This is a genomic window from Hymenobacter properus, from assembly GCF_015694735.1.
Taxonomy (GTDB): domain Bacteria; phylum Bacteroidota; class Bacteroidia; order Cytophagales; family Hymenobacteraceae; genus Hymenobacter; species Hymenobacter properus.
This window is the reverse complement of record NZ_JADQDP010000005.1, coordinates 1-114,219: the sequence shown is the minus strand read 5'-3', so window position 1 is coordinate 114,219 and position 114,219 is coordinate 1. Positions and strand designations below refer to the sequence as shown.

Annotated in this window: 103 protein-coding genes and 1 other RNA gene (1 of these 104 only partly in view); 67 read left to right on the top strand and 37 right to left on the bottom strand. The window is 61.4% G+C overall.

The genetic code is table 11. The annotated features are described in order from the left end of the window. The 3 genes from I2I01_RS20185 to hisS all read left to right on the top strand — a co-directional run. On the top strand, positions 1-540 hold the 3' portion of the coding sequence (locus I2I01_RS20185; protein WP_196288331.1) for a M28 family peptidase. Its footprint begins 1,401 nt before the window's first position; the window shows 540 of its 1,941 coding nt (coding positions 1,402-1,941); its start codon lies beyond the left edge, outside the window; the stop codon is at positions 538-540. Between the two features lie 122 nt (positions 541-662). After that, complete coding sequence (locus I2I01_RS20180) at positions 663-2,003, top strand: serine hydrolase (RefSeq protein WP_196288330.1); 1,341 nt, start codon at positions 663-665, stop codon at positions 2,001-2,003. A gap of 109 nt (positions 2,004-2,112) precedes the next feature. After that, the gene (gene hisS, locus I2I01_RS20175) at positions 2,113-3,546 is read left to right on the top strand and encodes a histidine--tRNA ligase (RefSeq protein WP_196288329.1); all 1,434 of its coding nucleotides are present in this window, start codon (positions 2,113-2,115) and stop codon (positions 3,544-3,546) included. A 127-nt stretch (positions 3,547-3,673) separates the two neighbouring features. Here the strand turns inward: hisS and I2I01_RS20170 are convergent, their stop codons facing one another. After that, entirely contained in the window at positions 3,674-4,048 is a 375-nt protein-coding gene (locus tag I2I01_RS20170) for a hypothetical protein (protein WP_196288328.1), read from the bottom strand. 280 nt (positions 4,049-4,328) lie between these two features. Here I2I01_RS20170 and I2I01_RS20165 point away from each other — a divergent pair, with 280 nt between their 5' ends. From I2I01_RS20165 to I2I01_RS20155, 3 genes are read left to right on the top strand one after another with little or no spacing between them, the layout of a single operon-like run. Beyond that, a complete protein-coding gene (locus tag I2I01_RS20165) occupies positions 4,329-5,492 on the top strand; it encodes a sensor histidine kinase (RefSeq protein ID WP_196288327.1) in 1,164 nt (387 codons plus the stop codon). Continuing rightward, positions 5,489-6,604: a sensor histidine kinase gene (locus tag I2I01_RS20160; protein ID WP_196288326.1), complete on the top strand. Its 1,116-nt coding sequence runs from the start codon at positions 5,489-5,491 to the stop codon at positions 6,602-6,604. The genes I2I01_RS20165 and I2I01_RS20160 overlap by 4 nt, the downstream gene beginning before the upstream one ends. Next, entirely contained in the window at positions 6,601-7,302 is a 702-nt protein-coding gene (locus I2I01_RS20155) for a LytR/AlgR family response regulator transcription factor (protein WP_196288325.1), read from the top strand. The genes I2I01_RS20160 and I2I01_RS20155 overlap by 4 nt, the downstream gene beginning before the upstream one ends. A 131-nt stretch (positions 7,303-7,433) precedes the next feature. Here I2I01_RS20155 and I2I01_RS20150 read toward each other — a convergent pair whose 3' ends face one another. After that, positions 7,434-8,789, bottom strand: a complete 1,356-nt coding sequence (locus I2I01_RS20150) for a vanadium-dependent haloperoxidase (RefSeq protein ID WP_196288324.1) — start codon at positions 8,787-8,789, stop codon at positions 7,434-7,436. A 324-nt stretch (positions 8,790-9,113) separates the two neighbouring features. On the opposite strand from I2I01_RS20150, the gene hutH reads away from it, so the two are divergent. The 5 genes from hutH (at position 9,114) to I2I01_RS20125 (ending at position 14,729) form a co-directional block, all read left to right on the top strand. Continuing rightward, positions 9,114-10,607 carry a histidine ammonia-lyase gene (gene hutH, locus I2I01_RS20145; protein ID WP_196288323.1) on the top strand — a complete coding sequence of 498 codons (1,494 nt, stop codon included), beginning with the start codon at positions 9,114-9,116 and terminating at the stop codon, positions 10,605-10,607. Between the two features lie 275 nt (positions 10,608-10,882). Beyond that, positions 10,883-12,751, top strand: a complete 1,869-nt coding sequence (locus I2I01_RS23600; RefSeq protein ID WP_196288322.1) for a T9SS type B sorting domain-containing protein — start codon at positions 10,883-10,885, stop codon at positions 12,749-12,751. A gap of 132 nt (positions 12,752-12,883) precedes the next feature. Beyond that, positions 12,884-13,222, top strand: a complete 339-nt coding sequence (locus tag I2I01_RS20135) for a YbaB/EbfC family nucleoid-associated protein (RefSeq protein ID WP_196288321.1) — start codon at positions 12,884-12,886, stop codon at positions 13,220-13,222. Then, positions 13,212-14,261: a glycosyltransferase family 2 protein gene (locus tag I2I01_RS20130; RefSeq protein ID WP_211538064.1), complete on the top strand. Its 1,050-nt coding sequence runs from the start codon at positions 13,212-13,214 to the stop codon at positions 14,259-14,261. The genes I2I01_RS20135 and I2I01_RS20130 overlap by 11 nt, the downstream gene beginning before the upstream one ends. Positions 14,262-14,405: 144 nt before the next feature. Further along, a complete protein-coding gene (locus I2I01_RS20125; RefSeq protein WP_196288320.1) occupies positions 14,406-14,729 on the top strand; it encodes a hypothetical protein in 324 nt (107 codons plus the stop codon). A gap of 99 nt (positions 14,730-14,828) precedes the next feature. On the opposite strand, the gene I2I01_RS20120 is transcribed toward I2I01_RS20125, so the two are convergent. Next, positions 14,829-15,047 (bottom strand): PspC domain-containing protein, encoded by a 219-nt coding sequence (locus I2I01_RS20120; protein ID WP_046242767.1) that lies wholly within the window; start codon positions 15,045-15,047, stop codon positions 14,829-14,831. A 162-nt stretch (positions 15,048-15,209) separates the two neighbouring features. Here I2I01_RS20120 and I2I01_RS20115 point away from each other — a divergent pair, with 162 nt between their 5' ends. From I2I01_RS20115 to I2I01_RS20105, 3 genes are all read left to right on the top strand, one after another. Further along, entirely contained in the window at positions 15,210-17,021 is a 1,812-nt protein-coding gene (locus I2I01_RS20115; protein ID WP_196288319.1) for a hypothetical protein, read from the top strand. An 83-nt stretch (positions 17,022-17,104) separates the two neighbouring features. Next, positions 17,105-18,088 carry a pyruvate dehydrogenase complex E1 component subunit beta gene (locus I2I01_RS20110; RefSeq protein ID WP_196288318.1) on the top strand — a complete coding sequence of 328 codons (984 nt, stop codon included), beginning with the start codon at positions 17,105-17,107 and terminating at the stop codon, positions 18,086-18,088. Positions 18,089-18,274: 186 nt separating this feature from the next. Further along, entirely contained in the window at positions 18,275-18,847 is a 573-nt protein-coding gene (locus I2I01_RS20105) for a DinB family protein (RefSeq protein WP_196288317.1), read from the top strand. Between the two features lie 97 nt (positions 18,848-18,944). On the opposite strand, the gene I2I01_RS20100 is transcribed toward I2I01_RS20105, so the two are convergent. Next, the gene (locus I2I01_RS20100) at positions 18,945-19,373 is read right to left on the bottom strand and encodes an acyl-CoA thioesterase (protein ID WP_196288316.1); all 429 of its coding nucleotides are present in this window, start codon (positions 19,371-19,373) and stop codon (positions 18,945-18,947) included. Continuing rightward, complete coding sequence (locus I2I01_RS20095; protein ID WP_196288315.1) at positions 19,374-20,108, bottom strand: class I SAM-dependent methyltransferase; 735 nt, start codon at positions 20,106-20,108, stop codon at positions 19,374-19,376. A 132-nt stretch (positions 20,109-20,240) separates the two neighbouring features. On the opposite strand from I2I01_RS20095, the gene I2I01_RS20090 reads away from it, so the two are divergent. Together I2I01_RS20090 and I2I01_RS20085 are read left to right on the top strand one after the other, a co-directional pair. Then, positions 20,241-20,414 (top strand): DUF2256 domain-containing protein, encoded by a 174-nt coding sequence (locus tag I2I01_RS20090; protein ID WP_196288314.1) that lies wholly within the window; start codon positions 20,241-20,243, stop codon positions 20,412-20,414. 79 nt (positions 20,415-20,493) lie between these two features. Beyond that, positions 20,494-20,802: a hypothetical protein gene (locus I2I01_RS20085; RefSeq protein ID WP_196288313.1), complete on the top strand. Its 309-nt coding sequence runs from the start codon at positions 20,494-20,496 to the stop codon at positions 20,800-20,802. Between the two features lie 128 nt (positions 20,803-20,930). Here I2I01_RS20085 and I2I01_RS20080 read toward each other — a convergent pair whose 3' ends face one another. From I2I01_RS20080 to ffh, 3 genes are all read right to left on the bottom strand, one after another. After that, a complete protein-coding gene (locus I2I01_RS20080) occupies positions 20,931-21,755 on the bottom strand; it encodes a molybdopterin-dependent oxidoreductase (RefSeq protein WP_196288312.1) in 825 nt (274 codons plus the stop codon). Between the two features lie 11 nt (positions 21,756-21,766). Further along, positions 21,767-22,495, bottom strand: a complete 729-nt coding sequence (locus I2I01_RS20075) for a cytochrome b/b6 domain-containing protein (protein ID WP_196288311.1) — start codon at positions 22,493-22,495, stop codon at positions 21,767-21,769. A gap of 359 nt (positions 22,496-22,854) precedes the next feature. After that, complete coding sequence (ffh, locus tag I2I01_RS20070) at positions 22,855-24,222, bottom strand: signal recognition particle protein (protein WP_196288310.1); 1,368 nt, start codon at positions 24,220-24,222, stop codon at positions 22,855-22,857. Between the two features lie 153 nt (positions 24,223-24,375). Here ffh and I2I01_RS20065 point away from each other — a divergent pair, with 153 nt between their 5' ends. After that, positions 24,376-25,686, top strand: coding sequence for a glycosyltransferase family 4 protein (locus I2I01_RS20065; RefSeq protein ID WP_211538063.1), 1,311 nt, complete (start codon positions 24,376-24,378; stop codon positions 25,684-25,686). Positions 25,687-25,720: 34 nt separating this feature from the next. Further along, positions 25,721-27,430: a DUF6044 family protein gene (locus I2I01_RS20060; protein ID WP_196288309.1), complete on the top strand. Its 1,710-nt coding sequence runs from the start codon at positions 25,721-25,723 to the stop codon at positions 27,428-27,430. Between the two features lie 6 nt (positions 27,431-27,436). Here I2I01_RS20060 and I2I01_RS20055 read toward each other — a convergent pair whose 3' ends face one another. Continuing rightward, positions 27,437-28,372 carry a hypothetical protein gene (locus tag I2I01_RS20055; protein WP_196288308.1) on the bottom strand — a complete coding sequence of 312 codons (936 nt, stop codon included), beginning with the start codon at positions 28,370-28,372 and terminating at the stop codon, positions 27,437-27,439. Continuing rightward, the gene (locus I2I01_RS20050; RefSeq protein ID WP_196288307.1) at positions 28,369-29,871 is read right to left on the bottom strand and encodes an MBOAT family O-acyltransferase; all 1,503 of its coding nucleotides are present in this window, start codon (positions 29,869-29,871) and stop codon (positions 28,369-28,371) included. Before I2I01_RS20050 ends, I2I01_RS20055 begins: the two co-directional genes overlap by 4 nt. 185 nt (positions 29,872-30,056) lie before the next feature. Between I2I01_RS20050 and pseB the strand changes: the two genes are divergently transcribed. From pseB to I2I01_RS20005, 9 genes are all read left to right on the top strand, one after another. Beyond that, positions 30,057-31,076, top strand: a complete 1,020-nt coding sequence (gene pseB / locus I2I01_RS20045) for a UDP-N-acetylglucosamine 4,6-dehydratase (inverting) (protein WP_196288306.1) — start codon at positions 30,057-30,059, stop codon at positions 31,074-31,076. 70 nt (positions 31,077-31,146) lie between these two features. Then, positions 31,147-32,346: a UDP-4-amino-4,6-dideoxy-N-acetyl-beta-L-altrosamine transaminase gene (pseC, locus tag I2I01_RS20040; protein WP_196288305.1), complete on the top strand. Its 1,200-nt coding sequence runs from the start codon at positions 31,147-31,149 to the stop codon at positions 32,344-32,346. Then, positions 32,336-33,253, top strand: a complete 918-nt coding sequence (locus tag I2I01_RS20035) for an aldo/keto reductase (protein ID WP_196288304.1) — start codon at positions 32,336-32,338, stop codon at positions 33,251-33,253. Before pseC ends, I2I01_RS20035 begins: the two co-directional genes overlap by 11 nt. After that, positions 33,235-34,041 (top strand): SDR family NAD(P)-dependent oxidoreductase, encoded by an 807-nt coding sequence (locus tag I2I01_RS20030; protein WP_211538062.1) that lies wholly within the window; start codon positions 33,235-33,237, stop codon positions 34,039-34,041. Before I2I01_RS20035 ends, I2I01_RS20030 begins: the two co-directional genes overlap by 19 nt. A 7-nt stretch (positions 34,042-34,048) precedes the next feature. Beyond that, positions 34,049-34,798, top strand: a complete 750-nt coding sequence (locus I2I01_RS20025; protein ID WP_196288303.1) for a cytidylyltransferase domain-containing protein — start codon at positions 34,049-34,051, stop codon at positions 34,796-34,798. 100 nt (positions 34,799-34,898) lie between these two features. Further along, complete coding sequence (locus I2I01_RS20020) at positions 34,899-35,645, top strand: class I SAM-dependent methyltransferase (protein ID WP_196288302.1); 747 nt, start codon at positions 34,899-34,901, stop codon at positions 35,643-35,645. Between the two features lie 68 nt (positions 35,646-35,713). Beyond that, on the top strand, positions 35,714-36,307 hold the full coding sequence (locus tag I2I01_RS20015) for a GNAT family N-acetyltransferase (protein WP_196288301.1): 594 nt from the start codon (positions 35,714-35,716) through the stop codon (positions 36,305-36,307). Continuing rightward, positions 36,279-38,228 (top strand): NAD-dependent epimerase/dehydratase family protein, encoded by a 1,950-nt coding sequence (locus I2I01_RS20010; protein ID WP_196288300.1) that lies wholly within the window; start codon positions 36,279-36,281, stop codon positions 38,226-38,228. The genes I2I01_RS20015 and I2I01_RS20010 overlap by 29 nt, the downstream gene beginning before the upstream one ends. A gap of 7 nt (positions 38,229-38,235) precedes the next feature. Further along, entirely contained in the window at positions 38,236-38,910 is a 675-nt protein-coding gene (locus I2I01_RS20005; protein WP_196288299.1) for an HAD family hydrolase, read from the top strand. 223 nt (positions 38,911-39,133) lie between these two features. On the opposite strand, the gene I2I01_RS20000 is transcribed toward I2I01_RS20005, so the two are convergent. Then, a complete protein-coding gene (locus tag I2I01_RS20000) occupies positions 39,134-39,880 on the bottom strand; it encodes a hypothetical protein (protein ID WP_196288298.1) in 747 nt (248 codons plus the stop codon). Positions 39,881-39,966: 86 nt separating this feature from the next. Here I2I01_RS20000 and pseI point away from each other — a divergent pair, with 86 nt between their 5' ends. From pseI to I2I01_RS19975, 5 genes are all read left to right on the top strand, one after another. Then, positions 39,967-41,010 (top strand): pseudaminic acid synthase, encoded by a 1,044-nt coding sequence (gene pseI / locus I2I01_RS19995; protein WP_196288297.1) that lies wholly within the window; start codon positions 39,967-39,969, stop codon positions 41,008-41,010. Positions 41,011-41,053: 43 nt separating this feature from the next. Further along, positions 41,054-42,379 (top strand): glycosyltransferase family protein, encoded by a 1,326-nt coding sequence (locus I2I01_RS19990; protein ID WP_211538061.1) that lies wholly within the window; start codon positions 41,054-41,056, stop codon positions 42,377-42,379. A gap of 36 nt (positions 42,380-42,415) precedes the next feature. Continuing rightward, positions 42,416-45,751 carry a LamG-like jellyroll fold domain-containing protein gene (locus I2I01_RS19985; RefSeq protein ID WP_317196902.1) on the top strand — a complete coding sequence of 1,112 codons (3,336 nt, stop codon included), beginning with the start codon at positions 42,416-42,418 and terminating at the stop codon, positions 45,749-45,751. A 55-nt stretch (positions 45,752-45,806) separates the two neighbouring features. Beyond that, positions 45,807-47,162: a DUF7033 domain-containing protein gene (locus I2I01_RS19980; protein WP_196288295.1), complete on the top strand. Its 1,356-nt coding sequence runs from the start codon at positions 45,807-45,809 to the stop codon at positions 47,160-47,162. Between the two features lie 75 nt (positions 47,163-47,237). Continuing rightward, entirely contained in the window at positions 47,238-48,716 is a 1,479-nt protein-coding gene (locus I2I01_RS19975; protein ID WP_196288294.1) for an oligosaccharide flippase family protein, read from the top strand. Here the strand turns inward: I2I01_RS19975 and I2I01_RS19970 are convergent. From I2I01_RS19970 to I2I01_RS19945, 6 genes are all read right to left on the bottom strand, one after another. Beyond that, on the bottom strand, positions 48,713-51,862 hold the full coding sequence (locus I2I01_RS19970; RefSeq protein ID WP_196288293.1) for an efflux RND transporter permease subunit: 3,150 nt from the start codon (positions 51,860-51,862) through the stop codon (positions 48,713-48,715). The two genes, I2I01_RS19975 and I2I01_RS19970, sit on opposite strands and share 4 nt — an antisense overlap. A 195-nt stretch (positions 51,863-52,057) precedes the next feature. Beyond that, the gene (locus I2I01_RS19965) at positions 52,058-55,222 is read right to left on the bottom strand and encodes an efflux RND transporter permease subunit (RefSeq protein WP_196288292.1); all 3,165 of its coding nucleotides are present in this window, start codon (positions 55,220-55,222) and stop codon (positions 52,058-52,060) included. Between the two features lie 114 nt (positions 55,223-55,336). After that, positions 55,337-56,416, bottom strand: coding sequence for an efflux RND transporter periplasmic adaptor subunit (locus I2I01_RS19960; RefSeq protein ID WP_196288291.1), 1,080 nt, complete (start codon positions 56,414-56,416; stop codon positions 55,337-55,339). Between the two features lie 89 nt (positions 56,417-56,505). Then, the gene (locus I2I01_RS19955; protein WP_196288290.1) at positions 56,506-57,813 is read right to left on the bottom strand and encodes a TolC family protein; all 1,308 of its coding nucleotides are present in this window, start codon (positions 57,811-57,813) and stop codon (positions 56,506-56,508) included. A 125-nt stretch (positions 57,814-57,938) separates the two neighbouring features. Beyond that, positions 57,939-58,781, bottom strand: a complete 843-nt coding sequence (locus I2I01_RS19950; RefSeq protein WP_230679228.1) for a DUF937 domain-containing protein — start codon at positions 58,779-58,781, stop codon at positions 57,939-57,941. Between the two features lie 241 nt (positions 58,782-59,022). Beyond that, on the bottom strand, positions 59,023-59,361 hold the full coding sequence (locus tag I2I01_RS19945) for a tetratricopeptide repeat protein (RefSeq protein WP_196288288.1): 339 nt from the start codon (positions 59,359-59,361) through the stop codon (positions 59,023-59,025). Between the two features lie 153 nt (positions 59,362-59,514). Between I2I01_RS19945 and I2I01_RS19940 the strand changes: the two genes are divergently transcribed. The 4 genes from I2I01_RS19940 (at position 59,515) to I2I01_RS19925 (ending at position 62,796) form a co-directional block, all read left to right on the top strand. After that, on the top strand, positions 59,515-60,255 hold the full coding sequence (locus I2I01_RS19940) for an electron transfer flavoprotein subunit beta/FixA family protein (RefSeq protein ID WP_196288287.1): 741 nt from the start codon (positions 59,515-59,517) through the stop codon (positions 60,253-60,255). Between the two features lie 105 nt (positions 60,256-60,360). Further along, complete coding sequence (locus I2I01_RS19935; RefSeq protein WP_196288286.1) at positions 60,361-61,338, top strand: electron transfer flavoprotein subunit alpha/FixB family protein; 978 nt, start codon at positions 60,361-60,363, stop codon at positions 61,336-61,338. Positions 61,339-61,556: 218 nt separating this feature from the next. Further along, positions 61,557-62,189: a bifunctional nuclease family protein gene (locus I2I01_RS19930; protein ID WP_196288285.1), complete on the top strand. Its 633-nt coding sequence runs from the start codon at positions 61,557-61,559 to the stop codon at positions 62,187-62,189. 76 nt (positions 62,190-62,265) lie between these two features. After that, a complete protein-coding gene (locus I2I01_RS19925) occupies positions 62,266-62,796 on the top strand; it encodes a YfiT family bacillithiol transferase (protein ID WP_196288284.1) in 531 nt (176 codons plus the stop codon). Positions 62,797-62,943: 147 nt separating this feature from the next. Here the strand turns inward: I2I01_RS19925 and I2I01_RS19920 are convergent, their stop codons facing one another. Both I2I01_RS19920 and I2I01_RS19915 read right to left on the bottom strand, forming a co-directional pair. Beyond that, entirely contained in the window at positions 62,944-63,759 is an 816-nt protein-coding gene (locus tag I2I01_RS19920) for an ABC transporter ATP-binding protein (protein ID WP_196288283.1), read from the bottom strand. A gap of 90 nt (positions 63,760-63,849) precedes the next feature. Further along, positions 63,850-64,581 (bottom strand): MlaE family ABC transporter permease, encoded by a 732-nt coding sequence (locus tag I2I01_RS19915; protein WP_196288282.1) that lies wholly within the window; start codon positions 64,579-64,581, stop codon positions 63,850-63,852. A gap of 100 nt (positions 64,582-64,681) precedes the next feature. Here I2I01_RS19915 and I2I01_RS19910 point away from each other — a divergent pair, with 100 nt between their 5' ends. After that, complete coding sequence (locus I2I01_RS19910) at positions 64,682-65,404, top strand: SDR family oxidoreductase (protein ID WP_196288281.1); 723 nt, start codon at positions 64,682-64,684, stop codon at positions 65,402-65,404. Between the two features lie 18 nt (positions 65,405-65,422). On the opposite strand, the gene I2I01_RS19905 is transcribed toward I2I01_RS19910, so the two are convergent. After that, on the bottom strand, positions 65,423-66,154 hold the full coding sequence (locus I2I01_RS19905) for a GIN domain-containing protein (protein WP_196288280.1): 732 nt from the start codon (positions 66,152-66,154) through the stop codon (positions 65,423-65,425). A 93-nt stretch (positions 66,155-66,247) separates the two neighbouring features. Between I2I01_RS19905 and I2I01_RS19900 the strand changes: the two genes are divergently transcribed. The 5 genes from I2I01_RS19900 (at position 66,248) to I2I01_RS19880 (ending at position 70,855) form a co-directional block, all read left to right on the top strand. Beyond that, positions 66,248-66,940, top strand: a complete 693-nt coding sequence (locus I2I01_RS19900) for an SDR family oxidoreductase (RefSeq protein ID WP_196288279.1) — start codon at positions 66,248-66,250, stop codon at positions 66,938-66,940. A 118-nt stretch (positions 66,941-67,058) separates the two neighbouring features. Continuing rightward, entirely contained in the window at positions 67,059-67,967 is a 909-nt protein-coding gene (gldA, locus tag I2I01_RS19895) for a gliding motility-associated ABC transporter ATP-binding subunit GldA (protein WP_196288278.1), read from the top strand. A 150-nt stretch (positions 67,968-68,117) separates the two neighbouring features. Further along, positions 68,118-68,843, top strand: a complete 726-nt coding sequence (gene gldF / locus I2I01_RS19890) for a gliding motility-associated ABC transporter permease subunit GldF (protein WP_196288277.1) — start codon at positions 68,118-68,120, stop codon at positions 68,841-68,843. Next, the gene (gene gldG / locus I2I01_RS19885) at positions 68,843-70,573 is read left to right on the top strand and encodes a gliding motility-associated ABC transporter substrate-binding protein GldG (RefSeq protein WP_196288276.1); all 1,731 of its coding nucleotides are present in this window, start codon (positions 68,843-68,845) and stop codon (positions 70,571-70,573) included. The genes gldF and gldG overlap by 1 nt, the downstream gene beginning before the upstream one ends. Before the next feature lie 87 nt (positions 70,574-70,660). Further along, positions 70,661-70,855: a hypothetical protein gene (locus tag I2I01_RS19880; RefSeq protein WP_196288275.1), complete on the top strand. Its 195-nt coding sequence runs from the start codon at positions 70,661-70,663 to the stop codon at positions 70,853-70,855. Positions 70,856-70,896: 41 nt separating this feature from the next. Here the strand turns inward: I2I01_RS19880 and I2I01_RS19875 are convergent, their stop codons facing one another. Further along, the gene (locus I2I01_RS19875) at positions 70,897-71,334 is read right to left on the bottom strand and encodes a BLUF domain-containing protein (RefSeq protein ID WP_196288274.1); all 438 of its coding nucleotides are present in this window, start codon (positions 71,332-71,334) and stop codon (positions 70,897-70,899) included. 237 nt (positions 71,335-71,571) lie between these two features. On the opposite strand from I2I01_RS19875, the gene dnaN reads away from it, so the two are divergent. Next, complete coding sequence (dnaN, locus tag I2I01_RS19870; protein ID WP_196288273.1) at positions 71,572-72,696, top strand: DNA polymerase III subunit beta; 1,125 nt, start codon at positions 71,572-71,574, stop codon at positions 72,694-72,696. Between the two features lie 113 nt (positions 72,697-72,809). After that, positions 72,810-73,145 carry a gliding motility protein GldC gene (gene gldC, locus I2I01_RS19865; protein ID WP_196288272.1) on the top strand — a complete coding sequence of 112 codons (336 nt, stop codon included), beginning with the start codon at positions 72,810-72,812 and terminating at the stop codon, positions 73,143-73,145. Between the two features lie 102 nt (positions 73,146-73,247). On the opposite strand, the gene I2I01_RS19860 is transcribed toward gldC, so the two are convergent. From I2I01_RS19860 to I2I01_RS19840, 5 genes are all read right to left on the bottom strand, one after another. Next, a complete protein-coding gene (locus I2I01_RS19860) occupies positions 73,248-73,796 on the bottom strand; it encodes a hypothetical protein (protein WP_196288271.1) in 549 nt (182 codons plus the stop codon). A 131-nt stretch (positions 73,797-73,927) separates the two neighbouring features. Then, positions 73,928-74,467 (bottom strand): dCTP deaminase, encoded by a 540-nt coding sequence (gene dcd / locus I2I01_RS19855; protein ID WP_196288270.1) that lies wholly within the window; start codon positions 74,465-74,467, stop codon positions 73,928-73,930. A gap of 174 nt (positions 74,468-74,641) precedes the next feature. Next, the gene (locus I2I01_RS19850; protein WP_196288269.1) at positions 74,642-75,541 is read right to left on the bottom strand and encodes a hypothetical protein; all 900 of its coding nucleotides are present in this window, start codon (positions 75,539-75,541) and stop codon (positions 74,642-74,644) included. A 161-nt stretch (positions 75,542-75,702) separates the two neighbouring features. Beyond that, a complete protein-coding gene (gene hemL / locus I2I01_RS19845) occupies positions 75,703-77,004 on the bottom strand; it encodes a glutamate-1-semialdehyde 2,1-aminomutase (protein ID WP_196288268.1) in 1,302 nt (433 codons plus the stop codon). 134 nt (positions 77,005-77,138) lie between these two features. Further along, positions 77,139-78,875, bottom strand: coding sequence for an ABC transporter substrate-binding protein (locus I2I01_RS19840; RefSeq protein ID WP_196288267.1), 1,737 nt, complete (start codon positions 78,873-78,875; stop codon positions 77,139-77,141). A 145-nt stretch (positions 78,876-79,020) separates the two neighbouring features. On the opposite strand from I2I01_RS19840, the gene I2I01_RS19835 reads away from it, so the two are divergent. After that, complete coding sequence (locus I2I01_RS19835; protein WP_196288266.1) at positions 79,021-79,698, top strand: DUF1361 domain-containing protein; 678 nt, start codon at positions 79,021-79,023, stop codon at positions 79,696-79,698. Positions 79,699-79,725: 27 nt separating this feature from the next. Here the strand turns inward: I2I01_RS19835 and I2I01_RS19830 are convergent, their stop codons facing one another. Together I2I01_RS19830 and I2I01_RS19825 are read right to left on the bottom strand one after the other, a co-directional pair. Beyond that, on the bottom strand, positions 79,726-80,241 hold the full coding sequence (locus I2I01_RS19830; protein ID WP_196288265.1) for a DUF1648 domain-containing protein: 516 nt from the start codon (positions 80,239-80,241) through the stop codon (positions 79,726-79,728). An 89-nt stretch (positions 80,242-80,330) separates the two neighbouring features. Further along, a complete protein-coding gene (locus I2I01_RS19825) occupies positions 80,331-80,756 on the bottom strand; it encodes a DUF1810 domain-containing protein (RefSeq protein ID WP_196288264.1) in 426 nt (141 codons plus the stop codon). Between the two features lie 202 nt (positions 80,757-80,958). Between I2I01_RS19825 and I2I01_RS19820 the strand changes: the two genes are divergently transcribed. Further along, complete coding sequence (locus tag I2I01_RS19820) at positions 80,959-83,979, top strand: M1 family metallopeptidase (RefSeq protein ID WP_196288263.1); 3,021 nt, start codon at positions 80,959-80,961, stop codon at positions 83,977-83,979. A 57-nt stretch (positions 83,980-84,036) separates the two neighbouring features. Here the strand turns inward: I2I01_RS19820 and I2I01_RS19815 are convergent, their stop codons facing one another. Next, entirely contained in the window at positions 84,037-84,408 is a 372-nt protein-coding gene (locus I2I01_RS19815) for a nuclear transport factor 2-like protein (RefSeq protein ID WP_196288262.1), read from the bottom strand. Positions 84,409-84,556: 148 nt separating this feature from the next. Here I2I01_RS19815 and dgt point away from each other — a divergent pair, with 148 nt between their 5' ends. Further along, positions 84,557-85,942, top strand: coding sequence for a dGTP triphosphohydrolase (gene dgt, locus I2I01_RS19810; protein WP_211538058.1), 1,386 nt, complete (start codon positions 84,557-84,559; stop codon positions 85,940-85,942). 28 nt (positions 85,943-85,970) lie between these two features. On the opposite strand, the gene I2I01_RS19805 is transcribed toward dgt, so the two are convergent. The 4 genes from I2I01_RS19805 to guaA all read right to left on the bottom strand — a co-directional run bounded on the left by I2I01_RS19805 (position 85,971) and on the right by guaA (position 89,846). After that, positions 85,971-86,477, bottom strand: a complete 507-nt coding sequence (locus I2I01_RS19805) for an SgcJ/EcaC family oxidoreductase (RefSeq protein ID WP_196288261.1) — start codon at positions 86,475-86,477, stop codon at positions 85,971-85,973. Positions 86,478-86,547: 70 nt separating this feature from the next. Then, entirely contained in the window at positions 86,548-87,393 is an 846-nt protein-coding gene (locus I2I01_RS19800; RefSeq protein ID WP_196288260.1) for an AraC family transcriptional regulator, read from the bottom strand. Positions 87,394-87,444: 51 nt separating this feature from the next. After that, positions 87,445-88,137 (bottom strand): type 1 glutamine amidotransferase, encoded by a 693-nt coding sequence (locus tag I2I01_RS19795; RefSeq protein ID WP_196288259.1) that lies wholly within the window; start codon positions 88,135-88,137, stop codon positions 87,445-87,447. Positions 88,138-88,310: 173 nt separating this feature from the next. After that, positions 88,311-89,846: a glutamine-hydrolyzing GMP synthase gene (gene guaA / locus I2I01_RS19790; protein ID WP_196288258.1), complete on the bottom strand. Its 1,536-nt coding sequence runs from the start codon at positions 89,844-89,846 to the stop codon at positions 88,311-88,313. Between the two features lie 206 nt (positions 89,847-90,052). On the opposite strand from guaA, the gene ffs reads away from it, so the two are divergent. The 9 genes from ffs to I2I01_RS19745 all read left to right on the top strand — a co-directional run bounded on the left by ffs (position 90,053) and on the right by I2I01_RS19745 (position 96,464). Next, an RNA gene (ffs, locus tag I2I01_RS19785) (signal recognition particle sRNA small type) lies at positions 90,053-90,150 on the top strand. Between the two features lie 161 nt (positions 90,151-90,311). Beyond that, positions 90,312-90,968 (top strand): fructose-6-phosphate aldolase, encoded by a 657-nt coding sequence (gene fsa / locus I2I01_RS19780; protein ID WP_196288257.1) that lies wholly within the window; start codon positions 90,312-90,314, stop codon positions 90,966-90,968. A gap of 84 nt (positions 90,969-91,052) precedes the next feature. Then, on the top strand, positions 91,053-91,256 hold the full coding sequence (locus I2I01_RS19775) for a fructose-6-phosphate aldolase (protein WP_196288256.1): 204 nt from the start codon (positions 91,053-91,055) through the stop codon (positions 91,254-91,256). Between the two features lie 4 nt (positions 91,257-91,260). Beyond that, positions 91,261-91,938 (top strand): cell division ATP-binding protein FtsE, encoded by a 678-nt coding sequence (locus tag I2I01_RS19770; RefSeq protein ID WP_196288255.1) that lies wholly within the window; start codon positions 91,261-91,263, stop codon positions 91,936-91,938. A gap of 9 nt (positions 91,939-91,947) precedes the next feature. Beyond that, positions 91,948-92,934: a rhomboid family intramembrane serine protease gene (locus tag I2I01_RS19765; RefSeq protein WP_196288254.1), complete on the top strand. Its 987-nt coding sequence runs from the start codon at positions 91,948-91,950 to the stop codon at positions 92,932-92,934. Between the two features lie 7 nt (positions 92,935-92,941). Beyond that, complete coding sequence (locus tag I2I01_RS19760) at positions 92,942-93,850, top strand: glycosyltransferase family 2 protein (RefSeq protein WP_196288253.1); 909 nt, start codon at positions 92,942-92,944, stop codon at positions 93,848-93,850. Between the two features lie 41 nt (positions 93,851-93,891). Beyond that, positions 93,892-95,034, top strand: a complete 1,143-nt coding sequence (locus tag I2I01_RS19755) for a DegT/DnrJ/EryC1/StrS family aminotransferase (RefSeq protein WP_211538057.1) — start codon at positions 93,892-93,894, stop codon at positions 95,032-95,034. A 51-nt stretch (positions 95,035-95,085) separates the two neighbouring features. Further along, positions 95,086-95,436, top strand: a complete 351-nt coding sequence (locus I2I01_RS19750; RefSeq protein WP_196288252.1) for a hypothetical protein — start codon at positions 95,086-95,088, stop codon at positions 95,434-95,436. Further along, positions 95,433-96,464: a Gfo/Idh/MocA family protein gene (locus I2I01_RS19745; RefSeq protein ID WP_196288251.1), complete on the top strand. Its 1,032-nt coding sequence runs from the start codon at positions 95,433-95,435 to the stop codon at positions 96,462-96,464. The genes I2I01_RS19750 and I2I01_RS19745 overlap by 4 nt, the downstream gene beginning before the upstream one ends. Before the next feature lie 25 nt (positions 96,465-96,489). On the opposite strand, the gene I2I01_RS19740 is transcribed toward I2I01_RS19745, so the two are convergent. Further along, complete coding sequence (locus I2I01_RS19740) at positions 96,490-98,079, bottom strand: rhomboid family intramembrane serine protease (RefSeq protein ID WP_196288250.1); 1,590 nt, start codon at positions 98,077-98,079, stop codon at positions 96,490-96,492. A 74-nt stretch (positions 98,080-98,153) separates the two neighbouring features. Then, positions 98,154-99,098, bottom strand: coding sequence for a DUF3078 domain-containing protein (locus tag I2I01_RS19735; RefSeq protein WP_196288249.1), 945 nt, complete (start codon positions 99,096-99,098; stop codon positions 98,154-98,156). A gap of 160 nt (positions 99,099-99,258) precedes the next feature. Between I2I01_RS19735 and I2I01_RS19730 the strand changes: the two genes are divergently transcribed. The 6 genes from I2I01_RS19730 to I2I01_RS19705 all read left to right on the top strand — a co-directional run bounded on the left by I2I01_RS19730 (position 99,259) and on the right by I2I01_RS19705 (position 107,268). Next, positions 99,259-99,711, top strand: coding sequence for a BLUF domain-containing protein (locus I2I01_RS19730; protein ID WP_196288248.1), 453 nt, complete (start codon positions 99,259-99,261; stop codon positions 99,709-99,711). 51 nt (positions 99,712-99,762) lie between these two features. Then, positions 99,763-102,765 (top strand): PD-(D/E)XK nuclease family protein, encoded by a 3,003-nt coding sequence (locus I2I01_RS19725; RefSeq protein WP_196288247.1) that lies wholly within the window; start codon positions 99,763-99,765, stop codon positions 102,763-102,765. A gap of 20 nt (positions 102,766-102,785) precedes the next feature. Next, positions 102,786-103,802 (top strand): hypothetical protein, encoded by a 1,017-nt coding sequence (locus tag I2I01_RS19720; RefSeq protein ID WP_196288246.1) that lies wholly within the window; start codon positions 102,786-102,788, stop codon positions 103,800-103,802. Positions 103,803-103,833: 31 nt separating this feature from the next. After that, a complete protein-coding gene (locus tag I2I01_RS19715) occupies positions 103,834-104,295 on the top strand; it encodes a nucleoside deaminase (RefSeq protein WP_196288245.1) in 462 nt (153 codons plus the stop codon). 468 nt (positions 104,296-104,763) lie between these two features. Next, positions 104,764-105,303 (top strand): TetR/AcrR family transcriptional regulator, encoded by a 540-nt coding sequence (locus I2I01_RS19710; protein WP_196288244.1) that lies wholly within the window; start codon positions 104,764-104,766, stop codon positions 105,301-105,303. A gap of 177 nt (positions 105,304-105,480) precedes the next feature. Continuing rightward, positions 105,481-107,268 carry a chloride channel protein gene (locus I2I01_RS19705; protein WP_196288243.1) on the top strand — a complete coding sequence of 596 codons (1,788 nt, stop codon included), beginning with the start codon at positions 105,481-105,483 and terminating at the stop codon, positions 107,266-107,268. Positions 107,269-107,392: 124 nt separating this feature from the next. On the opposite strand, the gene I2I01_RS19700 is transcribed toward I2I01_RS19705, so the two are convergent. Continuing rightward, entirely contained in the window at positions 107,393-108,583 is a 1,191-nt protein-coding gene (locus I2I01_RS19700) for a cation:proton antiporter domain-containing protein (protein WP_196288242.1), read from the bottom strand. 114 nt (positions 108,584-108,697) lie between these two features. On the opposite strand from I2I01_RS19700, the gene I2I01_RS19695 reads away from it, so the two are divergent. Next, positions 108,698-109,921 carry a BaiN/RdsA family NAD(P)/FAD-dependent oxidoreductase gene (locus I2I01_RS19695; RefSeq protein ID WP_196288241.1) on the top strand — a complete coding sequence of 408 codons (1,224 nt, stop codon included), beginning with the start codon at positions 108,698-108,700 and terminating at the stop codon, positions 109,919-109,921. Positions 109,922-110,112: 191 nt separating this feature from the next. Here the strand turns inward: I2I01_RS19695 and I2I01_RS19690 are convergent, their stop codons facing one another. Beyond that, entirely contained in the window at positions 110,113-110,385 is a 273-nt protein-coding gene (locus tag I2I01_RS19690) for a hypothetical protein (RefSeq protein WP_196288240.1), read from the bottom strand. Between the two features lie 188 nt (positions 110,386-110,573). Between I2I01_RS19690 and I2I01_RS19685 the strand changes: the two genes are divergently transcribed. From I2I01_RS19685 to I2I01_RS19670, 4 genes are read left to right on the top strand one after another with little or no spacing between them, the layout of a single operon-like run. Continuing rightward, positions 110,574-112,022: a diadenylate cyclase gene (locus tag I2I01_RS19685; protein WP_196288239.1), complete on the top strand. Its 1,449-nt coding sequence runs from the start codon at positions 110,574-110,576 to the stop codon at positions 112,020-112,022. Continuing rightward, a complete protein-coding gene (locus tag I2I01_RS19680; RefSeq protein ID WP_196288238.1) occupies positions 112,022-112,924 on the top strand; it encodes a class I SAM-dependent methyltransferase in 903 nt (300 codons plus the stop codon). Before I2I01_RS19685 ends, I2I01_RS19680 begins: the two co-directional genes overlap by 1 nt. A 49-nt stretch (positions 112,925-112,973) precedes the next feature. After that, positions 112,974-113,432, top strand: coding sequence for a hypothetical protein (locus I2I01_RS19675; RefSeq protein WP_196288237.1), 459 nt, complete (start codon positions 112,974-112,976; stop codon positions 113,430-113,432). A 12-nt stretch (positions 113,433-113,444) separates the two neighbouring features. Beyond that, entirely contained in the window at positions 113,445-114,143 is a 699-nt protein-coding gene (locus tag I2I01_RS19670; RefSeq protein WP_196288236.1) for an SCO family protein, read from the top strand. The last annotated feature ends 76 nt before the right edge of the window (positions 114,144-114,219 follow it).

Sequence of the window (114,219 nt, the reverse complement as noted above, 5' to 3'; positions counted from 1 at the left end):
CAGCAGTACAACCCCGTGGCCCTCGATTACAAATACAACGACCCGGCCGACCCCGAGCAGATTTACTATCGCTCCGACCACTACAACTTCGCCAAGCACAACGTCCCGATTATCTTCTACACCAGCGGCCTGCACCCGCAGTACCACAAGGCCACCGACGACATCGACCTCATCGATTTCCCGGCCATGGCCCGGCGCGACCAGCTCGTCTTCCACACGGCCTGGGCCCTGGCCCAGCGCGACACCCGCGTGGCCCTGAAGCCTGAGTTCATCTCCACCGGCTTCACCCCCGCCGCGGCCGACCTCGACCGCTACGCCGGCACCTATGCCAGCGCCCAAATTCCGCTCAAAATCACCTTCACCCACGAGGGCAACGCCCTCAAGGCCCAGGCCACCGGCCAGCCCGCCTTCACCCTCGAAGCCGTGAGCCCGGGCGTGTTCAAGTTCGACCCGGCCCAGCTCCGCGTGGAGTTTTCGCCCGACCAGCCCACCTTCAAGATGAAGCAGGGTGGCGCAGAGCTGGAGTTTAAGAAAGAGTAGCCTTGCGCCTTTCTTTCCGCCAGAAAGCCCCGTCGTCGGTTAAGTCCGGCGGCGGGGTTTTGTGCTTTTATCCATATTATTTACATATATTTCAAAAAATTTCAACATTCATCTTTTTTTATATGCCCAAACACTTTACTCTCTATTCCGCGGCACTGTTTTGCTTGGGCAGCTTCTCAACCTGGGCCCAGGAGTTCAAGCCTGCGCAAGTCGATAGCCTGCTTAATTCGCTGGTTGCTAATAAAAAGATGATGGGGAGCCTGGCCGTTTCCCACGATGGCAAGGAACTGTACAGCCGAGCCTTTGGCTACACGCAAACCGATGGAGCCACCACCATCCCGGCCGCCGCTACCACGCGCTACCGGGTGGGTTCCATCAGCAAGGTGTTCACGGCTACGATGATTTTCCAGCTGATTGAGGAGAAAAAGCTTACGCTGGAAACCCCACTGGCGACCTTTTTTCCGCAGTTGCCCAACGCCCAAACCATCACCATCGACCACTTGCTCAGCCATCACAGCGGCTTGCACAATTTCACCAACGACGCTGCGTACAAAGGCTACATGACCCAGCCGCAAACTCGGGCCCAGATGCTGGCCCGAATGGCAGACATGAAGCCTGACTTTGAGCCCGGCACCAAAGCCGCTTACAGCAACACCAATTTTGTTTTGCTCGGCTATATCGTGGAGGACCTTACCAAAATGCCTTACGCGAAAGCCCTGGAAAAGCGCGTGGTAAATAAGATTGGGCTGAAAAACACCTACTACGGCGGCAAAATCACCCCCCGCAAGCAGGAAGCCCTGCCGTATGAAGCCAGCGACGGCGTCTGGAAGTTGGCGCCCGAAACCGACATGAGCATTCCCGGCGGCGCGGGCAGCGTGGTTTCCACGCCCACCGACCTAAATCATTTCCTCGAAGCACTCTTTGGCGGCCAACTGGTGTCGGCCGCCAGCCTGGAAGCCATGAAAACCGTGCGCGACGGTTACGGGCGCGGCTTGCTTAAAAGGACGCTGGGCGACCGGGTGAGCTACGGACACGGCGGCGCCATCGATGAATTTCGCTCCGACATGTTCTATTTCCCCGCCGAGAAGCTCACGCTGGCCATCACTGCCAATGCCCAGAGCTACCCCGTGAGCGAGGTAGCGCGGGCCGCGCGGTGGAGCTACTTCGGGCAGCCCTATGCCCTGCCCCATTTTGAGGCTTCCACCTACGTGCCGGCCGCCGCTGACCTTGACCGCTACGTTGGCACCTACGCCAACCCAAAGGTGCCATTGAAAATCACCATGACACGCGACGGCAATACGCTCAAATCACAGGGCACCGGCCAGTCAGTGCTTACCATGGAGGCCTTGCGCAAAGACGTATACAAATTTGACCGGGCTGGCATCGTGGTCGTATTCGATGCAAACAAGCCCAGCTTTATGCTGAAACAGGGCGGCGTCGAAACCGAGTTTGTGAAGGAATAGCCGGCGCTCTCGGCGGAAATAGCCGCAGTTGCATTTGAAGCAAGCGCCGCTTTCCTCCACCGAGGGAAGCGGCGTTTTCGTTCTCAGCCCTGCCTACCTTTGCCCCGTTATGCAAAAACCGAGTATTCCCAAGGGCACCCGCGATTTTGGCCCCGCGCAGGTGGCGCGCCGCCAGCACATTTTCAACGTCATCCGCCGCACGTTTGAGTCGTTTGGCTACGCGCCGCTCGAAACCCCGACGCTGGAAAACCTGTCGGTGCTCACCGGCAAGTACGGCGACGAGGGCGACCAGCTTTTGTTCAAAGTGCTGAACTCCGGCGATTTTGCCAAGGACGTGACGGCTGACGACCTGGCCACCGGCTCGAAAGCCCTGCTGCCCAAAGTGGCCGAAAAAGGCCTGCGCTACGACCTCACCGTGCCCTTTGCCCGCTACGTGGCCATGAACCGCGGCACCCTCACTTTCCCCTTCAAGCGCTACCAGATGCAGCCCGTGTGGCGCGCCGACCGCCCGCAGCGCGGCCGCTACCGCGAGTTTTATCAGTGCGACGCCGACGTGGTGGGCACCGACTCGCTGCTCTGCGAAGCCGAAATTGTGCTGATGATGGCCCAGGTGCTCGGCGGCCTCGGCCTGCACGACTTCACCATCAAAATCAACCACCGCGGGGTGCTGCGCAACATCTACCAGGCGCTGGGCGGCGAGGGCCGCGAAACGGACCTGTTCGTGGCCATTGATAAGCTCGATAAAATCGGCCGCGACGGTGTGAGTAAGGAGCTGCTGGAACGCGGCTTCTCGGCGCCGACTATCGAGACGCTGTTTGAGCTGCTGACAGTGGAAGGTACCTACGAGGAGAAGCTGCAGCGCCTGCTGGCCGGCTTCGTGACGGCTGGCGTGGAGCCCGACGGCGTGCGCCCCACCGCCCCCGATGTGGAGGCCGACTCGCCCGAGCCGCTGGCCAACTACCGCGGCCTCACCGAGCTGGCCGAGGTACGCGACCTGCTAGTGGCCTCCGGTTTTCGGCAGTTCGACCGGCTGGAGTTTGACCCCACGCTGGCGCGGGGCCTCTCCTACTACACGGGCTGCATTTTCGAAGTCAAAATCAACAACGTGCAGATGGGCAGCGTGAGCGGCGGCGGCCGCTACGACAACCTCACGGGCTCGTTCGGGCTACCCGGTGTATCGGGCGTAGGCTTCTCGTTTGGCGTCGACCGGCTGTACGACTGCTTAGAGGCCCTGGACCTCTTCACGGTGACGGGCGAGACGCCTACCCGCTGCCTCATCACCCACTTCGACGTGGCCAGCGGCCGGGCCGCCCTGCCGTTGCTGGCCGAGCTGCGCGCCGCCGGCATCCCCAGCGAGCTGTACCCCGACGCCAGCAAGCTGCAAAAGCAGTTTAAGTACGCCGATGCCAAGGGCATTCCGCTGGTCATCATCATGGGCCCCGAGGAAGCAGCGGCCGGCGTGGTGAAAGTCAAAATCATGCAAACCGGCGTGGAGCGCGTGCTGCCCGTAGGCAAAGTGGTGGCGGCCCTGACGGTGGAATAGTAAAGTGTGTGAGTAGGTGTAAGAAACACGAAAGCTCCTGCCGTGCGGCAGGAGCTTTCGTGTTTTAAAGAAGGCAGAGGCGGATAACTGTGCCGCCTCACCGGATAGGGGCCTTGCTTGCACTACTTCAACGGGAGGCGTACACGCGCTGCACGCGGCGGTCGGCGCTGAACTGCTGGGCCAAGAGGGTCGGGTTTTGAGCCGCGGCAGCGGGGTTGCTGAGCACCTGCGCCAGGGATTGGTTGAGCTGGGCCATGGTGCGGCGGCAAACGGGGCGGTTGCTGGTTAGGTTCAGGCATAGGTTGTCGATGCGCTCTTCGTACACCAGCTGGTCCTGCGAGTTGTAGAAGCGCACAGTGGTGTAGTCGTGGGTAAGGCGGTTGGTTTCGACGTTCCAGTAGCCGGCGGGGGCGGTGGAGGGGGTGGGCGTTTGGGCCTGGACCAGCGTCGATGCAAAGACAAGCAGCAGCGGGCTGAGGCGGAAAAGAAGGGGGGCTTTCATGGCTTATGGGAACAAAGGGCGGATGATGAGAATGGCTGAACCAAGCCGCGACCAGTGCAACCGGCCGTCGACTAAGCCAAAGGTGCAGTAGCTGGAAACCCATTGCTGGCCTATTCGCCCGGCGGCAGCGGGCCGCGGAAACACAGCGCTGGGCCGTCGACCAACTACGGGTTGGTCGTTGGTCGATGAAGCCAAGTAGTTGGTCTACAAAGCCAATTTGCTACTTGACAGCCACTCAAGAATGGTTACATTTATATTCTTATTAACTCTTTCTCGCATCATGACTCAGGCAATCCCTCCCCGGCTGGCGCGTGCCCTGCAGCTCATCGACGAACGGTGGTGGCTGCGGCATGGCCTGTTCTGGCTGGCCAGCGGCTCCTTCATGCTGTGGCTGTACCTCTACGGCCTGCACATCACCCCAGAATGGCGCGTGGGACTGGTGAACACCGTGCTGCACCAGGCTTACTTCGCGCTGCTCACTTACGCCTTGCTGTATGGCGTGCTGCCTGCGCTGTGGCAAGACCAGGGCCGGAACCGATTTGTGGCCAGACTGGCGGCCTGGGCCGTGGCAAGCTGCGTGGTGCACTATGCCTTCCGCTACTTTGTGGTGGTGCCCTGGAATCGCGGCGTTAGCTCCGAATATCAAGAGCTGCACAACGCTTTCACAGTGTGTTGCATTCTACCCCCGCTGTTCACGGCGGCCATCGCGGCCAGCTTGCGAGTGTACCGGCAGTGGCAGCAGCAGCGCTTGGCCAACTCGCAGCTCATGCGCGAGAACTTCCAGGCCGAGCTGCAGCTGCTAAAGGCCCAGATTCACCCGCACTTTCTGTTCAATACCCTCAACAACCTGTACGCCCTCACGCTGCGCCAGTCCGACGAAGCGCCCGACGTGGTGCGGCGCCTCGCGGGCCTGCTCCGCTTCGTGGTGGAGCAGAGCCACACCCCGCTGGTGAGTTTGCGCGCCGAGCTGAACCTGCTGCGTAACTACCTGGCCCTGGAGCAGCTGCGCTACGGACCCCGCTTGCAACTGGGGCTGGAAGTGGGCGAGCTGCCGGCCTCGGGTCGTATTGCGCCGCTGCTGCTGCTGCCGCTGGTTGAAAACGCGTTTAAGCACGGCTCGGCCGAGCAGGTGGGCCACTGCCGCATTCACATTCGGCTGGCCGCCGCCGCCGGCTGGTTTACGTGCCGCATCACCAACACTAAAAACGCCGAGCCGGCGGACTCCCGGGCCGGCATTGGGCTGCACAACGTGCGGCAGCGGCTGGCGCTGCTCTACCCGCAGCGGCACCGGCTGACCGTGGAAGCCGGCGAGCATACGTTCTGCGTAGAGGTGGCCCTGCCCTTGCAACCCGCCGCCCGCCGCCTTTCGCCCTTGGCCCGCCGCACCGCGCGGCACGTGCGGGCGCGCCGTTCCGTTTCACTGGCCCAGCCGTTGCACGTATGAACCGCGCGTTGGCCTGGCGGGTGGCGCGGCACGGCCTGTTCTGGTTTGGCCTGTGGGGCTTCATGCTGCTGATTCAGCTGCCGGAGCACTTTGCCAACGGCCGCAATATCTACTGGCGGGAGTACCTGTTCATTCAGGTGCCCATTTCGCTGGTTTGCATCTATCCGCTGCTTTATTTCATGATGCCCCGGCTCCTGCGCGGGCAGGTGGCTCTGTTTCTGGGGCTGCTGGCGGTGTGGCTGGTGGCGGCCGCGGGCCTGGCCGGCCTGCAGTATGCTTTCTACCACCATGTGATACAGCCCCAATTGTTGGGCATGCCACCAGCCCCTCCTTTTCGCTGGCAGGAAGTGACAGGAGGCCTTACGTTTGGCTTCTTCGCCCTGGTGGCCACCGGTGGCATCGTGGCCTTCATCAAAGGCGTCAACCATTGGTACGAGCAGCGGCAGCTGAGCACCCAGCTGCAGCAGCAGCGCCTCCAAACCGAGCTGCAGCTGCTCAAGGCCCAATTGCAACCGCAGTTTTTATACCGCACCCTGCACACCCTGTACGAGCTGACCCTAAATAAGGCCGCCTCGTCGCCCGCGGCGGTGCTGCAGCTCTCGGCCCTGTTGCGCTACATGCTCTACGACAGCCAGCTCGACGCCGTGCCTCTGGCCGACGAAGTGGCCATGCTGCGGCACTACGTGGCCCTGGAGCAGCTGCGCCTCGGTACCGGTGTCGACGTGTCGCTGAGTTTCAGCGGCGACGAGACAGCGCATGACATTGCGCCGCTGGTGCTGCTGCCGCTCGTCGAAAACGCGTTTCGGCACGGCACCGGCCCGGCGCTGGAATGCCCCTGGATAAGCTTCGACCTGGTGGCCAAGCCGCATCAAATCACCATCAAGGTTATTAACAGCCAGGCCCACGGGGCCGAGTGGGGCGGCGAAGGCCTTGGCCTGCGCACCCTCCGCGCCCGGCTGGCGCGCCTCTACCCCACCCGCCACGAGCTGAAAATAGTATCGGAGCCCGACACCTTTCTGGTGATGCTGAATTTACGAGCTGCGCCCCTGGCTGCTGCCAGGCCAATGGACCAGCCGGTGCCCTCAACGCCTACTTACGCCACGGCAATATGAAAACTCGCTGTTTATTGGTCGACGACGAACCGCCCGCCCTGGAAGTGCTGGAAACCTACGTGCGCGAAGTGGCGCACCTGGAGCTGGTGGGCACCTGCGGCAACGCCCTTGAGGCCTTTGGCTTGCTGCAGCAGCACCCCGTCGACCTGCTGTTTCTCGACATCAAGATGCCCAAAATGTTGGGCACCGACTTTCTGCGCAGCCTGCGCCACCCGCCCCAGGTTATTTTCACTACCGCCTACCGCGAGTATGCCTACGAGGGCTTCGAGCTCGACGCCGTGGATTACCTGCTCAAGCCCGTGTCGTTGGAGCGGTTTCTTAAAGCCGTGGCCAAAGCCAGCCCGGGCGACGCCCCCGCCCTGCCGGCGCCCCCCGCCCCCGCCATTTCGGAAGCCTTCCTCTATTTCCGCATCGACCGCAAGATGGTGAAGGTGGTGCTGCGCGACATTCTCTACATCGAAGGCCTAAAGGATTACATCAAGATTCATCTGGTGGCGGGGCCGGCGCTGGTGGTGAAGCAGACCATCAGCGGCATGGAGGAAAAGCTCTCCGAAAGCAACTTTATGCGCATTCACCGCTCCTTTATAGTGGCCCTGGATAAAATTCGGACTTACAGCTCCCGCCACATCGAAGTGGCCAACCAGGAACTCCCGATTGGCCGCCTGTTTCACCAGCGGGTGGAAGAAGTGCTGGGCTGACGATTAAAAAGCAAAACGTCATGCTGAGCGAAGCCGAAGCATCTCTCCCGCGTCGCTAATTAGATTTAGGGGCGCGGTAAAGATGCTTCGGCTTCGCTCAGCATGACCGTTCAACTGAAATTGAAACCGACCTATTTAAACCCCAGCTTGGCGTTAATATTCTGCGCCACTCGCTTGCCCTGCACCAGTCCTTTTTCGATAGAAGGCCGGTAGTGAATGCCGCCATAAAGCCGGGAAAGGCCAGCTTCGGCGGCAGCATCTTCAAACGAAGCATAGGAGCGGGTGCCCAGGCCAAACTGCGCTTGGTTTTGGTCGGTGAAGGCGTAAGGAGAGCCGAAAACCTCAGTCAGCGCCTCCGCGGCAGCGCTGGACACTGTGGCGTGGCCCGCGCTGTACTCGGGGTGGCCGGGCGTCGTAATGAGCGGGCTCCAGCTGGCCTGGCCCGGCAGCTGCCGAATGTAGGACACCGGCCGCATCAGGTTGTAGGTGTACTTGGTTTTGAAGCAGCTAATGGTGGCGTCGTTCATGGCGATGCCCAGCTTGGCAAAGGCCAGCGCCGCTTTGTCGAGGGTAGAATTTTCGCGGGTCAGCACCTGCGCCAGGATGGAAATCCAGTGGCCATGGGGTGTGAAGCTGCGGCCATTCGGCGCGTCGTTCCAAAACAGCGCAATGGCGGTTTGGTCGGTGGTGCGGGAAGTGGCTTGGTTCATCACCTCTTTTGCCATGAGGTCGAAGGGCGAGCCGTCGGCTTGCGAGAAGGCCACGGGCGGACCGGGGTCGGCGTTGGCGCCGCTGCCGGCCACCAGCGGGCGGTTGCTGCCCCAGAACGGAAAGGCAGGGGCGCCAAACGCCGGCGGCGTGGGCACCCACGCGCCCGTGCCGGTGGGCGCCGTGTAGGTGGCCGGGTTGTCGTAGCCATCCGATTTCGACCAATCAAATACGGCCCCGGCCACTTTCTTCCCAAAGTCGATGGAGCGCGCTACGGCGTCGGCGTCGAGTCCGGCTTGCAGGGCCGTTCGGTTGGCGTTTTCCAGCGAGTCTACCGTTGCCAAGTTGGCCGCCGAGGTCGTGGCAAACATGGCCCGGCTGATGGCAGCCAGGGCCGCGTTGGCACTCAGCGGCCAGCTGTACTGCTTGGTTTTATCGGGCGAGGGCAGGGCACTGAGCCCGTTCAGCTGCCCGGCCAGAGAGCGGTAGCCGGCCATGCCGGGCATCACCGCTTCGTAGCCCGCCACACCGGCGTAGGCAAACGGCCGTCCTAAGGCATTGGTCGTGTTCACGGGGGTGGTGCGAGCCAGTTTCATCTCCAGGTTCAGCCACGAAACTGCAACCCCGGCGCGGTACGTGGCCGTAGCGGGCGAAGGGTCGGCCGGCTCAGTCGTATCGGAGCTGGAGCAGGCAGCCAGGGCGGGCAGGAGGGCCAGGGGCAGCCGCCGCAACACGTGGCCAATGGGGTACGAGCGAAGCGTTTGTAATGCGTCTTTCATGGCGATTTGGGCTGTGATGAGAATGGCTAACGCCTCGTTTGGAGGCAGTAATAATTCGTTCGGTACAATCCAAAATTGTCAGATTTGATGAGGCAGTGCTTGAATTGTAGCCCGGCTACCCGCGAGTGTCGACATACAACCGCAAACGACGGCCAAACGACAGGGTGGCTCAGCTGCTAGCCGAGCTGGAGCGTGGCAAGCTTGGCACAGCCGGGGAGTGCGCGCATCCTCAGCTCTGCAAACTCCGGAGTTGACCGGGCAGCCGGGGTACCGAAATGCCCCTATTTTTGCAGCCACCCCCAACCGCCCCTCACTCCTCTTTTAATGCCCACCCATACCATTTCGCCCGCGCAGCCCCTCACCCTGGCCGCGCTGGGCGCCGTGCTGGCCGACGGCCGCACCGTGCAGCTCGGCGACGACGCCAAAGCCCAGATTGCGGCCTGCCACGAGTACCTGCACCAGCGCCTGGCCCACGACGATAAGCCGATTTACGGCATCAACACCGGCTTTGGCTCCTTGTACAACGTGGGCATCGCGCCCGAGGAGCGTGCCCAGCTGCAGGTAAATCTGATGATGTCGCACGCTTGCGGAACCGGGGCCGAAGTGCCGCCGCACCTGGTGCGCCTCATGCTTTTCTTAAAAGCCCAGAGCCTGAGCTACGGCCACAGCGGCGTGCAGGTAGCCTCTGTGGAGCGCCTGGTGGCCATGTACAACCGCGAGCTGCTCCCCGTGGTGTACGAGCAGGGCAGCCTGGGCGCTTCCGGCGACCTGGCCCCGCTTGCACACTTGTGCCTTCCGCTGCTGGGCCTGGGTGAGGTGAACTACCAAGGGTACCGACTGGCGGCGGCCGATGCCATGAGCTTGTTTAGCTGGCAGCCCATTGCCCTGCAAGCCAAAGAAGGCCTGGCCCTGCTCAACGGCACCCAGTTCATGCTGGCCTACGCCGTGGACGGCGTGCTGCGCGCCCAGCGCCTGGCCAACGCGGCTGACGTAATTGGGGCCCTCTCAACAGAAGCCTTCGGGGGGTGCGACGACCCGTTCAACGAGAACCTGCACCGCATTCGGCCGCACGCCGGGCAGGTGACGGTGGCCCGGCGCCTGCGCGAGCTGCTGGCAGGCTCAGAGCTGCAAACCCAGCCGCGCCACGCCGTGCAGGACCCCTACTCTTTCCGCTGCCAGCCGCAGGTGCACGGTGCCTCGCGCGATGCCCTGGCCTACGTGGCCCAGGTAGTCGAAACCGAGTGCAACTCCGTGACCGACAACCCCAATATCTTCCCCGACGAAGACCTGATTCTGAGCGGTGGCAACTTCCACGGCCAGCCCCTGGCCCTGGCCCTCGACCACCTGGCCGTGGCTGTGGCCGAACTGGGCAGCATCTCGGAGCGCCGCACCTACCAGCTCATTTCGGGCCAGCGCGGCCTGCCCACCTACCTGGTGGCCGAGCCTGGCCTGAACTCGGGCCTGATGATTCCGCAGTACACCGCCGCTGGCATCGTGAGCCAGAATAAGCAGTTATGCACCCCCGCGTCGGTCGACAGCATTGTGAGCAGCAACGGCCAGGAAGACCACGTGAGCATGGGCGCCAACGCCGCCACCAAAAGCCGCCGCGTGCTCGACAATGTGGAGCAGGTGCTCGGCATTGAGCTGCTCACGGCGGTGCAGGCGCTGGCTTTCCGCCGGCCCGGCCGTACTTCGGCGGCGTTAGAGCGCGTGGTGCAGGCCTTTGGTGAAGAAGTTAAGTTTGTGGTGCGCGACCGAGTGCTTTACCCCGACCTGCACAAAGCTGCCGCATTTGTACGCACGTTTGATTGGCAATAAATAGGTAGGTGGGTTCGTCAAGGAGGGCAATTGTATTGCTCCAACCTGTGCGGCCTGAATTTTGTGCGTTACGGGCCTGTTGTGCTTTTCCTGCGATTTGAATGTAGCTTATGAATTGGGTTTACCGCTTTTGCTTGTTTCTGGCTTTGGGATTGAACCTGACAACAACGCACGCCCAATCCCCCCCGCCATCCCGTTGCGTCAGCACACCGCAGCCCGACAGTACTTTCTACGCGGTTGACATCCTGTCCAGCAGGCGGGTCACTTCTTTATGCGTGGGTCGGGCCGTCAGATTCGACCAGACTGTTGGCCGCAACATTCCCAACAATTTCCTCTACTACGGCGTGAAGCCCGGCGTCGGAGCGGCCGCCGACTTTCCGGCCTGCACCCCGGCCTCCGCGCCGAATGCACCTTTTGTGTACACGCCCACACGGGCTGATATCGGCATAATCACTGTTTCGGAGCTAGCCGCGGCCGATAACACATTGACGCCACCGCGCGGCTCAACTTACTACACCCGCACCTTCCGCGTCTACGACAACGCACCGCCCACTTTCACTGTGGCGCCATGCCCCGGCAGCAATGCACTGGTTACCATCACCGACGCTACTTACGACAGCTACACCGTCCAGGCCGGCACCGGCGCGGTCCTGACCATTGCAGCCGGCCAGCCGAAGGCAAATAGCATTCCCTTGAACGGAGCCACGTCCATAACGGTTCGGGGATTTTACACCGCCCCCAACTTGTGCGAAAGCCAGCCCTCGACGCAGACCGTACCGGCGCTGGCGGCTCCGCAAACTCCGCTTCTCTCTTCGTTCACGCTGCAAGCGCCCCTGCCCAGCGGCGCGGCCACGCTGGCTGTGGGCCAGCTGCCAGCTGGCTATACTTATACTCTACAACGTACCGATGCCAGCGCGCCCGGCGGCTACGCCACGGTGGCCAGCGTGCCGGCCGGCAGCACCAGCTTCGCGCTGGCTACTGTTACGAACAGCGGCTACCGCCTGCTGCGCACCGACCCATGCAACGGGCCAACGGACGCCTCTGAGCAGCTTTACCCCATCAGCCTAAGCGGCAATTCAACTCAGAACCGCAACCAACTGCTTTTCAGCGACGGCGGCGCGCCCGGCACGACCTATACCGTGACGCGCGATGACATTCCCTTCACTGCCTTCACCGTCATTCCCGGCGGCCTGGAAGATGCTACCGGAACCTGTAAGACCCGTTACCGCTACCGGGTGACGGCCACCTACCCGCGCGGCGGCAAGTCGGTTTCCAACGAAATCAACATCCTCACGCAGTCCAACCTACCGCCGCCCCAGCCCAAACTGCTGGCCAGCTTCAACGTGCGCAACGTAGTGGAGCTGACGCCATTGCTCACTCCCTCCACGCTGCCCGCCGGCAGCACGCTGTACTACCGCAAGGCCAGCGGCGGGGGCACACCGACCGACCTGGCCACCACCACCACTGCGCGCCCCGCACGCGACTCTACCGCTCTGGCCGACCTACGCGCCGCGCCACCTTGCTACTCGCTGCGCCAGACCGATGTATGCGAAAACCCATCGCCTGAAAGCGCCACCACCTGCCCGGCCCTGCTCAGCGCCAGTCCGGCCGATGCCGATGGCAGCACCGCCGTGCTGTCCTGGACGCCCTTCACCGGCCCCGACCCCAGCCAACCGGCCACCTACGTGCTCCTGCGCCTGGACTCCGACAACAATGTGCTGCCCGGCAGCGTGACCGTCACGGGCAATACTTACACCGACCTGACGCCGCCCACCGACCGGCAAGCGTTGCGCTACCGCCTCCAAATCAGTGGCGCGGGGCTGCCGGCGGGCATGTATAGCTATTCTAACATTGCCACCGTTACGCGGCAGCTGTTTCTCACCATTCCCACGGCTTTCACGCCCAACGGCGACGGGCTGAACGACGTGCTGGAAGTGAAAGGCAAGTACCTGAACAACTATAACTTTGTGGTGGTGGACCGCAACGGGCAGGAGGTTTTCCGGGGCACCAAGCGGGCCGATGTGTGGGACGGCACCATTCGGGGCCACGCCCCCGCCATGGGCTCCTACGTGTGGCGCTTCAGCCAGAACAACGAGGACGGCAGCCCCTTCACGGCCACGGGCACGGTCAACATTCTGAAATAAAGCGCGGGCCGGCTTCGGCGCGGCAACAAACCTTAACGCCCGTTTGGGCGTCTTGGGTAGGCAATGCGCCGGGTGGCACTGTTTCTGGCTGCCCCGCTGTTCATTGCTCATTGATAACTGATAACTGAAACCATGGCATTCGACATTACCGGCATGATGGGCAAAGTGAAAGAGCTGCAAGACAAAATGCAGCAGGCCCAGCAGGAAATTCAACACATTACCGCCACCGGCGAGGCCGGTGGCGGCCTGGTGCGCGCCACGGCCAACGGCCACCGCAAAATCCTCAAGCTAGAAATCGACGACACCCTGCTCACGCCGCAAGACCGCGACATGCTGGCCGACCTCGTGGTGGCCGCTGTGAACAAGGCCCTCGACGAAGCCACCGAGCTGGCCGCCCAGGAAATGAAGCGCAAAACCAGCGGCCTGATGCCCAACGTGCCCGGCCTCGACCTGAGTGGCTTTGGCGCCTAGTGCGGCCAATGTCGGCGTGTGCGCCGACGTGGCCATCGTCATCCTGAACTGGAACGGCGCTGCTTTTCTGAGCCGCTTCCTGCCCGGCGTCATCACTCACGCCGACGGCGCCCGCATCATCGTGGCCGACAACGCCTCGACCGACGACTCGGCCGAGGTGCTCTCGCGCGACTTTCCGCAAGTGGAAATGATGCTGCTGGAGCGCAACTTCGGCTTCTGCGAGGGCTACAACCAGGCGCTGGCGCAAGTCGACAGCGACTTTTTTGTGCTGCTCAATTCCGACGTGGAGGTAACGCTGGGCTGGCTGCGCCCGTTGCGCGCCCTGCTCGAAGCCCAGCCGCGGGTGGCCGCCGTGCAACCCAAAATCCTGGCCGCCGCCGACCCCACGTATTTTGAGTACGCCGGCGCCGGCGGGGGCTACCTCGACCGTCTGGCCTACCCTTTCTGCCGCGGCCGCCTGTTCGACACGCTCGAAAAAGACCACGGCCAGTACGACGACCCGCGCCCGGTGGCCTGGGCCACCGGCGCCTGCCTCATGGTGCGCCGCAACGCCTGGCAGGACTTGGGCGGTTTGGAGCCCGCCTTTTTTGCCCACATGGAGGAAATCGACTTCTGCTGGCGCCTGCAGAATGCCGGGCACGAGGTGTGGTACCACGGCGGCAGCGCCGTACACCACGTGGGCGGCGGCACGCTCCCCAAAACCAACCCACGCAAAACCTTCCTCAACTTCCGCAACGGCCTGGCCCTGCTCTACAAAAACGCCGCCCCCAGCGAATTGCTCTGGGCCATGTGGCAGCGCCTGGTGCTCGATGGCGTAGCTGGGGTGAAGTTTTTAGCCAGCGGCGAGTTTGGCAATTTCTGGGCGGTATTGCGGGCACACTTCAGCTTCTACGGCAGCTTTGGCTACTGGCGCAAGCGGCGGCGCGCGGCCCGGCCGCACCTGCGCGTAGCCCAGCGGGCGGGCGTGTATAATGGCAGTCTGGTGTGGGCTTACTTTGCCCGGGGCAAACGCAAGTTTTCCGAGTTGGGCATTCGCTAGGAACTCCTTGAAGCTAACCAAAACGGGCACCCCGCAGCGGTGCTTCGGCTCGCGCCTGCGTCGTTAAACAAGCCAAAGCACCGCTGCGGGGTACACGTTCTGGGTTTAACTTGCCACAGAACCAAACTATTTTCCTGCTTTGCGATGAAAAAATCGCTGCTTTTGCTTTTGTCCAGCTTGCTGCTGGTTCTGACCTCGCCGGCCCCCGCGGCCGCGCAGATGTTTCATCGCCTGGGCCACGCCAACCGCTCCCGCACCAAAAAAGCGGAGCACTCCAACAAGCACGTCAAGCACCGCGACAAGAAGAAGGTGAAAAAGAAAAAGCCCGAAAATGACAAGGCACGACGCCGCAAGGAAGCCAAGCTGCAGAAGGAGCGCCGCGAAGGAGGCGGCAGAACTCCCTCGGAGGCAACCGAGCCGGACAAGTCGGAACCAGACAAATCGGAATCAGACAAAAAAGACGAATAAAGCTCAGCAGAGCCGGCCACGTGTGTAAACGAAAAAGGGAGCCCCGGCGGGGCTCCCTTTCTTATGAAGCAACCTGAATCAGGTGAAGGCTACGGTTCTTTACAAATCCCACACGGTGCTGCGCTGTTGGCGCATGGCCCGGCGCACATTCATCCAGAAAGCCCCGGCGAAATAGAGCACAATGGGCGAGCCGAACGTGAAAAATGAAGCGTACACGAACGAGAGCCGCACGCTGCGCGTGCTGAAGCCCCACTTCTGGGCCAGGGCCGAGCACAAACCAAAAGACTGCGTTTCGAGGTAGTCGGTGAAGCGTTTCATGGGCGGTAGCGGCTAGCGAAATACAGATTGTCTGGGCTAAGATAAGGCGTTGGCGAGCCGAGGGCAAGCCAGTCCGCGTAATTTCGCCGGGCCGGGCCCGACTAATTGGACGCCTTTTACGTTGAAAGGGCAGGCTTTCGTTTTCCGCCGTTGCGTATTTTGATGAATTATTTTTTGCAGCCGGTGACCCGTGGATTGCTGGCAGCCACCTTGTTACTATCGGCCTGCGCCCTGCCGCGGGTGCTGAAACAGGCCGAAGCCGGGCGTACCGTGGCGGCCCGGCCCACCCCCCTGCTGGCCTCAGGCGATGCCGTGCCGTTTGAGGTAACGGCCCGGGTACCAGCCAACCACCTGCACAAGGGTGTCGCTTACGAGCTGCTGCTGCGCTACCGCTACGAGCATGGCCTGCGCGAGGACACGCTGGGCCGGCTCACCTTCACGTCGGGCAACTATGTGTACGACGACGAGCACAAAGGCCAGCTCGTCGCCACCCAAAAATTCAGCATCCCGAACACGCCCGGCCGCAACCCCGGCGAGCTGCTGGCCCACGGCCAGGTGCGCGAGCTGAAAAAGAACGGCAAAGTGCTGCGCTCCACCGACGATATACTGGTGGCCCGCGGCATCGCCGACCCGGCCCGCCTCGTGACGCGCGAAGACACCACGCTGACGCTGCTGCCCGAACACGCCAACAACACCATGAGCGGCACCCGCGTGCTGCCCTTCTACTTCGACGAGGACAAGTGGTTTATCCGCGGCTACCTGGGCACCAACGTACAGGCCCTCGAAGACCTCATCGACGCCAACCAGCACACCAAGCAGGTGCTCATCATCGCCGGCCACTCGCCCGACTCGACCGACGCCCACAACCGCGCCCTGGCCAGCAAGCGCGTGCGCATGCTACTCTATTACTACAAGCAGCGGGTAAAAACTTTCTCGTATCTCAATAAGAACGAGAACATTCACTACGACACGTTGGCCTACGTGCGCAAGTGGGACACCTTTCTGAGCAAGGTCACTTCTTCGGCCCTCAAGCCCGACCAGATTGATTCCGTGGTGTCCATCATCAACGACACCCGCGGCACCTTCGAGCAAAAGGAAAAGGCCCTGCACAAGCTCTCGTATTTCGATTACATCGAGGATTACATTTACCCCGTGCTGCGCTTCGGCACCGTGGCCGTGACCTACACCGCCCCCAAGCGCTACGACTCGGAGGTGTATTTGCTCTCGAAGAAAATTGTAGAAAAGCAGGTGGAGGCCGACGCCCTCACGCCCGAGGAACTGCGCTACTCCGCCACGCTCACGCCGCTGCTCGCCGAAAAGCAGCGCATCTACGAGGTGGCCGCCGCTAATAACCCCAATAGCTGGGAAGCCTTCCACAACCTAGGCGTGGTGCTGCTGCAGCGCGGCGAGAAAGAGCCTACCGCCAAAACCCAGAAAGCCTACTACCACCGCGCTGCCGTCAATTTCACCCTTGCCGCCCACCGCAACCCCACGGCTGAATTCTTCTACCACGCTGCCACGGCCTACCACCGCGCTGGCGACCGCCTCGAAGCCCTGCAGAACTACGACTACGCCATCAAGCTGGGCGGTCCGCGCCCGCTGCTGCGCAAGATTTTCTCCGACCGCGCCGCCCTGGAAATTGAAGTAGGCCAGCCCGATGAGGCCCTGCGCAACCTGCAATACGCCGGCCCCTCCTACCAGAATGCCCTCAACAAGGGCCTGATTCTGGTGGGCCGCGAGGGTTACGACCTGGCCTTGGAGCAGTACCGCCTGGCTCAGGCCTTGCGCCCCACGGCCGCCGCGCCCGTCTACGGCATGGCCGTGGTGGCCGCGCGCCAGAAAAACGAAGCCGAAATGGGCCAACTGCTCAAGCAAGCCGTTAATCTCGACCGCAGCTACGCCCAGCGCGCCGTCGAAGACTTGGAGTTTCAGGACTACGCACAGGGCAAAGTGTTTCGGGAGGCGTTGAAGTAAGCGGCAATTAGCTTTGGCCTAACGCCGCCGCCTGTCGTAGCTTTGCCGAACGGCTGAAAACCGGCTTTACCCTAAAGAAAACCATGCGTCAAATTCAATTTCGTGAGGCCTTGCGCGAGGCCCTGTCCGAGGAAATGCGCCGCGACCCGCGGGTGTTCCTCATGGGCGAAGAAGTGGCCCAGTACAACGGTGCCTACAAAGTGAGCCAAGGGATGCTCGACGAGTTCGGCCCCGAGCGCGTGATTGACACCCCGATTGCCGAGCTGGGTTTTGCTGGCATCGGTGTGGGCGCCGCCGCCAACGGCCTGATTCCGGTCATCGAATTCATGACCTTTAACTTCTCGCTGGTGGCTATTGACCAGGTAATTAACTCGGCCGCCAAGCTGTACTCGATGTCGGGCGGGCAGTACTCGTGTCCCATCGTGTTCCGCGGCCCCACGGGCAACGCCGGCATGCTCAGCAGCCAGCACTCGCAGAACTTTGAAAACTGGTACGCCAACACGCCCGGCCTGAAAGTAGTGGTTCCCTCGAACCCCTACGACGCCAAGGGCCTGCTGAAATCGGCCATCCGCGACCCCGACCCCGTCATTTTCATGGAGTCGGAGCTGATGTACGGCGACAAGGGCGAAGTGCCCGAGGAAGAGTACCTGCTTGAAATTGGCAAAGCCAACGTGGTGCGCCAGGGCAAGCACGTGACGCTGGTGAGCTTTGGCAAAATGATGAAGGTAGCCTACGCCGCTGCCGACGAGCTGGCCAAAGAAGGCATCGAAGCCGAAGTAATCGACCTGCGCTCGGTGCGTCCGATTGACTACGACACGCTCATCGCCTCGGTGAAGAAAACCAACCGCATGGTGGTGATTGAGGAAGCCTGGCCGCTGGCCAGCATTTCGAGCGAGCTGAGCTACATCGTGCAGCGCCGCGCCTTCGATTTCCTCGATGCGCCCGTCATCCGCATCACCTGCGCCGACGTGCCCCTGCCCTACGCGCCCACGCTCATCGAAGCCTCGCTGCCCAACGTGGCCCGCGTGGTGAAAGCCGTGAAGGAAGTGACCTACGCCAAGGCCTAATCTTGTCCTCGGCTACTTATAAAAAGCCCCGTTGGCATGGCCAACGGGGCTTTTGTTTTGATTGCAATTGGCACCAAAGTGGGTTCGGCGAAGCGAACTGTTGCGTTTAATTCTTTAGCGCGAGCTACCTATTCCGAAAGTTCACGTACCTTTTCCGCAATCCCACCAACCTCAATTCCCACCGCCATGAACCACCGTTTGCACCTCAAACTTGAACAGCTGGAACGCGCCACCGAGCACCTGCTGGCCTCGGCTGAGGCGCTGGGGGCGGATAGCGAAAAGGCACCGGCACCGGGCAGTTGGTCGGCCAAACAGGTGGTGCACCACTTGCTGTTTATTGAGGGCAATATCATCCAGTACATCCAAAAAAAGCTGCAAGCCGAAGAGGCCCTGCCAAACGTAGGACTGCTGACCCGGCTGCGGGCGCAGGCGGTGCGCTTCCTGCTGCGGCTGCCGGGCTTCAAAGTGAAGGCGCCGCGCGGCGTGGCCACCCTCACCGACGCTGGCAACCTGCCCGCCTTGCCGGAGCTGCGCGACACCTGGGATGCCTCCCGCCGGCAGCTGGAGCGCCTGCTCAACGAATTCCCGAGTCGGCAGCTTAACCGGGCCATTTTTCCGCACCCTCGCTCGGGACGGATAAATATTTACCAGGTGATGGAATTCCTGCTCGACCACCTGCTGCACCACCAGCAGCAGATGGACCGCATCACGAAGGCGCTCCGGCCAGGCGCTGCGGTGAGAGCCACGGCTGAAGCGTAAAGGCCAAGCACTCAAAAGCTCCTGCATAAGCCCGCCCGAACAACTGCTGTTCAAGCGGGCCGATGCAGAAGCTTCTTAGTACTCGGGCCAAGCGAGGCTACTTGCTCGGGGCCTCGTACACCGGCATCGACTTGAAGGCTTCGGCGAGTTCAGCCGGCGGCACGGTGAGCTTGCGACGGTCGAGGTCGAGCCAGGCGCCGTCGACGGTGACGGTGGCAGCCACGCGGCCGTCGGCTTTGAAAATGGTGTGCACGATGGTCCAGCGCGAGCCGTCCTCGCTGGCCGAAGCCAGGTGGCCATCCACGCGAATTTCTTCGCCAATGTTCACCTCTTTCAGGTACTTGGTTTCCTCGCGGAACAGGATGGGGCCGAGGCGCAATTGGGCAAAGCGTTTCACGTCGAAGCCCCACTGGGCCAGTAGCACCACGCGCTGGTCGGCGGCAAAATCGGCGTAGGCAGAGTGGCGCATGTGGCCGTTAGGGTCCATATCGGCCCAGCGGGTGCGGTAGGTGATGTCGTTGGTCATTTAGTTTAAGGGAGTCAGGCGTACCAGATATTGTTCGTTTTCGTCTTCGCCAATGAAATCGGCGGTGTAGCCGGCGGCTTCGGCGGCGTCGTTGAGCAGGGCCGCGTCCACAAATAGCCACGGAAAGGGTTCGCCGGTTTTGCCCTTGTAGCTTAGGGTGTACTGTACTTCGCCGTAGTAAGGTCCGTTGAGGTTGATGAGCAGGGCGCCGTCCTCGTCTTCATAGAGGTAGCGCACGTCGGAGGATGTGGCCAGAATCTGGCCGCCGGGCGCCAGCAGCGTGCGGGCGTGGCCCAGGAATTTGTCGAGGCCTTCGAGGGTACCGGTCAGGCCGAGGCCGTTCATGAGCAGCAGGATGGTGTCGTAGGGCAGCTCGGTGGCGGGCTTCGGGGCGAATAGGTCGTGGCGGGCCACGTTGCGCACGCCGCGTTCGGTCATTACCTGCACCGCGCCGGCCGATACGTCCACGGCTTTCACCTCGAAACCACGGCTCTGCAGCTCCAGGCTGTGGCAGCCGGCGCCGGCGCCGAGGTCGAGCACGCGCCCCCGGCTTTCGTCGAGGGCCTGGCGTTCCAACTCGGGCATTTGCAGCACGGTGCGGAAGAAGTAAGCGGCGGGCAGCGGCTCGTCGTCGGCCGCGCTGCAATGCACGGTAACGATGGCGTCTTTGACTTTGCCGTGGTGGTAATCGAGCAGGGCTTGGCCCAGGATATCAGGAGCGGAAGTGGTGGTCATAAATCAGAAGGGCCGCGAATGAGCCGCAGCCAAACAGCTGCCGGGGCACTTACGGCTTTAGAACCGAAAAGTACCCAAAACTTCGTGGGGCGGCGTCCGTTTTCATACGTGCCTCCCCTATCCTAACCGCTCATGCTGCCCGCCAAACTTCGTAAAGGCCAGTTGCCCACCAAAATCTGCGTCACCTGCGGCCGCCCGTTTGAGTACCGCAAAAAATGGCGCGCCAACTGGGACGAGGTGAAATATTGCGGCGAGAAGTGCCAGCGCAACCGTCCGGCCAGCAACCCGGAGGCCGCCGCAGCTTGAGTTGCGCACCGTCAGGCTGCATCTTTTTGCCGGTGTGCCCCGTTTTGCTGAAAAACCATTCGCTTAGCTTACCCCACTCATGGCCTCCAACCTCGATTACCTGGACCCCGCCCTCAAACCCCTGGAAGAAAAAGTAGACGCTTATCTGGAAGCTGAAAAAGCGTTGAACCGCGCCAAGGTGGCGCACGAAAACGGCGAAAGCACCCAGGATGTTGCCGGCCTGCAAGCCGACTTAGCCCGCCTGGAGCAGGAAATCATCGGCATGCTGCCCACCCGCGACGAGTGGCTGAAAGTGAATCTCGGCTACGGCCCCAGCCGCGTGGGCGCCTGGCTCGTACCCGCCCTTCACGGCGCCCCCGAGCGCTACGAGCTGCGGGTGATTCACTAAATAAAAATCACCCTACAACGTCATGCAGAGCGCAGCGAAGCATCTCTACCGCAATACTAAACGATTAGTGCTGCGGTAGAGATGCTTCGCTGCGCTCTGCATGAAGTTCTTTTATTTCACCGCTTTATCTAGTGTCCTGAGTCCCAATCATAGCCCATCTCGGCCCATAAGTCTTTCGGCCTTGTATCAGTAAAGGCAATGGTACCAATGCGCTTGAGGTGCTTGATGCCGTATTTGAGCGGCGTGACCAAGCGTAGCGGGGCACCGTGCTCGGGCGTGAGGGGCTTGCCATTCATTTCGTAGCACAACAGCGTCTGAGGGTGCAGTACGGTGTCCATGTCGAGACCCACGTAGTACTTGCCGTCGGGCGTGACGATACCAGCGTAAGGCGCCAGGTCAGCGGGTGGGTTGCGCGGGTCGAGGGGTTGGCCGCTGCGGGTGGCCAAGGGGTATTTTGCCAGGAAGTCGGAGAAGCGGGCACCAGCCCAGTGCACCACTACGCTCCAGCCCTCAATGCATTTCAATTCGGTCACCATTTCCACCTTAGGCATGGCTTGCACATCGGCCAGGGTGAACTCCTGCACATTACTGGTGCCGTAGCCCTGCACGCGCATGCGCCAGGTGGCGGGGTCCAGCTCACTTTTGAGCCCGTAGGTACCGTTCTTGCGAGGCGTGCGGGCGCGGCTGCGGGCAAACTCCGGGGCCAGCCGTGTTTGCTTGTAATAGGCGTGGCTAAGCCGGCCGTTGGCGTCGAGCACCTTGCGCAGGGGGCGCGGGATGCCGTCGTCTTCAGGCTGCGAAATAAGCCATTTCCAGCCGCCCAGGCCCGCCAGCCCGGCCAGCCCCAAGCCGATGAACGAGCGACGGGAACGGCGGCGGGCCTCGGCCAGCACCTCGGCTTCGGGGCGCAGCGGCGCTTGGTTTGCAGTCGTATCGGGAGTTTCGTCAGGCATTTCGGGAGCGGCTACTTGGTTGACGAAAGGGAAGCATCGGCGGCGGGACCCGAAGTGGGGCCAGACTTGATTTCGTGGGTTGTGGGGTCAACTTCTACTATCTCAAAACCCGCCACCATGGCCCGGAAGTTATTCCAGCCGGCGCGCACCACTTGCGCAATGTGCACCACGAAAAACAACACGTATCCGATGGTGAGGGCAAAGTGGATGATGCGCGCAAACTCGTAGCCGCCCAGCAGCTGCGTGAGCCAGGCAAACTGCACCGGCTTGTAGATGGCCAGCCCGCTGAGCACTGAGCCCACGCCCATGAGAATCACGCTGGTGTAGGCTATCTGCTGGGCGCCGTTGAACTTGCGCACCGGCAGTGGCTTCTTCGACATGCCCAGGTCGTGCAGCACTACCTGGATGGCTTCTTTAAATGAATGCCGCGTGGGCAACAGGTAGCGCCACTCGCCCGAGAAGAGGGTGTAGAGCACGTAGAGCAGCCCGTTCAGAAAGAAAACCCACATTAGCACGAAGTGCCAGCTCATGCCTTTAGCAAGCTGAAAGGGAATGTTGAACGCCTCGTAGAACGACTGCGGGAAGAACTTAAGCAGCGTGGTATTGCCCCAGCCGAGGCGGTACACGTCGTTGGCCCAGTAAATCCACAGCCCGCTCCAAATCATCAGACTGAGGACGGGAAAATTGACCCAGTGAAACCAGCGGATGGCCAGCGGGTGCTTTTCAACGAGTTGCTTCATACACAGCGGAGAGCGGGAATGCGACGCAAGGTACGCCGGGCAACCGGCCAGCCTCGCCTCCATAGACGCCCTCAACCGCGCTGCCTTACAGGCGGTTTTGGCAAATAAAAAAAGGACGACGCAGAGCGCCGTCCCTTTCCATACCAAAACACCTTAAAAAACTATTCTTTCACGATGAGGCTAACAACAATTGCACCAAAAGATTCCACCGAAGCTAAAATTTCTCTCAACTATTTTGTATTGTGCAGTTTATCCTAGTTGAACTTGCTAAAGCCCAAAACAACTACCGGCCCCAGCAAAAAGGCCCCGACCAACGCCGGGGCCTTTTTGCTGGGGCCGGTAAGTGAAATGGGCCGGACCTAGCGGCCCATCATGCCGCCACCGCCGCCGCGCATGCCGCCCATCATTTTCTGCATCTGGGCTAGGCCGCCTTTGGTTTGGCTGAGCTTGTTCATTTTGCGCATCATCTGGCGCATCTGGTCGAATTGCTTCATCAGGTCGTTCACCTGCTGCAACTCCGTGCCCGAGCCCTTGGCCAGGCGGCGCTTGCGCGAGGCGTTGATGAGGTCGGGGTTGGCGCGCTCCTGCTTGGTCATGCTCCGGATGATGGCCTCAACCGGCTTGAAGGCGTCGTCGTCGATTTCCACATCCTTCATGGCCTTGCTCATGCCCGGAATCATGCCCATCAAATCCTTGATGTTGCCCATCTTCTTGATTTGCTCGAGCTGGCCGAGGAAGTCGTTGAAGTCGAACTGGTTTTTGCGGATTTTCTTCTCGATGCGCTTGGCCTCGTCCTCGTCGAACTGCTGCTGCGCGCGTTCTACGAGCGAAATCACGTCGCCCATGCCCAGGATGCGCTGGGCCATGCGGTCAGGATAGAACAGGTCGAGCGCATCCATCTTCTCGCCGGTCGAGATGAACTTGATGGGCTTCTCCACCACCGCGCGAATGGAGAGGGCCGCACCGCCGCGGGAGTCGCCGTCGAGCTTGGTGAGTACCACGCCGTCGAAGTTCAGGCGGTCGTTGAAGGTTTTGGCGGTGTTCACGGCGTCCTGGCCGGTCATCGAGTCCACCACGAACAGCGTTTCGCTGGGGTTGATGGCCGACTTCACCTGCTCAATCTCGCGCATCATCTGCTCGTCCACGGCCAGGCGGCCGGCGGTGTCGATGATGACCACCTTCTTGCCGTTCTTTTTGGCGTAGTCGATGGCGTTGCGCGAAATCTCGACAGGGTTCTTGTTCTCGACTTCCGAGTACACTTCCACGCCAATTTGCTCGCCAAGCACCTTCAGCTGGTCTATAGCAGCGGGGCGGTACACGTCGCAGGCCACAAGCAGGGTGTTGCGGCCGCTCTTCTTGATGTGGCTGGCCAGCTTGCCGGCGAAAGTGGTTTTGCCCGAGCCTTGCAGGCCCGAGAGCAGCACCACGGCCGGCTCGCCCTTGATGACGATGTCCTTCTTCTCGCCGCCCATGAGCTCGGTCAGCTCATCGTAGACGATTTTGACCATGAGCTGGCCCGGCGACACGGCCGTGAGCACGTCGCGGCCCATGGCGGCGTCCTTGATTTTGTCGGTTACTTCTTTGGCAACCTTGTAGTTAACGTCGGCATCGACCAGGGCGCGGCGAATTTCCTTGATGGTGGACGCCACGTTGATTTCCGAGATGCTGCCCTGACCTTTCAGGGTTTTGATGGCCCGGTCGAGCTTATTGGAGAGATTGTCGAACATTGATTCGCTGAGTTGGCAGGAGAGCTGGGGCGCTGACTGCCGGCGAGGAGCCGCGCAAAATCAGGCAGTTATTGAACCCCAAAAGTAACCACAAAAGCCCGAAAACCGGCAAACCGCGTACCTTCGCGGCCCGCTTGCCCTCCCCTGTTTCCCGTGTCCGCCACTCGCCCGCTGCGCCTGCTCGTCATCACCTATTACTGGCCGCCTTCGGGCGGGGCCGGCGTGCAGCGCTGCCTCAAGTGGGTGAAGCATTTGGGTTATTTCGGCGTGGAGCCCACCGTGATAACCGTGGACCCCGCCCAGGCCACCTACCCCGTGCGCGACGAAAGCCTGCTGGCCGAGGTGCCGCCGGGCGTGCGCGTCATCCATACCGGCACCACCGAGCCGTTTGAGAGCTACAAGAAGCTGACCGGGAGGGCCGTGCCCTACGGCGGTTTCGCCAACGAGGGCAAGCCGGGTTTGATGCAAAAGGCCCTGCGCTTCGTGCGCGGCAATTTGTTCATTCCGGACCCGCGCCGCGGCTGGAACCGCCACGCCCTGGCCGCCGTGGAAAAGCTACTGGCTGCTGGGGAGCAGTTTGACGCGGTGCTCACGTCGTCTCCACCGCATTCTACCCAGCTCATTGGGCTGGAACTGAAGAAGCGCCACGGCCTGCGCTGGCTGGCCGACCTGCGCGACCCCTGGACCGACATTTACTACTACAAAGACCTGCACCACACGCCATTTGCCGCCTGGCTGGATGCGCGCTACGAGCGGCAGGTGCTGACGCAGGCCGATACCGTGCTGGTGACCTCGCCCGAAACCAAGCGCCTGTTTCTGGCCAAGCTGCCGGAGCTGCCTTCCACTAAGTTTCATGTCCTGCCCAACGGCTACGACGAAACGGATTTCCGGCAGCCCTCGCAGCCGCCGACGGACTGCCTGCGCATCACCCACACCGGCACCATCACCGAGCTGTACCACATCGACTGCCTGCTGGAAGCCGTGGCTAGCTGCGCCACCCGCCATCCCGACGTGCCGCTGCGGCTGCGCTTTGTCGGGCAGGTGTCGGCCCAACTGCGCGGGCAGATTGAGCAGGCCGGGCTGCTGGCGGCTACAGAGTTTATTCCCTTCGTGCCGCACGATAAATCGGTTGAATACCTGCTGCAATCCTCAGTGCTCCTGATGGCCATTCCCGACGTGCCGCGCAACTTCGGCATCCTGCCGGGCAAGATATTCGAATATCTGGCGGCTAATAAGCCCATCCTCTGCGTGGGCCCGGCCGGCTCCGATGCCGACAACATCCTGCAGGAGTGCGAAGCAGGCCAAGCCCTGCCCTACCGCAACTCAGCCCTGATGCTGAGTACCCTGGAAACTCTGGTCGCCCAGTGGCGCCAAAATCCAAATCTGGATTTGCCAGCCGTGAGCCACAGCCGCTACTCGCGCCGCGCACTTACGGGGCAGCTGGCTAGAATTGCCGCCAACTAAAATGGAAGGAAGCGCGACAAGAAGTGGTAGCCCTTTGCTACGGCCGCTGTCCCTGGCGTTGGGGGGCCTGCTGTTGTTTCTGCTGCCCTTTCTGCTGCTGGGCAGCCACAGCTACCTCACCATTCACGACAACCTCGACACCGAAATTGGCAGCCCCTACCTGCTGAACAAGTTCCGGGTGGTATTCGACTACCGCCCCACGACAGTCATCCCCAGCATCATGAACGGGCTGCCGCGCAATGCCCTGCGGTCAGGACTGAACCCAACGGTGTGGCTGTTTGGGATATTTCCACCTTGGGCCGCGTATGTGGTGAATCAAGCCTTGGTGCGGTTGCTGGGCCTGCTGGGCATGTGGGCCCTGCTGCGGGCGCGCTGGCTGCCCGAGTCCCGGCAACGCGGGCTGGCGGCCGGGCTGGCATTGGCCTGGGCCACGCTGCGTATTTACTCTATTTACGGCCTCACGGTGCTGGGCCAGCCGGCGCTGCTGCTGGCGGTACTGCGCCTGCGCGAGGGCCGCGGACGCTGGTGGGACTGGCTGCTGGTGGCGGTATTTCCGGTGTGGACGTTTTTCGTGTTCGTGGGGCCGTTCATTGGGGCGGCTCTGGGCGGGCTGGCGCTGTACGACTTCTGGCACGGGCGGCGGGCAGCGGCTTTGCGCGTGGCCCTAGCTACTGGCTTGCTCATGGCCATGTACGTGGTGGTGGAATGGCCGCTGTTCAATTCGTTGCTGGTGGCGCAGCAGTTTGTATCGCACCGCACTGAACACGACTTGCTGCGGCAAATGTCGCTGGGGCTGGGCGCCGGGCTGCGGCAAGCACTCAGCTTTCTGGCAATAGGCCAATATCATTCCAGCCAGTTTTTTCGGGGTGCCGTGGCCTTGGCGGTGCTAGCGGCGTTGGCTTGGGCGCCGGGCGGCTGGCGAGTGGCGGCGCGCAAGCTGGCGCCGTGGCTACTGGGTATTTTGGGCGTGAGCGTTTTCTGCGGCTTTGTGCTGCAGGGCGTGGCGCTGGTGCAGCACCAACTGCCCTTGCTGCACGCCTTCAACCTCACACGGCTGGGGTTTCTGCTGCCACTGGCCTGCTTTGGCGTGCTGGCGCTGAGCTTGCGCCTGCTGCCCCCGGGCCGGCAGACGGTGGCCGCTGGGCTGGTGGGCTTGCAGCTGCTCATCGGATTGGCGATGAATACGGAGTGGACCAACAACCTGCGCGAGCTGGCTGGGCATGCTAAAAAAGGCCAGCCCAACTACGCGCAGTACGTAGCTAAGCCGCTATTTACTAGCGTCAAACAATATCTCGCCCAGCGCACTGGCCTGCCACCCAGCGGCTACCGTGTAGGCTGCCTGGGCTTCGCGCCGGCCGTGGCGCAACTCAACGACTTCTACACTCTCGACAGCAACCAGAACAATTACCCCCTCACCTACAAGCGCCAGTTCCGCCCGCTCATCGCCGGCGAGCTAGCCAAGGACGCCGACCTGCGCGCTTACTTCGATGCCTGGGGCAACCGCTGCTTTTTCTACTCGCATGAGTTGGGGCGCAACTTCCTGGTGCCGGCCACGCCTATCCGCACGGTGCAGGACTGGGCGCTTGATGCCGCTGCTTTCCAGCGGCTGGGCGGTCGGTTCATCCTCAGCGCCGCCCGACTGGCAAACCCTGCCCGCAGTGGCTTGCGTCCGGTGGGCGACTTCGTCAATTCCGACGCGTATTGGCACATCTATGTGTACGAAGTAGCAGAATCTGCTAAGTAGCCACGGCTACTGTGCCGGCACTATTAAGGCCAAGTCACTAGCCAGCTGCTGACTAAAAGATGCGCTGGCGTCGCGCTGCAGGTGGTTGCCGTCGGTAGTAGCATAGGGCGCGGTGCTGTAGTCGAGGTAAGGCACCGTTTGTGCCTTCGCTAGCTGCCGCATCAATTGCTCGAAACCAGGCTGATAGGTTTGCTCCAGGGCCAGCAGCGACGGGCCTACTGGTAAGCGCACCAGCACCACATGGCCATGCGGCTTTAAAAACCGAATGGTTTCGCGCAGGGCCTGCAGGCGACCGGCTGAGAGGTGCTGCGTGGCGGCCAGCTGGCGGTAGTCGTGCAGTTTGCGGGCGGTGCGAGCGCGCACCTGGGCGCTGTCGGTGCCGATGTTGACTTCGAGCCAGCCGTCGGGGTGCAGGCGTTCGGTGGCGGTGGCGTAGTCGAGCAGCAGCCGGTAGAGCGGCTTGGTTTGGTAGCGGGTGAGGTAGGGCAGGTTGGGATTTTGGCTGACCTGGTTGAGTTGGCCGACGAACGACTGGTCTTCGGGATAAACGCCTTCGGCTCCTGTGAGCGATAACGACCACGGGTCGACGGCCACTACAAACAGGCCATTTTTCACTTCCGGCCGCAGCTTGCGCCCGATGCTGCGCAAATACGCCGGACCGTAGGGTGAGTGCGTGAGCGTGAAGGCATAATTCAGCAACGGCCCCTCAAAGCGGCCGCCCAGCCGCGCCGCCAGCATAGCCGGCCGGATGCCCTGCGCCGCCCGCGAGGTGCCCAAAATCAGCGAACCCGCCGGCGCACTCGTAAATCGGCCATAAAACGCATCGACCTGCCCGCGCCGCAATACTGGCCCTAACGCCAGCGCCCCCAACGCCAGCGCCCCCACCAGCAACGCCAGCCGGCCCAGTAGCTTCAGAACCGTAGTTTTTTCGGGGCGTTTCAAAATTGGAAGTAGATAAAGGACGTGCTGTTGAACACACCCAGGTATAGAATCAGCAAGGTTAGCCCCGCGTAGCCAGCCCAGCGCACCGAGGCCCTTTGGGCGGAAACCCAAGCTTGCAGGCTACGCGCCTGGCCGAAATACTCAAGCCCCAACATGATGAAGACGCTGAAAGCCGCCACGGCTAGCTCGGGCCGGTAGTGCTGCGAGAATTCGAGCAGCAGCGTGGCCGTGCTGCGTCCGCCCAAGTTTCCCCACCCGCTGAGCAGGTGCCGGCTGATGAAGACAGCATCACCGAAGGTGTTGGCCCGGAAAAAAATCCAGGCATATGCCACCAGAATGAATGTAACCAGCACCCCTATGGTGCGGCGCAGACGCGGGTGCGCGGCCAGCCCGGTGAGGCACGCCAGCCGCTCGCGCGTGGGCCGGGCCCAGGTACTCAGTACCAGATAAAGGCCGTGCAGGCCGCCCCACACCAGAAATGTCCAGTTGGCACCGTGCCAGAGGCCGCTGATGAGAAACACAGCCAGCAGGTTTAGGTAGGCGCGGGCGGGGGCTACGCGGCTGCCTCCCAGCGGAATGTACACGTAGTCGCGAAACCAGCTGGAGAGCGAAATGTGCCATCGCCGCCAGAACTCGGGCACCGAAGCCGAGAGGTAAGGCTGCCGGAAATTGAGGTTAAACTCGAAGCCCAATACCCGCGCTGCGCCGCGAGCCATGTCGGTGTAGCCTGAGAAGTCGCCGTAAATCTGGAAGGTGAAGGCCAGGGTGGCCAGCACCAGAAGCGGGCCCTCGGGATGCTGCTGCGGGTTGTTGAACACAGGGTTCACGAGTAGGGCCAGGCGGTCGGCAACTACCACTTTTTTGAACAGGCCCCAGGCCATGAGGCGCAAGCCGCTAACTATTCGCTGATAATCAAACGCATGCTCCCGCCGAAACTGCGGCAGCATGTGCCCGCCTCGCTCGATGGGCCCAGCCACCAGCTGCGGAAAAAATGCCACGAACAAGGCAAAACGCCCAAAATTTCGCTCTGCTTCCAGTCGGCCTTGGTACACATCGATGATATAGCCCACCGACTGAAACGTGTAGAAAGAAACGCCCACCGGCAGCAGCAAGCCCAGCGCCGGCCCGCTGCCGTGCGGCAGGTGGAAGGCCTCGGCCAGCTGTAGCACCGAGTCCCGAAAGAAGTTGAAGTACTTGAAAACGAACAGTGTGCCCAAGTTGCTGGCCAGGCTGAGGTAAAGCCAGGGCCGCCGCGCCCGCTTGGTGGGCGCCTGGCTCATGCGGTAGCCGCTGTAGTAGTCGAGCACCGTGGTGGCCAGCAGCAGCAGGGCGTAGATGGCCCGCCAGCTCATGTAGAAGTAGTAGCTGGCGATGAGCAGCAGCGGGTTGCGCCAGCGCGGCGGCAGGCTGAAGTAGAGCCCGACGACCAGCGGGAAAAAGACGAGGAAATGAAGCGAGTTGAAAAGCATGCGCGCGGCGGCCGGGGCGTGGCGGGCCAAAGGTCGGCAGCAAAAGGCGTTTCACGAGCGGGCCTGTCATCCTGAGCGCAGCGAAGAACCTTCTCACGTTTGAGTTGCTTACTCTGACGTGAGAAGGTCCTTCGCTGCGCTCAGGATGACAGATGACAGCAGCGCCAACCCTAATTCAACTACTTTTGCAGTCTTGTTTCGGCATCTCCTATTTCATGGCTCTCGACCTCAACCACAAATCCATCCTTGTCACGGGCGGCACCGGCTCTTTCGGCAAGCAATTCGTGCGCACCGTTTTCGAACAATTTCCGCAGGTGAAGCGCCTCGTGGTGTTCTCGCGCGACGAGCTGAAGCAGTACGAAATGAGCCAGGAGTTCAGCCCGGCCAAGTACCCGGCCATCCGCTATTTCATTGGCGATGTGCGCGACCCGCAGCGCCTGCACCGTGCCTGCGAAGGTATCGACATCGTGATTCACGCCGCGGCCCTCAAGCAGGTGCCCGCCGCTGAGTACAACCCGATGGAGTGCATCAAAACCAATATTTTCGGCGCCGAAAACGTTATCAACGCCGCCCTCGACTGCGGCGTGAAAGACGTGGTGGCCCTGAGCACCGACAAGGCCGCCGCCCCCATCAACCTCTACGGCGCCACCAAGCTGTGCTCCGATAAGCTCTTCGTGGCCGCCAACAACATGAAGGGCGCCCGCGACCTGCGTTTCTCGGTGGTGCGCTACGGCAACGTGATTGGCTCGCGCGGCTCGGTGGTGCCGTTCTTCTTGCAGGAGCGCCACAAGGGCGTGCTGCCCATCACCCACCCCGACATGACGCGCTTCAACATCTCGCTCGAAGAGGGCGTGGACTTGGTGCTATACGCGTTGGAACACGCTTGGGGCGGCGAGATTTTTGTGCCGAAAATTCCGAGCTATAAAATCACGGAAGTGGCCCGCGCCATTGGGCCGGAGTGCGAGCAGCGCATCGTGGGCATCCGTCCCGGCGAGAAGCTGCACGAGGCCATGATAACGGAAACCGACGCCCTCAGCACTGTGGAGTTGGACCGCTACTACGTCATCCTGCCCTCGATGCCGACCTGGGACGTGGAGAAATTCATCAAAGAGTTCAACGGGCAGCGCGTGCCGCTGGGCTTCTACTACGACTCGGCCAACAACGAGGAATGGCTCGATGCGGAGCAGATTCGCGAGGAAATCCGCCTGCACGTGGACGCCGATTTTACGGTGTAATCTTGTAGACTAGTGACTGACCACAGCTCCTAGTCAATTTTCCTAGGAACAAGCTAACAGCTAACAGCCAATGGCTAACAGCTCATCCATTTCAACGCCCTCTCGCCCCCTGCCCTACGGCCGGCAGCACATCACCGACGCCGACGTGGCCGCCGTGGTGGCTGCCCTGCACGCCGACTACCTCACCCAGGGGCCCACGGTGGGCAAGTTTGAAAAACACTTCGCCGAGTACATCGGGGCTAAGTATGCCGTGGCCGTGAGCAACGGCACGGCTGCCCTGCACCTGTGCGCCCTGGCTCTGAACGTGCAGCCCGGGCAGAGCGTCATCACCACGCCCCTCACCTTTTCGGCCTCGGCCAACTGCGTGCGCTACTGCGGCGGCGAGGTGCACTTTGCCGACATCGACCCGGCCACCGGGCTGATTGATTTGCAGAAAGTGCGGGCCCTGCTCGAAGCGCACCCGAAGGGCTATTTCACGGGGTTGATTCCGGTGGATTTTGCCGGGCTGGCCGTGAACCTGGAAGAAGCGCGTCGGCTGGCCGACGATTTTGGCCTCTGGATAATTGAGGATGCCTGCCACGCGCCGGGCGGCTTTTTTATCGATTCCCAGGGCCGGGAGCAGCGCTGCGGCAACGGCTACTTTGCCGACCTGGCCATCTTCAGCTTTCACCCCGTGAAGCACATTGCCACCGGCGAGGGCGGCATGATTACCACCAACTCTGAGCAGCTGTTCCACCACCTGCTGCGCCTGCGCACCCACGGCATCACCCGCGACCCGGCCGACCTGGTGCGCGAGCCCGATGGTGGCTGGTACATGGAGATGCAGGAGCTGGGCTACAACTACCGCTTGCCCGATTTCAACTGCGCCCTCGGCCTGAGCCAGCTCGCCCGCGCCGATGAAGGCCTGGCCCGCCGTCGCCAGCTGGCCGCCCGCTACGATGCCGCCTTTGCCCCGATGCCCGGTGTGACCGTGCTGGCCCCAGCCACGCCCGGCCACGCCTACCACCTCTACGTCATTCAAGTAGAACGGCGGCGCGAGCTGTATGACTTTCTGAAAACCAAGCAGATATTTGCGCAGGTGCATTATATCCCCGTGCACCGCATGCCTTACTACGAGGCGCTGGGCTGGCGCGCGGGCGACTTCCCCCTCGTAGAAAACTATTATGCCCACTGCCTGAGCATCCCCATGTTTCCGACGCTGACCGATGCGGAGCAGGACTACGTGGTGGCGTGCATCCGGGAGTTTGTTGAAGCGCCCCATGCCCGCTGATATAGTTGCCACCGATGCCCGGGATTTATCCGGCCGCCTCGCGCTGGGCACCGTGCAGTTCGGCCTTGACTACGGCATCAACAACACCGCCGGCCGGCCTGACGACGCTACGGTGGCCGAAATCCTGCACACCGCCCAGGCCGCCGGCATCACCTTACTGGACACGGCCTCTGCGTACGGCGACAGCGAAACCCGCTTGGGTCACTGGCTAAGCCAAGCCCAGCCGGAGCAGAAGCCGTTTGAGTTGGTGACCAAGCTGGCCGCGGGGCCAGCCGGGCACGTGTGGCATGCGTTGCAGACCTCGCTAAAACGCTTGCGGCAGCCGTCGGTTTATGGGGTGCTGTTCCACCAGTTCGCGGGCTTTCGCGACAAGCCGGCGGCCTGGGAGGTATTGTGCGATGCGCAGACGGAGGGGCTGGTGCAGCGCATTGGCGTGTCGCTCTACCATCCGGAGGAAGCCGAATGGCTGCTGGCCAACCCCATGGGCGTGAGCCTGGTGCAACTACCTTTCAATGTGCTCGACCAACGGTTTGGGCCATTGCTACCGGCTTTGCAGCAGGCGGGGATTGAAGTGCATGTGCGGTCGGCTTTCCTGCAAGGGCTGCTGCTGCGCGACCCAGTCACGCTGCCGGCATTCTTTGCGCCGCTTGCGCCGAAAATCCGGCAGTTGCGGGCGCTGGCCCAGCGCGCAGGCATCCCGCTGGCGAGCTTGCTGCTGCTGTTTGCGGCTTATGCGCCGGGCGTGGCCCGCGCAGTTATTGGGGTTGATACCGCGGCCAACCTCCGTGAAAACCTGGCGGCGGGCGCTTACACGGCCCCGGCCGAGCAGCTTCGGCCGGAACTGCAGCAGTTGGCCGAAGAAACCACCAAATTTATTTTGCCCTACACATGGCCGCCTCGCTCCTAGCCTCATACGCCAATATTTTCGACCTGACCGGCCGGTTGGTTCTTATTACCGGCGGCTATGGGCACCTGGGCCGTGGCGTGGTGCGTGGCCTGCTGGCGCATGGGGCCACGGTAGTGGTGTTGGGGCGCGACGAAGGCCAGTTCAAAGAGACGTTTGCTGCGGAAATTCAAGCCGGAGCGCTGCATTTTGAAAGCTGCGACGTGGCATCCACGCCATCGGTGCAGGCGGCGCTGGCGGCCTGCCGGGCGCGGCACGGACTACCGCACGTCCTCATCAACAACGCCGTGTACGGCGCCGGCCAGCAGCCCGACGCGCTGACCGATGAGCAGTTTGCCCGCAACCTCGACGGGTCGGCGGGCAGCGCCTACCGCTGCCTGCGCGAGGCGCTGCCCTACCTGCGCGAAAACGGCGGCGGCAAAATCATCAACGTGGCCTCGATGTACGGCATGGTGGCGCCCGATTTTGCCGCCTACAACGAGTACCCGCAGTTCCTAAACCCGCCGCACTATGGCGCCGCCAAAGCGGCTGTTATTCAGCTCACCAAGTATTTTGCCTCCTACCTAGGCCCCGAAAACATTCAGGTGAACTGCGTGTCGCCGGGCCCGTTTCCGACTGAAGGCGTGCAGGCCGAGGCCGGCTTCGTGGCGGAACTGCAAAAACGCAACCCCCTGGGCCGCATCGGCCGGCCCGAAGACCTGGCCGGGGCTTTTGTGTACCTGAGCGCGGCAGCTTCCGATTACGTTACCGGCCACAACCTAGTGGTGGACGGCGGCTGGACCATTCGTTAATCTTGCTATGACTTCTTCCTGGCCCGTGCGTGTCGTCGTTGTCATTCAGGCACGCATGAACTCCTCCCGTCTGCCCGGCAAGGTGTTGCTGCCTTTGCCACTTTCTTCCGAAACCACGGTGCTGGGGCACGTGGTGGCGCGTGCCAAGCGAGTGGTGCCGAGCCCGCAAGTAGTGGTGGCCACCTCCACCCTGGCGGCCGACGACGCCGTGGCGGCGGCCGCACTGGCCTTGAATGTAGGTGTGTTTCGGGGGGATGAGCAGGATGTGCTGGCGCGTTTTGTGGGCGCCGCGGCGGCCCATCAGGCCGAGGTAGTGGTGCGCATCACGTCTGACAACCCGGCCCTCGACCCGGCCTTCATGCGCGCAGCCGTAACCCACCACCTCGCCACCCAAGCCGATTACACCCTCACCACTGGCTTGCCCCTGGGCACCAACGTGGAAGTGATTACAACGACTGCCCTGCGCCAGGCCGCGGCCGAGGCTACGCGCCCCGAAGAACGGGAACACGTGACGCCCTACCTGCGCCGCCACCCCGAGCTTTTTCGGCTCCAAACGCTGCCGCTGACCGTGCCGCCCGCCGTGGCCGACCTGCGCCTCACCGTCGATTACCCCAGCGACTATGCGCTGCTTCACCTACTGTTTTCAGAATTGCCGGCCGATTTTTCGCTGACCGACCCGGCCGGCCTGCCCGCGCTGCTGGCCCGGCATCCGTGGCTGGCCGCCATTAACAACGCCAACGCCCAGGTGCAGCCCTAAGCCGCTCAGCGGGGTTGCGTGAAGGTTAAAAGCGACGGAACGCGGCAGGCTCAGAATATCGTGGCATTTTTGCACCCCGATTCATTCCGATTTCGCCCTCATGTCCTCCCCTTTTTCCGTCCTGAGCGGGGCCCCGGCCGCCGAGCAGACGCGCCGCGAAAACTTCGCCCAAACTCTGCGCGAGTCGCCGGTGCCCAACACCGAGTTGCTCAACAACCTGGGCCTGTACCTGAACCGGCAGACGCTCTCGCGCCTGCTGTTCTTTACGGAGCTGTACCAGCAAATCATTCCGGTGCACGGCGTGGCCATGGAGTTTGGCGTGCGCTGGGGCCAGAACCTGGCGCTGCTGCACGCGTTGCGAGGCATTTACGAGCCGTTCAACTACAACCGCAAAATCATTGGCTTCGACACGTTTGGCGGCTTTCCGTCCGTTGATGCCAAGGACGGGGACCGGGTGAAGGCCGGCGACTACGGCGTGACCGAGAACTACCAGGAATACCTGACCCAAATACTGGCCCAGCACGAGCAGGACAGCCCCATCCCACACAAGCGCAAGTTTGAACTGGTGGCCGGCGACGCCTCCGAAACCGTGCCCCGCTATCTACGCGACCACCCCGAAACCGTCATTGCCTTCGCTTATTTCGATTTCGACATTTACGCTCCCACTAAGGCCTGCCTCGAAGCCATCCGGCCGCGCCTGACCAAGGGCGCCATTGTGGCGTTTGATGAGCTGAACTGCCCGGAGTTTCCGGGCGAGACACTGGCTTTTGACGAAGTGTTTGGCGTGGCCAACTACGCTCTACGCCGCAGCCCTCTCAACCCGCTGATTTCATATCTGGTGGTGTAAGCGCTTCATGATGATTTAAATACGTCATGCTGAGCGGACCGCAGCATGACCGTTTCATAACTACTGTCATGACCACCTACCGCCCCCTTTCCCAAGCTGAGTACCGCTGGCAGGACTACCAGCTCGTGCCCATTCGGTACGAAGACCGGGAGCCCATTCGCGCCTGGCGAAACGCCCAGCTGCAAGTGCTGCGCCAGGCCGCCCCACTCAGCGCCGAGCAGCAGGACGCTTATTTCAAGCGTGTGGTGCTGCCTCTATTTGAGCAGGAGCAACCAGGTCAGCTACTGTTTTCGCTGCTGCACCGCGGCGAGTTGGTGGCTTATGGCGGCCTCGTGCACATTTCCTGGGCCGACCTGCGCGCTGAAGTCTCCTTCCTGGTAGAACCCGGACGGGCGGCCGATGCCGCGACTTATCGGGAGGACTTTCGGGCGCACTTGCGGCTGCTGGGGCAGGTGGCATTTGAAGGCCTGAAATTCAACCGCTTGTTTACTGAAACCTACGACATCCGGCCGGCGCACGTGGCCATTCTCGAAGAATGCGGCTTCCGGCTGGAAGGGCGGCTGCGGCAGCACGTACAGCTCGCGCCGGGTACTTTTGCCGACTCACTGATGCACGGCCAACTGGCCACCGACTATGCCAAAGCCTTTAGCTCTGCCTTTTAAACGAATTTTTATCAGCGGCGGAGCCGGCGTTATCGGCCAGGAAATGGTGCGCCGGCTGGCCACGTTGCCCAACGACATCGAGGTGCTGGTGGGCGACCTCAAGCCCCGGCCCGCCGATTTTCCGGCCCGCTTTAGGTACCGGCAGGGCGACCTGAACTTCCTCACCGAGCAGGAAATTGGCGCGTTTGCGCCCGAGGTATTCATTCACCTGGCCGCCACCTTTGAGCGCTCGACGGAAAGCTACGGCTTTTGGGAGGAGAACTTCCGTCACAACGTGCAGCTCAGCCACCACCTCATGACGGTGCAAAAGGACCTGCACTCGCTACGCCGCGTGGTGTTTGCCAGCAGCTACCTCATCTACGACCCCGAGCTCTACAACTTCGCCGAAGTGCCGGCCCAGCCCCGCAGCCTGCGCGAAACCGACCCCATCCTGCCCCGCAACCTGACGGGCATGGCCAAACTGGCCCATGAAATTGAGTTACGCTTTTTGCAAACCTTCCGGGGGGAGCAGTTTAGCACGGCCATCCCGCGCATTTACCGCGGCTACGGGCGCAACGGACGCGACATCACCTCGCGCTGGGTGCGCATGCTGCTGGCCGGCGAGGAAATCACGGTGTATGGCGCCGAGTCGTTCTTCGACTACCTCTACGCCGCCGACACGGCCGAGGGCCTGCTCCGCTTGGCCGCCGCCGAAACCGTGACGGGTATCATCAACCTGGGCACCGGCCGCGCCCGCCGCGTGTCCGACGTCGTGGACGTGCTGAAGCAAAACTTCCCAAACCTGCGCGCCAAATACGTGGCCTCGGACATTCCTTTTGAAGCTTCGCAGGCCGATATGACGCTATGGAGCAGCCAGATAGACTGGTTGCCGCCGACCTCGCTGGAGGAAGCCATTCCCGAAATTATTGCCTTTGAGCGCGCCCGGCAGGAAACGCCCGCCGCCAAAGCACCGGGCCACGTGCTCATCAGCAGCGTGGCGGCCAAGGTGCCGCTGGTGCAAGCCGTGCGCGCCGCCGCGCAGCGTCTGCACCCCGATGTGAAAGTCATCGGCGGCGACATGAACCCCGCTTGCCTGGCCCGGCACTTCACCGACGATTTCTGGCTGATGCCCGCCACCGCCGACGCCCATCTGGAAGAAATTATTACCCACTGCCGGGCCCACGGCATTGCCCACGTCATCCCCACGCGCGACGGCGAGCTGGCTTTCTGGAGCCGACACCGTGCGGCGCTGGCCGAGGCCGGCATTGCCGTGCTGGTGAGCGAGCCGGAAGCGGTGACGCGCTGCCTCGACAAGCTTGAATTCGAAGTGTTTGGCCGCGAAAACGGCTTGCCCGTCATTCCTACCGCGTTGGGGCTCGATGGGCTGGCTGCTAATGCGCAAAGCCTTGGCACTACCGGCTTCGTGGTGAAGGAGCGGCACGGCGCTGGCTCGCTGAGCCTGGGGCTGAACCTGCCCGAGGCCGCCGCCCTGGCCCACGCCCGCTCGCTGGAGGAACCGGTTTTTCAGCCCTTCATCAGCGGCCAGGAAATCAGTGTGGATGCCTACGTGGACCGCACGGGCCAGGTGCGTGGCCTGGTGCCGCGCACCCGCGATGTAATTGTGCGCGGCGAGTCGCAGGTAACGACGACAATTTCCGACCCGGCATTGGTGGCCCGCCTTATTCCCATCGTGGAGAAGCTTGGCTTGTATGGTCCGCTGGTGCTGCAAGCCCTGCTCACGTCCGATGGCGGCCTGCACCTCATTGAGTGCAACTGCCGCTTCGGCGGCGCCTCCACGCTGGGCGTTGCGGCCGGGGTCGATTCGTTTTTCTGGTTTTTGCAGGAAGCCGCCGGGGCCGATTTGAGCCAGTTTCCGTTCCGGCCGGCTGCTGGGCCTTTGCGCCAGGTGCGCGCCGCGGCCGATGTGGTAACCGCAGTGTAAAGACGCCATGCCCGTCCTCGTTTTCGACCTCGATGATACCCTCTACCCCGAGCTCAGCTATGTACACAGCGGCTTTCGGGCAGTAGCGGCGTTTCTGAGCCCGCTGCTGGGCGTGCCGGCCGAGACGCTGGCGGCCGGCATAATAGCCGAGGAAGCCGCGCAGGGCCGGGGGCAGGTATTTGATAATGTGCTGCGCCAGCACGGCCATTGGAGCAAGGCGCTCGTAGCCGCCTGCCTGCGCGCCTACCGCCAGCATCTTCCTACATTCAGCCTTTACTCCGACGCCGAGCGTTGCCTAACGCGCTTCGCCGACTGGCCGCTCTACCTCGTCACCGATGGGCACAAGGAAGTGCAGGCCCGCAAGGTGGCCGCACTGGGGCTGGCCGGCCGGGTGCGCCACGCCTACCTCACCAACCGCTACGGCCGCCACCGCGCCAAGCCCGACCCGCACGTGTTCCAGCTGATTTGCCGGCGCGAAAAGGTCGAACCCAACCAGGTTATCTACGTGGGCGACAACGTGCGCAAGGATTTCGTGGGCATCAAGCCATTGGGGTTTCGCACGGTGCGCATCCTGCGCGGCAACTACGCCCACTACGAAGCCGATGCGGCCCATGAAGCCGACCGGCGCATTCACTCGCTGGATGAGCTGACGGCGGAATTCGTAGCTGATTTATTGCGCTAAACCGCCACCACTGCCTACTGTGGCAAGGGGCTGTGGCCAGCGTTGCCGGGTGCAGGCCCTGCGGATGCTCACCGAGCAAACAGGTCGCGGAAGGCGCGCTTGCAGCCCAGCCATAAGCCGAGTTCGGGCATTAGCTTGGGCCCCAACGTGAGGCAGAGGCGGTCGGGCGCGGAGAGGTCATGCTCCTGTACCGAACGGTCACGGCCCACTCCCGTTCAGGCAGTTAGGGCTGCTTGCTCAGGTATATGCGGTAGTTGGTTTTCGTTGGGCCATAGCGCAGGTACAGGGTGTCTTGCCGCGAGGTAGGTACGTTGTATTGATAGAAACCATCGAGCGCCGTGGACTGGGACGACTGCTCGTCTTTGAAATAAGCAGTTTCGCCGCCCAAATTCAGCTGCATGTATTCGTAGCCAAACTTGCGAAACCCGGGGCTCCAGGGCTCACTGGGCCGGCCCACGTCGTTGCCGCTTCCCCAGAGGTGAATGTGAATGTCCGAATCAAATTCATTTTCCGTCACCTGAAAGCCAACCGAGCGGATATTTTTCAGATTGCGGCGGTAATTGTCATACAACTCCCATCCACTAGTTATTTCTATATCTACGGCACTGTCTATCCCTGTCAACCTCCCTTTCCTGACAACATAACCGCTGGTTATTTCCACCGTTGAATCACTGTCCATCCCCACCAATCTTCCTCGCCTAACGACCATGGCCGCTTCGCTTGGGTAGGGGAAGCGGTGGTTGTACCGTTGCGCAAAGGTGAAATCGGGGATTTCCTCCACCACGAAGTGCGGGTTGCTGAGCGCCGGAAAGCCGCGCCAGTCGGGATGGCGGTCTACGTAGGGCAGGCGGTAGCCCAGCGCAAAGCATATTGCTATCCAAACCATTAGCCCACCCGCCAACCGCCACATCGTGCGCGGATGGGCCCGGGCCACCCGGGCCACGAAATGTAATAAGGAGCGCACAGTCATGGTATAGGCCGCAAAGTAAATCATTGCGAAACAGCCTTGCCTAGCCAAAGTAGTACCTTTGCGCAGCATATTGGCTTTACCTGAACATGACCGAAATCACCATCGGCGGCCGCTTGGTCGGCCCCGCGCACAAGCCGTTTATCATCGCCGAAATGTCGGGCAACCACAACCAGAGCCTCGAACGCGCCCTGGCCCTGGTGGATGCCGCCGCTGCGGCCGGCGTCGATGCCCTCAAGCTCCAGACCTACACCGCCGATACCATCACCATGGACACTGGCTTCGCCATCGACGAAGAAGGCCAGAGCCTGTGGGAAGGCAAAAACCTCTACCAGCTCTACCAGGAAGCCCACACACCCTGGGAGTGGCACGCCGAGCTATTTGCCCGGGCCCGGCAGCATGGCATGCTGGCCTTCAGCTCCCCGTTTGACGAGACGGCGGTGGATTTTCTGGAAACGCTGGACGTGCCAGCCTACAAAATTGCCTCCTTCGAAAATGCCCACTGGCCGCTGCTGCGCAAAGTAGCCGCCACCGGCAAGCCCGTGATTGTGAGCACTGGGGCCGCCACCCTGGCCGAGATTGACGACGCCGTGCGGGTGCTGCGCGAGGCCGGCTGCCGCGAGCTGGTGCTGCTGAAGTGCACCAGCACCTACCCCGCCTCCCCCGCCAACACTAACCTGCGCACCATTCCGGTGCTGGCCGAAACCTTCGGCTGCCCCATTGGCCTAAGCGACCACACCATGGGCGTGGGTGCCAGCGTGGCGGCCGTGGCTTTGGGCGCCTGCGTCATCGAGAAGCACTTCACCACCAGCCGCGCCGAGGGCGGCGTGGACTCCGCCTTCTCCCTGGAGCCCCACGAGCTGAAGCTGCTAGTGGAGGAAACCGAGCGCGCCCACCAGGCGCTGGGCGGCGTGCAGCTCTGCATCCAGACTGGCGAGGAAAAAAGCCGGCTCTACAAGCGAAGCATCTACGTGGCCAAGCCCATTGCGGCAGGCGAGGAATTGACGACGGACAACCTGAAAATCATCCGCCCCGGCGACGGGCTATGGCCGCGTCACTGGGAAACTGTGCTAGGCCGCAAGGCCACACAAGCCCTCAAGCCCGGCACGCCGCTCACGTGGGACGTTATCTAGGGTAAGAGGGGTTAGTTTAGCTAGGATTTCAGGTTTCGAACGCATGTCAATTACGCCAACAGAAACGACTCCTACCCCCATACCCTCTTACCCTCCTACCCTAACCAAGCGCCTGCGCGATATCCTGCAGCTGCGCTTTTCCGACGTGTATGCGTCGTTGCCGGCGGCGGCTATGGCCAGCATTTCGCCCGCCAACCCGCTGAAGCGGCTGGCGCGGGTGCTGGGCTACGCGGGCCTGCGGTTGCTGGGCAACGTCTTTCGGCCCATCCAGAACCCCGAAAACCTGCACGACAAGGTGTGGCTCTACGTGGTGAGTGCCAACAACTACGACGCACTCTCCTTCCTCAAAGAAGCCCGCCCCGACGCTGTATTGCTGGCCGGGCAGGCCAAGAACATCGGGCGCTACAACGGAGCCGTGAATCGGCTTTCACTGCGTCGCAAACTGCTGTATTACTGGCAATTTCCGCTGGTATTCATCGGGCTGCTGCGCTCGGAGGGCCGGCGGGCGTGGCGGTATTTCGACTTTATTTTCTACGCCATCGGCTACTACGAGGTGTACCGGCGGGCCTTGCGCCACTACCGCCCGCGCGCCGTGGTGTTTTCCAACGACCACAACGACGACACCCGCTCGCTGCTGCTGGCCTGCCGGGCCGAGGGCGTGCCCACGGCCTACATTCAGCACGCCAGCGTGAGCACCAGCTTCCCGCCTCTGGGCTTCGACCTCAGCCTGCTCGAAGGCCAGGACGCCCTGGACAAGTACCGGCAGTGTGGTCCGGTGCAGGGCCGTGTAGAGCTAGTGGGCATGCCCAAAGCGGATGCTTTTCTGGGGCAGAAGAACATAAAGCCGTCGGTGGCGCGGGTAGGACTAGCCTGCAACGTGCACGACCCGCTGCCAGCTCTGACCGAAACCCTTGCCTACCTCATAAAAGAGTTGCCGGACTTATCCTTCACCCTGCGCCCGCACCCGAGCGACCCACGCGATTTTGGCCCGTTGGGCCGGGCGTTGCCCACGCTGCAATGGTCTGATTCGAAGCGGGAGAACGTGTTTGCATTTTTGCAACAGCACGATGCCCTGATTGCTGCCGACACTTCCACGCATCTGGAGGCCACCCTCCTCAACCTAGCCAGCATCTATTACCGCTTCAGCGCCCACGCTGCTGTCAACGACTACTATGGCTATGTGGCCCACGGCCTAATAGATGCGGCCCAGAGCCTGACCGAACTTAAATCCTTACTGCTTCAATATCAGGCCGACAAACCTACCGACCTATTCCGACGCGCTGCCTACTACAACGCCACCATCGGAACACAATATGAAGGTTATAGCCAAGTGCTTGCGCTTCGGTACATATCCGAATGGCTGGCGTAGCTTTGCTATCTTGATTCAATTCAACTTAGTTCTGTTATGCCTATGTGGTCTACTTTTACGCGTGTTCTTAATACGTGCCCATTATGCAGAGTTGTTGTAGCTTTTATACTTCTGACAAACTGCATCTCATCGGCCCGCGCGCAAACATTACCTGGCCCAGGCAACACCTTGTCTTTCAACGGTTTTAGCAGCTATATTAACTGCGGCACCAACAACCGAGGTGTTACTAATCAGGTCACGGTTGAGGCTTGGATAAAAACAACCAGCAGCGCCTACCAGTGGATAGTGGGAAAATACTATAACTCACTGTTAGAAGAGAAAGGCTACCACCTCGCCATTCTGGGTGGTAATGCTTACTTCAATGGTCGCATCGGCATCGGACAATACATGTCTTCAGGGGCCTCCACGGCCCGTATCGACGACGGCAAGTGGCACCACCTGGCTGGGGTGTGCAACTTCAGCACTTGGCAGATTTACGTGGATGGCGTGCTGGAGAACTCAGCAGCCTTTCCGGCGTCTCAATCGGACCTTACCACCAGCACGTCCTTAGTTATTGGCTGCTACGATGTGCAAAGTGGGCAGTATTTTAACGGCGACCTCGACGAAGTGCGGGTGTGGCGCACAGCACGCACGGCCACCGAAATTCGGGACAACATGTGCCGCAAGTTTGCCACGGCCCCGGCTTCTCTCGTGGCCTACTATCGACTCGACCAAAACAGTGGCCTTGCAGCCATCGACAATGGCACCGTGCCTACTAACGCGGCTCTGCTTAACATCAGCGGGTCTTGGCACCTCTCTGGTGCGCCGCTGGGCGACGCCAGCGCCAACCTCTACCCTAGCACCTGGCTGGCCGGCAGTAAGGTGGCCCTGGGTACGGCGACCGGTGATTCAGCCATTGTGAGCGGGGTGTCTGCGCAGGCCCGCGGCGTGCATGTTTATGCTATCAATAGCGCCCCATCCATTGCGCCACCGGGCCAATCGGCGCCGCCTTACTTTGGAGTGTTTACGACCGGTACATCCAACGCCACCAACACTTACACGCTTCGACTCCGGCCCAGCACCGGCCCGGCCTGCCGCAATGCCTTCACTCGCATCAGCAACGAATTGGCTTGGACGCTGCCGCCCCAGCTTCCCGCCACGGTCACTTCGCTGCTGGTTCCCAATGCACTGTACCGGGGCGAATATATCTTCACGCAAGGCACCGCCATCCCAGCCTCTATCATAGGCGATTCGGTGCTGTGTGCCGGCACGAGCAGCACGCAGCTGAGCGCCATCGCCCCTTCGGGTGCCAGCTTTTTGTGGAGCACAGGTGCTACCACTGCCACGCTGTCGAACGTGGTTCCGGGCACCTACTCCGTCACCATTACTTTCGCAGGAGGGTGCTCACGCGTGTTGAGGCGCACCGTGCAAGCCGTGCCAACCCCAACGGTGACTATCACGGGCGACTCCCTGCTCTGCCCTAGCACTTCTACCTTGTTGACGGCGGCCGCTCCCGGCGCCACGGGCTACCGCTGGAATACCGGTGCTACCACGGCCACGCTCGCTGTGCCCCAGGCCGGAACTTACACCGTAACGGTCACTTATGGGCAAGGGTGCACCACCACCAGCCGCCGGCAGGTGCGCTTCATTGCCTTACCGTCGGCGGCCATCATCGGCGACTCTGTGCTGTGCGGCAACGCCACCACCCAACTTACTGTTAGCACCACAGGGGCAGCCACCTATCTGTGGAACAATGGCGCCACCACGGCCACGCTCCTCAATGTCCCCGCCGGTACATATACCGTCACGGTCAGCTTCGCCACGGGCTGCGCCCGGATTCTTCGGCGTACCGTCCGGGCACTGCCCATTCCTGCCGTAGTCATCACCGGCGACTCAGTGCTTTGTGCCGGTGCCACTACCAGCCTGACAGCCACAGCGAATGGCGCAGTTGGCTACCTTTGGAATACCGGTGCCACCACTGCAAGCATATCTGGGACATTGCCAGGCATTTACACGGTTACGACTACGTTTGCTACCGGCTGTACCCGTGTGGTACGACGCACGGTGCGCGCGCTAGCTGTACCGGCCATCGCCATTACTGGCGATTCTACCATCTGTCCCGGGACTAGTACTCTGATTACCGCTACTGCCCCGGGCGCAACCGGCTATCGCTGGAGCAATGGCGCCACTACGCCGGGTCTGACCATCTCGCAGCCCGGTATGTATACCGTGACCGTAAGCTATGGTACGGGTTGTACCACATCTGCACGCCGCGAGGTGCGCCTCAACGCTGTACCGAGCGCCACCATTACTGGCGACTCCCTGATATGCGCCGGCGGCACCACGCAGCTCAGCGTGGCCACTGCTGGCAGCGCGGCCTATCGGTGGAGCACGGGGGCTACCACGGCCGCGGTAAGTGTGGTACCGGGCACGTATTCGGTTACCCTCACTTTCAGTAATGGCTGCACACGCCTGCTTCGCCGCACGGTGCGGGCGGTACCTGTGCCCGCGCTGGCCATCACCGGCGACTCGGTGCTGTGCGCCGGCAGCAGCACCACCCTCACCGTGGTTTCCAGCGGCACGGCCACCTTTCGGTGGAGCACCGGCGCCACCACGCCGGGCATTTACAACGTGCTGCCGGGCACCTACAGCGTGACCGTCACTTACGGCTCAGGCTGCGTGCGCGTGCTGCAGCGCACAGTGCGGGCCTTAGGCGTGCCAAGCATTGCCATCAGCGGCGACTCAACTGTGTGCGCTGGCAATACCACGACCCTGACAGCGACAGCGGCTGGCGCTATTGCCTACCGTTGGAGCACGGGCGCTACCACGGCATCGGCTTTTATAGCCCAGCCCGGTACCTACACCGTGACGGCTACCTACGGCACCGGCTGCATCGTTTCGGCCCGCCGCACGGTGCGGCTCAACGCCATTGGCGCACCAGTGGCTTTCACCCTCGGCGCCGATACCACCCTGTGCGAGGGCGACCAGGTGCTTCTGCAGGGGCCGGCTGGCGCGGCGTACCGCTACCAGTGGTCGGACGGCTCCACCAACCGCCAGCTTGCGGTGCAAACGGCGGGACGCTATACGCTGCGGGTGAGCACGGCCTGCGGCGAGCAAAGCGCCAGCCGCACAGTGGCCGTGACCTCCTGCCTGAAAGTGCCCAATATTGTGACGGCCAACGGCGATAAGCTCAATGACCAATTCAAGGTGCAGGGCCTGAAGGGCGAGGGCTGGGCGCTGGACGTGTACGACCGCTGGGGCCGCGCCGTTTTCCAGACGGCCAACTACCACAATGAGTGGGGCGCCGATGCCGCCCCTGGCGTGTACTACGTGCTGCTGCGCCGGCCCGCCACGGGCTTCGTGTACAAGGGCTGGCTGGAAGTGCTGCGCTAGCGCGCCATCCGAACGGCTATCTTCGCGGCCTATGGTGGCTCCGAGTCTCCCTGCATTGCCAACTCCGGCCACGGCGGTGGTCACACCCGTGGCGCGGCTGGCGTATGTGCTGCAGCATTTCTGGCAAGCGTACCCTAGCGCCCGGCAGGTGGCCATCGGCTACGAGCCTGCGCCGGCTGGCGTGACAGTGCTGGTCGGTGCGGGGTCCTTTTTTTCCGAAAAGGCCCCCTACCCGCCTGCGCCCACTTGGCGCAACTGGGGCGGCCAGCCGGTTCCTTTCTTCTTCGATGCCGCCCCAGATGCGCCGCTGCTGGCGCTGCTACCCGGCGCTGCCACGATTAATGTTGACGTCATCGCGGCAGCTTTTTACCTGCTTAGTGGCTGGCAGGAATACTTTTCGCCGGAGCGCGACTGGCACGGCCGCTTTCCCTACGCCGCTAGCGTGCAGAAACTGTTTGGCTTCGTGGCTGTGCCGGTGGTCAACTATTATTTCGAGGTGCTGAAAACGGCAGTGGAGCATGTATTGGGGCAGCCATTGCCACCGCGCCGCTGGCGGGGAGCCGCTTTCGCCGGTTTTATCACGCACGACATCGACAGCTTGCACGGCGGCTGGGGCACGGCCCTGCGGGGAGCGCTGCGGCGGGGGAACCCCATTGAGGCCGGGCGGACGCTTCTGGGTAAGGCTACGGGCCAGCCCGCTCCTTGGAACAATCTGGAACAGGTGCAGGCGACCACGGCCAGCTTCGGAGCGCCGTCTACCTTTTTCATGCTTGGCAGTCCGCAGCCTGCCCCAAATGGGACGGCCAATGCGGACTATAGCATCAATTCAGCCCTGCTCTACCGGCTCCGCCAGCTGGAAGCCAATGGCTCCGAAACCGCCAGCCACGCCAGCTACGGCACCGCTACCGATACGGCGCGCTTACAAGAAGAAATTGGCCAGTATGATGGGACCAGACCCAACGGCAACCGGTTTCATTATCTATGCTGGGAGCCGCGACATACCCCCAAAGTGGTGGCTCAAACCGGCTTTCGCTACGATTCCACCCTGGGCTTTGCCGAGCATTATGGTTTTCGAAATTCATATTGCTTGCCTTTTTTTCCGTTCGATTTTGAGCACGGCCAAGCCCATACCTTCCTGGAAATTCCGCTCAATGTGATGGATGCCACCTTGCACCATCCCAACTATTTGCAGCTGCAACCGGCCGAAATTCTGCCCGCCCTACGCCCGATGTTTAGAGAAATTGAGCGTTTTGGCGGCGTGGCTACGGTGCTGTGGCACAACGACCATTTCGACCCCGCCAACACTACCACCGGCCCGCGCCAATTCGCCGAAATCATGGGCTACCTGCGGCAACGGGGCGCGGCCTTCTTCACCGGAAGCCAGATTGTAGCCGAACTTTGCGACTTGTAGCATATGCTTTCGCTTGTGCTTTCGTTTGTATCACGAGCGAAAGCATATGCTACCCTCACTTACACCTTCGTTTAATTGGGCATCGTTCAGCGCCAGGGCATCCGCAACACCCTGATTTCTTACGTCGGGCTGGCCATTGGCTTTGTCAATACCATCCTGATAATGCCGCGGCTGCTTTCGCCGGCCCAGATTGGCCTGACGGCCAGCGTGCTGCTGCCGCTGGCCACCGTGGGGGCGCAGGTAGCATCGTTTGGGTTTGCCAACATGGGCATCCGGTATTTCCCGTTTTTCCGGAACCAGGGGCGCAACCACGCGGGCTTCTTCCCGCTGCTGCTGGGGCCGCCGCTACTGGGCTTCATCGTGGTGGCGTTGGCCTTGCTGGTGGGCAAGCCGCTGCTGCTGCGCTGGTACGAGGCCGATGATGCGGCACTGCTGGCCCCGCACTACCTGGCGGCCATTGCGCTGGCGGGCTGCATCATGCTGGGCTCCTTGCAGGATGCGTACCTGCGTTCGCTCTACCACACCTCGTTTTCTTCGTTTTGCCAGGAAATTTTGCTGCGGCTGGTGCTGGTGGGCGCGGCCGTGGCCTACAGCCAGGGCTACCTTAGCTTTCACGGCTACGTGCTGGTGTACGTGGGAGCGTATGCGCTGGTAGCGGTGCTGCTGGCCTTTTACCTGGCGGCCATCGGCGAGCTGCACCTGCGGCCCACGCGGGCGGCCTTGCGCATCAAGCCCTTGCGCGAGATGCTGGGTTTCGGGGCGTTTGTGCTGCTGAGCAACATCTCGGGCACGGTGCTGCTCAACATCGACAGCCTGATGGTGGGCGCCAAGGTGAGCCTGGCTGCGGCCGGTATCTATCTGATTGCCACCAATGTGAGCACGGCGCTGGTGCTGCCCTTCCGGGCGCTTTACAAAACAGCTTTTTCGCTCATTGCCGAGTATTGGAAAGAAGGAGACATGGCCAAGATGGCCGACTTCTACCGCCGCAGCACCCGCATCAACACGCTGTTGGGCTGCTACCTGGCGCTGGGCATTGGACTAAACCTGCCGTTTATCTACGGGCTTATTCACCGGCCCGAGTACGCGGCCGGCACCGGGGCCGTGCTGTTGCTGCTGGCCGGCCGGCTGTTCGACGGCATCACGGGCGTCAACGGCATCATCGTGGCTACCTCGCCGCGTTACCGGTTCGATTTGGTGTTTAACGTCTCACTGGCCGCCGCCGTGGTGGTGCTCAACTGGCTCCTGATTCCGCGGATGGAACTGGCCGGTGCGGCCCTGGCCTACTGCATTGCGCTGGTCAGCATCAATACGGCCCGCACCTGGTTTGTGTGGCGGAGCTACGGCATGCAGCCGTTCGACGGAAGCACCTTGCGCATCCTGCTGGTAGCCGCCGCTGCTGGCTTCATAGCCTGGGTCTTGCCCAGCACTGGCAACGCCTGGCTGACGCTGCTGCTGCGTGGCGGCGTGCTCACGGTGCTGTATGGCGCGGGCGTGCTGCTCACGGGCACTGCACCGGAGGCCGTGGCGCTGCTCAACAAAGCGCGTCGCCGTTAAGCTCCCACCAGCACCGGCTCGGCCCGGCGCCGACGCTTCGGTGACGGACCATTTTGATTCATCTCGCGGTAGAAGAAGGCGAAGATGAGCGGGAAAATGAGCAGCGTGAGCACCGTGGCCGTCACCAGTCCGCCGATGACCACAATGGCCAGCGGCTTCTGCGTTTCGGAGCCAATGCCCGTGCTGAGGGCGGCTGGGAACAGCCCAATCATGGCCATGAGGGCCGTCATCACCACGGGGCGCACGCGCGAGGCCACACCGGCCAGCAGGCTGTCGGTCAGGCTCATCTTTTTGCGCAGGTTTTCCTTGAACACGGTGATGAGCACAATGCCGTTCTGGATACATATCCCCAACAAGGCAATGAATCCAATGCCGGCCGAAATCGAGAAGTTGACGCCCGTGATGTGCAGCGCCGCAATGCCGCCGATGAGGGCGAAGGGCACGTTGGCCAGCACCAGTGCGGCATCCTTGCCGTTGCCGAAGGTGATGAACAGCAGGATGAAAATGATGACTAACGATACCGGCACAACCTGGCTCAGGCGCTTGGTGGCCCGCACCTGGTTCTCAAACTCGCCGGCCCACTCGATGCGGTAACCTTTATCAAGTTTGATGGCTTGGTCCATCTTCTTCTGCGCTTCGGCGATGGTGGAGCCCATATCCCGGTCGCGGATGCTAAACTTGACGGCAATGAAGCGCTGACCGTTGTCGTGGTACACGAAGGCCGGGCCGTTGCTGGTGCCAATGTCGGCTATTTCCTTCAGGGCCACCTTGCTGCCGCGGATGGTGGGCACCCGTAGCTCGCCAATTTTACCTTCGGTGTCACGGGCTTCCTTGGGGTAGCGCACCGTTACGTCGAACTTGCGCTCGCCCTCGTAAATCTGGGTGGCGGCCTTGCCGCCCACGGCCATTTCCACCACGGTTTGGGCGTCGGCGGTCTGCACGCCGTAAGCGGCCATGCGGGTCTGGTCGAGGCGCACGCTCATTTCGGGCTGGCCCAGGTTGCGCAGGATGCCAAGGTCTTTCACGCCACGCACCGTGCTGAGCACCTTCATCACTTGGTTGGCCTTGCCGTCGAGCTCGTGCAGGTCGTTGCCGAAAATCTTGACCGCCAGTGCCGCGTTGATGCCCGCCACGGCCTCTTCCACGTTGTCGATAATGGGCTGCGAGTAGTTGAAGATGATGCCCGGGTACTCCTTCAGCTTCTTGTCCATCTCGTCAATCAGCTGTTCCTTGGTGATGTTGCGCTTCCACTCCTCCTTGGGCTTGAGGTTGACCTGCGCCTGCACGTAGTAGATGCCCGAAGGGTCGGTGCCATCGTTTGAGCGCCCGGTTTGCGAAAGCACCGACACCACCTCCGGGAACGAGCGCAGGATGCGCCGGTAGTTGGCCGCCATCTTGTTGGTCTCCGTCAAGGAAGATGACATGGGCAGCTTGGTTTCTACCCAAAGCGCACCTTCGTTTAGCTCCGGCAGAAACTCCGAGCCGAGGAATTTAAACGAGTAAAGCCCAGCCACCACCAGCCCCATGGCCACGCCGAAGCTCAGCAGCTGGTGGCGGTAGGTGAAGCCAAAGGCCTTGGTCACGATGTTGTCGAAGAAGGTCACGATGGGGTTGTGCTTCTCCTTCACGTTCTTGTTCAGCAGCAGTGAGCACAGCACCGGTACCAACGTCAGCGTCAGAATAAGGGCGCCAACCAGCGCAAAGCCCAGCGTGTACGCCAGCGGGCTGAACATCTTGCCCTCCACTTTCTCGAAGGCAAAAATGGGTAGCAAGCAAGTCAGAATGATGAGCTTGGAGAAGAAAATGGCCTTACCCAGCTCGCCGCCGGTTTTACGAATCAGCCCCAGCTTGGCCAGCTTGTTGAACTTCTCCATCCCCACCTTCTCCGCCTTGTGGTCGAGCACCACAAAGATGCCCTCCACCATCACCACCGCGCCGTCGATGATGATACCGAAGTCAATAGCCCCCATGCTCAACAAGTTGGCGCTCATGCCCTTCAGCCGCAAGCACACGAAGGCAAACAGCAGCGCCAGCGGCACCACCACCCCTACCGTGAGCGTGGTCCGCCAGTCGGCCATGAACAGCAGCACGATGAGCGTCACCAGCACAATGCCCTCAATCAGGTTGTGAATCACCGTGTGCGTGCAGTGGTCCATCAGCACGTCGCGGTCGTAGAAAGTTTTGAGGTACACGTCGTTGGGCAGCACCTTTTCATTGAGCTCCGCGATTTTGGCTTTCACACGGCCCAGCACCTCGGCCGGATTTTCGCCCTTGCGCATAATCACAATGCCCTCCACCACGTCGCTTTGGTCGTCGAGACCCGCCTGGCCCACGCGCGGGGCGTTGCTCTCGGTCACTTTGGCCACGTTGCGCACCAACACGGGCACGTTGTTGATGTCCTTGACGATGATGTTGCCGATATCCTCGGGCTTGGTGAGCAGGCCGATACCGCGCACCACGTAGCTCTGCGAGTTCTTCTCAATCACGTCGCCACCCACGTTCAGGTTCGACTTCTGTACGGCGTCGTACACCTCCAGCGGAGTCATGTCATACTTGGCCAGCATGGCAGGATTCACGCTGATTTCGTACACCTTACGCGTACCGCCGAAGGCCGCAATGTCGGCCACACCGGGCACCGATTTCAGCTGCCGCTCCACGGTCCAGTCCTGAATGGCTAGTAGCTCATTGGTGCTGCGCCCGGTGCGGCTCTGCACCGTGTAGCGGAAAATCTCGCCCGTCGGGCCGTAGGGCGGCTGCACGTGCGAGTCGCAGCCGGCGGGCAGGTTCACGCCGGCCAGCAGGTTGTTCACCTGCTGCCGGGCGAAGAAGTCCTCCACATTGTCTTCGAAGTTTATCTTGAGCACTGACAGACCGAACATGCTGATGCTTCGCATGTTGCTTTTCATCTGCACCGAGTTCATGGCCACCTCAATGGGCGTGCTCACAAAGCGCTCCACTTCCTCGGCCGAGCGGCCCGGCCAGAGGCTTACGATAATCATCTGCGTGTTCGTAACGTCCGGAAAAGCCTCGATGGGCGTGTGCACGTAGCTATAGGTGCCCCCGGCCACCAACAGCGCCGTCATGAAGAAGATGAAAAAGCGGTTCTTCAGCGAGAAAGCAACAATGCCGGAAATAAACTTATTCATAAAAAAAAGCCGGGTGGGAAGGGGCAGAAGATGAGAATCTGGTGAAAAGTTGATGAAGAAGCCGTGAGGGTTTGATGAAGTCGCAAGACATAAAAAAAGCCTGCTGCCTAATAGGCAGCAGGCTTTTCTATAGCCAGACATTGTACTTCTGCGCTTTGTGCGAGCTGGGTATGAACTCGCAGGGTTCAAATTGCTTTAGTGTGCCCCTACCGGCTCCTGACGAGCCGTGCGTTCCGCCGCCAAGTCGTCGCCGTAATGCGTGTGTTCGGCACGGTAGAAGCGCTCAAATACCAGCGGGAAGATGAAGAGCGTGAGGATGGTACCCGTTATCAGGCCGCCAATCACCACGATGGCCAGCGGCTTGCTCGTTTCCGAGCCGATGCCGGTGCTAATGGCGGCCGGCATCAGGCCGATGGTGGCCATGAGAGCCGTCATCACCACCGGGCGCACCCTCGAAATCACGCCTTCGTTAATACTGTGGTCGAGCGTATGCTTCTTCACCAGGTTCTGCTTAAAGACCGAGATGAGAATCACCCCGTTCTGAATACATATACCGAACAGCGCGATGAAACCGATACCGGCCGAAATCGAGAAGTTGGTGTGGGTGAGCAGCAGCGCCGCAATGCCGCCGATGATGGCAAACGGCACGTTGAGCAGCACCAGCCCGGCGTCTTTCAAGTTGCCGAAGAGGATGAACAGGATAAAGAAGATGAGTCCCAGCGAAATGGGCACTACCTGCGTGAGGCGCTGCGTAGCACGGCGCTGGTTCTCGAAATCGCCGGTCCATTTCTGCTCGTAGCCGGCGGGCAACTGCACGTGGCGGTTCACTTTCTCCTGCGCCTCGGCGATGGTCGAACCCATGTCGCGCCCGCGGATGCTGAACTTAACGGCGGCGAAGCGGCGGTTGTCGTCGCGGTAAATCAGGCTGGGGCCCGTCACGGAACCGATGGTGGCGATTTCGGTGAGCGGGATGGTTTTGCCCGACTGCGTGGGCACCATCAGTCCACTGATTTCAGTGGGCGTCTGGCGGAACTGGGGTTCGTAGCGCACACGGATGGGGAATTTGCGCTCGCCTTCGTAAAGCTGGGTGGCTTCTTTGCCGCCCACGGCCATTTCCAGCACTGCGGCGGCGTCCGACTTGCTCACGCCGTAGCTGGCCATGCGGCTTTCATCGAGGTCGACGTGGAATTCGGGCTGACCGATGTTGCGCAGCACGCCCAGGTCGTCGATGCCCTTCACGGTTTTCAATACCTCGTACACCTCGCGGGCCTTGGCTTCGAGCGTGGCCAGGTCGGTGCCGTAAATCTTCACGGCAATGGAGCCCTTCACGCCCGAGGCGGCTTCCTCCACGTTGTCGGTGATGGGCTGCGAGAAGTTGAAGTCGACGCCCGTGAAACGGTCGAGCTTCTCCTTCATGTGCTCCACCAGCGCCTCGCGGTTAGCCTTCGATTTCATCTCCTTTTCCACCTCCGGCGTGTGCTTGAGCTGCACCAGGAACTCATTATTGTAGAAGCCCGTGGGGTCGGTGCCGTCATTAGGGCGGCCGGTCTGGCTCACCACGTCGCTCACCTCCGGGAAGCTCAGAAACACCCGCCGCATCTCGTTGCACAGCTCATTGCTCGACTGCAGGCTGATGCTCAGCGGCAGTTGGGCCCGCACGTAAATCGAGCCTTCGTTCAGCTCCGGCAAAAACTCCGAGCCCAGGAAGGAGAACGAGTACATACCCACGGCCGTCACGGCAAAGGCAATAATCAAGCTGACCGTTTTGCGGGCGTAGGTGAAGGCGAAGAAGCGCGCCGCGCCCCGGTTCACGGCCCGCACGAAGAAGTTTTCCTTCTCCTTCACGTCCTTTTTCAGCAGAATGCTCACCAGCACCGGCACCAGCGTGAGGGTGAAGAGCAAGGCGCCCAGCAGGGCAAAACCCAACGTCCAGGCCAGCGGGCTAAACACCTTGCCTTCCACTTTCTCGAAGGAGAAAATGGGCAGCAAAGCCGTGATAATAATAGCCTTGGCGAAGAAGATGGACTTACCCATGTCGCGGCCCGACTTCTTAATCAACCCGAGCTTAGAAAGCTTGTTAAACCGCTCCATGCCCAGTTCATGTGCCTTGTGGTCGAGCGCTACAAATAGGCCTTCCACCATTACCACCGCGCCGTCGATAATGATACCGAAGTCAATGGCGCCCATGCTTAGCAGGTTGGCGCTCATGCCGCGCAGGCGCAGGCAGATGAAGGCAAACAGCAGCGCCAGCGGAATAATCACCGACACAATCACCGTGGTGCGCCAGTCGGCCATGAACAGGAACACAATCAGCGTCACCAGCACAATGCCTTCCAACAGGTTGTGAATCACCGTCTCCGTAGAGAAGTCGATGAGCTGCTGCCGGTCGTAGAAGGTTTTCATCTTCACGTCGGGCGGCAGAATCTTGCTGTTTAGCTCGTTCACCTTGTCGTGCAGGCGGGAGATGACTTCCGAAGGGTTTTCGCCCTTGCGCATCACCACGATGCCTTCCAGCTTATCGTCTTCGAAGCCACGGCCCACCTGGCCCAGGCGGGGCAGCGCGCTTTCGGTCACCTTGGCCACGTCGCGCACCAAAATGGGCACGCCGTTCACGTTCTTAATCACCGTGTTGTTGATGTCGCCGATGTTGTTCAGCAGGCCGATGCCACGCACCACGTAGTTCTGCTGGCCCTGGTTGATGACGTCGCCGCCCACGTTGATGTTGGAGCGCTGCACAGCATTGTAGAGGTCGAGCGGCGTGAGGCCGAAGTCCTGCAGCTTGCCGGGGTTCACCGCAATTTCGTAGTCCTTCACCTCGCCGCCGAAGCTGTTCACGTCGGCCACGCCGGGCACGGCCTTCAGGTTGCGCTCAATCACCCAGTCCTGCAGGGTTTTCAGCTCGCGTACGGTTTTGGTTTTGCTTTCCAGCGTGTAGCGGTAGATTTCGCCAGTGGGGCCATAGGGCGGCTGCACATCGGGCGTGATGCCGTCGGGCAGGTCCACCTCGCGCAGCAAGTTGTTCACCTGCGGGCGGGCAAAGGCGTCGTCCACGCCGTCGTCAAAAATCACCTTCACCACCGACAAGCCAAACAGCGTGGTGCTGCGCACCGAAGCCTTCTTCTGCACCGGGTTCAGCGCAATTTCAATCGGCACGGTCACGAACTTTTCCATCTCCTCGGCCGAGCGGCCGGGCCACTGCGTGATGATGGTGATTTCGGTATTGGTCACGTCCGGAAACGCCTCAATGGGCGTGTTCCGGTAGCTCACCACGCCCATGATGATGACGGCCAGCGTCAGCAGAAATACAAAGCCTTTGTTCTTGAGCGAGAAAGCAATGATGCCTTGAATGAACTTATTCATTTTCAGTTCCTAGCAATGAGGATTTGATGAAGTCAGGGCCGACTTTTACGGCAACAGTGACCCCAAACACGGCCGTAAAGCGCGTGCCCGGTGTCACTGCCGGATGGAATTGGGCTAGTCGTTCAGTTCGTCGTACACGAGCAGCTGGTCTTTGGCAATCACCACGTCGCCGGGCTTGATGCCGGTGCTCACGTAGCTGTAGTCGCCCACGGTTTTGGTGATGGTCACAGGCCGGGTTTCCACGTGGGTACGGTCCTTGTACACCATCACAAAGTTGCGGTCCTTATCAAACACCACCGATTTGGCGGGCACGGCCAACGCCTTGGCGCCTTCGGTGTTTTCAACGCGCACTTGCGCATACATCTCCGGCTTCAGCAGGTAGCCAGGGTTTTCGAGCCGCACGCGCACCTTCATCACCTTGCTGTCCGGGTCCAGCACGTTGAACACTTTGTCGATTTTGCCGCGGAAGTGCTTATCGGGGTAGCTCAGCGTGGTCACGTCGGCGTCATAGCCCACCTTCACCTTTGAGATATCCGACTCAAACACGTTGGCCATAATCCAGACATCGTCCAGGTTGCTCACCGTGAACAGGTTCTGCACGTTGTCGTTGTTGAACTGCTCGTGCTCCGTGGCATTCTTCTCGGTAATGAAGCCCGAGATGGGTGCTTTCAATTCGTACACGCCGTCCTTGCCCACACCGTACACGCTGAGCTGCTTGATGTTCTTGCCCACCGTGCCGCGGGCCTTGGTCACCTCGGCGCGGGCCAGCACCACATCGCGCTCCGAGTTCAGGCCAGCCTTGAACATGTCTTCGGCCACGGCCAGGTTTTTCTTAGCAATGTCGTAGTCCGACGTGGCCGCCGTGGTCTGGTTCTGCACGTCGGCAATCTCGCTCGATTTGATGACGGCCAGCACCTGGCCCTTGGTCACCTTGTCGCCGAGCTGCACTTTCAACTGCTCCACCACGCCGCCCACCAGCGGGTACACCTTAACGGTGTTGTCGCCGTCCGACTGGATTTCGCCGGTCAGCACCAGCTCGTCCTGCACCGGGCGCAGGCGCACCGTGTCCAGCACAATCTGCGACATCATGGTATCGGAAAGCTTGAAGCCCTCCTTCTTTTCTTCTTTGACTTCGGGTTTGGAGCAGCCCGCCAGGGCCACCGCGGCCAGCAAGGCCAGAAAGGTGCGGTTCATGAGTGTGGGGTAATATCGTCGGTAGAACGTCGTGCGGAGCGCAGCCGAAGCATCTTGCCCACGCAACTGACTCTATTCTGTTGAATTGATTATTGGTCGGCGCGGAAAATTGGCTTGCCCACCGCAAAATTGAGTTGCTCGAAAGCCCGCACCCGGTTAGCACGCAAAGTATTGAGCTGCACAAGGTTGTTCTTGTATGATTCGAAAAAGTCGAGGTACTCCACCACGCTCAGCAGGCGCTTGGCATAGCTCTGCTCAATGCCTACCATCAGCCGGGCGAAGGGAGCCGTGTCGCGGTCGGTGTTTTGAAACAGCTCGTCGTTGCGGGCCGCCAGCTGGTAGGCCTGGTGCACTTCGTTCTGCACCACCAGCTGCTGCTGGTCGACTTGCAGCTTGCTGGCTGCCACCTGGGCCTTCGCTGCCTGAATGTTGCCCTGGTTGCGGTTGAAAACCGGCACGGCCATGCCCAGCGTCAGGGCATTGTAGTTGTTGATGTAGTTGCCGGCCTTGTCGTAGGTATAGCCCACGGTGAGGTCGGGCGTGGCCAGTTTTTGCTGGAGGCGCAGGTTCAGGTTTTGCTGCTCCAGGGTGGCACGGCGGGCGTTCAGGTCGGTACGGCGCACGAGGGCCGTGTCGACTAACGCTTGCTCCGGATAGCCGTTCAGGCTCAAATCGCGGGTTTTGGTTATGTCCACCAGGGGCACATACTGGCTGCCCGAGGCATCGCGCAGCAGCACATGCAGGTCGGTTTGGTCCGAGGCCACGTCGTTGAGCAGGTTTTGCCGCTCGCTTTGCAGGGTGAACAGGAACGCCCGCAGACGAATTACTTCTTTGAGCGCAATGTTACCCTTCTCGTACTGCGTCTGATACAAGCCCACGGTGCGCGTCAGCGAAGCTATTTCGGTAGCATAGGCGCCCAAGCTCCGCTGCTTGAAATACAAGTCGTAGTAGGTGGTGCGCAGCTGGTAACGCAAGTTGCGCAGCAGGTCCTGCAGGTTATATTGCTCCACCACCGCGCCCTGCTGGGCCGCCTGGCCTGCCGCCTTACGCCGCCCGGCCAGCGAGAACAATTGCTGCACGCTCACCACCGCCTCGCTGGCGGCCGTGCCCTCGGGCACCGTGGGCCGGGTGATGCGCCGCCGAAGCACATCCTGCTCCACGTAAATGGTCGGGTTGTCGAGGAGGCGGGCCTGCACGGCCTGGGCTTGGGCCACCGTCACGTTGTACTGTTGGGCCAGCACGGCCAAGTTATTCTGGAAGAAGCGCTGCTCGGCATCGGGCAACGAAAGCCGCACGGTGTCGGCCGGGGCAGCGGCCGGAGTCTGGGCCTGGGCAGCAGCCGCGCCGGCGGTAAGCAACCCAGCCCCGAGAAGGGCTATAAAACGTAGACGGGACATACTCAGCGTTGATTTCCCGACAAAGATGAAGGGAGGCGCATGAGGATAAAATGAATGATTATGAAGTGCCGCGAACGGGTCCAGATTCTCGGTGAACACCCTCCTTTACGGGGCCAACGCTTAGCTTAGAACAAGCCCAACTCTTTTGTCTCAAGGGGCCGGAGGCCGGTTTCAGCCTCCATTTCCTGGCTTACGGCAGTGGCTGGTAGTCGTATAGGGGCCGGTTGCACGGGCGCTTCGGTGCCCGCTGCTGTGCCGGCCAATGCGAAGCACAGCATCACTACTCCGCCCACCAGCGCCACCAGCATACTGTAGCGTTGCACGGTCCAGTCCAATACCGATACCATCCGCTCCCGCACCACCGAAGTCAGGCTGCGCGCGGGCGCCGCCGGGTGGCTCAGTCCGGTTGCCAACCCACTCCACCACAGCAGGCCCACCAGGCCCTGCAGGCCGGCGGGGAGCAAGGCGCGCACGGCGCCTTTACTAGCCGCCAGCTCCGAAGCCAACCCAGCCGCCTGGAGTTGACGGCCGGCGGCGTATTGGCCCAGCAAAGCCGGCAGCACGGTGCCCACCAGACGGAGCAAGGTGTCGGCCGATTCCTCCCGGATGCCCGCAAAGTTTTTAATCGGTTCAACCAGCACGTGGCTTCCGGTGCCAAACAGCTTTTCCAACACCGCCTGGCCCGTTACCAAGCCATTGCCACTGGCGACGCTGCTGCCCAGTACGCCCAGCATGCCCGTGGTTGTGCTCACGTTATAATGCGTGCTCAGCCAAGCTTGGCGGCTCATGGTAAAAACTGCCTGGCTGGCACCAGAACCGGCTTGGTTTATCAAGCCACAAAGCACCATGGGCACTATTCCACTCACCGCTTTGCTCACGCTCGATTCTGCCTCCCCAAGCCGGCTCGCCACATGGCGAACAAGCTCGGGCGAAAATGCAGCTCTTACAGCGTCGAGCAAGCTGGGCATGCAGCGTAAATTAGAATGTACCGGGATTGATTTTGACCAAACTTATTTAAAACAAAATAACTACGCAAAAAACCTATATTCTATTGAACACCGCTGAAATGCCCCTTTTGCCGGCTCAACGATTCACTTCACTCGTTTAAGCATGTTATTACCCGGTCAAAAAAATAATTACATGCATTAAATTAAGCTCCTATGCTGGAGTCCGAGCCACAACTATTGATGACTTATCATCGAATGAGCCTCAGTCGTCTTCATAATCCAACCCCAGGCAGCTATTCAATGCCTGCAGAAGTTCGCTGGCAGCGTGCTGCTGCCCCCCTTTTTTAGCCACGACCAAGCCTGTGCGGTATACTTTTTCGGCCTCATCCTTGCGGCCGAATTGCTCCAGCAATTTGCCAGCGTGGTAGTAAGTACCTACGTAATCGGGGTGCTCGGCAAGAAGTTTTTGGTAAAATTCCCAGGCGCGTTCGGGTTCTTGGGCGCGGTATTCGGTGGCCAGCGCGTAGATGGTGAAGGCGTCGGTGGGGTCGTCGGCGTAGAAAGCAAGCAGCTGCTGTAAACGGGTGGGTGCGGTGTTCATCAGGGAGGGAGTTTTGTTTACCTTTGGGGCAAAAATGCGGCTTTTCTACGGCAATTCTGCTTTATTGATTGGCTTTTGGAAACCGTAGAACCCCTGCTGCTTGTTATGCATGCAGCCTTTTTTCGCTGATTTCGCCACCCAAACCCTCTTTCAATGAAGTTTCTGGTTTGTATTTCCAACGTGCCCGACACGACCACCAAAATCACCTTCACGCCCGATAACAAGGAGTTCAACAAGGCTGGGGTGCAGTTCGTGATTAATCCCTGGGACGAATACGCCCTCACCCGTGCCATCGAGCTGAAGGAAGCAGCCGGCAGCGGCACCGTCACCGTCCTGAACGTGGGCGAAGCCGACACCGAGCCCAACATCCGCAAGGCCCTGGCCATTGGCGCCGATGACGCCATCCGGGTGAACGCCGCGCCGACCGACGCCTACTTCGTGGCCGAGCAAATTGCTGCCATCGCCAAAGAAGGCGCTTACGACGTGATTCTGATGGGCAAGGAAAGCATTGACTACAACGGCTTCCAGGTGCACGGCATGGTGGGCGAAATGCTGGGCGTCCCCACGGTGGCCCCGGCCATGAAGCTGGACATGAGCGGCAACACCGCCACGCTGGAGCGCGAAATTGAGGGCGGCAAAGAGATTGTGAGCGTAAACACGCCCTTCGTGGCCTCGTGCCAGCAGCCCATGTGCGAGCCGCGCATCCCCAACATGCGCGGCATCATGACGGCCCGCACCAAGCCCCTGAAAGTGGTGCCCGCCGTGGGCGAGCCCGCCCGCACCCAGGTGCAGGAGTACGCCCTCCCGCCCAAGAAGCAGGGCGTGAAGCTCATCGATGCCGAAAACGCCGGCGAGCTCATCAAGCTGCTCCGCAACGAAGCCAAAGTCATCTAGAAATGTTAAGTGTTGAATGTTGAGGGTTGAATGCTCATCTAAAGCGCATGCCTTCCTTCAACCAATAATTCAACACTCAACTCTCAACATTCAAAACTCAAAGACATGTCTGTATTAGTTGTAGTTGAATGCGCCGACGGCGAAGTAAAAAAGTCGTCGCTGGAAGTGGCCTCGTATGGGGCGCAAGTGGCCGCGCAGCTGGGCACTACCGCCACGGCCATTGCCGTGGGCGAAGCCAATGAAGCCAACCTGGTCAAGCTGGGCGAGCAGGGCATCACGAAAGTGCTGTACGATGCTGAGCCCCGCCTCAAGGACTTCGTGAACAACGCCTACACCAAGCTCATCGCCACGGCGGCCGAGCAGGAACAAGCCAAGGTAATTGTGCTGGCCAACAGCAACATTGGCGCCGCCGTGGGTTCGCGCCTGTCGGTGCGCCTCAAGGCCAGCTTGGCTACCAACGTGGTGGAGCTGCCCAAGACGGACGGCGGCCAGTTTGTGGTGAAGCGCGGCGCCTTCTCGGGCAAGGCGTTTTCGGACGTGGTGCTGAGCGGCGACCGCAAAATCATTGCCGTGAAGAAAAACTCGACCGAAGCCCAGCACGACGCCGGCAAAACGGCCGAAGTAGCCAGCTTCTCGGCCCAGCTTTCGGATGCCGACTTTGCTGATGCCCCCAAGCAGGTAGTGATGCAGGACCAGGCCGGCGGCGTTCTGCTGCCCGAAGCCGAACGCGTGGTATCGGGTGGCCGCGGCATGAAGGGCCCCGAGAACTGGGGCCTGATTGAGGACCTGGCCAAAGCCCTGGGCGCGGCCACGGCCTGCTCTAAGCCGGTAAGCGACGTAGACTGGCGCCCCCACCACGAGCACGTGGGCCAAACCGGCATCACCGTGTCGCCGAACCTGTACATTGCCTGCGGCATTTCGGGTGCCATCCAGCACCTGGCCGGCGTGAACAGCTCGAAGGTTATCGTGGTTATCAACAAAGACCCCGAAGCTCCGTTCTTTAAAGCCGCCGATTACGGCATTGTGGGCGATGTGTTCGACGTGCTGCCCAAGCTGACGGCTGCGGTTAAGGCGCTGAACTAAATCGCATTTGATGGATTTGGGGGCTTAAGCCGCTGCGTTTCGTAAGAAATTCAGGGCTTGGGCCCCCAATCTTTTTTTCACTTTCGCGTATTACGAGGCAGGTTTTGGGCGGCCAATGCCCGGACTTTTCTTTATTTGCACGTACATCCTTCCTACCGGCCGCGGCCGGGCTACCCGCCCCCTCTCCTACGCCCTCGAAGACACACCGCACCATTCCCTTGAAAAAAATCCAGCTTGAAATCCTGGGCCTGTCGTCCAGCCAGTCGCAGTCTGGCTCCTTCGCGCTGATTCTGGGCGAGAAGGGCGGCAACCGCCGCCTGCCCATCATCATCGGCATGTTCGAAGCCCAGAGCATCGCCATCCAAATCGAAAAAATCAGCCCCAACCGGCCCCTCACCCACGACCTGTTCAAATCGTTTGCCGAGCACGTGCACGTGGTGATTCTGGAAGTGATAATTTCTGATTTGAAGGAAGGCGTGTTCTATTCGCGCATCGTGTGCTCTGATGGCGCCACCACTTTCGAAATTGACGCCCGGCCCTCCGATGCCATTGCCATCGGCCTGCGCTTCGGCGTGCCCATTTACACCGTAGAAAGCGTGCTCAGCGAAGCCGGCATTATCCTCTCCGACCTCGACGAGGCCGACAGTGAAGCCGACGAGGAGGACGATGAAGACGAGGAGGACGACGACGATACGCCGCGCTCGGGCAGCCGCGCGCAGCCCGAGCCGCGCGACCCCAGCGGCCAGGTATCGTCAGAAGAACTCACGAAGATGCTGACCCAGGCTTTGGAAAAAGAAGATTATGAGAAAGCTGCCAAGATTCGCGACGAGTTGAACAAGCGCAACGGCTAGGGTCCGTGCCTTTGCCATTCCATGAATTGAAAGCGCCGCCTCGGACTGAGGCGGCGCTTTTGTTTTCTTTGCGGCTATGAATCCAACTGACGACTCCCTTAAATACCCCATCGGCCGGCCCCAGCTACCGACGGCGCCCCTGACTGCTGATGAGCGCACCGCGCTTATCCAGCAAATTGCCGATTTGCCGGCCCAGCTTACGGCCGCGGCCAAGGCCGTGGGCGGCGTGGGCCTGGAGCGCCCCTACCGCCCCGGCGGCTGGAACGGCCGCCAGGTCATTCACCACGTAGCCGACTCGCATATGAATGCCTATGTGCGCTTCCGGCTGGCCCTCACGGAGGACAACCCTACCATCAAGCCCTACGAGGAAGCAGCCTGGGCCGAGCTGCCCGATGTGGCCGCCTCGCCCGTCACCGTTTCGCTTACGCTGCTGGAGGCAATGCATTCTCGCTTTGTGACGCTGTTGCACCACCTCACGGACGAGCAGTGGCAGCGCACGTTTTATCATCCTGGCAATCAGCGCACGTCTACTCTCGAGCAGACACTAGCGTTGTATGCCTGGCACGGGCGGCACCACCTAGGGCATTTGCAGTTGTTGCTGCCGTAGGAATAGGCACAGATAAGAGAATAAAGAAACGTCATGCTGAGCGCAGCCGAAGCATCTCTACCGCTATACTAATCATTTAGTCTTGCATTAGAGATGCTTCGGCTGCGCTCAGCATGACGTTTCTTTAATTGACTGGCCTAACGGCCTCTAGATGCCCCCGCCCGACTCGCTTTCTTCGGCGAAAGCGGCCATACCGCCTTCGGTTTCTTCATCTACGCGCTTGGCGGCGCGCACCAGGCTGCTGCTGAAGATGAAGTCGCGCAGTTCGGGCACGGTGGCGTTGAGGATTTCGTCTTTGGTGCCGTCCCAGAGTTTTTTGCCCTGGTGCAGGAAGATGATGTGCTCGCCGATTTCAATCACCGAGTTCATGTCGTGCGTCACGATGACGGTGGTGATGTTGTATTCGTGCGTGATTTCGTGAATCAGCTCGTCAATCTTGATGCTGGTGGCAGGGTCGAGGCCGGAGTTGGGTTCGTCGCAAAACAGGTAGGTACACTGCGGGGCAATGGCGCGGGCAATGCCGACGCGCTTTTTCATGCCACCCGAAATTTCGGCGGGCATCTTGTTGCCAGCCTTTTCCAGGCCCACGCGCTTGAGGCAGAATTCGACCCGCTCGCGGCGCTCTTCGGGACTCATTTCGGGCGTAAGCATCTGCAGCGGAAACTCCACATTTTCGGCCACGGTCATCGAGTCGAACAGGGCCGAGCCCTGGAACAGCATCCCGATTTTGCGGCGGATTTCCTGGCGGATATCAATCTTGCTGTTGGTGTACACGGTGCCATCGAAGGTGATGGAGCCGATGTCCGGCTTCATCAAGCCCACGATGCACTGCAGCAGCACGCTTTTACCCGTGCCCGAGCCACCGAGCAACAGGTTGCACTTGCCGGTTTCGAACGTGCACGTCACACCTTTGAGCACGGGAGTGCCGTTGAATGACTTTTCGAGGTTGGATACTTCTATCATGGTAGTTGTCAGTTGTTCGTTGTCAGTTGGTAGAATCGACTGTCTGTTGTCGATTCACTGACAACTGACAACGAACAACTGACAACCCAATCAAAGCAGAATGGCCGCCAAGGCGAAATCGGCGATGAGGATGGCGATGATGGAATTGGTCACGGCGCCGGTGCTGGCCGCGCCTACTTCGAGGGCGCCGCCGGTGGTGAAATAGCCTTTGAAAGACGAAATGCCCGACACCAGGAAGGCAAACACCACGGCTTTGATGAGGGCGAAGACGATGTTGTAGGGGATGAAGTCGGTGCGAATGCCTTCGATATAGTCCTGGGCCGTCATCACGCCGGTGAGAGTGCCGGCCAAGTAGCCGCCCATGATGGATAGCAGCATGGCCATGATAACCAGCATGGGGAACATCAGAAGCGCCGCCAAGATGCGCGGCAGCACGAGGTAAGAGGTTGAATTGATGCCCATTACTTCGAGGGCCGAAATCTGCTCGGTGATGCGCATGGTGCCCAGGCCGCCGGCGATGCTGGAACCTACTTTGCCGGCCAGCACGATGCTGGTGATGGTGGGCGCAAGCTCCAGAATGGTCATTTCGCGCACCATGTAGCCGATAGTGGACTGCGGAATGAGCGGGTTGGTGAGGTTGTAGGCAATCTGCACGCAGGTTACGGCCCCGATGAAGGCCGACACGATGGAGACGATGAACACGGAATCGACCCCGATGAGAATGGCTTCGTCGATGGTGCGATTCCAGAGCACCCGGAACCGCTCGGTGCGCGTGACCATGCCGCGCAGGAAAAGGACGAACGAGCCGAAAGTTGTTAGCATGAGGGTTTGTTAGGGATTAAAAGCCGAAGTTTGGGGCCCGGGGCTGCTGTTAGAGACGATTTAGTCAGCCCGGGACTTTACGTAAAAACCAGCGAAAACAGTGCAAACGAACGAAAAATTAATTGTCGTCACCGGTGGCAGCAAAGGTATTGGGCGCGCCGTGGTGGCGCGCTTCCTGCGGGCCGGCTACCCGGTGGCTACCTGCGCCCGCTCGGCCGACGACCTGGCCGCCCTCACAACCGAAATGGCCGCCGATGTTCCCGGCGCGGCCCTGCACACCCAGGCCGCCGACCTCAGCCAGGCCGCCGACTGCGCCCGTTTCGCGGCTTTTGTATTGGGCCTGGGCCTGCCTGTGGAGGTGCTGGTGAACAACGCTGGGGCCTTCGTGCCCGGCCGCCTGCAAGACGAGCCCGCCGACGGCTCGCAGCTGCGCCAGATGCTGGCCGTAAACCTGCTCAGTGCCTACGACGTGACCCTGCCGCTGCTGCCCGGGTTCATTGCCCGCGGGCGCGGCCACATTTTTACCATCTGTTCCACCGCCAGCATCACGGCCTACCCCAACGGCGGCTCCTACGGCATTGCCAAGCACGCTCTGCTGGGCTTCACCAAAAACCTGCGCGAAGAGTTGAAGCCCGCTGGCGTGCGCGTGACGGCCGTGCTGCCTGGCCCCACCCTCACGGCCAGCTGGGCCGGCGTGGAGCTGCCGCAGGAGCGGTTTGTGCAGGCCGAGGACGTGGCCGAAGCGGTGTTCGGCACCTATTCGCTCTCGCCCCACGCCGTGGTGGAGGAGCTGTTGATTCGGCCGCAGCTGGGGGATTTGTAATTCGCTAACCGCCCAACTTTACTCCGCCTTCTTGCCGCCCCGGCCCGTCAAACGGATGTCGGTGGTGGCAGGTGGGCCGCTGTAGTAGAGGGTGCCGTTGCCGGCTACGGTGCCGCCCACAATGTCGGTGGCGCGCACGTGGGCGTCGCCGTCGCTGTCGCGGGTCATGGTGAAGTAGCAGCGGCGGGCCGTCAGCCCTTGCGCAAACAGACGGCCCGAGCCGCCGAGGGTAAATTGGGTTTCGGTGGTGGAGCCGCGCACCGTGAGGTCGCCCAGCTCGTACTGGTCGAGAAACAACTGCTTGGCGCGCACGGTGAGGTCGTAGTCGCCAGCGCCGATGAGGTGGAAGAAAATGGTGTCCTGCACAAACTCGCCCACGGTGCTGCCGTTGCCCTGGCCGCGCAGAAACACATTGGTGATGTGCGGCAGGTGCAGCGTCACTTCGCGGGGCGAGTCGTAGCTGCGGGTCCAGTTACACTTGCTGGTGTTGGCAATTTCGAGGCTGTTGCCCTTGCGGGTAAATTCAATATCGCCAATCAGGTTTTCACCGGCGCGCACTTCGGCGTAGGTTTGAGCATCTTGCACGAGGCGCAGGTCCACGTTGTCGAAAACCGTGACGGTGATTAGCCCATCGGCCACCTCGCGGCGCTCGGTGATGATGGTGCCGGTACTTTTCAGGCAATCGGTGGCGTGGCCAGGGCCGCAGGTGCTCAGGCCGCCCGCCAGCGCCACGCCCAACACGCTTCTCATCAGTCCGCGCATTCTCCCAAACCCACCCAGGCCGCTAACTTGCGGCCGCAAACTCACGTTGCGCATATTTAGCCTTACTTTTCCCAAAGATAAATGGACCTCACCGGTAAAGTTGCCATCGTGACCGGCGCCAGCAAAGGAATTGGCCGCGCCACCGTCGACGCCCTGCTGGCCCGCGGCGCGGCCGTGGCTGGCTGGGCCCGCACCGCGCCCGAGGGGCTGGTGCACGACCGTTTCCAGTTTTTCGAGTGCGACGTGCAGGATGAACATTCCATCGCCGAAGCCTTCACCAACACCCAGCGCGAGCTGGGCCCCGACATCCACGTGCTGGTGAACAACGCCGGCCTGGGCATCATGGGCGACGTGGACGGCTTCCGGACCGAAGACTGGAAGACCATGTTCGACACCAACGTGCTGGGCACCTTCCTGTGCACCCGCGCCGTGCTGCCACAGATGAAGCGCCAACACGCCGGCCACGTCGTCAACGTGGCCTCGCTGGCCGGTACAGCGGGCACGGCCGGCATGAGCGGCTACTGCGCCACCAAGTTTGCGGTGCGTGGCTTTTCGGATGCCTTATTTAAGGAGGTGCGCCCGGCTGGCATCCGCGTGACGTGCGTGATGCCCGGCTCGGTGGAAACCAACTTCAACGGCAAGGAGCCCGGCACCACGCCCGACCCGCACAAGATGCAGCCCGAGGACATTGCCGCCGCCATTGTGCATGCCATTGAGGCACCGGACACGACGATGATATCGGAAATTCAGCTTCGGCCGGCGCAGGTTAAATAAATGAACGTCATGCTGAGCGCAGCCGAAGCATCTCTACCTCAATACTAATTAATTACTTGCGTAGTAGAGATGCTTCGACTGCGCTCAGCATGACGTTCTTGCGTCAAACAGTTTCAGAATGGTAGAAATAGAGCACCTGACCAAAACCTACGGCACGCAAAATGCTGTGGACAACATCAGCTTCACGGCGGGCAAGGGTGAAATCGTGGGCTTTCTCGGGCCGAATGGCGCGGGCAAGAGCACCACGATGAAAATTGCCACCGGCTACCTCCCTCCCACCGCCGGCACCGTGCGCGTGGCCGGCCACGACGTGCTCACCGACAGCCTGGCTGTGCGCCGCCACGTGGGCTACCTGCCCGAGCACAACCCGCTTTATCTGGATATGTACGTGCACGAGTACCTCGAATTCATCGGCTCGGTGCACGGGCTGAGCGGCTCCGGCCTTCGCAACCGCGTGGCCGAGTTGGTGCGCCGCGTGGGCCTCAGCCGCGAGCAAAACAAGCAAATTGGCGCCCTCAGCAAAGGCTATCGGCAGCGCGTGGGCCTGGCTCAGGCTCTGATTCACGACCCCGATGTGCTTATTCTCGACGAACCCACTACCGGTCTCGACCCCAACCAGATTCTGGAAATCCGCCAGCTCATCCGCGAGGTTGGTGAGGATAAAACCGTCATTTTCAGCACTCACATTCTGCCCGAAGTCACGGCCCTCTGTTCGCGCGTGCTCATCATCAGCCGCGGCAAGTTGGTGGCCGACAGCCCGGTGGCCGAACTGGCCGCCCGCGCCGCTGGCGAAACCATCGTCCGCGCCGAGTTTGAAGGCCCTGTGGATACCACCAAGCTGGCCCAGCTCCCAAACGTGCGCCACGTGGAAGCGGCGCCCGACGGCGCCGTGCTGCTCCGCACCGCGCCGGGTGTGGACGTGCGCGCCGCCGTGTCGCGCCTTGCTGGCCAGGAAGGCTGGCTGCTGCTCGGGCTACGGCAGGAGCACCAGAGCCTGGAAGAGGTGTTTGGCGAATTGACGAAGTAGCTAATGTAACCATCTGTCATTCTGAGCGCAGCGAAGGACCTTATGACAGCTGAACAACTTGCAGTAAATCATTAGATTTAGCCGATTCCAATAGCCAATAGCGGACGTGATAAGGTCCTTCGCTAAGCTCAGGATGACAAACGAGAATAGATGCTTACCATTCTAAGAAAAGAATTCAATGCCTTCCTGAACTCCCCCGTGGCCTACGTGGTGCTGGGGGTTTTCCTGGTGGCGACGGGCCTGTTCGTCTGGGTTTTCCCCGATAGCAGTGTGCTCGATTACGGCTACGCCGACCTGCAAACGCTGTTCAACCTAGCGCCGTGGATTTTCCTGTTCCTGATTCCGGCTCTCACCATGCGCACGTTTGCCGAGGAGAAAAAGGCCGGCACTATTGAGCTGCTGCTCACGCGGCCGCTGACCGACGGACAGATTATCGGCGGCAAGTACCTGGCCTGCCTGCTGCTGGCGCTGCTGGCGCTGGTGCCCACGCTGCTCTATTACTACTCTGTGTACAAACTGGGCAGCCCTGAGGGCAACATCGACTCTGCCGCCACGGTGGGGTCTTACCTGGGGCTGGCGCTGCTGGCGGCGGTGTTTGCGGCCATTGGCGTGCTGGCATCGGCCCTCACGCGCGACCAGATTATTGCGTTTCTGGTGGCGGTGGTGGGTTGTTTTCTGGTGTATTCGGGGTTCGATTCGCTGGCCTCGGTGCTGCAAGGCAGCTCGGCCTACTACGTGAGCCAGCTGGGCATTGCGGCGCACTACCGCGACCTGAGCAAGGGGCTGGTGGACTCGCGCGACCTGGTTTATTTCTTTAGCGTGGTAGCGGTGGCGCTGCAAGCCACGCGCCTCGCCCTTCGCAGCCGGAACTGGTAATGGAAAATACGTTGACTACTCCATCGGCTCCTGCAGCGGCCCCTTCCTCGCGCAAGCAGCGCGACTTGCTGACGTTTGCCGCCATCATCGGCGGACTGCTGCTGTTCAATTTCGTGGCCCAACGCCTGTTTTTCCGCCTCGATTTGACGGAGGAGAAGCGCTACACCATGTCGCCGGCCACCAAGAAGCTGCTTCGTGAGCTCAAGCAGCCCGTTACTGTCACGGTGTACCTCACCGGCGACTTCCCGCCCGCCTTCCGCCGGCTGGAGCAGGGCGTGCGCGAAACCCTGAACGAATTTCAAGTGTACGGCGGGGCCAACCTGAACTACATTTTCATCGACCCCAGCGCCGGCAGCACTGAGGCCGCCCGCAATGCCTTCTACACCTCGCTCTTTAAGAAAGGGCTGAAACCCACCAACCTCGGCGCCACCGAAAACGGCAAGCGCGTGGAAAAAATCATCTTCCCCTGGGCAGTGGTGAGCGTGGGCGGCAAGGAGAAAAACGTGCTGCTGCTGCGCGGCAACCAGGCCGCGCCGGCCGATGTGCGCCTCAACCAAAGCATCGAAGGGCTGGAGTATGAGCTGGCCAGCACCATCCGAGCGCTTGTGCCATCGCTGCGCAAGCGCATCGGCGTGGTGGAAGGCCACGGCGAGCTGAGCAACGTGCAAGCGGGCGACATCCTCGGTACCTGGCAGCAGCAGTACGACGTGTTTCGCGTCACGCTGAGCAAGGTTAAAGACCTGAGTGCCCTCGACGCCATTGTGGTGGCCCAACCCAAAACTCCCTACTCCGAAGACGACAAGTTCAAGCTTGACCAGTTCATCACGCAAGGAGGCCGGGCGCTGTTTTTCGTGGATGCGCTGCGGGTGGACCTTGACAGCGTGAGCCGCAACGGCGCCGCGTTGGCCACGCCCTACAACCTGAACCTTGACGACCTGTTTTTCAAGTACGGCCTGCGCCTGAACCCAAACCTGTTGCTCGACCTCAACAGCGGCCAGATTCCGCTCGTGACGGGCATGGAGGGCAACAAGCCTAAGATTGAGCCCATGCCCTGGCAGCTCTACCCGCTCATCAACCGCTTCAGCCCCCACCCCATCACCCGCAACCTCGACGCGGTGTACATGAAATTCGTGGGCAACCTGGACACGGTAAAGGCCGCCGGCATTCGCAAAACGCCGCTCCTCACCACCTCACGCTACACCCGCGTGTTGCCCGCCCCAGTGCCCATCAACTTCAACGACGCCCGCCTGGAGCCCAACCCCAAGCTCTACCAGAAAAGCTTTCAGCCGGTGGGCTACCTGCTCGAAGGCCAGTTCACCTCGCTCTTTGCCAACCGCGCCCGGCCCGGCACCCTGCAATTCCAGCCCGAGAAGCCAGCCAACGCCCGGCCCAGCAAAATCCTTGTCATTTCCGATGGCGACTTCATCCGCTCCGATGTCGACCCCAAAACCGGCAACCCTTACCGCCTGGGCTTCGACCGCCTTGCCAACACCGAATTCGCCAACCGCGAGCTGGTGCTCAACGCCACCGACTACCTGCTCGACGAAACCGGCCTCATCGCCGTGCGCGGCAAGCAAATCACCCTCCGCCCTCTGGACAAGGTGAAGCTGGCCGAGCAGCGCCGCCGCTGGCAGCTACTCAACATCGGGGCGCCGCTGGCGCTGCTGGGCGTATTCGGGGCCGTGCGGGCGTGGCGGCGCAAGCGGCGCTACGCGTCGTTTGCGGCGTAGGCTCGCTGTAAATTAGCTACAATAGACGAGCTATTCAGTGCTTTTTTCGAGGATGCTGTCGGAGTTCTGCTATTTGCCCCGATTGGGATGGCGTACCTGTATTTGCGCTACCGGAGCCGGGTGCGGGTCAAGCAGGTGCTGATAAAAGAATACAAAGGGCATTATTCCAATGCCGGCAGCGCGGTTGTACTGAACACTTTCGCGGCTTTTTTAGCCATTGCCATGTTCGGGCTTGTCCTTGGCGCCCTTATATCGCCTGTGGTACAATGGCTTCGCAATTAGCTAAGGTTTCAACCCGCAGCTCAGCTAACCTAGCTACTTATTCAGAGCCGGATTACGTCGTCCACTACAAAACCAGCCAGCACCGCATGCAAGCCCCTATCAGGTTGCAGGGATTGTTCGCTTAGATAGCCAGGCGACTGGGGATTCACATAGCCTTGCAGGTTCGTAAACTCTTCCGGTTTCAGGGCTTTAAAGCCCATGGACCACTGCGAGAAACGACGCGCCGCGATGGGCCCGTCCGACAATTTCACCACCCGGCCGTGTCTCGCATCCTGCGCAATGCGGTTGAAGATGTAATACACTTCTTCCTTTGGGCCTTCCAGCACCTGCATGATGTCGCCGTTGCTGTAAAGCAGGAGCCCGGTCAGCTCGTGCCCATGGTTCCAGTTGCGCGACTGGGTGAGCAAGGCAGTGAGCTCAGCTTCGTTTAGCCCGGTGGTAGCCGAGCTCTGATAGACTAAATGGTGTAGCGATTCCATAATAAGGTCAGGATTGAAGCAACAAAGAACTTCGCTTGCCGGAATGCGCACAATGGCTGAGTTTAAATTAGTGGCTCAACGAACTTCTCAGCAGCCCAACGTAAATCCGTTATTGATGGTCATTTTTCAGGCTGTTTTGTGCCCTAAAACGTCTTCCCTCAATCTTGCGACCGGCTTCCAAACGCCAACCCCGCCGCGTATCTTTGCCCTCCCCCAACCCCAACCAAGGCTCTGCTTATGAAATTCATTGTTTCGTCCTCCGCGCTGCTCAAGCAGCTGCAAAGCATCAACGGCGTGGTTACGAACAACCCCGTGGTGCCCATTCTGGAGAATTTCCTCTTTGAGATTGAGGCCGGTAAGCTCACCATCACCGCCTCCGACCTGGAGACGAGCATGATAACCGAGCTGCCCGTGGAGGCCCGCGACACCGGCCGCATTGCCGCGCCCGCCCGCATCCTGCTTGACACCCTCAAGAACCTGCCCGACCAGCCCGTGACCTTCACGCTGGACGAGGAAACCTACACCATCGAAATCAGCTCCTCGAACGGCCGCTACAAGCTGGCCGGTGAGAACGCGGCCGACTTCCCCCGTGTGCCCGTAGTGAAGGGCTCGGCCCCCATTGAGATGCCCTCGTCGTCGCTGTCGCGCGCCATCAACAAAACCATCTTCGCGGTAAGCACCGACGAGCTGCGCCCGGCCATGACCGGCATCCTCGTACAACTTTCCGATGCCCAAGTGACTTTCGTGGCCACCGACGGCCACCGCCTGCTGCGCTACCGCCGCCAGGACGTGGGCGCCGGCCAAACCGCCAACCTCATCATCCCGCGCAAGGCCTTCAACCTGCTGAAAGGCACGCTGCCTTCCGAGGCCACGCCGGTGAAGATGGAGTTCAACCAAAGCAATGCTTTCTTCTCCTTCAACCAGATGCGCCTCGTGTGCCGCCTGATTGACGAGCGGTACCCGGACTACGAGAACGTAATTCCGGTAAGCAACCCCAACAAGCTGGTTATCAACCGGGCCGAACTGCTGAATTCGGTGCGCCGCATCAGCATCTACTCCAACAAAACTACCCACCAGGTGCGCCTGCGCCTGGCCGGCTCGGAGCTGGTGGTTTCGGCCGAGGACCTGGATTTCAGCAACGAAGCCAAGGAAACGCTGGCCTGCCAGTACGACGGCGAGGACATGGAAATCGGCTTCAACGCCCGCTTCCTGATTGAGATGCTCTCGAACATCGACTCCGAGGAAATCACCCTGGAGCTGAGCACGCCCAACCGTGCCGGCCTGCTCATGCCCACCACCCCCGACGACAACGAAAGCATCCTGATGCTGGTGATGCCGGTGATGCTGAACAACTACGTCTAACTTTTTGCCCTCTGAACTGTCATCCTGAGCGCAGCGAAGGACCTTGTCACGTTGGAATTTTCTAGCGTGAAAAGGTCCTTCGCTATGCTCAGGATGACAACTTTTTACCTATTATGAAAAAATCAGAAATCCGCTTCAGCATCGCGCTGGATGACAATAAAGTACCCGAGGCCATCAGCTGGTCGGCCACCGACGCGGGGCCTGACATTCACTTCGCAAAGGCCATCAACATCGCGCTGTGGGACCGGGAGCAGGTAGGCACCATGAAAATCGACCTCTGGACCAAGGACATGCCCGTGGACGAAATGAAGCGCTTCGTGGTCGACAACATTGGCTCGATGGCTGAGAACATCGTGACGGCCACCGACGACAAGGAAATGGCCACCCGCATGCGGGCGCTCTGCAAAGAGCTGTCGGAGTACCTCGACAAGCAGGAACAAGGACAATAGCGCGGCAGCGAATGCTTTCGCGCGGCAGACTCTCGCGCAAAAAAGCCCCACCGGAAACTTGCGGTGGGGCTTTTTAAATAAGCGCATTCCAAAGCGGCTGTTCTACCGGGCGTTGCGGCCCAGGTTGCCAGCCGGCCGGTTGGCCGGGCGCTCGGCAGTAGGCACGATGGTCGCATCGTTGGCACGCGCCGGGGCCGGGTTCTGCACCGAGTTGGTGAGCAGGATGCTGGCCGATTGTGCGGCGTAATCTTTATCGTACTTGTAGTAATTGGCGCGGGAGCCGAAGTAGCTGCTGTACTGGTCGTTGCTGAGCACCGCCATCAGCTCTTGGTCACGCTCTTTGCACACGCCGTTGCACTCCTGGTCAATCAACTTCTGATTGCCGGCGTTTTTGCGCTCGATGGCGGCCATCTTGGCTACCTTATCGGCGTTGATGGCGCGGAGCCTAGTAGCCTGGTAGTTGTTGAGGTGCAGGTCGCGCACCATGTGGGTGCTGAGGCGTTCGGCGCGCTCAGCCACGGGGTTGAGGCGCGGGCTGGACTGCGTTTTGTCCTGCGGCTGCACGGTGGAAGCACGGGGGGCCTGCTGGGCAGTAGCAGCGCCGGCCATAAGGGCCAAAAACAAGGAAGCAAATGCTGTTTTCGTAGTCATCGTCGTAGGGGTTTTGGTAACACTTACGCAAGGACCGGGCCAGAGGAAAGGAAGCCCAGCGTGGGTTTTAAACGCAGCTTTCGCGCTTCCGGTTCGGTTTTGCCCGGCCTACATAGCCCTTTCCGAATATGCTACCATTGGTTTTTCCACATCATCGACTCCACCGGTTTGTCGCTGCGGTCGTTGTATTTGGCGTTCTGCTTGCGGTTGTAAAACGTCTCCACATTGCCCTGCACGGTGAAATAAATGAGCTGGCCAATGGGCATGTTGCGGTACACCCGCACCGGCATCGACACGCTGATTTCCAGCGTCCAATGGTTGCAAAAGCCCACGTCGCCCTTGCCCGCCGTGGCGTGAATATCGATGCCCAGGCGGCCCACGCTGCTCTTGCCTTCGAGGAAGGGTACGGTGGCGTGGGTTTCGGTGTACTCCTGCGTCACGCCGAGGTAAAGGCGGCCGGGTTCCAGCACGTAGCCTTCGTCTTCGGGGATTTCGAAAGTTTCGATTTCGTTGTGCTTGCGGGCGTCCAGCACTGCATCGCGGTAGGTGGACAGGTACTTGCCCAGGTGCACGTCGTAGGAATTGGTACCCAGGCAGCTACGGTCGTAGGGCTCGATGACGATGGTACCTTTTTCGATTTCCGCGAGGATTTGCTGGTCGGTAAGAATCATGTAATTGCGTGGTTGCTATTTCAAATCTGTTTTAAGGAGTTCATGCTGAGCGCAGCGAAGCATCTCTACTGCGCGACTAATTCTTTCGATTGAATTACTCTCACGGTAAAGATGCTTCGCTGCGCTCTGCATGACGTTCGTTTTGTGAATGGCTGACGGACAGTGGCAATTCACTTAGTCATCGTCGTGGTGGCGGGCCGGGCCGTTGGGTTCGAGGTCATCCTCGTCATCGTCCTCGTAGCTGTCTTCGCGCAGTCCTTGCGAGCGTTCGGGCCGAAATCGACTCGCAAAGCTGCGCGGCTCGGGTTCGGGCTCCGGGTCGGCAGCCAGGTTGTTGATGCGGCGGCTCATGGCCGGCAACACGCTCGTGGTGAGATACAACAACGTCAGCAGGCTGCCTAGGCTGAAGAGCAGCGTAAAGTAGTCGAGCCAATCGTGGCGGGGGGCCGCGCCGGGTGCTTCGGCCACCACGGGCGCACTGGTGAGGGGCGCTTCCTCGGAGCGGGCGGGGGCCTCCGCTTCTTCGCTGCCGGCGCTGGCCGTGGTTAGCGGGGCCGATACGGGTGCTTCGGGTTGGGCTTCGGTTTCGGCGGCTTCGGCGGCGGGGCCGGCGGGCTGGCCGGAGTCGTTGAACTGGGCGCTGGCCTGCTGAATGAGACGCTGCTCGGCTCGAATGAGGGCCACTCGCTCGTCGCGTGGCAGGTTGTGGATGAAGAACTCGAAGTTCTTATCAAGCAGCACCGACTTGAGCTGTTTCTCGAACTCGGCCAGCGTCATAGGGCCGTTGCCGAAGCGGTTTTTGTACCGTTCGGCAATGCCGTTGTAGTTCATGAACAGCTGCTTGAGCGCAGCATTGGTACCGAAGCCGTCGAACTGGCGGCGCGCGGCAGCAGTGCGCAGCGTGAGCGGAAATTTGCCCCGGGTGAACGACTTGTCGTACACCGTTTCCATGGTGCGAAAATTCAGCTCGTCGATGGTTTTGTCGAAGAGGCGCTTGTTGGCCTGAGCAGGAGTTTCGGCCTGCGCCAGCGGCCCGAGCAGCAGCAGAATAGCTAGAAAAAGCTGTTTTACCATGGGGCAAAGGTATAGCGCGGGGTTTGGCGAAGTTTAAAAAAATAAGTTTCGCTAAGCCTTAAAGTCACGGAGCGCGCAACGAAGCCTCTTTACCGCAGTAGTAATTATTTACTCTTGCGGTAAAGAGGCTTCGCTGCGCGCTCCGTAATGGACGTTTTGCCTTAAGCGGCGCGGTGGGCCTCAATCAGCGACTCGCGGCATGCTTTGAGGTACATTTCTACCAGCTCGTCGGTGATGGCCGTCGATACAAACAGCGCCTCAAACTGCGAGGGGGCCAGGTAGATGCCGCGCTCCAGCATGGCGTGGAAGTAGCGGCCAAAGGCGGCCGTGTCGCACTTCTTGGCGTCGTCGAGGTTGGTGACGGGCTCGGCAGTGAAGAAGAGGCTGAACATAGAGCCCACACGGTTCACGGTGTAGTTCAGGCCCAGCTCGGCGGCAATCTGGCGGGTGCCGTCGGCGAGGCGGGCGCTGGTAGCTTCGAGGGCGGTGTAGAGCTCAGGGTGCTCGTGCAGGTAGCGCAGCTGGGCCATGCCAGCGGCCGTGGCCATGGGGTTGCCGGAAAGTGTGCCGGCCTGGTACACCTTGCCGGCGGGGGCCACGCAGTTCATAATGTCTTCGCGGCCGCCGTAGGCGCCCACGGGTAGGCCACCACCGATGATTTTACCCAGCGTTGTCATGTCGGCCTTGATGCCGTAGAGCTCCTGCGCGCCGCCTTGGGCAAGGCGGAAGCCGGTCATCACTTCATCGAAAATGAGGACAATGCCGTGCTGGGTGCAGAGGTCGCGCAGGGCCTGCAGGAAGTTTTGGGCGGGAGCTACCAGGCCCATGTTGCCCACCACGGGCTCCAGGATGAGGGCGGCAATCTGGCCGGGGTTGGCGGCGATGAGGGCCTCTACGGCGGGCAGGTCGTTGTAGGGGGCAGTGAGGGTGTCCTGGGCCACGCCCTGGGTCACGCCGGCCGAGTCGGGCTCGCCGGCGGTAAGGGCGCCGCTGCCGGCTGCAATCAGGAAGGCGTCGCCGTGGCCGTGGTAGCAGCCTTCAAACTTGATGATTTTGTTGCGACCGGTGTAGCCACGGGCGGCCCGGATGGCCGACATGCAGGCTTCTGTGCCCGAGTTCACGAGGCGCACCTTCTCAATGCTGGGCACCATTTTCCGAATCAGCTCGGCCATTTCCACTTCGCGATTAGTGGGCGCGCCAAAGCTGAGGGAGTGCGGCAGCGCTTCCCGCACAGCGTCGAGCACCACGGCCGGAGCGTGGCCCAAAATCATTGGGCCCCAGGAGTTGATGAAGTCCACGTAGCGGTTACCATCCACATCGGTGAGCCAGGCGCCCTCGGCACTTTGCATGAACACCGGCGAGCCGCCCACCGAGCGAAACGCCCGCACCGGGGAATTGACACCGCCGGGAATGAGGGTTTTGGCGCGTTCGAAAAGGGCAGCGGAAGTGGTGAGGTTGAGCATTTAAATAAATAAGGGTTGAGTTTTGAATGTTGAGGGTTGGGTTTGAAGGATGAGTTTGAAAGCGGAGTGAAGGCGGGCACAGCCGTAACCGGCCGCATAACTCAACCCTCAACATTCAAAACTCAACCCTTCAATCACCGCAGCACCTGCAGCTCCAGGTTGCTGAGCTTCACGATGGGCACCACTTGGTTGTCGTGGGCGCCGTTGGCGTAGCTCATGCCGTCGAAGATGACGCCGGGCGTGGCGCCGGCACTGGATAAGTTGGACTGGAAAGCGGGGCCATACTGGAACAGGGCCGTGCCGAAAAACATCAGCAGCTCAAACCCTTGGCTGGCGAACAATGACGGCGGCAGGTGCTGCTTTTGCAGGTAGAGCTGCCGGAAGCGGCGGAAGCCGGGGCCTTGCTCGTTGTAGTACTTGGGCTGGATGAAGTACACGCCCTGCATTCCCAGCTGCGACACGTCGAGCCGCGGGTTGTCGAGCCAGGAGCCGGGGGCCAGCAGCGGCACGCGCGTGGCGGCGGGCTGCTGCTGCCACTGCGTGAAGGTGTAGGGCCCGAGGCGGCGGTTATCAGAAAACACCATTAGGTGGCTGGCGCTGGGCAGGTCGAGGGCAGCAAAGGCGGTGCTCAGGCTTTCATCCACGTCGGGGTTGAAGCGCCGGAGGAGGCCGATTTTGCCGCCCTGGCTTTCATATTCGGACTTGTAGGCATTAGCAAAAGCGGCGTCGTCCTTGCTGTCTTCGTGCAGCAACACGCCCGGCTTTCCGCCGCCAAACGATGTGAGGGCAAATTGCGCCGCTACCCGGCCCTGGGTGGTGGTGCTGGGCGAAAACAGGTAGTGCCAGGGGTTGTCAACCACGAGGTCGCCGTCCTGCGAAAGCGGGTTCACGCACACAATTTGGTGCTCGCGGGCGTAGCGGCCCAGCAGCTTGGCGCCCGACTTGTAGATAGGCCCGATGAGCAAATCCATGCCGGCCAGTTCGGGTAGGGCCAGTACTTGTTTGAGGGCCAGGGTATCGGCGCCGGTGTCGTAGGCGAACAGCTGAAGCGGGCGGCCGGCGCGCTGCAGGCTGTCCTGGGCTACGCGCAGGCCGGCGTAGAGGTCAGTCACAAACTGGTTTTTGCGCACCGTTTGCCAGCTGGGGTCGCTGAGCTCGAAGGGCAGCAGCACGGCCACGTTGTAGCTGCTTTTCTTGGCGGCTACGCGGGGGCGCGGCGTGTAGCGGCTGCGGTCGAGGCCGAATTTGGTGATGAGGTCGTTGAGCTGGCCCTGGTCGGCGTCGGTGTAGGCGCCGCCGAACACGAGGCGGTCGGCGTAGGCGCGGCCCAGGGTGGCGTCGTCGGGGTAGCGGCGCAGGTTGCGCACCCAGGTGCTGCGCTCCTTGATGCGCGGCAGGTAGGTGGCCTTCATGCCTTCGCGCTCGGCGGCAAATTTGCCGGGCGGCAGCAACGACAGCGTTTTGAGGGCCGTGTCGTAGTCTTCCTGCTCGAAGGAAACCTGGCCTTGCAGCAGCAGGGCGTCGGGCAGGTTGGGGTAAGTGGGGTACTCGGTGCGGAGCAGGTTGAGGAGCTGTTCAGATTCGGGCCACTGCTTGAGGCGGGCGGCGGCCACGGCGGCCAGGTAGGCGGCGTCGGCGCCGCGGGCAAAGCGGGCGGTGGGCTGGGCCAATGGCTCCAGCTGGGCCAGGGCGGCGGCGTAGTTGCCCAGGTCGAGTTGGGTTTTGGCGTTGCGGTAGCGCGTGGCGGGGTCGGCGGCCGGGGGGGCAGCGGGCCGGGGTTTGGTCGGCGTCTGGGCCAGGGCGGGCGCGCTCAGCAGCAGGCCGGCCACCAGCCACTTAAATCTAGTATGCCGCGTAAAAGGAAATAACATCAAGCCAGGGAAAGCGCTTTCTTACATGGAAAGCAACGCAAAATTAGCCACAAATGCGGGCGTCCGGTCCGGCGGACCATTGTGGCATATACGCAACCCCGGGCCCGAGGCGTTATCTTTCCTCACCTAACCCATACTGCCTGCCGTGTTGCTTACCTCTGCCCTCCCCCTCTCGCGCACCCGCATCACCCTCATGTTCGTGCTGGCGGCCTCGCTCACGCTCAGTTTCCTGCTGGTGGTGGGCCGCGTGGTCATGACGGGTCGCGTCACGTTTCTATTTCTGCTCTGGAACCTGTTTCTGGCCGTTATTCCCTTTGCGTTGAGCACTTTGCTGGGTCTTTCCAAAGGCCCGCTGCAAACGCGCATGCTGGTGCCCGTGGGTGCGGCGTGGCTGCTTTTCTTCCCTAACGCGCCCTACATCCTTACCGACCTGTTCCATCTCGACTCGCGCCCCGGCGTGCCGCTGTGGTACGATTTGGCCCTCATTCTCACTTGCGCCTGGAACGGCCTGATGCTGGCCTACGCCTCGCTGTCGGACATGCAGCGGCTGGTGCAGGCGCGGCTGGGGTTCTGGTCGGGCTGGGGGTTTGCCACGGTGGCGCTGCTGCTCAGCAGCTTCGGCATCTACCTGGGCCGCTACCTGCGCTTCAATTCCTGGGACGTGCTCACCAACCCGCTGACGCTGTTCTACGACATCGTGAACCGCATTCTGCACCCTTTTTCCTTTCCCGGCACTTGGGGTGTGACGCTGGTATTCGGGTTGTTTCTGCTGGTGGGCTACGGCACAGTGCGGCTGCTGGGCCGCGCACAGGTGGAGGCGTAAGCGTGCCGAATATCTACTAGTCAGCAATTATTCCTGCCCCTTAGCCACCGTCCACCCATACAACAGGACTGGCGACCCTACCATTAACACCAGTGACACGGGCAACGACCACTCCCCCAGTCCCGCGGCCTGCCCGGCGGCCACCTGCCCCGTTTCATACAGCAGCTGCAGAAACACCAGCATCAGCCCAATCCTGAAGCCACGGGCCACCCGGATGGCGCCGCGGTACTGCCGCAGCGCATTAGCGGGCGTGATGGCAAAGGGAAAGCTCATCATGTGCGGATACTTGCTTACGGCGTTCGTTACCGCCGTCATGGCCGCGAATAGTGCGGTGGTCACCAGCGCCAGTACCGCCAAAGTGCCCTTTTCGCCGTAGCGGTCGGGCTGCCCCGCGCCGTTGAAGTGCACGGGAATGATGTCGGGCAGTTGGATGAGGTACCAGACGGTGAGGGCCCAGAGCAGGGCCAGCGCGGCCCAGGCCAGTATGTCGACGGCCTTGTCGGCTGGAATATACGGTACTTCGATCTGAGGCCTTGGTTCCATGCAGCGGGCCGAAACGGAGTGACTGTTGGTATGAGCATGACTTATCGCCGCAATCTGCCGGACATTACAGTGGCAGCGGCCTCGGTGGCTCAGCTACCCAGCAGGCGCAAAGTCTTCTCGTCCTGCGCCCCGCCATAAAACTTATCCAGCACCTGCTGAAACACCGGCGGCGCACCGGGCAACGACGCGAACAAGGTCATCGAAGATTTGAGCTTCATGTCATCGGGGCTGCCGAAAATGGCGTTTGCGTCGTTCGACTTCAAGTCCAGCAATGCCGCGCTGATTTCTCGAAGCCGCGGGCCCAGCACCGGATGTGCAGCATATTCTTCCGCTTCGCCCCGGCCGTTGATGGCGTAAAACCGGGCGGTTTCGCTCAGGCCCAAGCCTTGAATTTGGGGGAAGACATACCACATCCAATGGGTGCGCTTGCGGCCATTTTTTATTTCGGCCAGCGCGTCGGTGTAGTTGTTGGCCTGCGCATCGAGGAAACGATTCAAGCTGTTTTGGCTGGGCATGAGGATGCTAATGGGTAAGACAAGGCGTTAAACGGCAGCAGCTGGCCTAATGATGCAAGGCAAATACTCGGGGCAGCCGGTTAAATTTTAGTCGGTTTTTAGGAAGGCCTACGGCCGCCGAGGCCCTTTCCTTCGTTCTCTCGTTGGCCGCGCCGTAGTTTCGCCCCTGACGCGGCGCTACCCACCGTTCGCTCTCACCCACATGACCAAACGCTTATTCTTCGGCCTGCTGGCCCTGTTGCCGGGCCTGGCCCTGGCCCAACGCCCCGCCAAACCAAAGCCCAAGCCGGCCGCCCCGCCCAAAGCCGCCAGCGGACCTTATTTCCAGCAGGAAGTCAACTATTCAATTGATGTGAAGCTGGACGACCGCACGCACCAGCTGCGCGGCCACGAGGAGCTGACTTACCTCAACAACTCGCCCCAGGCCCTAACCTTTATTTGGTTTCACCTCTGGCCCAACGCCTACCGCGACAACAATACCGCCTTCGGCCAGGAGCAGAAGCGCCAGGGCAGCCGCAAGTTTCTCTTCGCCAAGCCCGATGAGCGCGGCTTTATCGACAGCCTCGCTTTTCAGGTGAACGGCCAGCCGGCCAAGCTCGAATTCGACCCCGAAAACCCCGACATCGCCAAGTTGGTGCTGCCACAGGCGCTGGCCCCGGGCGCCACGGCCACCATTGCCACGCCGTTTCGGGTGAAGGTGCCGGGCTCGTTTTCGCGGATGGGGCACGTGGGGCAGAGCTACCAGATTTCGCAGTGGTACCCCAAGCCCGCGGTGCTGGACCGGCGCGGCTGGCACCCCATTCCCTACCTCAGCCAGGGCGAGTTTTACTCGGAATACGGCTCCTTCGACGTGAGCATCACCCTGCCCAGCAACTACACCGTGGGAGCCACCGGCGTGCTGCAAAACCCCGACGAACAGGCGCGCATGGCCGGCCTGGCTGCTGCCACGGCCGCCAAGAAAACGGCCGACGATTTCGGCAAGGATATGGCCTTCCCGGCCTCGGCGCCCACCACCAAAACCCTGCGCTACAAGCAGGACCGGGTGCACGACTTCGCCTGGTTTGCCGACAAGCGCTTCAACGTGCTGCGCGAATCGGTGACAATGCCCTCGGGCCGCGTGGTCACGTCGTGGGTGCTATTCACCAACCGGCAGGCCGAGCGGTGGATTAAGGGCCTGCAGGAAGTGAACGACGCCCTCATCAACTACTCGAAATGGGTGGGCGAATACCCCTACGCCAGCGCCACGGCCGTGGACGGCGCACTCACCGCCGGCTCGGGTATGGAATACCCCATGGTGACCGTGACCGAGCCCGACGCCATTGTGCACGAGGTGGGCCACAACTGGTTCTACGGCATCTTGGGCTCGAATGAGCGCGACTTCCCGTGGATGGACGAGGGCGTGAACACATACGAGCAAATCCGAGTCGAGGAGCTCAGCAACCCGCAGGCCGGCATGCTGGCCGTGCTGCAAAAAATCAAGCCCGTGGCTAACACCTTCGGCCTCGAAAACCTGCCCGGCACCGCCCTGAGCCAGCTGCCCTACCAGGCCCTGGCCACGCGCGGCCTGGCTCAGCCGGTGCAAGGCCCCACCTCGGCCGACTACACGCAGGTAAACTACGCGGCCACGGTGTATGAAAAAACCGGCGTGTCGCTGAAGTACCTGGCCGGCTACCTGGGCCAGGAGAAGTTCGACGCGGCCATGCACCTCTACTACACGCGCTGGCAGTTCAAGCACCCATACCCCGAGGACATGCAGGCCGTGTTTGAGGAAAGCACGGGGCAGAAGCTGGGCTGGTTTTTCCGCGACTTCCTCACCACGGCCCAGCCCTACGAGGCCGACCTGGCCGCCGTGGCCGTGTTCAACGACGTGGTGAAGGTGCTGGTGCGCACCGAGTCGGAGCGGCCCTGGTCGGTGCCCGTGTCCACGGTCGACGCGCAGAACAACATCCTCGAAACTCTCTGGACCACGCCCTTCGGCAACACCGACCCCAACGCCGATGAGGAAGTGACCAGCCAGCTCAACTTCAAGCGCGACAACGTGGTGGCCGTGGTGGTAGATGCCGGCTACTTGGCCCCGCAGCTCAACCGCCGCAACGACCGGCTGCGCCTCGAAAACGGCCCGCGCGACCGGTCGGAGCCGCTACGCCTGCGCCCGCTGTTCAGCGTGGAGCGCTGGGACAAAGCCACCGTAAACTGGCTGCCCGTGGTGGGCGCCAACACGTCGGATAAGTTCATGCTGGGGGCCGCGTTCCATAACAGCCTCATTGCGCCCAAAAAGCTGCAGTACCTGGCCATGCCCATGTACAGCTTCAATCGCAACGAGCTCAACGGCATCGGCCGCCTGCAGCTGAACTCGCGGCCCGAGCGCGGCGCCCGGCAGTTCATCACGGCCCTCACGGTGCAGCGCTTCGAGCGGTATTTCAAGACCGAGCCTAGCTTCACCTTCGTGCTGCCGCACCGCATCGGCTACCTGCCTCAGCACCAGCTGCAAGTGGCCTTCACCTCCGTCACAGACCAGGACCGCAACCGCACCAGCAGCATTACCACGGCCGAATACTCGGTGCGGCACGACAACGCCATCAACAGTTGGTCGGCCAACGTGGAGCTGAACCACCTGCTGGCCAACTCCACCGAAAGCAACGACCGGGGTGCCGTGCTCCTACGGGCTTCGGCCGCCTTGCAGCATTTCTACGCCAAAGACAAGCGCGTACAGCTGCGCCTGTTCGGCGGCCGCTTCCTGCAAAGCAGCACCAACACCGGCTTCGTGATGGGCCTGAGCGGCAGCCCCGATTACCGCCGCCAAACCCCCTTCCTCGACCGCCAGCAGATTTCGCACACCGTCACCGCCCAGCTGCACCAAACCGACAACCGCGACGGCGCCTTCAAGGCTTTCCTGCCCGTGGCCAGCCAGCGTTGGCTTAGCGCCCTCAATGCTCAGATTGACGTGCCCGGCCTCCCATTGGCGGTATTTGGCGACCTCGGCGCCACCAGCGAAACCCAGTTCCTGGCGGGCCGCAGCACCTCGCAACGCCTGTTTTATGACGCTGGCTTCACGCTGCCCATTGCGCGCAGCATTTTCGAGATTTACGTGCCGGTGGCTGGCTCGCAGTTCAATAATGGCCTGCCCGGCAGCCGTCAGGAATTCACCGATGGCATCCGCTTCGTGCTGGCCCTGAACAAGCTCAGCCCCTTCCGGCTGCTGGATGAGAACTTAACGCGGTAGTGTTTGGCCCCACTATTCGGGTGCGCAGCCGTGAGTGCGCACCCGAACGAATAAGAATTATGCTTTTTCGGCTCTGTCCAGAAACAAATACAGCCCTTTAATCAGGCCGTTTTCAACAATAGCCACGTCCGCACCGGTGGCCACGGGCAGTGCCCCGTCGGCCCCCAGTTGCCAGGTAATGAGCTGCACAGCCTTGTTGGCCTGCGCGGGCTTGGTCAATTTAAACTGAAATTCTACGGGCCATTCGGCCTGCAGCTTGGTAATCAGCTCATTTATTGCCTGATGCCCGGTGATGGGTTCGGCACCGTGGCCTTCAAAAAAGGCGATGTCGGAGGCGTACACGCTGGACATGGCTGCCAAACGGCGGTTGGCATCCCGGTCATTCCAAATCACCAGTAAGCTGTCTTCCAAGAGCTGGGCTGCATTCATGTTCATTTCAAATAATTAAGTCCGCGTTTTGCCAGCGGCAATATAGCAAGGCGAATTGCTGGTCTGCAGCGATTAGCTGGCGGCATTTCGGGCCGAGGCGGGCCAATCTTCCCGTTATTACGCCTTGCTCGGCTGCTACTTTTGCATCATGCCCGCTGATATGCCGATGACCTGGCCGCGCCTGCTCTCGCAGCGCCGCTTCCCCGACCAACAACTGCCGCCCGCCAGCGCCGCCCCGGTGCGCGGCGCCTTTGTGCAAGACTATGACCGGGTGGTATTCAGCTCGGCTTTTCGGCGCCTGCAGCGCAAAACCCAGGTGATGCCCCTGCCCGAAACAGACTTCGTGCACACCCGCCTCACCCACTCGCTCGAAACCGCCGTGGTGGGCCGCTCCCTGGGCCGCCTCGCCGCCCGCCACCTCATGGAGGCCGATGCTGAACTGGCCCAACAGCTGCCCAACCTCGACCAGGACTGCGGCGACATTGTGTCGGCCGCCTGCCTGGCCCATGACATCGGCAACCCGCCCTTCGGCCACTCTGGCGAAGACGCCATCAGCAGCTACTTCCTCAGTGCCTCCGCGATTCCGTACCTGGCACAGTTGACAGCCGCTGAAGTGGCGGATTTGCAGCATTTTGAGGGCAATGCGGCCGGCTTTCGCATCCTCACGCACACCTACGCGGCGCACAGCTCTGGCACGGCTGGCCTGGGCCTCACCTACGCCACACTGGGTGCCTTCACCAAGTACCCGCGCCCCAGCCTGGTGCCCGACGCGGCCAAAGTTGGGGGCGCTTCAGAGAAAAAATACGGCCACTTCCAGACGGAAGCCGCCCGCTTTCAGCACGTCGCCGCCGAGTTGGGTTTGCTGCCCAAAGATGCTGCCAGCGGCTTCTACCACCGCCACCCGCTGGCCTTTCTGGTTGAAGCTGCCGACGACCTCTGCTACCGCATCATCGACTTTGAGGATGGCCTTAAGTTGGGCCTCATCGCACCCGAAACCGGCCTTCCCCTACTCAAAAAGATGCTCAACGACCCCGCTGGCCGCAAGGGCAGCGTGCAGTGGCACGACTGGCGGGAGGAGCTGGGCTACATCCGCGCCCGCCTCATCGGCAAGCTCGTGGCCGAGCTGGCGGGGCTATTTGCCCAGCACGCCCCCGCCATTCTGCGCGGGCAGTACGACCAATCCCTCATCAAAGAGCTCAGCTGCTGGGCCGACCTGCAGGAAGTGCAGCGCCTGAGCATCAACCAGCTCTACCGCAGCCGGCCTGTGCTTGAAATCGAAGCCGCCGGCTTCGACGTGCTCGGCGGCCTGCTCGACGCCTTCCTCTGCGCCATTTTCGACGCCGGTCAGGGCCACCGCAGCCGCAAGCTGCTCCTGCTGCTGCCCGAGCAGTTCCGTGCCGGAAGGCACCAGGCTAATGTGTCGGTTTACGAAAAAATCCTGTTGCTCACCGACTTCGTGGCCGGCATGACCGACCAAAACGCGCTGAGCTTGTACAAGACCATCAAGGGAATTGAATTGCCGAAAGGTTTTTGAGGCGGGCGCGGGCCAGCATGCCTGTTTCCTATTTTTTCATGGTCAGCACCGGGTCAACGGCTTGTTTGTCAATGGATGTGTTTTGGCCGTCGATGACCAGCCACTTGTTGTTGCGCTTTTCCATCAGCATGGTCATCACGCCGGTTGAAACGGCGCTCATGTCCCGGCCATCGGGCATCACCCAGCCATCGAGCTTCCAGTGATGCCGCACCAGGGCCAGGTCGGGCCGCAGCATTTTTACTTCCTCGCGCAGCACGGTGTGCGTGGTTTTGTTGAACATCACCTGCATAAAAATATCCAGGGCATAGCGGTGTTCCGCCACATTGTGCCACCACATTCCTACCACGTTCACCCATTGAGCCTCAGGGGCAAAGTAGCTGAAGTAGCGGCCCGTGTCATGCTGGTTCCAGGCCTCTACGGTACCAGCCAACACCTGGCGCACGGCTTGTTCGTCGGGGGAGGTGGGCCGGACGGCTTGGCCGTGGGCAGCCCCGACTAGGGCCAGGCCCAGAGCCGAAATGACTAATGTTTTCATCGCTTTCATCGGTTAAGTGATGAAGCAAAGGTGGCGCGGTGGCCCAGCGATGAATAGTAAAAAATCGACGTTATGCAGGGCCGCCCGCATAAATATTCAAGCCCGCATTTTCATCCTCTTTCAGCAAGGCCGTGGGACTGACTCCCGCAAAAAGCCGAAAGTCCTTAATGAGGTGGGTTTGGTCGTAGTAGCCGCATTTGTACACCACGTCTTGCCAGTCCAGGCCCGGCTGCTGGTCTTTCAGGCGGTAGGCCTGCGCAAAACGCACCACCCGCAGGAAAAGCTTGGGGCTCATGCCCACGCGTTCCAGAAACTTGCGCTCGAACTGCCGCGGGCTGAGGCAGGCCTGCCCCGCCAGCCAGTCGAGCGATACCCGCTGGCTGGCGCCGCGCTGCTGCATCAGCTGGGCCACCTGGTCGATGCCATGGGCACCGGCCTTTAGCGCCGCCACCTTGCCAAGCAAATACGTTTCGACCCGGCCAATCATGCGCGAATACTCTTGCATCTCCCGGAGTTCCTCATTGATTTGCCGAATTTCTGCCCCGGCCACAAAGGTGCTGTCCACGGTTTGGTCGAGCAGCTCCCACATGGGCACGCCGAAAAGCCGGAACAAGCCCCCCGGCCGAAACCCCACTTTGATGGTGATTTGGTCGTGGCCCATGCGCAGGTTCACCCGAGCCAGCTGAGGCCCTAAAATGATGCTCGGCGGGCTGGTCAGCGCTTCGTTTCGGGCGCAATGGAACACTTCCACGGCATCGCGGGCGTAGAAGAACAGACACTGCTCCGGGGTGGCCGGAAAGGGTTTTTCTACGCGGGGCAGGTGCGGCGGCAGCCGCAGGTGCATCAGCATCACGTTGGCCACGTAGGGCTGTAGCGCCGGATGGGGCCGATAAAACTGACAGAACGGAGCTTCCATGACGTTGCGCTTGGCCTGCTGCCACAAGGTAAAGCGCGGCGCAGAAATTTGCTACCCGGCCTCGCTTTCGTGCAGGGCCACCAGGTTTGCCAGCAGCGCCTCCAGTAACTTGCGGCCCTTCCACACCGATTTCAACTTGCCGCGAATCTGCTCGGCAGTCTGCACGAATTCCTGCTCCTCGGCCTGCTCGTGTCCTTCCAGCTCCATCAGCTTCTCCACCATGGGCACCGTCATTTCCGGGTGAAACTGCAACCCAATCACGCCATCGCCCCACACGAAGCCCTGCGTAGCCGTGGCCGCCGACATGCCTACGCGCACCGCCCCCGGCGGCACCGTAAAGGTATCGAGGTGCCAGTGCAGCACCGTGGCCTTCTCCGGCCACCCGCGCAGCAACGGGTGCTCCAGTGACCGAGCCGAAAACCGCACCGTCCAGAAGCCAATTTCCGGCGCGTGGTTGGGCCGCACCTCGCCGCCCAGTGCCTCCGCTACAAGTTGCGCCCCCAGGCAAATAGCCAGCGTGATTTTGCCCGCCCGCAATGCTTCTTTGATGAAGGCCTTTTCTAAGCGCAGCCACGGCAGTTGGTCCTCATCGTGCACGCTCATAGCCCCACCCAGAATCAGCAAGCCATCAAAATCTGACAGCACCGGAAATATCGGTTTGGGCTCAAACAGCTTGGTAAAGGTGAGCGAGTGGCCATGCGCCGCCAGCCAGTCCGCCGCGTGGCCGGGGCCTTCGTCAGGCATGTGCTGTAGGCAGTGGAAGCGCATTGCGTTTCGGTTATTGATGATAAAGTAAGAACGTCATGCTGAGCGCAGCCGAAGCATCTCTACCGCGCAAGTAATTATTTACTACTGCGGTAGAGATGCTTCGACTGCGCTCAGCATGACGTTCTGGTTTTTGGGCTATCGATTATCGACTACTCCCACTCAATCGTTGCCGGCGGCTTGCTCGAAATATCATACACCACGCGGTTGATACCGCGCACCTGGTTGATGATTTTATTCGAGACTTCGGCCAGGAAATCGTATGGCAGGTGGGCCCAGTCGGCGGTCATACCATCCACGCTGGTCACGGCGCGCAGGGCTACCACCCGCTCGTAGGTACGTTCGTCGCCCATCACGCCCACGCTTTGCACGGGCAGCAGCATGGCCCCCGCCTGCCACACGTGCTCATACAAGCCGTGCTGCTTGAGCAGATTGATAAACACGCCGTCGGCGCGCTGCAGCAGGTCTACCTTCTCGGGCGTAATGTCGCCGAGGATGCGGATGCCCAGGCCGGGGCCCGGGAAGGGGTGGCGGTTGAGGATTTCGGCCGGCAGCTCCAGCGCCGCGCCCACTTCGCGCACCTCGTCTTTGAAGAGCATGCGCAGCGGCTCCACAATCTTGAGGTTCATCTTCTCGGGCAAGCCGCCCACGTTGTGGTGGCTCTTGATGGTCACGGCCGGGCCCTTCACCGATACCGACTCGATTACGTCGGGGTAGATGGTGCCCTGGGCCAGCCAACGCGCGCCCGTCACTTTCTGCGCCTCGCGGTCGAACACCTCAATAAACGTGCGGCCGATGGCCTTGCGCTTGCCCTCCGGGTCGCTGATGCCGGCAAGCGCGGCGTAGAACTCGGGCGCGGCGTTCACGCCGGTCACGTTCAGGCCGAGGCCCTCGTAAGCTTTCAGCACGGTGGCAAACTCGTCCTGCCGCAGCAGGCCATTATCCACGAAGATGCCGTGCAGGCGGGGGCCGATGGCCCGGTGCAGCAACAGGGCCGCCACGCTGCTGTCCACGCCGCCCGAGAGGCCCAGAATCACCTGGTCGTCGGGGCCGATGGTGTGCTGCAGCGCCGCCACGGCCGAGTCCACGAAGTGGTCGGGCGTCCAGCTTTGCGCGCACTGGCAAATGTTCACGACGAAGTTGTACAGCAGCACCTTGCCCTCGGTGGAGTGCGTCACCTCGGGGTGGAACTGAATGCCGTAGGTTTCCTGGCCTTCAACCTTGAAAGCGGCCACGTCCACTTCGGGCGTGCTGGCAATGATGTCGTAACCGGCCGGCAGCACCTTGATGGTATCGCCGTGCGACATCCACACCTGCGAGTCGGTGTGCATGTCGGTGAGTAGCGGCGAGCCGCCGTCCAAAGACGAAAGGCGGGCACGGCCGTACTCGCGGATGGTGGCGGGCAACACCTCGCCCCCACCCTGCTGGGCCAGCAGCTGCGCGCCGTAGCACACGCCCAGCACCGGCACGTGGCCCAGCAGGTGGCTCAGGTCGGGGTTGGGCGCGCCTTCCTCGCGCACCGAGCACGGCGAGCCGGAAAGAATAACGCCCCGAATATCGTCGCTGATGACGAGGTTCGGGGCGTGAGTGTAGGGGTGAATTTCGCAGAACACGTGCAATTCGCGGATGCGCCGGGCTATCAATTGCGTGTACTGCGAGCCGAAATCAAGGATGATAAGTCGTTCCATGGTGCAAAGCTAACCACGGATTCGAGCGGATTTTTCGGATTTCACGGATTTTGTAGCCGCCACCGTTCGGCTTCCCTGTTTTTTCTACTCCTGCCCGGCTGCGTCATTTTCTAAATAATCAACCGCTTAGCAGCTCTGCCCGGCACAACAGGCACAAAATCCGAGCAAACCGTGCTGAATCCGACGAAACTATGCTTACCTTTGCACCGGCAAGTCAGAACGACCAGCTCCTGCTGAACTCCCCCAGGACCGGAAGGTAGCAAGGGTAGGTGGTTGTAGCGGTGCGATTTTGGCTTGCTTTTTTTTGTCTTTTCGCGTCGGCCCCGATGCTGCTCCATTCCGCACTTGGCGGGCCAATGAGTAGCTTTGGGGCCGATTCTTTTTTGTCGGTAGCCAGTATCAGGTAGTCCGTATTCAGACGAAACTATCTAACTACTGACTACTTAATACTGACTACTTTTTCCCATGAAATTCTTCCTCGACACCGCCAACCTCGACGAAATCCGCGAAGCTGTGGAGCTGGGCGTCCTCGACGGCGTGACCACCAACCCCTCGCTCATGGCCAAAGAAGGCATCAAAGGCCTCGATGGCGTGATGGCCCACTACCGCCAGATTTGCGAGTTGGTCGACGGCGACGTGTCGGCCGAAGTCATTGCCACTGACTTTGATGGCATCGTGCGCGAAGGCGAGGCCCTGGCCGACCTGCACCCCAACATCGTGGTGAAGGTGCCCATGATTAAGGATGGCATCAAGGCCATTAAGTACTTCGCCGACAAAGGCATCAAAACCAACTGCACGCTGGTATTCACCGCCGGGCAGGCCCTGCTGGCCGCCAAGGCCGGCGCCACCTACGTGTCGCCCTTCGTGGGCCGCCTCGATGATATCGGCCACGACGGCCTGCAGCTCATCGAGCAGATTGTGCAGATTTTCAGCAACTACGGCTACCCCACTGAAGTACTGGCTGCTTCGGTGCGCCACGTCCCGCACCTCATTCAGTGTGCCGAAATCGGCGCCGACGTGGTGACTTGCCCGCTCAACGTCATCACCGGCCTGCTCAACCACCCGCTCACGGACAAGGGCCTGGCTACTTTCCTGGCCGACCATAAAAAAGTTAACTCTTAGGGTTAAATGTTGAGGGTTGAGTTGTCCATCAAGAATATTGACGAGCATTCAACCCTCAACATTCAACCCTCAAAACTTCTCGCCGTGTACATCATCAAAGTAAAAGGCAAGGCCAAAATTCCGGATTACATCCAGCTGCGGGACGAGGCTTTCGTGCTGATTGCCTACTTCCGGGCCGACCGGCCCTTGAAAGACCTGCACCGCTACGGCTTGGAAGGCAAAGAAACCGAGCTGGCGGCGGTGATTTCGGGGTTGGAATTTGGCAAACTGCAGCCGCTGAGCTTGTAAGAACATGACCGAAAATGTGATTGAGCTGCACGACGCCACCATCATGCAGGAGGAGCAAGCCGTGCTGCAGGGCGTAACGTTCTCGCTGGAAAAGGGCGCTTTCTGCTATTTGGTAGGCCGCACGGGCTCAGGGAAGTCGTCGCTGCTGAAAACGCTGTATGCCGACTTGCCGCTGCAAAGCGGCATGGGCACCGTGGCGGGCTTTCCGCTGGCCAAGCTGCCGGCAAGCAAGGTGCCCTACCTGCGCCGGCGGCTGGGCATCGTGTTCCAGGACTTCCAATTGCTGAGCGACCGCACCGTGGCCGAGAACCTGATGTTCGTGCTCAACGCCACGGGCTGGAAGGGCAAGGCTCAGAAGCAGCAACGCGTGAGCGACGTGCTCACGCAAGTGGGCCTCAACGGGGCCGCCAACCGCATGCCGCACCGCCTCTCGGGCGGCGAGCAGCAGCGCGTGGTTATTGCCCGCGCCATGCTCAACGAGCCCGTGCTGCTGCTGGCCGACGAGCCCACCGGCAACCTCGACCCGGACGTGTCGGACAGCATCATGCGTCTGTTTGCTGAAATCAACAACGCCGGCACCGCCATTCTGATGGCCACGCACAACTTCCAGCTGCTGGAGAAATACCCGCACCGCGTGCTCACCTGCAAAGACGGCGCGCTGCTCGATTCGGCCCGGGTTTGACGCAGGCCCATGGAACCGGAAAAGCAAGCCCCAGTACCCTACGCCCCTCCTGCCACCTTCACGCTAAAGGGCTATAAGCCATGGGTGGTGACGGGTGCCGCGCTGGTGGCCATCGTGCTGTTTTGCGGCTTGAACACGGAAGCCACCCCCGTCACTTGGGAAAGCTACGCTCGCTGGGGAGCGCCGAGCAGCGTAGACATCCTGAACGGCGCTTACTGGGGGCTTATCAGCAGCAACTTTGTGCATCTGGCTTTCTGGCACCTAGGGTTTAACCTGTACTGGTTTTGGATACTCGGCCGGAAGATTGAGTTTGAGCAAGGGGCTGGTTTTATGGCCGTGTTGCTGCTCACGGCGGCCTTCGTTTCATCGACGGCAGAGTTTGCGCTGGGACAGAGCACTGGCATGGGATTGTCGGGGGTAGTGTATGCCTTTTTTGGATTCATCTTCACCTCTGGGCTTACTAACTCACGCTATGCAGGCTTTTTGGTTTCCAAACTGGTCTGGCAATTCGTAGGGTGGCTGTTTTTTTGCCTCCTGCTCACGGCTACCAACGTGTGGCAGGTGGGCAACGCGGCCCATTTTGCCGGCCTGGCGTGGGGCGCAGCTGTGGCGTGGCTTTATCAGCGGCGCAAAGCCGTGCGGTACGGGCTGGGCATACTGGTGCTGGCAGGCCTGAGCGTGCCCTTGTTTTGGGCGCCTTGGTCGGTGCTGTGGCTCAGCAACAAAGCTTATACTGCGCACACGGCCAACGACGTGCCTATGGCGCGACACTACTACCGCCTGATACTGCAGAAAGAGCCAGCAAATCAGTTTGCTCTTTCAAACCTGAACTTCCTCCGGATTGATGAGCTCTCCAAACAGGCCGAACTGGCTTTTAAACAGCAACAGATTCCGAAAGCGCAGCAGCTGTGCCGTCAGATTTTAAAGCTACAACCGGCCAACGAGTGGGCCCTGGCTATGCTGTCGGCCAGTGCTGGCTCGCCAGTGCAACAATAGTCGCCCGATGGACAAACCCCTGACCAGCGCGGGTTTATCGGTGCTGATTCCGATTTACAATTGGGACGTGCGCGAATTGGTGCACACGCTACTGGCCCAACGGGCCGGCTGGCCCGGCCCCGTCGAAATCTTGCTCTTTGACGACGGTTCTCGTCCCGAATTTTTAAATACCAACCGACCGCTGGGCGCGCTGCCCGGCGTGCACTACCAGGAACTGCCGCGCAACGTGGGCCGCGCCGCCATACGCAACCGGCTGGCTGCCGCGGCGCAACACGAGTGGCTGCTGCTACTCGACAACGACAGCTTGGCGCCCGATGGGCAATTTCTGGCCCGCTACGCGACAGCAGCGGGCCGGGCGGACGTCGTAATTGGCGGCACCAGCTACCGCGCCAGCCCGCCGGCCGACCCGGCCCTGCGCCTTCGGTGGCTGTATGGGCAGGCGCGCGAGGCGCGTCCCGCGGCCGTGCGCCAGGCCGCCCCATACGGCCAGCTCACCATTAACAATGCGCTGATGCGGGCCGACATTTTCCGGCGGTTTACGCTGGATGAGCGCCTAAACGGCTACGGGCACGAAGACACCAAATTTGGCCTGGCGCTGGCAGCGGCGAGCATACTGCTGCTCCACATCGACAACCCCGTGCTGCACGAAGGCTTGGAACCAGCCACCGTTTTCCTGCAAAAGAGTGAACAGGCGGTGCGCAATCTAGCCCAATTGTACCGCACTGAAAACCTGGGTACCGAGTCGCGGCTGCTGCAAACGGCACTGCGCCTGCGTCGGCTGGGGCTGGGCGGGGCCACCCGCGCTGCGCTGGAGGTGGCTGCCCCGGCCTTGCGCCGGCAATTGTTATCGGCGCAGCCCCGATTGCGGGCTTTCGACCTGCTGAAACTGTATTGGCTACTGCGGGAACTGGCCTGAGTTTGCCCAGTATCTTTGGCCGCCCCGTTTCCCGTGCTGCTTTGATACTTCCCGCCCCGCCCTCCCCTATTCTGTTGCTCGATTTGGCTGCCGAGCACGCAGCCCTGCAACCCGCTCTCAACGACGCCATGCAAGAGGTGCTGGACTCAGCCGCCTTCATCCAGGGGCCGGCCGTGGGGCAATTTGCGGCGGAGTTGGGGCAATACCTGGGCGGCGCGCACGTAGTACCCTGCGCCAATGGCACCGACGCCCTCACTCTGGCCCTGATGAGCCTGGACTTGCCGGCCGGGGCCGAAGTCATCACTCCCGCTTTCACCTACGTGGCTACCTTGGAAGCGGCGGCGCTGCTGGGTTTGCGCCCGGTGCTGGTTGATGTGCGGCCCGATACTTTCAACATCGACCCGGCCGCGGTGGAGGCGGCCATCACGCCGCGTACCGGCGCCATCGTGGCGGTGCATCTGTTCGGCCAGTGCGCCGATTTGGCGGCGCTGCAGGCCATTGTCCAACGCCACGGTATTGCCCTGATTGAGGACAACGCGCAGGCTCTGGGTGCCACCTTCCAGCTACCCAACGGCGAAACGGCTTTTGCCGGCGCGGTGGGCGAAGTGGGTACCACCTCCTTCTTTCCGTCCAAAAACCTCGGCTGCCTGGGCGACGGTGGCGCCCTGCTCACCCGCGACCCGGCTCGCGCCACCCAGCTGCACCAGCTCGCCAACCATGGCCAGAGCCAGAAGTACCACCACCAGCGCATCGGCCTCAATTCCCGCCTCGACACCCTGCAAGCCGCCCTGCTGCGGGTGAAACTGCAGCAGCTGCCCGCCAACACTGCCGCCCGCCAGGCCATGGCTGCCCGCTACGACGCCGCTTTAGCTTCGGTACCAGGCATTAGCATTCCGGCTCGTGACCTGCGCAGCACGCACGTATTCCACCAGTACACCATCCAAGTGCAGGAAGCCAGCCGCCGCGACGACCTGCAGCATTTTCTCAAAAGCTGCGGGGTGCCGACCATGATTTACTACCCGCTGCCCGTGCACGCGCAGCCGGCGTATGCCTATCTGGGCTACCAGGCGGGGCAATTCCCGGTGGCCGAGCAGCTATGCCAGTCGGTGCTGTCGCTGCCTATTCATCCGCTGCTGACGAGCGAGCAGCAGGAGTATATTGCTGCAAAACTGAGCGAATGGTAGCCATTTTTCAACCCAGGTTACTTATAAGCCAACAGCGCATTAAAGCTAAAAATGGATACTTATGCTCGCGTGAAATGGTGGCGCTACGTTGAAGGGCAACTGTTGATAGGCCAGTTGCTGATTCTTCTGGGGTTTGCCTGGCTGGCCGCGCGCATTTATTACTCAGCATTTTATAGCTACGTTCCGGCCAAAAACGAGCAATGGCGGTGTGCAACCGGCGAAACCATCGCCTTGCTTTTTACGGTGCTGACGACCTGTTATGTATTACTACTTTGCTTGTGGCAGTTCGGCCTTATGAAAAGGCGGCTCTTTGGAAAGCACGCTAGTATCTGGAGCCTTATTAGCTTCACGGCGTCGCTGCTGCCCGTTGTGCTGCTGATTTACACTTTCTGGAAACCTTGACCAATCCCCCTGCTCCCGTTCGCTTCGTCATATGCGGCGTGGGCCACATTGGCCGCCGCCACGCCGCGCTGGTGGCCCGCCACGAAGGCGCCGCGCTGACGGCTCTCATTGACCCCCGCACCGACTTGCAGCCGGGCCTCGCCACCGAGTTTCCGGGCGTGCCGTTTTTCGCTTCGCTCGAAGAATACCTGCAAGCCGGCCCCGCCGCCGACGTGCTCACCGTGGCCACGCCCAACGGCCTGCACGCCCCGCAGGCAGTGGCTGGCCTGCGCCACGGCCTGCACGTCGTCATTGAGAAGCCCATTGCCCTGCACAAGGCCGACGCCGAAACCATTGTGCACACGGCCCTGCAAACCGGCCGGCTGGTGTTTGGGGTGATGCAAAACCGCTACTCGCCCCCGGCCGCCTGGCTGAAGCAGGTGGTAGATGAAGGCCGCCTGGGCCAAGTGTTTCTGGTGCAGCTCAACTGCTTCTGGAACCGCGACGCGCGCTATTACAAGGCGGGCGGCTGGAAAGGCACGCAGGCGCTCGACGGTGGCACGCTTTTCACGCAATTCAGCCACTTCGTTGATTTGCTGTACTGGGTGTTCGGCGATATCACCAACATTGCCGCCCGCTTCCGCGACTTCACCCACGAAGGCCTGACCGAGTTTGAAGACAGCGGCCTCATCACCTTTGACCTCCTGCGCGGCGGCAGCGGCACGCTCAGCTACAGCACCGCCGTGTGGGACCGCAACCTCGAAAGCTCCCTTACCGTGGTGGCCGAGCGCGGCAGCCTGCGCATCGCCGGCCAGTACATGGACAAGGTAGAGTACTGCCACATCGAAGGCTACCAGATGCCCGAGCTACCGGCCACCAACCCCGCCAACAACTACGGCGCCTTCCAGGGCTCGGCTGCCAACCACGTGCAAGTCATCGAAAACGTGGTGGACACCGTGCAGCGCCGCAGCTTTGCCACGACGAATGCGCTGGAAGGCTTGAAGGTGGTGGAAATTATTGAGCGGATTTACGCGCTAAAACGGGCGTAATGCGATTGGTTTCGTGCGTGCCAGCTTACTCGATTTCCGGGTTTCGGCTTTCGTAATAGGGAAGCTGGCGAATGAGTCCGAAGCTCAGCACCAGCCCCATGGCCGCCCCTACCACCAGCCCTCCCACGTGGGCAGCGTTGTCAACGCCCGGCATGATGAAGCCAAACAACAGGTTCAATCCGCCCAGCACCGCCACCAGAACAAGCACGACCGAACGCATGCCGCTGGGCAAGGCCCGGCGCGCAGCCAGCACCACAGCGGCCCCCATCAGGCCAAATATGGCGCCTGAGACTCCAACGCTGACAATGGCCGGATGCCAGTACACGCTAACCAAACTGCTTCCGATGGCGGCCACCAAATAGAGCAGCCCAAACCGCAGGGTGCCAAGAGGCTTTTCCATAAAGCCGCCCAGCAAACCGAGTATTGCCAGGTTATTGACCAGATGCATAAACCCGCCGTGGAGAAAAGCACTGCTCAACAGGCGCCACCACTCGCCGGCCCCCACGGCCGCCCCGTAGTTTCCGCCCCAAGCCCTCAAATCGGAAGCGGCAAAAGATTCGATGCCGGACTGCGTTGCCAGGGCCATCACCAGGTACACCGCGGCGTTGGCGAGCAGCAGCATGGGAGTCAGCAAATACCCGGGGCGGGGCGTGAGCCAGTCCGGCCAGGCCTGGGTGCTGCGTCCGGCCCGAAACTCGATGACGTTCATGGTAATCAGCCTCGGAATCAGCAACAGCGCCAAAAACACGCCGGAACCTACCCCCACCCACCCCATGAGCCACTTGGCAGAATCGAGGCCGCGCAAGGCAAACGTTTCCTCTCCGGGCTGGAGCACCACCACGGCTTTGGTGGTATCGGTGTTGGCCAGTGCGGAGCGCCGCGCGGCCTCGACATAAGCATCTCGTTCCTTGGTGTTGCCCAAGCGGTAATAGTAGCCCAGCGGGTTCTCAAATTTCTCCGCCCTGAAGAGCTTTTCGCTGCGCTGGAGAAAGGCCCGATAGGCGGCTTCCTTTTCCGAATCAGATGCGCTGGTGCGGACGTCATCGGTATAGTGCAGGCCCAGCCACACCGGCACCCGCTGCAACGTGTCGGCCGGCGAGGCCAGCAGCGGGGTGCTGATGTACAGGTGAAAATTGAGCCTGCTCCCTTTGTTGGAGGTATTCATCCGCACTGCGGCTGCCGCATACCGGGCGTTGGTGTGCTCGGTGCGGAACCGATAGTAGCGCCCCAGCGGCTGCGTCGGGTCCACGCTGGCCGGCGATGCCAGCTCCACCATCTTACTTCGGGTTGCCGCCAGGTAGCCGTGCAGGCAGTTGGCCCCGCAGGTCATTACCGCCAGCGCAATCATGGCCAGAAACAGCCGCGCATCAAAATTGCCGGGCCCCTCGGCCAGCAAGCGCAGCCGGGGCCACAACAGGAAGGCCACCGCTCCGGCACTCACCACCAGCGGAAGCCCAAGCTTCCACAGCTCCTCGGGGGGCTCGAAGGAGGGCATCCAGGTCAGCAGCGCCCAGTCCAGCAGCCCGTAAGCGGCCAGGAACAACAGCGCCAGTCGCAGATAAGGCCAAAAAATGAGCTCTATCTTGTCCTTTAGAGGTTCGTAGCTTTTTGTCATGCACCATATCAAATTGCGGCCAAAGCTATGCTTTGCCTTGCCACGCGCGCTGCCTGCTCATCCAACCGGCTTACCTACTTCTTCGTGTCCGTAAAATTCTGCACCGCGTAGGCCACCCCAATGGTGAGGCCCTGCGAGTACTGCAGGCCGCTGTCCTGGTCGTAATCGTAGAGGGCGATGCCGGTGAGGGCCACGTTCACGTACTTGCCTACTTTGGCGGTGAGGCCGAGGTCGAGGCGGTGGTCGATTTCCTGCGGGTTAATGTTTTTGTAGTTGGCAAACAGCAGGTAGCGGGCCTTGAGGTTGACGTTGGGGCTGATGTTTTTGTCAAACTCGGCCAGAATTTGAGCCGCCAGAATTTCCCAGCGGGTGCTATGGCCAGGGCGCACGCCATACGGTGTGTCGCCGAGGGTGGCCACGAACCGGTCGGCGCGGTTCACCACGGTGAGGCGCGGGGCAAAGGGCGCCAGGCGCAGGTGGAAGTAGGGCGCAGGGCGGTACTCGAAGCCGTAGGCAGCGGTAAGGAAGGCGGGCGCGAAAAAATCGGAGGTCAGGCGGGCACGGTCGAGGCCGGCGGCGTCGGTATCGTACTTGTAGCCGGGCGCGAACTGGGAGAGCAGGTTCAGCGACACGAACATGTTCCATTTCTCGCTCATGGCCCAGCCGTACTTGGTGTCGAGAAACAACCGGTCCTGGTTTTTGCGGTAGCCCAGACCCTTGGTTTGGGAAAAGGCGAACAGGAAGTCGGCCTCGTTATCGAAGCTGTGGGCTCCGGTTTTGCGGTTGGCTTTGGCATTGGCCAAAGCGTTGAAGCCGATGGTGTTGACGCCCCCGCCGCGCCAATTGGTACTTAGCAGCGACTCATTCAGCCCGAGCCCGGTTTTGAGGCTCTTGCGCCAGAGCGGCTCGGGCGCAGGCGCGGGCGGAGTGGGCTCGGGAATAACTGTAGGCGTAGTCTGAGCACGAGCCGTGGCAGCCAGAAGTAGCAGCCCCAAGGCAATAGGTAGCAGTTGTTTCATATTAGAGATAGAACATTTTAGAGCGGAAAAACGCTATAAGTACAGCAAGGGATTGCCGTGTGCTTGAATAGCGGTTTTAAGCCGAAAGATAGTAGCGGCGTTTCCAGTCCGCTTCTTCTTGCGGCTTCGTTCACCCAGACTTATTGCCCTTCCGCCACGCATGGGACTTTATCAACTGCTGTATCAAAGCGAAGCACTCATGGCTTTCGACACGCCGGAGCTGCTGGCCCTGCTGCATCAGTGCCGCACCCGCAACGCCACCCATAACATGACCGGGCTATTGCTTTACGCTGCCGACGGGCGGTTTTTACAGCTGTTGGAAGGAGAGCAGGCAGCGGTGCACGACCTTTACCACCAGCGCATTGCCCGCGACCCGCGCCACTTCAACTGCCGGGTGCTGCGCGAAGGCCCATGCGAGGCGCGCACGTTTGGCGCCTGGGCCATGAGCTTTCGCCCTGCGTCGGGCCACGACTTGCGGGACCTGCCGGGCTACGTCTCGCCCGACGACCCCTCCCGGCTGGTGCCCCAGCCGCATACGCAGCTGGAGCTCATTGCCTTGCTGCTCGACTTCCTCATCGAGCACGAGCCGGTGCCCTGGCTGAACAAGCCCTGAGCATCGGGGCCGGCCTGGGTTGCCGCGCGCCGGGTGGGTATCTTTACGGAAATGACTGCCCGCCCTGCCTCCTACCCCGTTGTTGCTCCCGCGGCCGCCCCGGCCGCGTCCGTTTCCTTCCTGGCCACCATTGCCCGCGAGCTGCTGGACCGCTACGGCTCCGGCCCGCTCGATGAGCTGTCCGACATCGTGGTGGTGGTGCCCACGCGCCGCGCCGTGGTGTACCTGAAGAACGAACTGGCCCTGGCCCTGCCCGGCGCGGCCCCGCTGTGGGCCCCGCGCGTGGCCGCCATGGAAGACTACATGGTGGAGCTGGCCGGCGTGCAGGTAGAGGAGCCCATTGCCCTGCAATTGCTGCTCTACGACATCCTGAAAGGCATCGACACCAAGCTCGATTTCGACCAGTTTGTGGGCTGGGCCGGGCTGCTGCTCAACGACTTCTCCAACCTCGACCAGAACCTGGCCCCCACCCACGAAGTCTTCGACTACCTCACCGAGGCCAAGGCCCTGGAGCGCTGGGACATCAGCGAGCTGCCGCCCAAAAGCCAGGCCGCCGCGCACTCCTTCGGCTTCTGGAACCAGCTGGAGCGGGTGTATCACGAGTTGAAACGCCGCATGCTGGCCAACCACCTCGCCTACCCCGGCCTGGCCTACCGCCGCGCCGTGGAAAAGCTGGAAAAAAGCCTGAAAGACCCCGCCAAGCCCGAGCCGGCCCGCCACGTGTTCGTGGGCCTGGGCAATTTGTCGGCCTCGGAAGAAAAGCTCATTCGCCTGCTGCTCAACGCCGGCCGGGCCGAAGTGCGCTTCGACGCCGACCCGTTCTACCTCGAAAAAAACTCGCCGAACCGCGCTGGCCAGCACCTGCGCCGCTACTTCGAGAAGTGGAAGCTGCCGCTCGACAACTTCGGCGGGGGCGTGGAGTACCTGCGCGGCCTGCCCCGCCACGTGCGCTACCTGGGCGTGGCCAACCCCAGCATGCAGGGCAAGCTGGCCGGCCAGCTGCTGGCCGAAGCCCGCCGCAACCACCCCGACGCCACCGTAGCCGTGGTACTGCCCGACGAAACCCTGCTGCTGCCCGTGCTGCACGGCCTGCCGCCCGACGAGGTGCCCGATTACAACGTGACCATGGGCCTGAGCTTCCAGGCCACGCCCTTGTTCAACCTGGTCGATTTGCTGTTCGAGGTGCACCTCACCGGCATCCGGGAAGGCAGCCCGGAATCCGGCTATGGCGTGCCGCGCTACCACCACCTGGCCGTGAGCAAGCTGCTCTCGCACCCCTTCCTGCGCCGCTACCAGCAGTGGCAGGACCGCCAGGCCGACCAACCCCAGTACCACGGTATTCTGGACCAGATTTGCCGCGAAATCGTGCGCGTGAACGCCGTGTTGCTGCCCGCCTCGGAACTGCTGAAAATGGGCGCCCACCACCCGCTCATCGAGGCCCTATTTAAAACCTGGAACAACTGCGACGACATCATTGCCGCCTGCAACACCCTCATCGACCTGCTGAAACAGGTGTACGCCGACCAGCAAGGCGGCATCGAAGCCGAATACCTCTACCTGTTTTACACCCTCGTCAAGCAGCTCGATTCGGCCTTCGACTGCCGCGAGCAGCGCCTGTCGGTGCGCTCGTTCCGCCGCTTTCTGTACGAGCAGATGGGTCGCACCCGCCTGCCCTTCTCCGGCGAGCCGCTGGCCGATGTGCAGGTGATGGGCCTGCTCGAAACCCGCGCCCTCGATTTCGACCACCTCATCATCCTCAGCTGCAACGAAGGCGTGCTGCCCGCGCCCAAAAAGCAGCAGTCGCTCTTCCCCTACGACGTCCTCACCGAGTTCAAGCTTCCCACCTACGCCGACGCCGAGGCCATCACGGCCTACAACTTCTGGCGCCTGCTCCAGCGCGCCCAGCGCGTCGACCTGGTACACGTGCTGCCCGGCGCCGAGGGCATCAAAAGCGGAGAGCGCAGCCGCTTCCTGCTGCAGTTGGAAAACGACCTGCTGCCCCAAAACCCACAGCTCACGCTCGAAGACCTGACCGTTTCAGTAGAAGGACCTGAAACGGAAACGGGCGTCGACCAGTACGAAGGCGACCTCATTCTGGAGAAAGACCCCGAGATGCTGGCTTCCCTACGTGGCGTCCTGGAGCGCAACATCTCGCCCTCGCGCCTCAACGATTTCCTGGCCTGCTCGCTACGCTTCTACTTCTCGAAAGTGGCGCGCTTCCACGAAAACGACGCCGTGGAGGAAACGCTGGAAGCCAGCAGCTTTGGCACCATGGTGCACGAGGCGCTAGAAAAGCTAATGGAGCCCTTCGCCCAGGATGGCCGGCCCATCACGGCCGACGACATACCCGAGCTCATCAAGCAAGCCCCGGCGGAGGTGCAAAAGGCCCTGCGGCAGGAAGAAACCGAAAAGCACGCCCGCGCCGACGAAGGCCTCAACCACGTCTACGGCCAGGTGGCCAGCCGCTTGGTGGTGCGCCTGCTCGAAAGCCTGACCGAACAGCCCGGCATGCTGCCCATTCGCCTCTTCGGCTTGGAAAAGGAGCTGGCCGCTACCGTTTTTGTGGACGTGCCGGGCCAAACCGAACAACTGGCTGTGCGCCTGTTTGGCTACGCCGACCGTGTAGACGAGCTGCCCGACGGCCGCCTGCGCGTGGTCGACTACAAATCGGGCAAGGTGGAGCGTCGCGACTTGCAGCTTCGCGGCTACGGCAACAAGCTCAGCCCTGCCGAAGCCGTGGACCGCCTCCTGCACGAGGCCAGCAGCAGCGCCGACAAAGTGCGCCAGCTCTGGCTCTACCGCCTTATGCTGGCCCACACCGCCCACCGCGAAACGGCCGATACCTCCATCCTCTCCCTGCGCAACATCAACGAAGGCCTGCTCGCGGCCGACTTAAGCTTCCTCACCGATGGCGGGGAAGACTTCGTGGCCGTTTCCGAGGACCTGGTGCGTAAGATTGTGCTCCGCATCCTCGACCCCGCCGAGCCCATCCGCAAAACCGACGACTTCACCAAGTGCGAGCATTGCCCCTATAAAGGCATTTGCGCCCGCTAGTGCCCGCCCGCTCACCCCGTATGAAGTACCTGCTGAGTTGTTTGTTGTGCCTGTCGGCGTTGCTCACGCTGGCGCAGAAACCGTCGTTCACGGTGCGACAAATTTCGCTGCCCAAGGAGCTGGAATACTACGACAACCAGTTTTCCGGACTCGCCATCAGCCGGGGCAAACTGTTCCTCCTCTCCGAAAGCCGGCTGCAGGACCAGGCCGAAGCCAAGCTTTACACCGTGCAGCTCAGCGACCTGGACCGCAAGCTCCGGGACACTACCTACGTCCTGCCCTACCAGAAAATTAAGCTTCTGGGCCTGCCCGCGTTGCGGGCCCGCATGAAGACCGCCGGACAGGAATACGAAGGCCTTGAAGCGCTGATGATAACCAAAGACGTCGTCTACTTATCCGTAGAAACCGCCACTCCCTCCAGCAACTGCTACCTACTCAAGGGCCACCTGCAAGCCAACACTGTGGCACTGGACACTACCTTTTTGCTCGCGCTGCCCAAGCCGCCCGCCCCCAACGGCTCGCACATCTACAACGCGGGGTTCGAGGCCGCCGTCACAGCGAAAAAGGAGTTGGTTGCTTTCTTCGAATACAACTCTTTTTCCGGCCAGAATTACGCCTATGGCTTCCGCAAGCCTCACCTTACGGCCAATTCGACCATTGATAAGCTGCCTTTCAGCCCCTTGCCCTTCCGCATCACCGACGTTACGCCGGTGGGCCGCAACCACTTCACGGCCATTAACTACTTTTTCAAGGGTGCGGGCGGCGACACCATTTACCGCCCCCCGGCCACCGACGTGGCCAATACCCGACTCGTCACCGGGCCGGAAGGCTTCAAAAACTACTGCCGCCTGGTCGATATTAACCTGAAAAATAACCGCTTCACCTGGCAGCCTTTGTGGGAATTTCCCGAGCAGTACATGGGCTACAACTGGGAGGGCCTCGTGGCTTACAAGCAGGGCTATTTCGTCATCAACGATAAGTACACCCCCAGCCGCCCCTACCGCACCACGCTGCTGTACCTCCAAGGCAGCCATTAAGCATCACCAACTCCCACTCCCAAAAGCAATTATGCAAACTCCTGACTCCTCCGCCCGCAAAGACGAATTCATGCAAGCCGCCATCGACGAAGCCCGCCTGGGCCGCTCGCAGGGTGGCATCCCCATCGGCTCGGTGCTTGTGCGCAACGGCAAAATCATCGGCCAGGGCCACAACAAGCGCGTGCAGGAAGACAGCGCCATCAAGCACGGCGAGATGGACTGCCTCACCAACGCCGGCCGCCAGCGCAGCTACCGCGACACCGTCATCTACACCACGCTGATGCCCTGCTACATGTGCGCCGGCACCATCGTGCAATTCAAAATCCCGAAGGTGATGGTAGGCGAAAGCCGCACCTTCGGCGAGTCGCGCGCTTTCCTGGAAAGCCACGGCGTGGAAGTGGTGGACCTCGACCTGCAGGAATGCGTGGACATGATGAATGAATTCATCGAAGCTGAGCCCACGCTGTGGAATGAAGACATCATGGAGCTATAAATTATTCACTTGAGATTAAGTCTAGTGAGTATGCACTTACCGATAGTGAGCTAACACTTATACGGCCTTAGTACCTCCTCACCTACCTTTGTTTCGCAATCGGGCAAAACGTTGTCTGATTTGCCAATTCCCACGTCCTCTTTCGCTAGGTGTATCCCACCCCACCTAGGAAAACATCGGTTGAATACGTCCGGGTCTCCGCCCTAGGAGCTACGTAATGCGGAATTCAACACGCTACAGCCGGTTAAGTCGACTTCGCTCGATTTAACCGGCTGTATTGTTTTAGTTCTTTGGGGTTTGCAGCCTTTCCCAGCACCGTAGCTAAGGCGTGGGGAGGCCTACCGGCAAGTGCCCTGTAGCACCTAAAAAAACATAAATGCTTGCCGTTGGCCTTATCTTGCCGCAACTCTGCGCCCGAAACGGGCCTATCGAAGGAGTTTTAGCAGTTTCAGATTATTCGGTTGGGCGATGACCAGTCATTCCAAGATAGAGCAGGCGGCCCTGCAACTTTTCGGCGAGCGCGGCTACGACAGCACCTCCACCCTGCTCATTGCCAAGAGCGCCGGCGTGTCGGAGGCATTGCTGTTTAAGTATTTTCAAAGCAAGGAAAAGCTGTTCGAGTATCTCATCAAGCAGGGCTTCCGCCGCATTGTGGAGGCCAACCGCGGCATCCTAACCGAGCAAAACCCGCGCGTGCTGATTGAAAACGTCATCGACCTGCCCTACAAACTGGTGCACGACGAGCCCGATTTCTGGAAGATGCAGGACAAGGAATTCAACCGGCCACTGGTGCAGAAGTACTTTCAGCGCTTCATGAGCCCGATTGATAACCTGCTGCAGCAAGCTTTCAAAGACGTGGGGGCAGATGATGCAGAAATGACCACGCAGCTGCTGCTGCTCATCATCCAGAGCCTGTGGCGCAACCTGTTGTATGAGCACGACCCCCACCTCCAGAAGCTAGGCGACCACCTCAAGCGCACCTACCTGCAGCGCACGCCGGCCAAATAAAAGAGTTTTGCGGCTCTTTCGCATAGCAAAAGGCCTGGCTTGGCAGGCCACCCTAGATTCGGAATTTCTTCAATAGAAAGGTTGGCCTGGCCATACAGGTGAGCTTGACTGGAAAGCACGCATCTGCTGGCCTTTTTTTTGCGTTGGTATCATTGCGCCACCTTTTTGCTGCCGTCTATGTCCCACCACGCCGTTCACCGCTTGTTGCGCCCGTTGCTGGTTTGGCGGGCCCGCCACGTCAGCGAACGGATGTATATGCTCATTCTGAGCGTGTTGGTGGGCGGAGCAGCCGGCCTGGCGGCGGTGCTGCTGAAAAATGCGGTTCACTGGGGGCAGGAAATGCTGCGCGAAGGCATTTCCGAGCCCAGCCAGGTATTTGCGCTGTCGGTCTACCCGGTGGTGGGCATTGCCCTCACGGTGTTGTTCACGAAGTTTTTTCTGGGAGGCCAGCTGGGCCGGGGCATCGGGCCCATCATCTACAACACGGCCCGGGAGGGCAGCGTAGTACCGCGCTCCAAGCTGTATTCGCAGCTGGTGACGGCGTTTCTGACGGTCACCTTCGGCGGCTCGGCCGGTACCGAGGCACCCATTTCGGTCACGGGCGCGGCGCTGGGCTCCAACGCGGGCCGGGTGCTGCACCTCGACCGTCGGCGGCGGCGTTTGCTCACGGGCTGCGGGGCGGCGGCGGGCGTGGCGGCCATTTTCAACTCGCCCATTGCGGGCGTGCTGTTTGCGGTCGAAACCATTTTGCTGGAGCTGCCGGCGCAGTATTTCATTCCGCTGCTTATTTCCTCGGCCACCGCCACGGTGGTGTCGAAGGCGCTGTACGCAGGGCAGCCGTTTGTGCTCATCACCACGAGTTGGCCGGTGGATGCGGTGCCGTTTTACGTGTTGCTGGGCTTGTTCACGGCCTTTTTCTCGGTGTACATGATTCGGACCTACCATTGGTTCGACCATTTCTTTGAGCGCTGGCCGGGGCTCGACTGGCGCAAGGTGGTGCTGGGCGGCGTAGCGCTGGGCGGCCTTATCTTCCTCTTCCCCACCCTCTACGGCGAGGGCTACAACACGGTGGAGCTGCTGCTGCGCGGCCACTCCGAGCACCTCACCGACGGCAGTATTTTCTCAGTTTACCAAGACAACAACCCTTGGCTTCTGCTGGTGTTGGTGCTGTTCAGCATGATGCTGAAGGTGGTGGCCACCAGCATCACGGTGGGCAGCGGCGGCAACGGCGGCATGTTCGGCTCGTCGCTGTTTTCGGGGGCGCTGGCGGGGTTTTTCTTCGCCCGCCTCATCAACCTAAGCGGGCTAGTCCACATTCCCGAGGTGCATTTTATTGTGCTGGGCATGGCGGGCACGCTGGCGGGCGTCATTCACGCGCCGCTCACGGCCATCTTCCTCATCGCCGAAATCACGGGCGGCTACGCCTTGTTTGTGCCGCTGATGGTGGTAACCAGTTCTTCCTATCTGATTACCAAGTATTTTGAACCCTATTCGGTATACACGCGCAAGCTAACCCTGAAAGGGGTGGACGTGTATGCCAACCGCGACCGGGGCCTGCTGGCCCAGCTCGACCCGCGCAAGCTGCTGGCCACCGACTTTATTCCCGTTCGGCCCAGCACCACGCTGGGCGAGCTGGTGGATATTTTCCGGCACTCCTCACGCGACCTGTTCCCGGTGGTGGCGGCCGGCGGCCGGCTGCTGGGCGTGGTTAGCCTGAATTCGGTGCGCGATGCCCTGTTTGACGACGCCCATTACAGCACCACCCGCGTGCGCGAGCTCATGAAGCCAGCCCCCGTGGTGGTGGGCCCGGCCGATGATTTGGAGCACACCCTTGCTTTGCTGGACCGCTACGGCCACTGGGCCTTGCCGGTATGCGAGGAAGACGGGCGCTACCTGGGTTTCATTCTGAAAACCGACATTCTGGCCCGGTACCGTCGGCAGCTCATCCAGGAGAGCGAAGCGTAGTTTATGATGAAAGATAAAGACTCTGTCATCCTGAGCGCAGTGAAGGACCTTATCTAGCCTGAACTAATCGTTCGCATTTGATAAGGTCCTTCACTGCGCTCAGGATGACAGAAGACTTTTCAATTCAATACTCCCTCAGTTCCGGCGTTTTGCGGGCCATCTGCAGGCCTACCATCATGAGCAGGCCGGTGAGCAGGATGACCACGAAAAGCATGTTTTCGCTCACTTCGCCTATCAGCAGGCGGGACGGGATGCTGTAGAACAGCAGCACCGAAATAAGGCCTTTGGGCGCAATGAACAGCTCGGGCACGAGGTCGGTTTTGGCCACGTAGCGCAGGTACACGTAGCGCACCAGTGTGAGCACGCTCACAATGAGAATGCCTTGCAGCAGCAGGCTCACGCTCATCAAGTGGCTTAGGGTGATGGAGTAGCCGAAGAGCAGAAAAAAGAAGGTGCGAATCAGGAAGGCTGATTCGGCGGTGATGCTTTTGAGCTGATGTAACTGGCCGGCCAGCTCCTCGGGGTGCAGGAAGCGGCGCAGCAGCGGGTGCTTCAGCAGCTGGTCAGCGTTGTTGACGGCCAGACCGAAGGCCAGGACGAGCACGAGGGACGAAAGGTGCAGCTTCTTGGCAATGCTGTAGATGAGCACCAGAAAGGCAAACAGCAGGAAGAACTTTACGCGCGAGCGCAGCCGGCCCAGCAGCCAGGCCAACAGTGCGGTGCTGAGCACGGCCACCACGGCCACCGCCAGCACGTCGCGCCCGAAGGTGACGATGGACCAGCCCTGGGCGAAATCATCTTGCAAAATGAAGTTGAACAGCATGATGCCTACGATGTCAGAAAACGTGCTTTCGTAGATGATGAACTCCTGCTTGGTGCCCCCCAGGCCTGCCACGCTGGGGATGGCCACAGCGCTGCTCACCACGGCCAGCGGCACGGCATTGAGCAGGCAGCTTTGCCAGCGCGCACCCACGTAGAAATGCAGCAGCGCCGCAATGGCCACCACCTGCACCCCCATGATGAGCACCGCCGCCAGAAACGAGCGCCGGATGAGCGGGGCCTTGTCGCGGGTGAGGCGCAGGTCGAGCGAGCCCTCCAACACAATAAGAATGAGGCCCACGATGCCAAAGATTTGCAGCAGCACCGACGGCACGGCCACCGCCACGTTCCAATATGCAGCCGCCTGGTTCAGCGCGATGCCCGCCAGCAGCAACAGCAACACCGACGGCACCTTGGTGGCACGGGCCGCGAGGTCGAACACGTATGACAGCAGAACGGCCAGGCTCAGGCCGATAAGAATGGTATAAGGTCCCATAGATGGTAGGGCTAACGGACGAGCTAGGGCCGGGGTTAAGCCCGCGCGCCCCGGAGCCGTAACTTTGATGGCTTTTTTAAAGGCGGCAATGGTCAACCCTTTTTCCCTCACTGTATGCATAAACGCCCGGGCGTAGTGGCCGTTATTGGGGGCGGGCCGGCGGGCCTCATGGCTGCCCAGCGCCTGGCCGAAGCGGGCCTGGCGGTGCAGGTGTTTGAGGCCCAGGCCACGGTGGGGCGCAAGTTTCTGGTGGCCGGGCACGGCGGTTTCAACCTGAGCAATGCCGAGGACCTGGCCCGTTTCGCCAGCCGCTACGGCGCCGAGGAAACGCGCTTCCGGTCGCTTCTGAGTCATTTTTCGCCGGCCGACCTGCGCGCCTGGGCGGCCGAGTTGGGCATTGAAACATTTGTGGGCACCAGCGGCCGCATTTTCCCGGTGGCTGCGCACAAGCCGGCCGACTTGCTTCGCGCCTGGCTGGGCCGGCTACGGGAATTGGGCGTGGAAATCCATACCCGTCACCGGTGGCTGGGCTTTGCGGGCGCCGGGCTGCGCCTGCGCGAGGAGGCATCAGGCCGCGAGTTTACTAGCGAGCCCGCCGCCACGGTGCTGGCGCTGGGTGGGGCCAGTTGGGCCAAAACTGGCTCCGACGGCGCCTGGGTGCCATTGCTGCAGGAAATTGGAGTGCCCGTGGTGCCCTTCGCGCCGGCCAACTGCGGCGCGGAGGTGGTGTGGTCGGATTTTTTTAAAGAAAAAGTGGGCCGCGCACCGTTGAAAAATATCAGCTTACGGGTGAACAGCGGCCCCGCCGTGCGCGGCGAAATCATGCTCACCGACTACGGCCTGGAGGGCACGCCCGTGTATGCCCTGACGCCGCAGGTGCGGGAGGCTTTGGGCCACGGCGGCCCCGCTACCCTCTTTCTGAACCTAAAACCAGATTTGGCGCCGTCGGCTTTGCGGGCCAAGCTGCAGCAGCGGCGCAGCGGCGCTTCCTTGCCCGATTTCCTGCGCAAAGCTCTGGGGCTGACGCCTCCCGTGCCCACGCTGCTCCGCGAACTAGTGCCCCAGGTTGCCACGGCACCACCGGAGGAGCTGGCGGCACTGCTCACGGCCCTGCCGTTGCCCGTGGCGGGCCTGCGCCCGCTCGATGAAGCCATTTCCACGGCCGGCGGCATCGCCCTCGCGGCCGTCGACGAGCACCTGATGCTGCGGCAGCGCCCCGGCACCTTCGTGGCCGGCGAAATGCTCGATTGGGAGGCTCCCACGGGCGGCTACCTGCTACAGGGCTGCTTCAGCACCGGCGCCTGGGCGGCGCAGGGCGTGCTGCAGCATTTGCGGTGAGCGGTGAGCGGTGAGCGGTGAGCAGTGAGCAGTGAGCAGTGAGCAAAAAGAACGTCATGCTGAGCGCAGCCGAAGCATCGCTACCGCAATACTAAATGATTAGTACAGGAGTAGAGATGCTTCGGCTCCGCTCAGCATGACGTTCTATTCCGTCAGCAGGACCGGCTATTTCATTTGCTGATTTTTTCTCGCTACCCCTCCTTCTTTGCCTTGCCCAAGGCTTTTTCCTTCTCTTCTGCCTCGCGCAAAATCTGGCGCGCTTCGCCGAGCAGGCGGCGGCCGGGGTTTAGCTCGTCGCGGGCAATGAGGGCGAAAAGCAGAAAAAACGACGCCAAGGGCACCAACCAGCCCAGCGCAAACCACAGCCAAAACGAGCGGCCGCGGCTGTGGGCGCAGTAGCCCGTGAGGATGGGAATAAAGGAGATGGCCACCGCCATCACGAAGAGCATGTCGACGAAAAGCATAGGCGGATGGGGTGGACGGTGGGGCGGCTACGAAGGGAGTGGCCGTTGCCCGAAGATACGATTTTTCGGGTCGGCAGAGAAGTGCGGAAACAGGAAATTTGTTTTGAAACGCCACTTTTCAGCGGTTTTTTCCGTAGTTCGGCCTGAAGTCGGGGCCGCGACGAGGCCCGGCCGTCTTGAATCTGCCCATGTGGGAACACCAAAGTTTGTTTCGCGTTTCGGCCCAACTCTTTGCCGAGGGGGTGTTTAACTTGCTCGACCGCAACCTGCGGCCCGAAGTTTTTCTCCTGGGTTTTGCCTCGGCCAAAGAAGCCGACGAACCAGATGCCGTGGTGGTGGAACCCCCCACGACCCGCTACACCCCGGCCGATTTTCGGGATGTAAAACACAACGCCGCCGCCCTCGAAGCCGACAACGGGCCCCAGGGCTCGGTGTACCACCTGCACCCCAACGACCACGACCGGTTTGAAAAGCAGCACTGGTACGAGCTGGTGTGCCGCGCCACCGAAACCACGCTCAACACCCTCACAGCCGAGCGCCACGAAAACCGCCGCTCCTTCTGCTCGGTGCCGGTGAGCTTGCAGGGCTACTTGGTGACGGTGGTGCTGCAGCTCTCGGCCGACTGCTACGACGGCTACTACTCCCTGCCCAAACCCAGCAGCGGCCGCCCCGCCAACCTGCCCCACGCCACGGTGATGGAGTTTCTGCACGATTGCGGCCGCGCCCTGCGCGAGGCCGACACCGCCGACAACGACCAGCCCGTGCTCGACCGCGACTACAACGAGCTGCTGCGCTCGGCCGGCCGCCGGCTGATGCTGCGCGTGGCCCCAGCCGGCACCCACGGCCTCTACGACGCCTGCAACGGCGTGGCCGCCCTGCGCCACGAGGGCGACGAGGGCATTGGCACCATGCTCATCAGCCGGCGCTTGCACCCGGCCATTGTGCCCGTGCTCACGCTCGAAACACCCGTGCCCATGCGCGACCACCGCTCCATCCGCAAGCTGCTGGAGCTGAGCGAGGGCCACACGGCCCTGATTTCGGACGCCTCGCACGTGTTTGGCCTGGGCCAGCTGGTGCCGCAGTCCGACGCGCAATTTGAGCCCCTCGTGACGGTGCACTTCACCAACCACTACAGCTGGGAAATGAGCCACGCCGGCCAAGTGCTGATGCGCGTGGTGAGCAACACGCCGCGCCTGCCCCAGGGCCGCGTGGCGGCTGAAAACTTCGCCCGCGTGGTGCGCATCGTGTTTCCCAACCTCGACGTGGACAGCACCGACTACCTCTGGGACTTGGCCCAGAAAGCCACCACCCAGCCTAACGGCACCATCCTCGTCATCACCACCGGGGCGGCGCAGGAGGCCCAGCGCCTGGCGCGGCAGTGCTTCCGGGTGGTGCCGCGCATCATGACGCCCTCGGTGCTGCGCCTCGTCACCAACATCGACGGCGCGGTGCTCATCGAGCCCAACGGTATGTGCCACGCCATCGGTGCCATTCTCGACGGCCTGGCCACCGAGAAGGGCGACTCCTCACGCGGCTCGCGCTACAATTCGGCCCTGCGCTACGCCCACAGCAGCAAGTACCCCGTGCTGGCCGTGGTGGTGAGCGAAGACGGCTGGATTGATTTGCTGCCCAGCTGATGCCGGCGGGGGAAATTGCAGCTGACCTCGCCAAGCTCGAACAAGACCTGACGCTGCGCGAGCAATTGAGTTTTGCCGCTCGGGCCGAAGCGCTGGATTTTCTGGACTTACATGTCATTGAGCGGTTGGCGAATCTGGACCCGGCCCTTGGCATCACGGCCGATTTGCGGCTACTTCAGCAAAGAGCGGAGCGCCTGAAGCAGCAATTAGAAGCCGTTGATACGGCGCTATTTCAGCAGCTGCGGGCCGGTATTCGGAGCGGGAACTACCGCGGCCCAGCTTTCCGGGCGCTGGCGGAACAGTACGTGGGCTTTACCAATGCGGGCAGCCAGCCACCGGTCCTGCCCGTTGGGTACGATTTGCTTGACGATTTTACCAACGGGCTGTTTCCCTTGCGGGAGTTGCCGGTGGAAACGGCGGCCCCGGAACCGGAAATGGTGTACTACCAGAAAACGCCGGCTCGCGTTATTTTCGAACTCGCTGAAAAGGCCATGTTCGGTAGTGAAGACGTTTTCGTGGATGTGGGCGCGGGCCTGGGGCACGTGCCGCTACTCGTCAACCTGCTGGGCGGAGTGCAGGCCCGGGGTATTGAGATAGAGCCGGCTTACGTAGCAATTGCCACCGGTTGGGCCGCCGACTTAGAGCTGTCGGATGTATCATTTATCCAAGCCGATGCCCGCTACGCCGACTATTCCGGGGGCACCGTCTTCTTTCTCTACACGCCTTTCAAAGGCCGCATGCTGGCCGAGGTGTTGGAGCGACTGCGGGTGGAAGCGCAACGCCGCTGCATCACGCTGTTCACGTATGGGCCCTGCACGCTACAGGTAGCCCGGGAGCCCTGGCTGCAGGGCGTCGGCACCCCGGAAATAAACGCCGACCGGTTGGCGCAGTTCCACAGCTGAACACGCCGCCCGCCGTGCCCGTGCTGCATGTGGGCCGTACCTTTGGGGCGTGAAAACCTACTGCAAAACCTCACTGCCCGCCGTGCTGGCCGCTTCCCTGGCGTGCCTGGCGGCCTGCTCTTCGCCCAACAAGCCGGTTTCGGAAAACGGCGCGCCCTCGCCGGCCACCGCTGCCGAAATAGCCCTCATGAGCAAGCACGACTCGCTGATGGCTCAAACCGACCAGGTTATGGGTCTGAAAAGCAAGCTCTCGGGCTACCACACCGAGGCCGCCGCGCCCTACATCCGCGGCCTGCAAGCCGCCGATAACGCTATGATGGGCTGGATGCACCAGTACAAAGCCCCCGACAGCACGGCTACGCCCGAGGCCCGCCTGGCTTACTTCCAGCAGCAGCAGGAGAAGCTCAAGGCCGTGCAGGGCCGGTTCCGCTCGTCGCTCGACTCGGCCACTAGCTTCGTTACGCAGCACCCACCTGCCGGCGAAGTGGCCCCTACTTCTTCCAAATAATCCACGGTTAGCATGTTATTGAATCGCCTTTTGCTGCTGGCTGGGCTGGCGGCCACGCTGGCCGCCCCGGCTTGCACCGAAAAACCCAAAGAAGCGGCCCGCCTCCCCATTCTGGGCGAGCGCGACGTGCGCCCCCGCGCCGACGGCGGCCCCGCCGACACGGTGTTCGCCGCCGTGCCCCGCTTCCGCCTCGTCGACCAAACCGGCCAGACGCTTACCAACCAGAGCTTTGCCGGCCGGGCCTACGTGGCCGATTTCTTCTTCGCCACCTGCCCCGGCATCTGCCCCAAAATGCAGGGCGAGTTGCTTAAGGTGTACCGACAGTTTGAGAAAGACCCGCGTGTGGTGTTCCTCTCGCACACCATCGACCCGGCCCACGATTCCATCCCGGTGCTTAAGGACTACGCCCAGCGCCTGGGCATTGCCGACGCCAGCCGCTGGCACTTTGCCACCACCGGCGCCCACGGCGAGCCCACGGCCCGCGACACGGTGTTTCAGCTGGCCCGCGCCTACTTTACCGCCGCCCAGCCCGACAAGGAGGCACCCGGCGGCTTTGCCCACAACGGCACCTTCGCGCTGGTGGACGACCAGGGGCACATCCGTGGCCTCTACGACAGCCTCAACCCAACCGAAGTGGCGCGGCTGCAGAAAGAACTGCCTGTATTGCTGGCCGAAATTGATGCGCGTAAGAAGGGCGTAGCCGGCAGGTAGTTTAAGCAAAACCGTCTGTCATCCTGAGCGCCGCGAAGGACCTTCTCCCGTCAGAAAGCCTAACGGGAGAAGGTCC

Coding starts and splice junctions, on each gene's coding strand:
- I2I01_RS20110 (WP_196288318.1), top strand. CDS start 17,105: ATGCGTCAAATTCAATTTCGTGAGGCCTTGCGCGAGGCCCTGTCCGAG.
- pseB (WP_196288306.1), top strand. CDS start 30,057: ATGGCTCTCGACCTCAACCACAAATCCATCCTTGTCACGGGCGGCACC.
- I2I01_RS20030 (WP_211538062.1), top strand. CDS start 33,235: ATGGCCGCCTCGCTCCTAGCCTCATACGCCAATATTTTCGACCTGACC.
- pseC (WP_196288305.1), top strand. CDS start 31,147: ATGGCTAACAGCTCATCCATTTCAACGCCCTCTCGCCCCCTGCCCTAC.
- gldF (WP_196288277.1), top strand. CDS start 68,118: ATGCTTACCATTCTAAGAAAAGAATTCAATGCCTTCCTGAACTCCCCC.
- I2I01_RS19915 (WP_196288282.1), bottom strand. CDS start 64,581: ATGCTAACAACTTTCGGCTCGTTCGTCCTTTTCCTGCGCGGCATGGTC.
- I2I01_RS19725 (WP_196288247.1), top strand. CDS start 99,763: ATGACTGCCCGCCCTGCCTCCTACCCCGTTGTTGCTCCCGCGGCCGCC.
- I2I01_RS20160 (WP_196288326.1), top strand. CDS start 5,489: ATGAACCGCGCGTTGGCCTGGCGGGTGGCGCGGCACGGCCTGTTCTGG.
- I2I01_RS19820 (WP_196288263.1), top strand. CDS start 80,959: ATGACCAAACGCTTATTCTTCGGCCTGCTGGCCCTGTTGCCGGGCCTG.
- I2I01_RS20165 (WP_196288327.1), top strand. CDS start 4,329: ATGACTCAGGCAATCCCTCCCCGGCTGGCGCGTGCCCTGCAGCTCATC.
- I2I01_RS19920 (WP_196288283.1), bottom strand. CDS start 63,759: ATGATAGAAGTATCCAACCTCGAAAAGTCATTCAACGGCACTCCCGTG.
- I2I01_RS19690 (WP_196288240.1), bottom strand. CDS start 110,385: ATGCTTTTCGTCGACATGCTCTTCGTGATGGCGGTGGCCATCTCCTTT.
- I2I01_RS20125 (WP_196288320.1), top strand. CDS start 14,406: ATGAAAAAATCGCTGCTTTTGCTTTTGTCCAGCTTGCTGCTGGTTCTG.
- ffh (WP_196288310.1), bottom strand. CDS start 24,222: ATGTTCGACAATCTCTCCAATAAGCTCGACCGGGCCATCAAAACCCTG.
- I2I01_RS19765 (WP_196288254.1), top strand. CDS start 91,948: ATGGAACCGGAAAAGCAAGCCCCAGTACCCTACGCCCCTCCTGCCACC.
- I2I01_RS20115 (WP_196288319.1), top strand. CDS start 15,210: ATGAATTATTTTTTGCAGCCGGTGACCCGTGGATTGCTGGCAGCCACC.
- I2I01_RS20020 (WP_196288302.1), top strand. CDS start 34,899: ATGTCCTCCCCTTTTTCCGTCCTGAGCGGGGCCCCGGCCGCCGAGCAG.
- dgt (WP_211538058.1), top strand. CDS start 84,557: ATGCCCGCTGATATGCCGATGACCTGGCCGCGCCTGCTCTCGCAGCGC.
- gldC (WP_196288272.1), top strand. CDS start 72,810: ATGAAAAAATCAGAAATCCGCTTCAGCATCGCGCTGGATGACAATAAA.
- I2I01_RS20135 (WP_196288321.1), top strand. CDS start 12,884: ATGGCATTCGACATTACCGGCATGATGGGCAAAGTGAAAGAGCTGCAA.
- I2I01_RS20085 (WP_196288313.1), top strand. CDS start 20,494: ATGGCCTCCAACCTCGATTACCTGGACCCCGCCCTCAAACCCCTGGAA.
- I2I01_RS19860 (WP_196288271.1), bottom strand. CDS start 73,796: ATGACTACGAAAACAGCATTTGCTTCCTTGTTTTTGGCCCTTATGGCC.
- I2I01_RS19750 (WP_196288252.1), top strand. CDS start 95,086: ATGGATACTTATGCTCGCGTGAAATGGTGGCGCTACGTTGAAGGGCAA.
- pseI (WP_196288297.1), top strand. CDS start 39,967: ATGACCGAAATCACCATCGGCGGCCGCTTGGTCGGCCCCGCGCACAAG.
- I2I01_RS19875 (WP_196288274.1), bottom strand. CDS start 71,334: ATGGAATCGCTACACCATTTAGTCTATCAGAGCTCGGCTACCACCGGG.
- I2I01_RS20025 (WP_196288303.1), top strand. CDS start 34,049: ATGACTTCTTCCTGGCCCGTGCGTGTCGTCGTTGTCATTCAGGCACGC.
- I2I01_RS20005 (WP_196288299.1), top strand. CDS start 38,236: ATGCCCGTCCTCGTTTTCGACCTCGATGATACCCTCTACCCCGAGCTC.
- I2I01_RS19825 (WP_196288264.1), bottom strand. CDS start 80,756: ATGCCCAGCCAAAACAGCTTGAATCGTTTCCTCGATGCGCAGGCCAAC.
- dnaN (WP_196288273.1), top strand. CDS start 71,572: ATGAAATTCATTGTTTCGTCCTCCGCGCTGCTCAAGCAGCTGCAAAGC.
- I2I01_RS19705 (WP_196288243.1), top strand. CDS start 105,481: ATGTCCCACCACGCCGTTCACCGCTTGTTGCGCCCGTTGCTGGTTTGG.
- I2I01_RS20155 (WP_196288325.1), top strand. CDS start 6,601: ATGAAAACTCGCTGTTTATTGGTCGACGACGAACCGCCCGCCCTGGAA.
- I2I01_RS20075 (WP_196288311.1), bottom strand. CDS start 22,495: ATGAAGCAACTCGTTGAAAAGCACCCGCTGGCCATCCGCTGGTTTCAC.
- I2I01_RS20170 (WP_196288328.1), bottom strand. CDS start 4,048: ATGAAAGCCCCCCTTCTTTTCCGCCTCAGCCCGCTGCTGCTTGTCTTT.
- I2I01_RS19965 (WP_196288292.1), bottom strand. CDS start 55,222: ATGAATAAGTTCATTCAAGGCATCATTGCTTTCTCGCTCAAGAACAAA.
- I2I01_RS20000 (WP_196288298.1), bottom strand. CDS start 39,880: ATGACTGTGCGCTCCTTATTACATTTCGTGGCCCGGGTGGCCCGGGCC.
- I2I01_RS19805 (WP_196288261.1), bottom strand. CDS start 86,477: ATGAAAACATTAGTCATTTCGGCTCTGGGCCTGGCCCTAGTCGGGGCT.
- I2I01_RS19880 (WP_196288275.1), top strand. CDS start 70,661: ATGGCGTACCTGTATTTGCGCTACCGGAGCCGGGTGCGGGTCAAGCAG.
- hisS (WP_196288329.1), top strand. CDS start 2,113: ATGCAAAAACCGAGTATTCCCAAGGGCACCCGCGATTTTGGCCCCGCG.
- fsa (WP_196288257.1), top strand. CDS start 90,312: ATGAAATTCTTCCTCGACACCGCCAACCTCGACGAAATCCGCGAAGCT.
- I2I01_RS20180 (WP_196288330.1), top strand. CDS start 663: ATGCCCAAACACTTTACTCTCTATTCCGCGGCACTGTTTTGCTTGGGC.
- I2I01_RS20010 (WP_196288300.1), top strand. CDS start 36,279: ATGCCAAAGCCTTTAGCTCTGCCTTTTAAACGAATTTTTATCAGCGGC.
- I2I01_RS20080 (WP_196288312.1), bottom strand. CDS start 21,755: ATGCCTGACGAAACTCCCGATACGACTGCAAACCAAGCGCCGCTGCGC.
- I2I01_RS19760 (WP_196288253.1), top strand. CDS start 92,942: ATGGACAAACCCCTGACCAGCGCGGGTTTATCGGTGCTGATTCCGATT.
- gldG (WP_196288276.1), top strand. CDS start 68,843: ATGGAAAATACGTTGACTACTCCATCGGCTCCTGCAGCGGCCCCTTCC.
- I2I01_RS19685 (WP_196288239.1), top strand. CDS start 110,574: ATGTGGGAACACCAAAGTTTGTTTCGCGTTTCGGCCCAACTCTTTGCC.
- gldA (WP_196288278.1), top strand. CDS start 67,059: ATGGTAGAAATAGAGCACCTGACCAAAACCTACGGCACGCAAAATGCT.
- I2I01_RS19795 (WP_196288259.1), bottom strand. CDS start 88,137: ATGCCTGACGAAGGCCCCGGCCACGCGGCGGACTGGCTGGCGGCGCAT.
- I2I01_RS19730 (WP_196288248.1), top strand. CDS start 99,259: ATGGGACTTTATCAACTGCTGTATCAAAGCGAAGCACTCATGGCTTTC.
- I2I01_RS19985 (WP_317196902.1), top strand. CDS start 42,416: ATGCCTATGTGGTCTACTTTTACGCGTGTTCTTAATACGTGCCCATTA.
- I2I01_RS19850 (WP_196288269.1), bottom strand. CDS start 75,541: ATGGTAAAACAGCTTTTTCTAGCTATTCTGCTGCTGCTCGGGCCGCTG.
- I2I01_RS19740 (WP_196288250.1), bottom strand. CDS start 98,079: ATGACAAAAAGCTACGAACCTCTAAAGGACAAGATAGAGCTCATTTTT.
- I2I01_RS20105 (WP_196288317.1), top strand. CDS start 18,275: ATGAACCACCGTTTGCACCTCAAACTTGAACAGCTGGAACGCGCCACC.
- I2I01_RS19990 (WP_211538061.1), top strand. CDS start 41,054: ATGTCAATTACGCCAACAGAAACGACTCCTACCCCCATACCCTCTTAC.
- I2I01_RS19945 (WP_196288288.1), bottom strand. CDS start 59,361: ATGAACACCGCACCCACCCGTTTACAGCAGCTGCTTGCTTTCTACGCC.
- I2I01_RS19715 (WP_196288245.1), top strand. CDS start 103,834: ATGCAAACTCCTGACTCCTCCGCCCGCAAAGACGAATTCATGCAAGCC.
- I2I01_RS19970 (WP_196288293.1), bottom strand. CDS start 51,862: ATGAATAAGTTTATTTCCGGCATTGTTGCTTTCTCGCTGAAGAACCGC.
- I2I01_RS19700 (WP_196288242.1), bottom strand. CDS start 108,583: ATGGGACCTTATACCATTCTTATCGGCCTGAGCCTGGCCGTTCTGCTG.
- hemL (WP_196288268.1), bottom strand. CDS start 77,004: ATGCTCAACCTCACCACTTCCGCTGCCCTTTTCGAACGCGCCAAAACC.
- I2I01_RS19815 (WP_196288262.1), bottom strand. CDS start 84,408: ATGAATGCAGCCCAGCTCTTGGAAGACAGCTTACTGGTGATTTGGAAT.
- hutH (WP_196288323.1), top strand. CDS start 9,114: ATGCCCACCCATACCATTTCGCCCGCGCAGCCCCTCACCCTGGCCGCG.
- I2I01_RS19950 (WP_230679228.1), bottom strand. CDS start 58,781: ATGCCCAGCTTGCTCGACGCTGTAAGAGCTGCATTTTCGCCCGAGCTT.
- I2I01_RS20120 (WP_046242767.1), bottom strand. CDS start 15,047: ATGAAACGCTTCACCGACTACCTCGAAACGCAGTCTTTTGGTTTGTGC.
- I2I01_RS19840 (WP_196288267.1), bottom strand. CDS start 78,875: ATGTTATTTCCTTTTACGCGGCATACTAGATTTAAGTGGCTGGTGGCC.
- I2I01_RS19935 (WP_196288286.1), top strand. CDS start 60,361: ATGTCTGTATTAGTTGTAGTTGAATGCGCCGACGGCGAAGTAAAAAAG.
- I2I01_RS20150 (WP_196288324.1), bottom strand. CDS start 8,789: ATGAAAGACGCATTACAAACGCTTCGCTCGTACCCCATTGGCCACGTG.
- I2I01_RS19960 (WP_196288291.1), bottom strand. CDS start 56,416: ATGAACCGCACCTTTCTGGCCTTGCTGGCCGCGGTGGCCCTGGCGGGC.
- I2I01_RS19800 (WP_196288260.1), bottom strand. CDS start 87,393: ATGGAAGCTCCGTTCTGTCAGTTTTATCGGCCCCATCCGGCGCTACAG.
- I2I01_RS19670 (WP_196288236.1), top strand. CDS start 113,445: ATGTTATTGAATCGCCTTTTGCTGCTGGCTGGGCTGGCGGCCACGCTG.
- I2I01_RS19695 (WP_196288241.1), top strand. CDS start 108,698: ATGCATAAACGCCCGGGCGTAGTGGCCGTTATTGGGGGCGGGCCGGCG.
- I2I01_RS19905 (WP_196288280.1), bottom strand. CDS start 66,154: ATGAGAAGCGTGTTGGGCGTGGCGCTGGCGGGCGGCCTGAGCACCTGC.
- I2I01_RS19710 (WP_196288244.1), top strand. CDS start 104,764: ATGACCAGTCATTCCAAGATAGAGCAGGCGGCCCTGCAACTTTTCGGC.
- I2I01_RS19770 (WP_196288255.1), top strand. CDS start 91,261: ATGACCGAAAATGTGATTGAGCTGCACGACGCCACCATCATGCAGGAG.
- I2I01_RS19830 (WP_196288265.1), bottom strand. CDS start 80,241: ATGGAACCAAGGCCTCAGATCGAAGTACCGTATATTCCAGCCGACAAG.
- I2I01_RS19720 (WP_196288246.1), top strand. CDS start 102,786: ATGAAGTACCTGCTGAGTTGTTTGTTGTGCCTGTCGGCGTTGCTCACG.
- I2I01_RS19955 (WP_196288290.1), bottom strand. CDS start 57,813: ATGTCCCGTCTACGTTTTATAGCCCTTCTCGGGGCTGGGTTGCTTACC.
- I2I01_RS20095 (WP_196288315.1), bottom strand. CDS start 20,108: ATGACCACCACTTCCGCTCCTGATATCCTGGGCCAAGCCCTGCTCGAT.
- dcd (WP_196288270.1), bottom strand. CDS start 74,467: ATGATTCTTACCGACCAGCAAATCCTCGCGGAAATCGAAAAAGGTACC.
- I2I01_RS20015 (WP_196288301.1), top strand. CDS start 35,714: ATGACCACCTACCGCCCCCTTTCCCAAGCTGAGTACCGCTGGCAGGAC.
- I2I01_RS19900 (WP_196288279.1), top strand. CDS start 66,248: ATGGACCTCACCGGTAAAGTTGCCATCGTGACCGGCGCCAGCAAAGGA.
- I2I01_RS19735 (WP_196288249.1), bottom strand. CDS start 99,098: ATGAAACAACTGCTACCTATTGCCTTGGGGCTGCTACTTCTGGCTGCC.
- I2I01_RS19680 (WP_196288238.1), top strand. CDS start 112,022: ATGCCGGCGGGGGAAATTGCAGCTGACCTCGCCAAGCTCGAACAAGAC.
- I2I01_RS19925 (WP_196288284.1), top strand. CDS start 62,266: ATGAATCCAACTGACGACTCCCTTAAATACCCCATCGGCCGGCCCCAG.
- guaA (WP_196288258.1), bottom strand. CDS start 89,846: ATGGAACGACTTATCATCCTTGATTTCGGCTCGCAGTACACGCAATTG.
- I2I01_RS20035 (WP_196288304.1), top strand. CDS start 32,336: ATGCCCGCTGATATAGTTGCCACCGATGCCCGGGATTTATCCGGCCGC.
- I2I01_RS20100 (WP_196288316.1), bottom strand. CDS start 19,373: ATGACCAACGACATCACCTACCGCACCCGCTGGGCCGATATGGACCCT.
- I2I01_RS20090 (WP_196288314.1), top strand. CDS start 20,241: ATGCTGCCCGCCAAACTTCGTAAAGGCCAGTTGCCCACCAAAATCTGC.
- I2I01_RS19940 (WP_196288287.1), top strand. CDS start 59,515: ATGAAGTTTCTGGTTTGTATTTCCAACGTGCCCGACACGACCACCAAA.